This window comes from Marinobacter sp. M-5, from assembly GCF_032911545.1.
Lineage (GTDB): Bacteria > Pseudomonadota > Gammaproteobacteria > Pseudomonadales > Oleiphilaceae > Marinobacter > Marinobacter goseongensis.
This window is the reverse complement of sequence record NZ_JAWJEK010000001.1, coordinates 1,956,939-2,046,719: the sequence shown is the minus strand read 5'-3', so window position 1 is coordinate 2,046,719 and position 89,781 is coordinate 1,956,939. Positions and strand designations below refer to the sequence as shown.

The following is an 89,781-nucleotide window of genomic DNA, read 5'->3' as shown; positions in this document are numbered from 1 at the left end:
AGCCGTTCAAGACCAGGACGTTGATAGGTCGGGTGTGTAAGCGCTGCGAGGCGTTGAGCTAACCGATACTAATTGCTCGTGCGGCTTGACTATATAACACCCAAGACAATTGCGGATAACGCAGGAGCAAGGCGAAAGCCACGCTCGGAAATCAATATCACAGCTCTATCTCGTCCTCCCAGTGATCATCCGTTTTGCCTGACGACCATAGCGGTCTGGAACCACCTGATCCCATCCCGAACTCAGAAGTGAAACAGACCAGCGCCGATGGTAGTGTGGTTCGCCCATGTGAGAGTAGGTCATCGTCAGGCTCTTAATACCCAAACCCCAGCATCCTTGATGCTGGGGTTTTTTATTGCCTGAACTTCGGTGCGTCTTTTGATGCGGTTACGGATTCACCGTTATGGCAGCCAGATTTCGAACACCCCGCCACCCAGGCGCCCGTCATTGTGCAGGTGGATGCTGCCACCACGCTCACCCTCGCTGTGCAGGCGCGCGACCGATGACGCAAAAAACAGCCCGAGGCTGGTACTACCGCTGTTGAAATCCAGTGATTTGAAGTTGGGGGTGCCGGTATGCTGCATGCTCTCAGGGTAGCCCTGGCCATCGTCTTCAACGCCAATAACAAGGTAGCCGTCCCGCTCACAGGCAGTCAGCAGGATACGACTTCGGGTATATCGGATGGCGTTGTTGATGGTGTTGTTCAGTACCCCGGTCAGCAGGTCATCATCAAAAAAGCCATTGATGTCTTCTGCTTCAACGGCGTATTCAATGCCCAGGCCCTGGAGCAAAGGGGTATGACGCGCAACGTGCTCCGCGAGAAAGTCCGGTACAAAGTGCTCCTCGATGTGGGCCGAGAGGTTATTCTCTCCGAGACGGTATATGCCCAGCAGTTGCACCAGATCGTTGTGCATGCGTTCCGCTTCGTATTGCAACGTGTTAAATCGTGATGACTCGCCCAGACTGGCTTGGTGATCCGCACGGAGCTCATCAATGGAGTTGAGCAACATGCCCAGCGAGTTCTTCATATCATGGACTGCCGAGGCAAGAACCATGGAAAAGTCGATGGAGTTGTCCCTGGACCGCTCATCACTGGCTGGCGTAGAGTTCATGTTGTCATTCCTTTCAGTTTTCTGGACAAGGCAACGTAGCGGCGGTGCTGACGGTGCTGCTCCGGTAGGCTGCCAAGCCGATCCAGGCACTGCTGGCACTGAACAAGGAGTTGCGGGTCAGCCTGGCCATCGTGGTATTGCTTCATCAGCACCTGGACCAGGTTGAGGTTTAGGGCGGCATGGCCGGGCACAACCTTGAGGGCTTCGGTAAACTCGCAGACGGCGGCCTGAAGGTCTCCTGATTCGAACGCCTTGATACCATCCCGGTTGCAAGCCCTCGCCTGAAGTTTCTGGCGGAAACCAACAGGTTCATCCAGCAGGTTTTCAATCCTTTGCAGAACCTCGGGCTGATCGTCGAAACGTTGTGCCAGTTTCGCAAGCAGGGATTTGGCCTGGTCGTCTCGCCCAAGCCGGAACAGGGTTTTGGCGAAGTCGATTCCGGTATCCGGGTCCATTTTGTCTGGATCGGAAAGCGATTCCTTGACGGAATCGAGAGCTTTTTCGGCCTCCTGAATGCGCTCCTGTCCCGCATGTACCCGTGATTGAATCAGTCTGCTCCGGACCACCAGCGCCGACTCGTCATCCGGAAAGCGTTTTTCCAGGCGCGAGAGCACTTTCAGGGCTTCGTCAGCGTGCTCGGAACCCTCATCACTGAGATCGCCATCCGACAGGTCGGAAAGCGACTGACCCAACGCCAGATAATGGTCGGGGCTGTCGTGTATGGAGTGGGTCCCAAGTACCACGGTCTGCCGCCACGCATCCGAGGCCGTGGACATGTCCTGATTGGCGGTGGCAAGCCGGGCAAGCTGGCGATGGCGTAGGAGGGCGTTGGGTGAATGCTCGGCTGCCTTTTCAAGAACCTGTTGCGCCTGCGTGAGGCGGCCCAGGCGTTCAAGGCCCTCCGCCAGAAGATCGTAGGCTTCCATATAATCCGGGTGCTTGCTGATCAGTTCTTTGAGTGCGGCGACGGCGTCATCGTAATTTTGCGTCGCGAGCAGGATTTTGCCACGCCCCAGTCTGGCCCAGGACAGATCACGCTGCCCCATGACCTCGTCGTAGATCTTAAGTGCATGGCTGAAGTCCCCGACCTGGTAGTAAAGATCGGCCAGGGTTTTCATCAGCCAGGTCCTGTAACGGGGTTGCCTCGGTAAGGCTTCCAGGCACAGTGCGATGGCCTGCGGATAGTTTTCGCGGTCAATCTCCCGGTTGATGGGAAGCAGTGCACTGCGCTGGCTGATTAGGCCAGCCAGGCGTTTCTCCAGCATGGCACGGTTGATGGGCTTGGTCAGATAGGCGTCGGGCTGGTATTCCCTGGCGCCCATCACCATTTCTCTTGAGGTTTCCGCCGTGACCATCAGGAACAGCGAGGACCTTTTCAGCAGCTTCTTGTGTCGTAATTCTTCAAGAATGTGTTGGCCGTTCTTGCCTTCCCCGAGGTTGTAGTCACACAGCACCACATCCACGTGGTTATAGGCACAATATTGAATGGCCGGTGCGGCATGAGCGACCAGTTCAATCTTGTCGGCGCCACAGCTTCTTAGCATTTGCCGCATCGACAGGCGGAAGTTCTCGAAGTCATCGATGATCAGATAATGGAGCTTTCTGAAAATATTTCCGCCGGTGGTTCTTGCTGTATCGGTCATGGGCGCTTCTGTTTCAGCAGCTTGTTAACCAGCGCCCGCAGTGCCGCAGGTTTCACCGGTTTGTAGAGAATCTGATAACCCCGTGAAATGGCGTCTTCCCTGACCTCAGGAGCCATGTAGCCAGTAATCAGTATGCCCGATATATCATTGCTGAATCCAACTCTGAGGGTATCCATGGCGTCGAGACCATTCTTGTTGTCGTCAAGCTGATAGTCAGCCAGAATGATGTCGGGTTCCTCGCCGTTCAGCTTCAGGCGAGCGTCCTCCAGGCTCTCCGCTGCGGTGACATCACACTGCCAGTTGCCCAGCAGCGCCGCCATTCCATGGAGAATAGCAGGGTCGTTGTCGATACAGAGCACGTGAAGACCGCCCAGACTGGAAACCCGGCGTGACTGGCTCTGGGTTCTGTTCGCTACCATTTGTGTAGCTTCCGGGGCAGCCGTCGGCACGGTGATACTGAAGGCACTGCCGCGGCCCTGCACGGAGTGAACATTGACCGGGTGGTTGAGCATGCCACTGATCCGGTCCACGATCGCAAGGCCGAGGCCGAGGCCTTTCTTGTCCCGGCCATGCTGGAAGCGCCGGAACTCCTCGAATATGTGGGCGAGCTGGTCATCGGGGATGCCCGGCCCGGTGTCCCACACCTCAATACGGATGTAGCCCTTCAGTCTGCGACAGCCCAGAAGAATCTTGCCTTCCGGTGTATAGCGGATGGCATTGGACAGGAAATTCTGCACCACCCGGCGCAGGAGCTTGGCGTCCGAACGGATCCAGACAGTGCTCGGCACCACGTGCAACTCGAGGCCCTGATCCTTGGCGATCGCTGAAAAATCAGTTGCCAGGTGGCGCATGATGTCATTGACCGGAAACGCGCCAATATCGGGTTCCAGCGCCCCCGCGTCGAGTTTCGAGATGTCCAGCAGAGTGCTGATGATCTCTTCCGCCGCGCCGAGGGAGCTGTCGATATGTTCGACAAGGTCTTTCATGTCCCCGTCACCGGCCTTGCCGGCCAGCGCGGAAGTGAACAGCCTGGCGGCGTTCAGGGGCTGCAACAGGTCGTGGCTCGCAGACGCCAGGAAGCGGGTTTTGCTCTGGTTGGCCTGCTCCGCGACGGACTTGGCTTTCAGCATCTGTTCGTTAATGACCTGGAGCTCCTGAGTGCGCTCCTTGACCCGTTGCTCCAGGTAGATATTGGTCTCTTTCAGGGCCTGCTCGGTACGTCTCATGGCCGTGATGTCCTGAAACGTCGTGGCGTAGCCGCCGCCCGGGATCGGGCTGCCGTCAATCCGCAGCACGGTGCCGTCGGGGCGCTGGCGCTCATAGGACATGGGGCGCCCGTCGCGCATGCTGTTGCAGCGGTCGACAATGATCTCGTCGATCCGCCGTGCTGACAGGTTGGCGTTGGTCAGGTTATACCTCATCAGATCTTCGACCGGGCGCCCCACGCGCACATAACCGGTGGGGTAGTTGAAGAGCTCCAGGTAGCGGTGGTTCCAGACCACGAGTTGCTGCTGGTGATTGACCACCGACACGCCGAGGCTGATGTTTTCGATGGCCGACTGCAGCAGCTCCCGGCTGAAGGTCATTGCCTGGGAGGCTTCATCGACAATGCTGACCACGTCCTCGATCTGCATGTCCCGTCCGGTGAGGGTGGACTCCAGCACGACACGGGCCGTTGACGCACCGATCACCGACGCGAGTTGCCGCTCGATGTATTTCATCAGGTGGGAGGAAGCGGGTCGCTGAGGATGCAGACGAATCGCGTTGCGGCGCTCGTAGTTGCGGAAGAGGGTTTCCGAACGCTCCTCGCCCATGAAACGGTCGGTCAGCGCCTGCAGGTCTGAAGTCAGAATTTCTCCCTGCCAGGTCTGGTGCTGCGGCGTTTCCGCCTTGGGCTGGGGGTCATGGAAGAACGATGCAATCTGGATTTTTTCCCGCACCCGTTGCCGTGTCAGCATGGAGAGCACGATGTAGGTTACGGTATTGATGCCCAGGCTCCAGACAATGCCGTGGCTGGTGCGATCAAGTTCGAGGCCGAAAAGTGCTGTCGGCCGGGTCCACGCCAGCCCCCACACGCCCTTGTCGATCAGCGATTCGGTCAGCCAACCGGTTGAAGCCAGCGCTGGCAGCAGCAGCGTGTAGCACCACATCAGGAAGCCCAGACCAAGGCCCCAGGCGGCGCCGGTGAAATTGCCCCGCCGCCAGATAATGCCACCCACCAGTGCCGGTCCGAACTGGGCCGCCGCCGCAAACGACAGCAGGCCAAAGGCCGTCAGGCTGTAGTCCGCGCCCGCCATGCGGTAGAAGCCGTAGGACGTGAGCAGCACCACGAAAATTGCAACCCGCCGAATGCTGAGCAGCAGGTAGCTGAGATCGGTCCGTTTGTTCATGCGCGGGCGGAAGAATTTGAGCAGCGCAGGCATGATGATTTCGTTACTGACCATGGTGGCGATGGCCACCGAGCAGACAATCACCATGGCTGCGGCTGCCGACCCGCCACCGAGAAAGGCCAGGATCGCCAGCCACTCTTCGCCCGCGAGGATCGGCAGTTTGAGAATGAGTATGTCCGGGTCAGTACTGGCGGCTTCCGGGTAGAGCAGGCCGGCCGCCGCGATGGGAAGCACAAAGGCGCTGGCGATGATCAGATAAATCGGCATGGCCCACCGGGCCGTTTCGAAATCCCGGTGATCGGTGTTTTCCACCACCATGACATGGAACTGGCGGGGCAGGCAGATGATGGCGAGCATCGCCACCAGCGTCTGGGTAATGAACGCCGGCGCCTCGAGTCCATCGGTGGTCAGGGTGCCGGTGAGGTCGGCCTCGCGAACGTTGGCCAGCAGGTCGCCAAAGCCCCCGAACAGACCGAATCCGACGAACAGACCCACGGCAACAAAGGCGACAATCTTGATCAGCGACTCGAACGCTACGGCCTGGATCATCCCGCGGTGATGCTCGGTGGATTCCAGGTGGCGGGTGCCAAACAGCACAGTGAACACGGCCAGCACCAGAGTGATGTACCAGGCGGAATCGTTCCAGGCCGCCGTACTCAGTTCCTGGTAACCGTTGCCGGTGTCCGAGAGCACGTTGAAGCCCATGGAGATGGCTTTCAGCTGCAGAGCGATATAGGGCACGCTGCCAATCAGCGCAAAGGTGGCGATCATGGCCGCCAGAATCTGGGACTTACCGTAGCGTGATGCGATGAAGTCCGCGATGGAAGTGCTGTTGTTGCGCTTGCTGATGTAGATGATCCGGCGCAACAGAGGCGCGCCAAACACGAAAACCAGCAGGGGACCGAGGTAGATCGGCAGGAAGCCCAGCCCTTCCTGAGTGGCACGGCCAACCGCGCCATAGAAGGTCCAGGAGGTAAAATAGACTGCCAGTGACAGGGCGTAGATATGGGTGCGCGCCCAGCGTCGGCGATAGAGGCCCGGGTGGCGATCGCCCGCCCAGGCAATGGCGAACAGCAGCGAGATGTAAGTGATGGATATGAGAACTAACAGCCAGCCACTGAGCATATACAGGCGTTCCCGTTAAACGAAAATTGCTGTCAGACCCGAAACACCGGGTCAGTTACAAGCGGCCCCCAACAGCCTGTCTCCGCCGGACAAGGTGCGCAGCTCATTCAGGTCGGGCTGGTTACTCCGGTCGAAAGGAACAAGCTCACGGGTATCGCAGTTGAGCAGATACATCTTGTGGGAGACGGCATCGGTATAAGACTGCTCAAACCGGTAAAGATTGAACCGTACTACGTTCTTACCGGGGTTGTCCCGGGCAACGCTCTCGGTGTCCAGCACCGTGAAAGCGGTCACCTGAGGAAGCACATAGGTCCAGGGGCGCCAGGGCGCGCCGTATTTTTCTGTGCTTACGACCATTGCTTCCCCGGGAAGCATGGTTTGCTTGTGCTCAAACCAGTTGTACTCCATGTACACCAGATAACCCAGCATGCCGGCTCCGGCAAATACCGGGATAATCCACTTGGGCGCTTTCTTGCGGGTGAGGGCGCGGATGCCAAGGGCCAGGCCCGCGGCGCCCAATCCGGAGAAAATGGTCGCTACAAAAGTCCAGAACATAATCGGGTTTCCTCAAAAAAGAACGGGCTCCCTCACAGAGGAAGCCCGTTCGGGATCAACCGTCAGTCAAAGACTGGAAGCGGTTGATTTGTTGCTTAGTGGTCTTGGGCAGAACCGGCACCACGCGGGTAACGGACGCTTTCGACCAGCTCCTGAATTTCAACGGGCGGTTCTTCAGTCGCGTAAGAGACTGCAAAGGCTACCGCAAAGTTGATCACTGCACCAACTGCACCGAAGGAGAGCGGGGAAATGCCCAACAGCCAGTTGTCCGGTGTGTTGGCCAGGTTGTTGGTCTCGGGGATGAAGAACCAGCCCAGGTAGATGAAGATGTAAACCAGGGTTGCACTCAGGCCCGCCAGCATACCGGCAACCGCGCCCTTGTTGTTCACGCGCTTCGAGAAGATGCCCATCATCAGCGCCGGGAAGAGGGAGGCCGCAGCAATGCCGAAGGCCAGCGCTACCACCTGAGCCGCAAAGCCTGGTGGGTTGGCGCCCAGGTACGTCGCAACCACAATGGCAACCGCCATCGAGATACGGGCCGCTTTCAGCTCACCTTTCTCCGTTATCTTCGGATTGATGGAGCCCTTTATCAGGTCGTGACTCACCGCCGAGGAAATTGCCAGCAACAGACCTGCGGCGGTGGACAGTGCCGCGGCGAGTCCACCCGCAGCGATCAGACCGATAACCCAGCCGGGCAGGTTGGCAATTTCCGGGTTGGCCAGTACGAGTATGTCGTTGTTGACCACCAGCTCGTTGCCGGCCCAACCGCGGCTTTCCGCTTCCGGAGCAAAGGCCTCGGAATCGTTGTACAGCTGGATACGACCGTCGCTGTTCTTGTCCTCATAGGTGATCAGCCCGGTCTGCTCCCAGGTAGCGATCCACTCCGGACGATTATCGTATTCAATCGGCTCAGCCGCGGGGCCTTCCGGATAGATGGTGGTCATCAGGTTCAGGCGGGCCATGGAGGCAACAGCCGGCGCAGTCAGGTACAGCAGGGCGATGAATACCAGGGCCCAACCGGCAGACCAGCGCGCGTCAGTGACTTTCGGCACGGTGAAGAAGCGGATGATGACGTGGGGCAGACCGGCGGTACCGATCATCAGCGATAGGGTGAACAGAACCATGTTCAGCTTGTTGTCCACGTCGGCCGTGTAATCCCGGAAGCCCAGTTCGGTGATGACCTGGTCAAGACGCTCGAGAAGGGGCAGGCCCGATTCAATGTGCGTAGAGAACAGACCCAGCGGCGGAATCGGGTTGCCGGTGAGTTGCAGCGAAATAAAGACCGCAGGGATCGTGTAGGCAACAATCAGAACGCAGTACTGGGCCACCTGAGTGTAGGTGATGCCCTTCATGCCGCCCAGAACGGCATAGATGAAGACCACAACGGCGGCAATCATCAGGCCGGTAGTGGACTCAACCTCCAGGAAGCGTGAGAAGGCCACACCCGCACCGGCCATCTGGCCGATAACGTAAGTGACCGAGGCGACGATCAGACACAGCACCGCAACCAGGCGGGCCTGTTTGCTGTAGAAACGGTCACCGATAAACTCCGGCACCGTGAACTTGCCGAACTTGCGCAGGTAAGGAGCCAGCAGCATTGCCAGCAGCACGTAGCCGCCCGTCCAGCCCATCAGGAACGTGGAATTGGCGTAACCGCCGGCGGCGATCAGACCCGCCATGGAGATGAAAGATGCCGCAGACATCCAGTCAGCACCGATGGCCATACCGTTGGTCACCGGGTGAACGCCGCCACCGGCGACGTAGAAATCCTTGGTACTACCGGCCTTTGCCCAGATGGCAATGCCGATATAGAGGAGGAAGGACCCCCCCACGAACAGCAGGTTGATTGCAAATTGGCTCATTTGATCTTACTCCTCGTGTACGCCGAATTTCTCGTCGATTTTGTTCATGCGCCAGGCGTAGAAGAAAATCAGAGCGATGAAGGTAAGAATCGAGCCTTGCTGGGCGAACCAGAAGCCAAGGTCGGTTCCGCCGATGGCAATGCCGGACAACAACGGGCGAAGCAGTATGGCAAAACCATAGGAAGCCAGAGCCCAGATAACGAGACTCCCGAATATGAGGCGGAGGTTCGCCTTCCAGTAATTTTCAGCGTCGTAGCTATGACCTGACATAAAATCACTCCTGTGTTGTTGTTGTATAGGTTGGGTAGGGTTCTGGAGAGCAGTAACCGTTAGAGAATTTATTATTCATATAGGTGTTTCTCCGACTTGTTGACTACTTCGACTTTACCGGTCAAGGGATTTATAGATATTGGCAAAAAGTCTAATTCTCAGTCATTTGCCGAAGAAATCACGTTTTCAGGCGGGTCTTCGAGGCTCAGATTCGATGCATGTTTTTCAGGCGGCGGTAATAGCGAAGTTTTTCGGTCAATTCGGCGAGGGTTGAGACGCCAGTTTTGTGGGCCTTGTTCAATGTCACCAGCGTCAGCTCTGCGGTGACCATGGCATCCGCTGCGGCGTGGTGACGAGCGCTGACTTCCAGACCAAAACGGTCTGCCCAGTGGTCAAGGCTATGTCCGCCGGTCCGGGCCTCCGGGAAAAAGGCCGGAAGCAGCTCAGCAACATCGATCCAGGTGTGCCTCTGGGTGTACCCGAGTACTTGTTTGAAGGTCTTTTCCAGGAACTTTTGGTCGAAAGCAGAGTGATAGGCCAGCACCGGGTCGCCGTCCATCCAGTCCAGCAGATAGAGCAGGGCATCCTCGGTTTCGTGGCCCCGTGTCAGTGCTTCCGGGCCGATGCCATGGATCAGCACGGTTTCGCTGATATCCAGTTCGGGTCGGCGCAGGATAAGATCAAACTGGTCTCCCAGAGGGATCACGTTGCCGCTGATGGCCACTGCGCCAATGGCGATAACCTGGTCCTTGGACGGATTGAGGCCGGTGGTTTCGAGATCCAGCACGATCAGGCGACATTCCGACAATGCCTGGGGCCCCGCAGACTTCGGGGTGGGCAAGTGTGCCGGGTCGAGTGCGCCGGCGCCTCTCACCCTGCGACGCTCGAACCATTGCCGGATATGTTCCAACATGTTGCCACGCCCGTGATTCACAGCTGGTACGTCACTTCCAGCTTCTGCTGGAGACGTTGTGCCTGGCGGAATGACTCGCGAAGAATTCTCCGGTCCAGGGGGTTCAGGTCATCGGGGTTGATGTAGTTGGATAGCGGCTCACCGCGCTCCAGCATTTCCTGATGCGCCCGCATGCGGATGGCCTGGATCAGGCTGTACGCCTCTTTCCAGGCATTGGCATCCTTGGGATCGAATACTTCTTTGGTGGCCAGGCGGTCCATGCGCTCCAGGGTGTTGGCTTCTTCCACCCCATTCGCCAGTGCGAAGACGCGGACCGCCTCCACGAAGGGCGCCAGCCCCTGGCGTTTGAGATCGAGGTTGCGTTTCTTGCCGTCGGGCGCGTAACGGAAGTTGCGGAACATGGTGAGTGGCGGCCGGCGGGTAATGGCGTTGCCGGCGAGCATTTTCTGGAACAGCGGGTTTTTACGAATTCGGGTCAGCACCTTGTCAAACAGCGCGTCAAGAGGCTCCATGGGGCCGAATACGGCCCGCATGTCCAGAAAAATCGATGAATAGACCAGATTCTGGGGGGTCGAGGCATCGATGAAACGGATAAACCAGTCGTCCCACTCTTTACCGCTCAGGCACAGCTTGGGGTTGCTGGCCATGATGTTGCCCTTGCACAGGGTGAAACCGCACTCGGCCAACTCCTTGTTCACCTGTTCCGCGAAGGGCAGGAGCTTTTCGCGGACCTGATCTTCGGTCATGCCCTCCGGTGTCTCGAACAGAATGCCGTTGTCCTGATCGGTCAGCAGGGTTTGCTCTTGCCGGCCCTCGCTGCCAAACGTCAGCCAGGTGAATGGAATGCCCGGGTCATGCTTTTTGATGTTGAGTTCGAGAACGCGCCGGACAGTCACGTCGTTAAGAGTAGTAATGATCTTCACCACCTGGCCGGAATCGGCGCCATGAGCGAGCATGGCGTCCACCAGTCGGGACACATCGGTGCGTAGGCTCACCAGCGTTCTCAGATGGCTGGCGGTGCCGATGGTGCGGGCCAGGTTCACCAGATCCACCCGTTGCAGGGAGAACAGGTCCCGCTCCGAGACAACACCGATCAGGCGGTGATTCTCATCTACCACACAAAGGTGGGCGAAGTGGTGCTCCGCCATCAGCATTGCCGCCTCGAACGCGTCAGAGTGGGAGGTCAGGCATATTGGGTCCCGGGTCATCACCTGCCCGATCGGGGTGTCCAGCGGGCCTTTTTCTTCCGCCACCATGGTGCGCAGGTCGCGGAGGGTGAAAATACCGATGGGATGGCGTTCATCATCGGTGACAATAATGCTGCCTACGTTGTTCTCGTGCATGCGGGCGACGGCCTTGCGCACTGGCAGATCCGTAGAGCACACAATGGGGTTCCGGAGCGCGTACCGCTCCAGCGGCGTGTCCAGAGAGTTGCTGGAGCCCATGGAGGCCATAGCGCCGGATTGAATCCGCTGATTGACCTGGTCCAGCAGACTGCTGACGCCCCGCAGACAAAAATCGCGGAACGAATCGCTATCAGAAAACAGGGTGACAAAGGCGTCGTGCTCGATACTCAGGCAGAAGGTATCGCCTGCGGCCCGGTGGAGCGTGCGGGTGGGGCGCTCACCGATCAGCGCCGCGAGCGGAAAACACTCGCCCTGACTGATTTCAAAGGTGGTTTCGGTTTTATCGTCCTTTTCATTGTGGCGTTCACCACGGATCCGCCCCTGCTTGACGATGTAGAAGCGTCTGACCGGACCGTCCTCTGGCGACAACACCACGTCATCATTGGCATAGAACCGCAGCGAGGCGTGCTCAGCGAAGTGGGCGAGGTGGGTGTCGTCCATGCTTGAGAACGGCGCATGCTCGCGCAGGAAGGTCATGATTGCGCGAGTATTCTGGGGGCGTGGCGTGTCCTGGGATGCGGCAACCATAGTTTTGTCCAGTTTGCTTGTGATCGCCCCCCGAGTGTAGACCACTTCGTGGCGATGTAACCCTAAGATTTTCGTCGAAGACGACCTGCCATCTCTGCCTTTATACGCAACGGGCCTGATGGTAAAGTTTCGTCACCTCCTACGCTGAACGACATTGCCATGACGACCAAAGAAGAGCGATTGAGCTTTCTGGAAGAAATGAAGGATGTCCGGCGCATCCGCAAGCCTAATCGCGCAGAAACCCGTGTGCCGAAAGAATTGACGCCCGGTCATCTGGAGCGTCAGCGGGCCGCGGTGGAGCAGCCGCTCAAGGACAACAATCCTCTGACTGCGGATATGGTCGAGCCCCTGACAGCCCACGACATCCTGAGCTGGCAACGTCCCGGTGTCCAGCACGGGGTTTTCCGCAAGCTGCGACTGGGCCAATACCCCATCGAAGCCCGGCTGGATCTGCACCGCATGACAGTCGAAGAGGCTCGCAGGGAAGTGTTTGCGTATATAAACGATTGCATTCGCTATGGGCTGCGCACGGTGATCATCCTGCACGGTAAAGGTGAACGCAATCCAGACGGCATCGCCCAGTTGAAAAGCCATTTGGCGAAGTGGTTGCCAGAGCTGGACGGCGTGCTTGCCTTCCATTCGGCCCAAAAGCACCATGGCGGCACGGGGGCAGTGTATGTCATGGTGCGAAAAAGCGATCGCGACAAGCAGCATAACCGTGAGTTACACGGAAGCCGTTGAGTTCTGCGTCAGATAATTCATTCTTTTAGGTTCACTGATTCCGGCGCCGCCGGACGTTGGAGGTTTTATGTTCAAGAAACTGTGTCTACTCGCGTGCCTATCCCTGGCATTGGTCGGTTGTAAGGATCGGGTGATCTGGAACGACAATGGCAAGGTAGATGATGCCACCGAGAATCGCGAAGTGTGGAATACCCAGGGCGAACTGGACAAGGGTGACCGCAAGATCTGGACCGACAAAGACGGTAATGACGTCGTCAAGTAATACACGCAGGCGAGCGGCCAGCGCGACGATAAACCAGGGCGCCCGGAAAGATGAGGCGCCCTGCCCAATCTCTGAGAGGAAACAGTAATGGCCCTGAGCCTGACGGTGAACGGTGAACGACGCACCCTTGAGGTGGACCTGAACACGCCCCTGCTGTGGGTGATTCGGGACGAGCTCGGTCTCAAGGGCACCAAATTCGGTTGCGGAGCGGGGCTGTGTGGCGCTTGCACCGTTCATCTGGACGGTCAGCCCGTGCGGTCCTGTTCGACCCCGGTGGAGGTGGCTCAGGACAAGTCGGTGACCACCATTGAAGGCTTGGGCACCGAGGCGAAGTTGCATCCGCTGCAGAAGGCCTGGGTGGAGCATGGGGTGCCGCAGTGCGGCTACTGTCAATCCGGGCAGATCATGAGCGCGGCGCACCTGCTGGAGCACAATCCGTCGCCCGCGCGTGAGGACATCGTCGCTGCGTTGAGCGGCAACCTGTGCCGGTGCGGCACCTATTCGCGGATTATTGCCGCTGTGGAATCTGTCGTGGACGGCAGCACCTCCGCCGCCAACCGGCAGGAAGGGGCGTGACATGAGCATGAATCGACGGGATTTTCTCAAGGTCAGTGCCGGCTCCTCCGGCAGCCTGGTGCTGGCGTTGTCGCTGCCGGGTTGCGCCAGTATCGAAACCGGTTACGAAGAGGCAGACGGCAGCTGGCGGCCCGATGCCTGGCTGGAACTGACTACCGGCGGCGCGGTGTACTTCACCCTTGCCCGGGTGGAAATGGGGCAGGGCACCTACACCGGTCTGACCACCGTGATTGCCGAGGAGCTGGAAGTTGACCCGGCCTCGATTACACCGACCTTCGCCCCGGTAGCGGCGGAATACCGTAATCCCCTGTATAAACTCCAGCTTACCGGTGGCAGCACCAGCCTCGCCACCAGTTGGGAACCGTTGCGTCAGGCGGGCGCGGAAGCCAGGGAAATGCTGATCCTGGCGGCGGCGCGGGTCTGGGGCGTCAATCATCGTGAGTGCACGGCTTTTGAAGGGCAGGTGCGGCATCCGAACGGGGCTGATGCCTTACCCTACGGCAAGCTGGTAAAACTGGCGGCCAGTGAAGAGGTGCGCCATGACGTGGCCCTCAAGCCCCGCGATCAATGGCGTTATATCGGAAAGAACCGTGGTCGCCTGGACGCCACCGCCAAATCCACCGGTACGGCGGAATACGGCATCGACGTTGAGTTACCCGGCATGGTCTACGCTGTGGTCACCCGTCCACCCCGTTACGGCGCCAGGGTGAAGTCTTTCAATGGCGCCGACATCGAGACCATGCCCGGGGTTCTGAGCGTGATCGAGATCGAGCGCGGCGTGGCGATTGTGGCCAGCAAGTACTGGCTGGCCCGCAAGGCGCAACAGCAACTGATCGTTGAATGGAACAACGACGACGCCGTGACCCTTTCCACCGCTGATGTGTTTGCCCTTTACCACCATGCTGCGGACGAGGATGCCGGAGAGCGTGAGCGCAGCGATGGCAGTTTCAGTGAGGCGGCGGAAAACGCAGAGCGGGTAGTCGAGGCAAGCTATGAGCAGCCCTACCTTGCCCATGCCACCCTGGAGCCCATGAACGCGACGGCCTGGTACCGCGACAATGCCATGGAAGTCTGGGCGCCGACTCAGGCACCGGATCTCGGCCGCATCGCTGCTGCCCGGGTCAGTGACCTGTCACCGGGTGACGTAACCATTAACACCACCTTTCTGGGTGGCGGCTTTGGCCGCCGGTTGACCCAGGACTATATTGAGGAAGCCGCCGCGGTGGCCTACCGGATCCGGAAGCCGGTAAAGGTGATCTGGTCGCGGGAGGAGGATACCCGCCATGACCTGTTCCGTCCGGCCATGCTCCATCGCATGAAGGCCAGCGTCTCCGGCAAAACGGTCACCGGCTGGCACCATCAGGTGGTTGGCCCCCAGGTTCTGGACTGGTACGTTCGCAACGCGGCGCCGGCGCAATACCCGTGGTCGCCGAAATTCCTCTACAACACCCTCGGAAAGGTCGGCCTGCTGGCTGAGGGGATCGCCACACCAAAGGACATTTCCGCCATTGAGGGTGCCATCGATTACCCCTACGACATCGCTAATGTCGAGGTTCGTCACACCCACACCGATCCGGGCGTGCCCATTACCTGGTGGCGTTCGGTGGGGTATTCCCATAACGGTTTTGCGGCAGAAACCTTCATGGACGAACTGGCTCACGAAACCGGCGCTGACCCCTACGAATTCCGGCGGGGCCTGATCCGCAACCAGCCGCGCCACCTGGCGGTACTCGACAAGGTGGCCGCCATGGCGGACTGGCAAGGCGGTGCGCCGTCAGGTCGGGCGCGGGGTTTGGCGCTGTTCCAGAGTTTCGGCACCTTCGTGGCACAGATCATTGAGGCCAGTATCGAGCACGGCAATATCGTTGTCCACAAGGTCTGGTGTGCAGTGGACTGCGGGCAGGTGGTGAATCCGGAGATTGTGCGTGACCAGATCGAAGGAGGCATCATCTTTGGTTTGACGGCCGCCCTGCACGGTGAGATAACCCTGGTGGACGGCGAGGTCCAGCAGAGTAATTTCCACGACTATATGCTCATGCGCAACTACGAGCGGCCGGAAGTGCTGGTAAACATTGCCGAGAGCAGCGAGGCGCCGACCGGGATCGGAGAGCCGGGCGTGCCACCGGTGTTTCCGGCGCTGGGTAACGCTCTGTTCGCACTGACCGGCAAGCGGCAGCGCGCGTTACCTCTGAACGCCGAGGTGGGTTGAGTGTCGAGCGGGCAGGTCGGCGGATGATCAGTGCGCACCGGCAAGTTCTGGCGGACGTTTCCGGCTGGCTGGAGCAGGGCAAAACCGGTTGGCTGTGCACCATTACCCGAACCTGGGGCTCCTCGCCAAGGCCGGTGGGTTCCTGGTTGGCAGTCAGCGAGAGTGGCGACTGGTCCGGATCAGTTTCCGGTGGCTGCCTTGAGGAAGACCTGTTGCGCCGGTGCGTGCAGGATCGTCCGGAATTCCCCCAGTTGCTGAAATATGGCATCACTGAGGGCGACCGGAACCGCTTTCAGTTGCCATGCGGTGGACAGATACATCTGCTGGTTGAACCACTGGTTCCTCATCGCGCCATCGGGCATGTGCGCGAGCTTGAACGCGCGATGTCCCTCCGGGAGGCGGTGTATCGGCAGGTGTGCCTGACGTCGGGCGCAATGACTGTTGGCATTTGCGCACACCATCGGCGGGGTGTGGAGAACGCGCCGGAGATGGTCACCCATTACCTGGCGCCGGAATGCCGCTTGCTCCTGATCGGGGCCGGTGAGGTTGCGCACCACGTGCACGATTTTGCCACGGCCGCCGACTTCAGCGTCACCCTGTGTGAGCCGAGAGCCACGTTCGCGGATGGTTGGAGCTATCCGCACATTCCATTGGTCCGGGAGTTACCGGACGATCTGGTGGTGGCATCGTTCAACGATCCCGCCGTGGGTATACTGGCGCTGGCTCACGATCCCCGTATTGATGACATGGGGTTGCTGGCGGCGCTCGGGTCGGAGGCCTTCTATGTGGGCGCCATGGGTTCGGCAAAGACCTCCCGTGACCGGCGGGAGCGGCTCTTGTCACTCGGCGTTTCGCCGGCCGATCTGGCGCGCCTGCATGCGCCCATTGGCGTCGATATCCCCAGTAAAACGCCGGCAGAAATTGCCATCTCGATCGTTGCCGATCTGATTGTCGCACGCCACCGTTTGCGGGCGGCGCCTCCGTCTTTATAATGCCCCATTATCCGCCGCCCTTATCCCGGAAGGTGGCCTGAATCCGGAGACTGCCATTGTTTGATGTAACCCGTTACGCCGAGGCGGCCCAGTCCATTGTCGATGCCGGGCGCTTTTTGTATGGCCGCGGCTGGTCCCCGGCCACCAGCAGTAACTATTCTGCGAGGCTCGACGACCACCACATTGCCATTACCGTATCCGGGCGCCACAAGGGCGAGCTGGCGGCCGGTGATGTGATGGTGGTGGATCTGGCCGGCCAGCCAGTGCAGAGCCAGTGCCGCTCCTCCGCGGAGACGCTGCTGCACACGGTGCTCTACGAGGTGTTTCCGGAGGTGGGTGCGGTGCTGCACACCCATTCGGTCAATGCCACGGTTCTGAGCCGCCTGTTGCCGCCGGATCAGCCCCTGATCCTGGAGGGTTACGAGTTGCAGAAAGCCTTTCCCGGTCAGGACACCCACGATGCCAGTCTGCAGGTACCGGTGTTCGACAACACTCAGGATATTCCGGACCTCGCCGGCCGTACCGCGCAGTGGTTCCGTGATCATCCGCAACAGCCGGGCTACCTGATTCGCGGCCACGGTCTTTATACCTGGGGCCGCACCATGGCAGACTGCCTGAGACATGTTGAAGCATTTGAATTTCTGTTCGAATGTGAACTCGCAACCATGAGGCTCCGTTGATGACCACCCTGAGCATTTTCAATCAGAACCAGCCCGAGTATCCGCAGTCGGTGACAGAGGACAGCGACGAGATCCGGCGTCTTCTGGCCAAGAAGGGCATCCGCTTCGAGCAGTGGCAGACCCGCGAGTTGCCTGACGATGCCTCGGCCGAGGCTATTCTTGACGCTTATCAGGAGGAAGTGGCTGCGCTGAAGCGGGAATGCGGCTTCCAGACCGCTGACGTAGTCAGCCTGAATCCGGACAACCCCCAGAAAGAAGCCTTCCGCCAAAAGTTTCTGGACGAGCATGTCCACAGTGAGGATGAGGTACGCTTCTTCGTCCGTGGTCAGGGGCTGTTTTACCTGCATTTCGGCGACCAGGTGTATGCCGTACTGTGCCAGAAGAACGATCTGATCAGCGTGCCCGACGGTACCCGTCACTGGTTTGATATGGGCCCGCAGCCCAGATTCACGTGCATTCGTCTGTTCTCCAATCCCGAGGGCTGGGTCGCGGATTTCACCGGTGAGGACATCGCCCGTCGCTTGCCCCGTTACGAACAGCTGGCCGGGGCCGCCTGATGATCCGGGTGATTCTCACCGACATTGAAGGCACGACCAGTTCAATCTCGTTTGTGCATGAGGTGCTGTTTCCCTACGCGGCCGAGCACATGGGCGATTTTGTCCGTGACGGACACACCGCGGACCCTGCCATTGCCGAGCAGCTGGACGCGGTAGCGGATGTGTCCGGTGTCCCGCGGGGTGACATTGAAGCGCTGATTGACGTTCTCCGGGGCTGGATCCGTGAGGATCGAAAGGAAACTCCTCTGAAAACGCTCCAGGGCATGCTGTGGGAACAAGGCTACCGGCAGGGAGCTTTCCGCGGCCATGTGTATGACGATGCAGCCGACTATCTGCAACGCTGGCATGATCGGGGGCTGCGATTGTTCGTATACTCCTCCGGGTCGGTCAAAGCCCAGAAACTGATCTTCGGATTCAGTGAGGCGGGCGACCTGACGCCGTTCTTCTCGGGTTACTTCGACACCCGAGTGGGCGCAAAAAAAGAGACGCAATCCTACCGCAACATTCTGGATCAGCTCGGGGTAGAGGGCAGCTCGGTTCTGTTTCTCTCGGACGTGGAAGCGGAGCTGGCAGCGGCGCAGGAGGCCGGCATGGCCACCGTGTGGCTGGTTCGGGATGGCGAAATTCCGGATACCGGGCGCGCGGTTGCGAAGGATTTTGCCGACGTGGATACCCTGCTGAAACGGCGCTAGCGGCACAGCCCGTGACCGGGCAGGCTGTTCACTCTGACACAGGGGAGGATCGCGCCGTGATCCTGAACAGAATAATGAGGGTCTGCTTGCTGCTGGCGCCAGCCTTGGTGTTGGTGGGGTGTAACCCCTTCTCGCAGGCGGACTCCATGATGGATGAGTACGTGGAGCGAGTGGCTCGGGTGCTCGATACAGAGCCTGTGTTGTCCGAACTCCCGCCGCTGGAGCGACTGCCCCGCCGCCGTGATCGTCGTCTCGAGATGCCCGAGCTCGACATGGACATTCTGGATTTCCTGTCACTGTACGGCTGCCAACTGCAGTATGTGGTCGGTGAGCGCAATTCGGTGATGGGGCGGGTTATGGACCCATTGAATCGGCTGCGCTATGAGCTGCGTTTTATTGAAGCCGCTGGTGAGTGTTTACCGGACATCGATCGTGAAGACCTCAAAGCCAGCCTGCAGGATGCGATCGAGAGTAAGCGGGATTCCCTGCCGGTGGCGGTCTGGAACGCAACCTGGGGCGCAGAGGAAATCGAGACCCTGTTTACTTTGTCCAAGGGCCATTTCCCGGTGGCCGCCGAGGCCAATCCCATCTCCGACCTCTCGGCCGATGTGGGGCGCCTCAACAACACGCTGGATGATCTCCTGGCGGGGCAGGTGGAGCATTCCCTGGATTACGTAGGTGAGGTTCACCAGCGCTGGCAAGCCGAGCACCGCGCCGGCCAGCTTCTGAACAGTGCCAACTTGCTGATCACCCGGCTGGACGATGCGTCGGCCATCCTCCGAACCCGCCTCGACGGTCGTCCCCTGTGTTTTGATGGTAAACCGAACAATCAGTCCGATATTGTTCGCAACATGTTTTTCAGCGTGTACATCGACCGCATCCAGCCTTATATGAGCGACGTCAGCCGAGCTCATGAGGTGCTGATCCGTCCGCTGTCGGAGATGGCGCAAGTGCAGAGCGAGGTAATGCCGGAGGCTTTCCGGGAATGGTCGAGCCGCCACCTCGCCCTCGACGACGAAGCGGGGATCTGGCGGGAGCTGGATCGGGCGATGGCCGTGCACACGGAACACTGGCAGGCGTTACTGGAGCAATGTGGCCTGCGGCCCGGTGCCTGACCGACTTAGCGCTGGCTTTCCGGTGTGACCCGCAGGATCTCTTCGATGGTGGTCAGGCCGGAGGCGACTTTCTGCGCGCCGCTCAGGCGCAGGGATTTCATGCCGGTTTTATAGGCTTCCAGCCGCAATTCCTCCAGCTCGCACTGATCGGTGATCCGCGCACTGAGATCGCCCGATAGCTTGAGAATTTCATACACCCCGGCACGGCCGTAGTACCCGGTGTTGCGACACTCCAGGCAGCCCACCGGCCGGTAAACCTGATCAGGCGTGGCGGCTTTCCAGGGGCGGGTCAGGCTCTGCCAGGCCTGCTCGTCTGCCGGCCCTGGAGCTTTGCAGTGCGGGCACAGGGTACGCGCCAGCCGTTGTGCCATGACCCCGAGTACCGTGGCCCGGATCAGGTAGGGCGGGATGCCCAGCTCCATCAGGCGGGTAATGGCGCTGGGGGCATCGTTGGTGTGCAGGGTAGACAGGACCAGGTGGCCGGTCAGTGCCGCCTGCACGGCCATTTCCGCTGTTTCCAGATCGCGGATCTCGCCGATCATGATGATGTCCGGATCTTGGCGCAGCAGCGCCCGCACCCCGGAAGCAAAGGTCAGCTCGATGTTGTTCTGAACCTGCATCTGGTTGAAGGCCGGTTCAACCATCTCGATCGGGTCCTCGATGGTGCAGATGTTCACTTCCGGCGAGGCCAGCTGTTTTAAAGTGGAGTACAGGGTGGTGGTTTTGCCGGAGCCGGTCGGGCCGGTCACCAGAACAATACCGTGGGGGCGATCGGTGATGTCGCGCCAGCGCTCACGGTCTTCCCGGGAGAAGCCCAGTTGTTCGTAGGATTTCAGCAGTACTTCCGGATCAAAGATCCGCATCACCATTTTCTCGCCGAAAGCGGTGGGCATGGTGGCCAGGCGAAGTTCCACTTCGCTGTTGTCGGGCTTGCGGGTCTTGATCCGACCGTCCTGGGGGCGGCGTTTTTCTGCCACGTTCAGTCGCCCGAGAATTTTCAGACGACTGGTCACGGCCACGCCGACCTGTTCCGGAAATTCGTAGACGTTGTGTAGCACGCCATCAATGCGAAATCGTACCTGGGTGACGTTCCTGCGCGGCTCGATGTGAATGTCCGAGGCGCGCTGGTCAAACGCGTACTGCAGCAGCCAGTCAACAATCTTGACCACATGCTGGTCGTTGGCGTCCGGGTTTTCACCGGCGCCCAGATCCAGCAGTTGCTCGAAATTCTGGTTCCGGGCCGAGCCCTCACCCTGGCGACCACTGGCTTTGCTGACGGAGTTGGCCAGCTGGTAGAACTCGACGGTGTAACGGCGAAGGTCTTCGGGATTGGCAACCACCCGGCGGATGTCTTTCTGCACCGCCTGACGCAGGTTGCCCTCCCAGTCGCTCTTGAACGGTTCGGCGCTGGCGATCAGTACTTCGTCCTGGCGAATTTCCACCGCCAGGATGCCGTGGCGTTGGGCGAACGCGTACGACATCACCCTGGCGATAGCCGGGGTGTCGATCTTCAGCGGATCAATGTGGTACCAGGGTTGTCCGGCCCAGTCGGCCAGCCACTGGGTCAGCCGGTCCAGATCCAGTGTGCGGCCAGAATTCCGGCTTTTCAGGGCCGCCAGGGCGATCAGCTCCAGCGGGTGCCGCTGCCGGGCATCGGTGCCGATGTTGGCCTGCAACACGCGGTCTGCATCCTCCTGTGTAATCTCGCCACTGGCCACCAGTGCTGTGACCAGATCACGCAGGGTCAGAGTGTTTCTTGGCGGTGCCGGTGCGCGGACAGTGCCCATGGACATGCCCGTTTACGCGCCCGCCGGAGCGGCGGGCCGGTTTACCTTCAGGTGCACCATCGACACGGTGAACAGCAGGAAGCTCAGAATGGTCAGGATGAGCGGCGCCGGAGCCCCTTCGCTGAGCCAGGCGGAGACCACAGCCTGGGTAAAGTAGAAGATCACCACAAACGCCATCCAGATGTATCCGCGGTTGTGGCCGCGAAACACCGGTACCGCAAAGGCCAGCAAGGGCAGCAGCTTTACCGCGAGCATCAGCGACACCGAGACTCCCTCAACCTGAACCGGGTAAAAGGTCGTGATCAGCAGCGTTGCCAGTAAAGCTATGTAGAGCGCAATCGTCAGTCTGGCGGTAACTCGGGCTTTCGGGTTATAGAGCATGTGTGCCTTCCGTCAATAAAAGTTAGGTGTCAGCCGTAGCTGGTTCAGCGGAGCTTTTGTGCCAGTTCGCCCAGCCGCTCACCAAAGCTCTGGCATATGGCCTTCTCATGATCCGTCAGCGGCTGCTGTTCGCCGGTGCCGGCCCAATGCGAAGGGCCATAGGGTGTGCCACCGGACATTGTCTCGTTCAGGGCCTGCTCGGAGTAGGGCACGCCGCACAGCACCATGCCATGGTGCAGCAGCGGCATCATCATGGTCAGCAGGGTGGTTTCCTGCCCCCCATGCAGGCTGCCGGTGGAGGTGAACGCCCCGGCCGGCTTACCCGCCAGCGCACCGCTGAGCCAAAGGTCGCCGGTGCCGTCCAGGAAATGCTTGAGTGGCGCCGCCATGTTGCCGAAGCGGGTCGGGCTGCCAATGGCCAGGCCCGCGCACTGGGCCAGGTCGTCCTTGCTGGCATAGGGTGCGCCGTGATCGGGCACCGGCGGTAAGGTGGATTCGGTCTCCGGCGATACCGGCGGCACTGCGCGAATGCGTGCCTCCATACCACTGACACGGGCCACGCCCCGGCCAATCTGACTGGCCATTTCAGCCGTTTGGCCGCTGCGGCTGTAATACAGTACGAGCACGTAGGCATTTTCGGACGACATGATTACGCTCCGCTCAGAATAGGGTCAGCACGTTTTCGGGTGGGCGTCCAAGGGCCGCCTTGTTGCCATGAACGACGATCGGACGTTCAATCAATCTGGGCGTCGCCACCATGGCGTGGATCAGCTCGTCCTCACTCAGGGCGTCGTTGTCGAGGTGCTGTTCCCGGTACTCCTTTTCACCCTTGCGCATCAGTTGCCGCGGCTCAAGCCCCAGCCGATTCAGAATCTGTCGCAGCTCCTGCTCTGTCGGTGGGGTTTCAAGGTAGCGTATAATCTCTGGCTCGATACCGCGTGCTGTCAGCAGTTCGAGCGTTTGTCTGGACTTTGAGCAGCGGGGATTGTGGAAAATGCGGGTCGGTTCTGTCATCTTCTGGCCTGAGTTGAGTTTGGCTGTCCTGAATTCCGGATGCCCCGTAGTCTAACAGGAGGACTCCCCGTGCAGTACCCTGCAAGGTTTCGTTGTCGGAATCTGTTTAAAACCGTTCTGGTCATTGTTGCGCTCGGGTTTCTGGCCGGCTGTGAAAAGCTGGAGTTCGAGCAGGCTGGCGGCGAATCGCTGGACTGGGACGACCTCCGTGGGCAGTGGGTGCTGGTGAATTACTGGGCCGAGTGGTGTAAACCCTGCCTTGAGGAAATCCCTGAGCTGAATAGGGTGAACGAGAGCGGCGAGGTCACGGTGCTGGGCGTGAACTTCGATGGTGTCCGTGGCCAGGAACTGGTGGATCTGGGAGACACCATGGGCATTGAATTCACCATGCTGGCGGAGGATCCCGGCGGTGACTTCGGCTGGAAGACCCCCGTGGCGCTGCCTGCCACCTTTGTAATTGATCCGGACGGAGAGCTGCGAGAGACCCGTTTCGGGCCGCAGACCGAAGAGCAACTGAAAGAATTGACGGGCGGCTGAGGCCACCCGTGACTGGCATTCAACAGCAGGAATCCCCCGACGTTATGGCGCAAACCTTCATACACCTCCGCGTGCACTCCGAATACTCCATGGTGGATGGGCTGGTGCGGGTCAAGCCGCTGGTCAGTCGTGTGGCGGAACTGGGCATGCCAGCCGTGGGGCTGACCGAGCAGTCCAATATGTGCTCACTGGTGCGCTTCTACAAAGCGGCGACCGGCGCGGGGGTGAAGCCGATCATCGGGGCTGACCTGTGGGTGGACAACCCTGAAGAGCCTGAAAACCCGTTTCGCCTGACCTTGCTGGCTCGTGACAACGCCGGATACCTGCACCTGACCGAAATCATCAGCCAGGGCTACACCGAAGGGCAGCGGTTCGGCAAGCCGATCATTCAGCGGGCCTGGCTGGAAGCCCGGGCGGGCGGTCTGATTGCGCTGTCCGGTGGCAAGATGGGCGACGTGGGCAAGGCGCTGCTCGCCGGCAAGCCGGATCTGGCCCGCGAGCGCGCCTGCTACTGGGCCGAGCTTTACCCGGACAGCTATTACCTGGAGCTGCAGCGCACCGGCCGTGCCGGCGACGAAGACTGCCTGCATCTGAGCGTTGAGCTGGCGGACCGGCTGGAGATACCGGTAGTCGCCACCAACGACGTTCACTTCCTCTACGCGGACGATTTCGACGCGCACGAGGCCCGGGTCTGCATCGGTGAAAGTCGCACCCTGGATGATCCCCGCCGGGACCGCCGCTTCAGCGACCAGCAGTACCTGCGCAGCGCCGATGAGATGATCGAGCTGTTCAGCGATATTCCTGAGGCCATCGAGAACACCGTAGAGATTGCCCGCCGCTGCTCGGTAACGGTGCGCATGGGGGAATACTTCCTGCCGAACTACCCGATACCCGATGGCATGACCATGGATGAGTACTTCCGCAAGGTGTCTGAAGAAGGGCTGGAGGAGCGGCTTGCGAAAACTCTCAGCAAGGACGACCCTGAGTACGATGCCAAGCGGGAAGCCTATTACACCCGCCTGAACTTCGAACTGGACATTATTATCCAGATGGGGTTCCCGGGCTACTTCCTCATCGTGATGGACTTTATCAAGTGGGCGAAAAACAACGGCGTGCCGGTGGGCCCCGGCCGGGGTTCCGGTGCCGGCTCGCTGGTGGCCTATGCCCAGCTGATCACCGATCTCGACCCGCTGGAATACGACCTGCTGTTCGAGCGCTTCCTGAACCCGGAACGGGTTTCCATGCCTGACTTCGACGTCGACTTCTGCATGGAGGGCCGCGACCGGGTGATTGCCTATGTGGCGGAGAAGTACGGCCGCGAGGCGGTCTCCCAGATCATCACCTTCGGCACCATGGCGGCCAAGGCGGTGGTGCGCGACGTGGCGCGGGTGCAGGGCAAGTCCTACGGCCTGGCAGACAAGCTCTCCAAGATGATTCCGTTCGAACCGGGCATGACCCTGGAAAAGGCCATCGAGCAGGAGCCCCAGCTCGGCGAATTTCTTGAAAACGACGAGGAAGCCCAGGAAATCTGGGATATGGCCCTGAAGCTGGAAGGGGTGTGCCGTAACGCCGGTAAGCACGCCGGCGGGGTGGTCATCGCCCCCACCAAGATTACCGATTTCTCGCCACTGTACTGTGACGACGAGGGTGGCAGCCTGGTCACCCAGTTCGACAAGGGCGACGTGGAAGACGCCGGCCTTGTGAAGTTCGACTTCCTCGGTCTGCGCACCCTGACGATCATCGACTGGGCCCTGAAGATGATCAACCCACGCCGCGAGAAACGCGGGCTGGCGCCGCTGGACATCAACGAGATTCCGCTGGTGGACGCGCCATCTTTCGAGATGCTGAAAAAGGCGGAAACCACGGCGGTGTTCCAGCTGGAATCCCGCGGCATGAAAGACCTGATCCGCCGACTGCAACCGGATTCCCTGGAAGACATGATCGCTCTGGTGGCGCTGTTCCGCCCCGGTCCGTTGCAGTCCGGCATGGTGGACGACTTCATCGACCGGAAGCACGGCCGTCAGCCGATGTCTTTTCCGCATCCGGACTATCAGTATGAAGGCCTGAAACCGGTACTGGAGCCCACCTATGGGGTCATCCTCTACCAGGAGCAGGTCATGCAGATCGCTCAGGTGATGGCGGGCTACACTCTGGGTGGCGCCGACATGTTGCGCCGGGCCATGGGTAAGAAAAAACCCGAGGAAATGGCCAAGCAGAAGCAGATCTTCCTCGACGGCTGCGAAAACAACGGCATCAACAAGAGCCTGGCGGAGAACATCTTCGACCTGGTGGAAAAGTTCGCCGGTTACGGTTTCAACAAGTCCCACTCGGCCGCTTACGCGTTGGTGTCTTATCAGACCCTGTGGCTGAAAGCCCATTACCCCGCGGAGTTCATGGCCGCCGTGCTCACTGCCGATATGCAGAACACCGACAAGGTGGTCACGCTGGTGGAAGAGTGCCGGAACATGAAGCTGGATCTGCTGGTGCCGGATGTCAGCCGTTCTGAATTCACCTTCACGGTGAACGATGATGGTCAGATTGTTTACGGGCTGGGCGCCATCAAGGGCCTCGGGGAAGGGCCGATCCAGAGCATTGTGGACGGCCGCGCCGAGGGCGAGCCCTATCAGGATATTTTCGATTTCTGTCGCCGCGTGGATCCGAAGAAAGTTAACAAGCGGGCCATGGAGGCGCTGATTCGCTCCGGTGCCATGGACAAACTGGGTGCTGGTCGTGCGCAGCTGATGGCCAGTATCGACAAGGCCGTGCAGCAGGCCGGTCAGCAGTCCCGCAACGATGCCGTGGGCATGATGGATATGTTCGGTGAAACCCTGGAGGCCAGCGGTGACGCCGACCCCTACGAGGACGTCGCCCGGGTGCGGGAGTGGCCGGAGAAAGAACGATTGAAGGGGGAGAAAGACACCCTCGGCCTGTATCTGACTGGCCACCCGTTCGATGAGTATGAGCGGGAAGTGCGCCGTTTCGTGCGCTCATCCATTGCCGATCTGAAGCCCAGCAAATCCCCTCAGCGGGTTGCCGGTCTGGTGGTTGCCCAGCGCACTATGAAGACCCGTACCGGCTCGACCATGTGCTTCATCACCCTGGATGACCGCAGTGCCCGCATTGAGGCGACCCTGTTCTCGGAGGCTTTTTTCGAAAACCGGGAATTGCTGCAGTCGGATCAGGTCATCGTGGTGGAAGGGCAGGTCAGCCACGACGATTACTCCGGGCAGATGAAGATGCGTGTCAGCTCGGTGATGGATGTGGGCACTGCACGCCAACAGTTCAGCCGTGGATTGAAACTGTCACTTCACGCGGACCAGCTCCAGAACGGCCTGCTCGACAAACTCGACAGTACCCTGAGGCCGTTCCGCTGCGAAGGCAGTCCGGTGTGGATCGAGTACAGCAGCAATGACGCCAGTACCCGCATAGAACTGGGAGAAGGGTGGCGAGTTCAGCCTGATGACGACCTGTTGCTGGAACTTCGCTACCTCATGGGCGACCGGGCCGTGGAACTGGTCTATGATTGAGGTAGTCCGGCAAGGTTCGGTCTGGTGCCCCGGCTGACATATTGATAAGTTAACGTTTTGTCAGGAGGCGGACTCATACCAATGTCCGCTTTAGCCCCGCTTCGGGCGCTGCTATCTTTGTCCAAAATTCTGGTTTGGCGGGATGAATTTTCCGTCTGGCAATCAAATGATGGAACATCATGAACCCTAATTATCTGGATTTCGAACAACCCATTGCCGACCTGGAGGCGAAGATTGAAGAGCTTCGCATGGTGGGTAATGACACCGACATCAACATTTCCGATGAAATCAACCGGCTGAAGAACAAGAGCGTCAGCCTGACGGAAACCATTTTTTCCGATTTGCAGCCATGGGACGTGGCGCGCCTGGCCCGCCATCCACGCCGTCCCTACACCCTTGATTACATCGAAATGATCTTTGACGACTTCGACGAATTGCACGGTGATCGCCGATACGCGGATGATCTGTCGATCGTGGGCGGCACTGCGCGGCTGGATGACAAGCCGGTGATGGTGATTGGTCATCAGAAGGGCCGGGAAGTGCGTGACAAGGTCAAACGTAATTTCGGCATGCCGCGCCCCGAGGGTTATCGCAAGGCTCTGCGCCTGATGGAAATGGCCGAGCGGTTCAAGATGCCGATCCTGACCTTCATTGACACGCCAGGCGCCTACCCGGGCATCGGGGCCGAGGAGCGTGGCCAGAGTGAGGCCATCGCCTTTAACCTGGCCGTGATGTCGCGTCTCAAAACGCCCATTATCTCTACGGTGATCGGTGAAGGTGGCTCCGGTGGTGCGCTGGCGATCGGGGTCTGTGACCAGCTCAACATGCTGCAGTATTCCACCTACGCGGTTATCTCGCCGGAAGGCTGCGCCTCCATTCTGTGGAAAAGCGCTGAGTACGCAGCCCAGGCTGCTGAAGCCATGGGTGTGACTGCGGATCGCCTGAGGGATCTCGGGTTGGCGGACAACGTCATCAAGGAGCCGCTCGGTGGAGCACACCGCAATCCGGAAAAAATGTCCAAGGCGCTCCGTGCAACGCTCAAGAAAGGTGTTGCCGAACTGAGTCGTTTGCCCACTGATGAGCTGGTGTCCCGCCGTTACGAGCGGCTGACCCGATATGACACCGGGCGGTAAATCCGCAGCGGATTTCTCCTGGCCGGCGGAGCTGATCGATGCCGTCAGGCACCTGCCCGATGCGTCACGAGTGTGGGTCGCCCTCAGCGGCGGCCTCGACTCGGTTCTCCTGCTCCACTTGATTTCTCACTGTTGCACGGACCGGACGCCGGTTCTGGCTGTGCACGTCAATCACCAGCTACAACACAATGCCGCTGAGGTGGAGCAATTCTGCCGCGACTTGTGCGCGCGATTGAGTGCGCCACTGACCGTCGAGAAGGTCTCGGTACCGGTCAACCTTGGCCCCGGCACCTCCACCGGGGGTGTTGAAGAAGCCGCGCGCCATGCCCGCTACAACGTATTCGAGCGTGTTCTGCAGCCCGGCGAATTGCTGCTGATGGCGCATCATGGTGACGACCAGGCCGAAACGGTGCTGTTCCGGTTGTTGCGGGGCAGTGGCGTGGGCGGCCTGGCCGGCATGCCGTCAAACCGTTCGCTGGGGCAGGGGCAGCTTCACCGTCCACTTTTGGCGTTCAGCAGAAGGCAGATTGAGGGCTGGGCGCGGGAGGCCGGGCTGCGGTGGATGGAGGACCCGAGCAACAACGATCAGACCTACGACCGTAATTTTCTGCGTCATTCGGTCATGCCCCTGCTGAAATCCCGCTGGCCCTCTCTGATCAAGCGTCTGGGGCACAGCGCGCGCGCCTGCGGCGAGCAGGAGGCGCTGGCGGCATCGCTCGCACAGATCCACTACGCCTCCGTTGCCGGTGGTGAAGGGCGGCTGCGCGTGGCGCAGATGCTGGGCTTAAGCCACGTGGAGCAGAAAAACCTGCTGCACTGGTGGATAACCCGCGGTGGATACCGGTTTCCGACCGTTGCCAACTGGGGGCAAGCACTCAACGACCTGTTGCTGGCTGCGCCGGATAGAGAACCCGAGTTTTGCGGTGAGGGTTACGCGCTGCGCCGATTCCATGGCTGGATCTACCTGGTGCCGGACGAGCCCTCTGACCCGGTTGTGACGCAACCATTGTTGCCGGGACAGCCGGTCACCCTCGGGCGCTTGCGACTGGCGCTGCAACCCGGAGCTAACCCGGACCGCACGCCGCCGCCAATACGGATATCTACGAGGAAGGGGGGAGAGCGCATCCGGCCGCGTCCGGACGGCCCGTCGAAACCGCTGAAAAAATGGCTGCAGGAGCAGCGTGTCCCGCCCTGGGAAAGAGGCGGAATACCGCTGGTTTTCGAGGGCTCGGCGGAGGCCGGTGAGTTGATTGCCGTTGGCGATCTGTGGCTTTCCGGTAGATACTGTGGGGAGGCCCCGGCTGCCGGCTGGCGCATCGTTGTGGAGCGGGAATGTGATTGAGTAAGAGGGGGCTTTCTGGTAGTCTGGCGTCCCATCTTGAGATGACAATCTCCCTCCTTCACCGAACCAGACAAATCACGGAATTTGCATGACGCGTTATATTTTCGTCACCGGCGGTGTCGTGTCCTCCTTGGGGAAAGGTATCGCATCAGCCTCGCTGGCTGCGATCCTCGAGGCGCGCGGCCTGAAGGTCACTATTCTCAAGCTGGACCCGTACATCAACGTGGACCCCGGCACCATGAGCCCGTTCCAGCACGGTGAAGTATTTGTCACCGAAGACGGCGCGGAAACCGACCTTGACCTGGGCCACTACGAGCGCTTCATTCGTACCCCCATGAGCAAGCGTAACAACTTCACCACCGGCCGGGTGTATGAGGAAGTGATCCGCAAGGAGCGCCGTGGTGATTACCTCGGCGGTACCGTTCAGGTCATTCCTCACATTACCGACGAGATCAAGCGTCGTGTGGTTGAAGGCGCAGCCGGCGCCGATGTGGCGCTGATCGAGATTGGCGGCACAGTGGGTGACATCGAGTCACTGCCGTTTCTCGAGGCCTGCCGTCAGCTCAAGGTGGAAGTGGGCGCCCAGCGGGCGCTGTTCATGCATCTCACCCTGGTTCCGTACATCGCCACCGCCGGCGAAATCAAGACCAAGCCGACCCAGCACTCGGTGAAGGAAATGCGCTCCATCGGCTTGCAGCCGGATATTCTGCTGTGCCGCTCCGAATACGAAGTGGATGCCAGTTCCCGTCGCAAGATTGCGCTGTTCACCAACGTGGAAGAGCGCGCGGTGATTCCGCTTCAGGACGCCAAGTCCATTTACGCGATTCCGCGGATGCTGCACGAGTATGGCCTTGACCAGCTGGTCATTGAACGCTTCAGCCTCGACGCCCGCCCTGCAGATCTGAGCGAGTGGGATGAAGTGGTCGACTCGCTGATGAACCCCCAGAACGAAGTCACCATCGCGATGGTGGGCAAGTACATGGAGTTGCTGGACGCGTACAAGTCGCTGATCGAGTCCCTGCTCCACGCGGGCATCAAGACCCGCACCAAGGTCAATATCAACTACATTGATTCCGAAGACATCGAGCGTGATGGCACCGACGTGCTGCAGAGCGCAGACGCCATCCTGGTGCCGGGCGGCTTCGGCGAGCGCGGCGTGGAAGGTAAAATCCGTACCGTGCAGTACGCTCGTGAGAACAAGGTGCCTTACCTGGGCATCTGCCTGGGCATGCAGGTTGCGGTGATCGAGTACGCCCGCAACGTCGCCGGCCTGAAAGACGCGCACAGCACCGAGTTCCGTCAGCACACCCCGGAACCGGTGGTCGGCCTGATCACCGAATGGCTTGATGCCAGTGGCGAGCGTGAAGAGCGCACCCAGGAATCGGACCTCGGAGGCACCATGCGCCTCGGCGCGCAGGACTGCGTGCTGACCGAGGGCTCTACCATTGCCAACTGCTACGGCAAGAAAACCATCCGTGAGCGTCATCGTCATCGGTACGAAGTGAACAATCATTTCCTGCCGAATCTTGAAGGTGCCGGGTTGCAGGTGTCCGGCCGCTCGACCGACGGTCGTCTGGTGGAAGTGGTCGAGGCTCCGGATCATCCCTGGTTCGTGGCGTGTCAGTTCCATCCGGAATTCACGTCAACACCCCGTGACGGACACCCCCTGTTCAAGGGCTTTGTCCAGGCAGCACTGGCCCACAAGAAGGAATCCTGAGCATGGCCCGGAGTACGGTCAACGTTGCAGGTATTGAGGTCGCCAACGACAAGCCTTTCGTGCTGTTCGGTGGCATGAACGTTCTGGAATCGGCAGAGCTGGCCATGGAAGTGGCAGAGGCGTATGTGGAAGCCACCCGCAAGCTGGGTATTCCCTACGTATTCAAGGCCTCCTTTGACAAGGCCAATCGCTCCTCCGTCAACTCGTTCCGTGGCCCCGGGCTCGACAAGGGCCTGCAGATACTGGCAGACATCAAAAGCCGGTTCGGCGTTCCCATCATTTCTGATGTGCATGACCCTGCTCAGGCAGCGCCTGCGGCTGAAGTCTGCGACATCATCCAGTTGCCGGCATTCCTGAGCCGCCAGACCGATCTGGTGGTGGCGATGGCCAAAACCGGCGCAGTGATCAACATCAAGAAAGCCCAGTTCCTGGCGCCCCAGGAAATGAAGCACATCATCACCAAGTGCGAAGAAGCAGGTAACGACAAGGTGATCCTGTGCGAGCGGGGCAGCAGCTTCGGTTACAACAACCTGGTGGTCGACATGCTGGGCTTCGGCATCATGAAGTCGATGAACGTGCCGGTGATGTTCGATGTGACGCATTCCCTGCAGATGCCGGGTGGCCGCGCCGATTCCGCCGGTGGCCGCCGTGCCCAGGTGACGGATCTGGCGCTGGCGGGCATGTCCCAGGGGCTGGCAGGCCTGTTTCTGGAGGCTCACCCGGACCCGGACCAGGCCAAATGCGATGGCCCCTGCGCCCTGCGCCTGAGCCAGCTGGAGCCATTCCTCCAGCGGGTGAAAGCGGTGGATGATCTTGTTAAGAGTTTTAAACCTATCGACACCGCCTGATTGGCGGTGTTCGTTTTTGTCCTGCTCTAGACGAATCAACGAGTTAAAACCTTTAAGACATTGAAAACCTGGAGAGCCAGAAGAATGACCAAGATTGCCAACATCAAAGCCCGTGAGGTTCTGGATTCACGCGGTAACCCGACCGTAGAAGCGGATGTGACTCTGGAAGACGGAACGCTGGGTCGTGCCTGTGCGCCATCAGGTGCTTCCACCGGCTCCCGCGAAGCTCTGGAACTGCGTGACGGTGATGCGTCCCGCTACCTTGGCAAAGGTGTTCGCAAGGCCGTTGGGGCGGTGAATGGCAAGATCCGTGAGGCACTTGTCGGGAAAGATGCCGCCGATCAGCGTGGTCTGGATAACACCATGCTGGACCTGGACGGTACCGAGAATAAAGGCAACCTCGGCGCCAACGCGATTCTTGCAGTGTCCCTGGCGGCCGCCAAGGCAGCGGCGATTTCTCTGGGCAAGCCGCTTTATGAGCACATTGCCGATATCAACGGGACCTCTGGCAAGTTCTCCATGCCGGTGCCGATGATGAACATCCTCAATGGCGGTGAGCACGCGGACAATAACGTCGATATTCAGGAGTTCATGGTTCAGCCGGTGGCGGCCAAGAGCTTCGGTGAGGCCCTGCGTATCGGCGCCGAAATCTTCCACAGCCTGAAGAAAGTGCTGAAAGCCCAGGGCCTGAACACCGCGGTCGGTGACGAGGGTGGTTTTGCACCCAACCTGCCGTCGAACGAAGCGGCGCTGGCGGTCATTCAGGAAGCGGTCGAGAAGGCCGGGTACAAGCTGGGTTCCGACGTCACCCTGGCGCTGGACTGCGCGTCTTCCGAGTTCTACAAGGACGGCCAGTATCAGCTGTCTGGTGAGGGCAAGAGCTTTGATTCCGAAGGCTTCGCCGATTACCTGGCAGGCCTGTGCGAGCGCTATCCGATTGTGTCCATCGAAGACGGCATGGACGAGAGCGACTGGGACGGCTGGAAGATTCTCACTGACAAGCTGGGCAGCAAGGTTCAGTTGGTCGGAGACGACCTGTTTGTCACCAATACCCGAATCCTCAAGCAGGGTATCGACAAGGGCGTGGGCAACTCCATCCTGATCAAGTTCAACCAGATCGGCAGCCTCAGCGAGACCCTCGACGCCATCAAGATGGCTCAGGACGCGGGCTTCACTGCGGTCATCTCTCACCGTTCCGGTGAAACCGAAGACACCACCATCGCCGATCTGGCGGTAGCGACTTGCGCAGGCCAGATCAAGACCGGCTCCCTGTGTCGCTCCGATCGTGTCGCCAAGTACAACCAGTTGCTGCGTATCGAAGAAGCGCTGGACGGCAAGGCGCCCTACCGTGGTCTGAGTGAAATCAAAGGGCAGGGCTGAGGCCTTACCCGCGTATTTTTTACCTGTGTGAGCGTCAACCCCAGGTAACAAAATGTTAAGGCCATCGTGTTCTGAATGAAGTTTCAGTCACGATGGCCTTTTTACACAACCATTTAGAAGAATTTGTTGTTAATCTACTTTAGCGTCTATACTCACCATCCGGTGTTGGTTTTTTGTTCGGGTTTGATAAACGGAATTTGCAATGAAGTTGCTCTGGTCCATTATGGCTGTCTTGATACTCCTGCTGCAGGTCCGCCTGTGGATCGGGGAAGGCAGCTTTGCGCAGGTTTGGGCACTGGAGCAGTCTATTGCCGAGCAACGGGAAGAGAACGAGGAATTGTCTGTTCGCAATGAGCGTCTTTATGCGGAAGTGCGTAACCTGCGCAACGAGCAGGGCGCCGTCGAAGAGCGCGCCAGAATGAACCTGGGCCTGATCCGTGATGACGAAACGTTCTTCCTGGTCGTGGAAAACTGATCAGTTGCCATGACGCACCCCCGCTTCTGGTTGATTGTACCGGCCGCTGGCATAGGCCAGCGCATGCAGTCCGAGTGCCCGAAGCAATACCTCAGAATTGATCAACGCTTCATCCTCGATATTACCTTGTCCCGCACCCTCAACGCGGCACCTTTTGCCGGGTGTGTGGTCGCGCTCCACCCTGACGATCGCTGGTGGCCATCGACGGAAGCCAGCAAGAATCCCTGTGTTCAATCCTGCCCGGGTGGCTCCGAGCGTGCCGACTCGGTGCTGGCAGCGCTTTCGGCGCTGGCAGGGCAGGCGGCGGATGACGACTGGATACTGGTTCATGACGCAGCGCGCCCGTGCTTGCACCGGGATGACCTTGCCCGGTTGATGGCGGGTCTTCGCGATCACCGTGTGGGCGGTCTGCTGGCGGCGCGGGTGGCGGATACCATCAAGCGCAGCAATGACTCCCACCCACCGCAGGTTCTGGAAACCGTTGATCGCAGCAATCTGTGGCGCGCCCTGACCCCTCAGATGTTCCGCTACTCGACGCTGGTTGCGGCACTCGAGCATGCCCTGCAAGCCGGACACCCGATCACGGATGAATCCTCAGCTGTCGAGTTTTCAGGTAACATACCGGAATTGGTAGAGGGTCGGCCGGACAACATCAAGATTACGGTCCCGGCGGATCTTGCCCTGGCGAGCTTCATTCTCAGCCAGTTCTGAAACACCTGCATTTTCCGGGAAGTTCACTTATGCGTATTGGTCAGGGCTTTGATGTCCACGCCTTCTGTGACGGCGATTTTGTTACCCTCGGCGGCGTGCGTATCCCGCATCACCAGGGGCTGAAAGCGCACTCTGATGGTGATGTGCTTTTGCATGCGCTGGCCGACGCCTTGCTGGGTGCGGTCGCACTCGGCGATATCGGCCACCTGTTTCCGGACACCAGCGACGAGTGGGCAGGCGCCGACAGTCGTGATCTGCTCCGGCGCGTGGTGGCCAGAGTGCACGAGGAAGGTTACAGCGTGGTGAATGTAGACACCACGGTCATTGCCCAGGCACCCAGAATGGCTCCTCATGCCGAAGCGATGCGTTTGAACATTGCCGAAGATCTTGGCATTCCCGCCAGTCGTGTCAGTGTGAAAGCGACCACGACAGAAAAGCTGGGCTTTACCGGCCGCAGTGAGGGTATTGCAAGCCAGGCAATCTGCCTGCTGGAAGCGGTGACCTCGTGAGCACTCCATACGATAACCTGGCGGGCTGGCGGCTGGACTGGCCAACGTCGCGTGGAACACGGATCGCCTCCGCCTTGCTCAAAAGCGCGCCGGCGGACTTTCGGGTGGTTGAAGATCTTGGTATGACCGGATTTCCCGAGGGGGGCAATCCGGAGCGGCAAGAGGCCGGTGGCGAACACCTTTGTGTGTTTCTCGAGAAGACCGGTGACAACACCGAATACGTGGCTCGGCAACTGGCTCTGTTGTCCGGTTGTCGTCATTTCGACGTGGGATTCTGCGGGCTCAAGGACCGGCATGCGGTGACCCGTCAATGGTTCAGCCTTTACCGCCCGGGGCTGGAAGCTGAGGACGAGGAGTTCATCGGCCAGGTTAGCGAGCGATGGCAGGTAGTTGCCAGCAACCGCTTCGTGCGGAAGTTGCGCCGGGGTGACCACCGGGGCAACCGTTTCGGAATCACCCTGCGTGATGTTCGTGGTGACCGCGCCGCTATTGATGAAGCGTTGTCGGCACTGGCCAACTTTGGTGCTCCGAATTATTTCGGCCCCCAGCGGTTCGGTCATGACGGTGCCAACCTCGATCGGGCGCTGACCGTGGACCCGACCAGGCTCAATCGGTCCGGCCGCAAAGGCGGGAAAAAAGGCAGCCGCGGTCGCAAGGGCTCTGGCAGTCAGGACAGTAAAAACGTATTGTACTTTTCTGCTGCCCGGTCGTGGCTGTTCAATGAAGTGCTGGCCAGCCGCGTTGCCGACGGCAACTGGCGCCAGGCGATGGACGGCGAACCCGGTTCCGATGCAGACTGGGCAACCGGTCCTCTCTGGGGGGACGGTGGAACCGCAGCGGTCGCCGGCCAGGGCGCGTTGGAACGGGACATCGTGTCCCGGACACCGGGGCTTGAGGCCCTGTTTTCGGTGACCCGGATGAAGCCCGAGCGTCGGCCCCTGATTGCGCTGCCGCAGGCGTTGCAGTGGCAATGGTTGCAGGAAGGCGTGCTGGAAATCGGCTTTTGGCTGGCGCCCGGGCAATACGCCACGACCGTACTGGCGGACGTATTCGAATTACGAGACGGGGCATCAGACCCCGCATAGAAAAATATCCGGGCGGGTAATCTGTAGCCAGATGCGATGACCCGGAGTGCAAAGGCTAGCGGAGAAAATTGTGCGCATACTGTTATCCAACGATGACGGTGTTCATTCACCGGGTCTTCAGGCGTTGTATGAGGGCCTGGCGGGTATTGGTGAGCTGGAAGTTGTTGCCCCGGACCGGGATCACAGCGGCGCCAGCAATGCCCTGACCCTGAGCCGACCGCTCACGGTTGAAGAACACCCGAACGGGTTCCGGTCGGTAGACGGAACACCCACGGACTGTGTCCACCTGGCGGTGAATGGCCTTTTCAGCCAACCGTTCGACCGGGTTGTGTCGGGTATCAACACCCACGCGAATCTCGGTGACGACATCATCTACTCCGGAACCGTCGCCGCTGCCACCGAGGGCCGAAATCTGGGGTTGCCGGCGATAGCGGTGTCTTTGGTCAATGAAGGGCACTTCCATTACGCAACCGCGGCCCGTGTGGTAAGGATGCTCCTGGAGGGGAAAAAGCCGTTGGCACTGGGTCCACGCTGCATCCTGAACGTCAACGTACCGGATGTGGCCTGGGACAGAATCGCCGGGTTCCGGGTGACCCGCCTGGGTCACCGGGATCGTGCCGAGGGTGCCATCCCCATGACGTGCCCCCGAGGCAAGGAACGCTACTGGATCGGCGCCGCCGGGCAGGGCAGCGATGCCGGTCCGGGTACAGATTTCCATGCGGTGCGTGAAAACTACGTGTCAATCACCCCGGTTCATGTCGACATGACACGCCACGAGGCGCTGTCACCGTTACGAGAGTGGGTCGACGACGTGAACGCCGGGGAGAAATCGTGATGGTTGCAGAGCACCAGGGCATTGGCATGACTTCCCGCCGAACCCGTATGCGTCTGATTCAGCGCTTGCGTGATGCGGGCATAAAAGATGAAAAGGTACTGGCGGTTATGGGAGATATGCCTCGCCACATATTTCTGGATGAGGCACTCTCTCATCGTGCCTATGAGGATACCTCGCTGCCCATCGGCTATAACCAGACACTCTCCCAGCCCTACATTGTTGCCAGGATGACCGAGATTCTGATGCAGCATGAGCCGGCCCGGGTGCTTGAGCTCGGCACCGGCTCCGGCTACCAGACCGCCATCCTGGCGCGCCTCGTGGATCTGGTGTTCAGTGTTGAGCGGATCAAACCCCTGCAGGACCGGGCGCGTGACCGGTTGCGCCAGCTTGAGCTGCGCAACACGCTGCTCAAGCACGCGGATGGTGGCATGGGCTGGCCCGATAAAGGCCCTTTCGACGGTATTATGTTGACCGCAGCGCCCAAGGAAATCCCGTCTGAACTGAAATCACAACTGGCAGACGGCGGCGTCATCGTGGCGCCGGTAGGTGAAACTGATCAGACCCTGGTGAAAATGGTTCGCCGCGGCGACAGCTTCGAGATCACTCGAATAGAAGCCGTGAATTTCGTACCCCTGCTTGGCGGGGTCATACGGTGACCGACCCGCAGCGAGAGCATCGTCTGCCCGCGGTGTTCCTGCGGGGCATGGCCATGGGCGCAGCGGACATCGTGCCCGGAGTCTCCGGTGGCACCATCGCGTTTATCACGGGCATTTATTTCCGCTTGCTAGAGGCTATTAACGCGGTGCCCGGGGCCGTCATCGGCTCGCTCTTCCGCGGTGATCTGAAGGGCTTCTGGCAGCGTTGTGACGGCAATTTCCTGGTGTGCCTGCTGGTGGGCATACTGATGAGCATCGCGACACTGGCCTCGGCCATCAGCTATGCCCTGAACGAGCATCCCATTCTGATCTGGAGTTTCTTTTTCGGGCTGATTGTAGCGTCGGTCTGGCATGTCGGCCGTCAGATCCGGTCTTTCTCCGCCTTTCTGCTGCTTCCGTTGGCCGCCGGAATCGCTGTTGCCTGGGGGGTGACCACCCTGCCGGCCGGTCAGGTCGACCCGTCCGGGCTGGTCTTCTTCGGGGCGGGCGCCCTGGCAATTTGTGCCATGATCCTTCCGGGCATTTCCGGCAGTTTCATTCTCGTCATTATCGGGATGTATGCGCCGGTTCTTGATGCAATCCGTCACCTTGAAGTGGGACTTCTGCTGTTGTTCGCTTCCGGGTGTGTCATTGGCATCCTCTCCATCGCGCGGCTCATCACCTGGGCGTTTCACCACTTTCATGATCCGGTGTTGGCGCTGCTGACCGGTTTCATGATCGGTGCCCTCAACAAAGTCTGGCCCTGGAAGGAAACCCTGAGCTGGCGAACCAACAGTTCCGGAGAGCAGGTCGCGCTGAATGAGGCCAGTGTCAGCCCTGGCTACTATGCCGATATTACCGGTCTTGATCCGCAGCTTATGCTGGCGGTGACCATGGCTGTTGGCGGCTTTGCCCTGGTGTTGCTGGTGGAGTGGATTGGCTCCCGCAACCGCGCCGGGTGAGGGGGTGGTGTTACTTTTCGATCAGTCGTCGTGTGTGAACCGGTAACAGATGTGGCCGCAGAGTAACTTGGCATTGGCTATAAAATGTGCAATATATTAGTGAGTTACTCCAACAACTTTAGAATCTGCCGTATTGTTCATACGGAATTTTCATAACAGGACAGTTCTTATACCTGTGAGATTTTGTTCGCGTGGGTTTCCCCAAGCTGGCTTATCAGCCTGTCTTCGGCTCCTTTCCGGTGCCAGGAACGTCCTGTTGTCTGTCTTCTCTTCTCGCCGCTGTGCTCTGATTCCAATCGTGTTGGTGTTGGTGGCTACGCCATTGTTATTGACCGGCTGCAATACCAGCGCTATTTACCAGGACGACGCCTACAACCCACCGGTCTTCTGGGGGCGCCATGTGGTGAAGCCGGGAGAAACTCTGTACAGCATTGCCTGGCGCTACGGGCGGGACTACCGCGAACTCGGTAGCGCCAATGGTATTGACGCCCCATGGACCCTGAGAGCCGGCCAGGTGCTGCGCCTGGATGTTCGCGGAAAGGTCACCGCCGGAACGCAGACCGGAAGCGTCCGCAAGCCTGCCGCGAAGCCCCCCACACCGACGGTGGCCAAGACGCCACCCAAGCCGCAATCAAAGCCCAGGGTTTCGAAAGCGCCGAATAAACAGTCGCCCATTGGCAATCAGACCCAGACGGTGTCGAGCATAAACTGGCGCTGGCCGCACGTTGGCACCGTAATTGCAGGTTACTCAACATCCGGTAAAGTCAATAAAGGTGTTGATATTGCTGGAAAACCGGGGGATGCTGTAAAAGCAGCGGCCGGCGGCAACGTGGTATACGCCGGAAGTGGATTGCTTGGTTACGGCAATCTGATTATTGTGAACCATAACGAGCACTATCTGAGTGCTTACGCCCACAACCGCAAGATTCTGGTGCAGGAAGGGGAGGATGTAAAAGCCGGGCAGGTTATCGCAGAGCTCGGAAGCAGCGGTTCGGATCGGCCCAAATTGCATTTCGAAATTCGTAGGAATGGCAATCCGGTAGATCCCATGCATTACCTGCCGCCACGCTGACCGTGAAACGCTAGCCAGCGAAAGGGGAAACCCGGCACTGACAGAAACAGCCGACAGTGAACAACAAAAACAAGGGTTACAGGGGTTGTAACCAGCCAATAGCTAAATGTCCTGAAAAAAGCGAATACAGCAGGCGCTCACAATAATAAGAAGTCGTGAGCGACAAACCAGGATGATAGACAGGCGGGGCAAAAGACATGTCAGCAGAACAAGATGAACTCATCATCGACCGCGTGAGCGATATTGAAGACGCCGAAGAACAGCTTCTGGCGGAAGACAAGGTCGAGAAAGACACTTCTGACACCGAGGTGGCAGAAGTCCAAGAAGGAATTCCGGCCCAGGGCCGTTATTTCACCAGCCAGAAACAACTCGATGCGACTCAGCTTTATCTGAACGAGATTGGTTTCTCTCCACTGCTTACTCCTGAAGAAGAAGTCTACTTTGCCAGACTGGCCCGCAAGGGCGAGGAGTCCGGTCGTAAGCGCATGATCGAGAGTAACCTGCGGCTGGTGGTGAAAATAGCGAGGCGATACGTCAACCGCGGTCTGACGCTGCTGGATCTGATCGAAGAGGGCAACCTCGGTTTGATTCGCGCCGTCGAGAAATTCGATCCCGAACGCGGTTTCCGCTTTTCCACTTACGCGACCTGGTGGATTCGGCAGACCATTGAGCGGGCCATCATGAATCAGACCCGGACGATCCGGTTACCGATTCACGTGGTCAAGGAATTAAATCTTTACCTCCGTGCCGCCCGTGAACTGACCCAGAAGCTGGATCACGAGCCGTCGGCGGAAGAAATTGCCCGCATGGTCGACAAGCCGGTGAACGATGTGAAGCGCATGCTCGGCCTGAACGAGCGGGTGGCATCCATGGACACACCCATCGGTGCTGGCGGTGAGAAGTCTTTGCTGGACACCGTCGCCGATGAAGGCGCGTCAGACCCCGCCGATCTGCTGCAGGACAACAACATGTGTTCCTGTGTCGAGAAGTGGATTGATCAGCTCAGCGACAAGCAGCAGGAGGTACTCTCTCGCCGGTTCGGTCTGCGGGGTTATCCGGTCAGTACGCTGGAGGAGGTCGGGCAGGAAATCGGTCTGACCCGGGAGCGTGTGCGACAGATTCAGGTTGAGGCGCTGCGTCGCCTGCGGGAGATCCTGGAAAAAGAAGGCTTGTCCGGCACCCTGTTGTTCAAGTAAAGGTTAGCGTTCTGTCATCCTCTAAAGCCGGCCATGGAAAGTGGCCGGTTTTTCTGTTTCAGTGACCCCTCAAATGAGAACCAGGTTACGCAAAGCCGCGTGCCCCCCCTGCTAGAATGGCGTTCCGGGCAGGGAACGGCTGTCGACACCCGGTAGAACAACTAAAAAAATCTCATAAAAACGACTGAAAAGGAAAGGACGATGAAGAAGGCTTTATCAACAGGCTTTGTCTCACTGCTATTGACCGCTGCCCTGGCAGCACCGGCGTCAGCCCTGACGGTGGAAGGTGTCGACGTCCCGGACACCTATTCTGCCATGAACACTGAGCTCAAGCTGAACGGAGCAGGTACCCGTTCAAAATGGTTCATGGACCTCTACGTTGGCGGCCTGTACGTGCCGGAAACCATTGATGACGGCGAAGCGATCATCAATGCGGACGAGCCCCAGGCTATTACCCTGCACATTATCTCAGGGATGATTACCAGCGAGCGCATGACCGAAGCGACCATGGAGGGTTTTGTAAGCTCGACCGACGGCGATCTTTCGGCCATTCAGAGTGATGTGGACCAGTTCCTGTCGGTCTTCGAGGAAGAGATCAAGGAAGGGGATGTGTTCGATCTGGTTTACCTGCCGACAGAGGGCGTACGGGTCCTGAAAAATGGCGAGGTTCGTGATACCGTCGGGGATCTGCAATTCAAAAAAGCGCTGTTTGGTATCTGGCTGTCTGACAAGCCGGCGCAGAAAGATCTGAAAGAGAAAATGCTGGGTCAGCGATAGTCTCAGAGCGTGTATTGTTGCCGGGCACCCTGCTGTACCCGGCAGCAGCGGACGTTTACAGGTAGTCCCGCTTCTGTTTGAACTCGCAAAGATCCTCGATGATGCAGGCGCCACATTTCGGTTTTCTCGCGGTGCAGGTGTAGCGTCCGTGCAGGATCAGCCAGTGATGGGCGTCCAGAAGAAACTCCCCGGGCACCAGCCTCACCAGACGTTTTTCCACCTCTAGCACATTCTTGCCCGGTGCGATGCCGGTCCGGTTCGACACCCGGAAGATATGGGTGTCCACCGCCATCGCGGGTTGACCAAAGGCGGTATTCAGCACCACATTGGCGGTTTTGCGACCCACACCGGGGAGTGCTTCGAGGGCTTCCCGTTGATCAGGCACCTCGCCACCGTGCTGTTCCAGAAGAATCCGGCAGGTTTTAATCACGTTCTCGGCTTTGCTGTTGAACAGTCCGATGGTTTTGACGTACGCCTTCAGCCCGTCCACCCCCAGCGCCAGGATGGCTGCCGGGGTATTGGCAACCGGATAGAGTTTGTCCGTCGCCTTATTGACGCCAACGTCCGTCGCCTGGGCAGACAGAATGACGGCAATCAGTAATTCGAAGGGTGTCGAGTAATTCAGTTCCGTGGTCGGATTCGGATTTTCGGCCCGTAGCCGGGTGAAAATCTCGGTGCGCTTTTCCCGGTTCATATCAGGATACCTGCCCGGTCACGCGAACGCGCTTGCTGCCGGAAACCACCGGCTCGGCCACCCTGGCTTTGCGCCTTTTTTCTGCTTGGTTATCAATGCTGTTTTTCAGGGCAATCAGCAGCCCGAGTCCCACAAAAGCACCCGGTGGCAGAACCATGAACAGCACATCCGGATAGCTGTCCAGCGGCCGGAAGCCCCAATCTGCGGCCACAGGGCCGAGCAGAAGATCCATATCTGTGAACAGCGTGCCCTGACCGATCAGTTCGCGCAATCCGCCAAGGACCACCAGCACCGCAAGAAATCCGAGGCCCATCATGATGCCGTCAAGCAGGGCGGGGATCGGGCCGTTCTTCGAGGCAAAGGCGTCGGCGCGGCCCAGAATGGCGCAGTTGGTCACGATCAATGGAATGAAAATGCCGAGGATCTGGTAAAGCTCGTAGGTGAAAGCCTGCATCAACAGCTCGGCACAGGTCACGAAGGAGGCGATGATCATCACGAAAGCGGGCAACCGCACTGACTCGCTTACGAAGTGACGAATCAGTGAGACCGCCAGATTCGAGCCCATCAGCACCAGCAGTGTGGCCAGTCCCAGGCCGATGGCGTTCACTACTGTGCTGGTGACCGCCAGCAGCGGGCACAGTCCCAGTACCTGAACGAGGGCAGGGTTGTTGGTCCACAAGCCCTCACGAATGATCTCAGCGTTGGTTTTGGTTGCCATAATCAGGATTGCTCCAGGTCACGCGGTTGGCCGGCAATGGCTTCCGGACTGGTCGGATCGGCCTTGATGTCTGGCGCCTCGTTGAGTATCCCGCGAATCTCGGCCCGGTTCTGGCGAAAATAGACGAGGGTTTTCTGAACCGCTTTCACCACCGCTCTCGGCGTGATGGTGGCGCCGGTAAACTGGTCGAAAACACCGCCGTTTTTCTTCACGTTCCAGCGATCAGGACGGGGGTCGCCGAGAGAGCGGCCATTGAAGGACAGAATCCAGTCCGATTTCTTGCTTTCAATACGATCGCCAAGCCCCGGGGTTTCGCGATGACTGGTCACGCGCACCCCCAGCACCCGGCCGTCGGTATCAATGCCGACCAACAGGCGGATGTCGCCGGAATAGCCGTCGGGGGCTACCGCGGGCAGAATCAGGCCCACCGTGCGGCCGCCTTCGCGGGCAATCCAGGCCGTGATGGGGCCATTCAGAGCCAGGCGGTCACTGGCCGGCAATTCGACCGTATCCCGCAGCATATCGTTGTCATGGCGGCTTTCGGGAATGATCTCGAACAACGCTCTGGCTTCGGCGCGGGCTGACTGGTCCGCGATACGTTCTGCCGTCATCACCTGAGTGATCGCAATGGTGCCACCGGTAATGATGGCAAACAGGCCCAGGCCAATGGCGCTTCGACGAACAGACTGTGCAATGGCGGTCATGGCTTACCCCTGTGTCCGGCCAGGAACGCCCCGGCGGGCCTTGTGGTGGCCATAGGTGCGCGGCGGCGTGTAATGGTCAATGAAGGGCACGGCAAAGTTCATCAGCAGCACGCTGAAAGCAACCGCGTCGGGGTAATTGCCCCAGGTGCGGATCACGTAAATCAGCACGCCGATGCCGGCTCCGTAGATCAGTTTGCCCTGGTGACTGGTGGCTGCCGACACCGGATCCGTGGCGATGAAAAACGCCCCGAGCATGGTGCCACCGGCCAGCATATGCAGGCCAAGCGGTGCGTATTGATCCGGGTTGCTGCCAAAGGCCAGACTCATCACGGCAATACCTGCCAGCATACTGACCGGGATGTGCCAGGTGATGATCTTTAGCGCGATCAGCACCAGGCCGCCGAGCAGGAACGCGCCATTGACCCATTCCCAGCCACGGGCCACGCCGTCGCCAAAGGTCGGATGCTGAAGCACTTCTGCCGCCGTGTAGCTGGCAATTTTGTGTTTGTACTCATCCAGCGGTGTGGCCATCGTGAAGGCGTCAACCGCGGTTTGCTGACCAGAGGCGATGATCCCGAGGGTTTCGCCAAACCCGGGAGCGGCCTCCCAGAGCAGCGCGGCCTCAGCCCAGTTGGTGGTCATCGCGACGGGGAACGAGATCAGTACCAGGGCATAGCCCACCATGGCGGGGTTGAACGGATTCGAGCCCAATCCGCCATAAAGCTGCTTGGCCATGACAATGGCGGAGATCACCGCAATGGCGGATACCCAGAATGGCACAAACTGGGGCAGGGACAGGCCAAGCAACAAACCGGTGACCGCCGCGGTGTTGTCTTTCAGAAAAAACGCCAGCGGCTTGCCTCGCACCGCCAGCATGGCAGCTTCTGCACCGAGAGCCACCAGAATGCACCAGACCACATTGATCAGGTTGCCCCACCCGAAGAACAGGGTCTGCGCCAACAGGCCTGGCAGAGCCGCCAGAATTACCCACAGCATCACCCAGGAGGTAGGCCGAGCGTTGCGGGCATGGGGAGAGGACTGCTGTACTAATGCCATGTATGGAAAGCCCTGATGTCCGTTAGTCGGTGGATTGGGTTTCTGAAATTGTCTGTGCAGAGGCATCTGCCAAGGCCTGTTCCGCCCGCTTCACCCGTTCATGATTCTTTGCCACCGCCCGTTCGAGTTTGTCGACGTTGTCTGCCTGCTGGGCTTTGGCGTCGTCCAGCATGGACTGCATGGTGTCCAGTTTGGATCTGGCCTGGGCCAGCTGTTTTTCCAGCTCCGCCCTATCCGGCCTTTCTGCGGGCGTTGGGGCCGTGGCGGTTGCCGAGTCTGCGGAGGTGTCCGCAGCGGCCGGTGCCGCCCCCCCGGATTTCGCTTTCTTGCGAGCCAGAGCTTCCTGGACCAGCGCCGCCTTGGCGGACCGTTCGTCCGTTGCTCCGTTGTCCGCAGCGGCTTTCTCGGCTTCCACTTTTTTACGGGCCTGAGCTTCGGCAGCCGCTTTGGCACGCTCCTGGCGGCGCAGCTCTTTTTCCTGTTGTTCCCGCTCAAGGCGGGCCTGGCGCGCTTCGAAACGCTCCCGGGCACGGTCCGCCTTGAGCTGCTCCGCCTGCTGCACGCGGATCTCGCCTTTGGCAGAACGGTAGTACTGTACCAGCGGGATCGAGCTGGGGCAGACGTAGGAACAGGCCCCGCATTCGATGCAGTCAAAAAGGTTCAGGTGCTCGGCCTTCTCGAACTCGCCCGCTTTCGAGTACCAGAACAGCTGCTGCGGCAGCAGTTCCATGGGGCAGACTTCGGCACATTGGCCGCAGCGGATGCAGGGCTGTTCCGGCGCTGGATCCGGCAGCTCCCGGGCGCTTGCCGCAATCACACAGTTGCTGGTTTTGACGACCGGTACTTCGGGTGTGTTAAGGGTGTACCCCATCATCGGCCCACCGAGTACCAGCCGGTGTAACCGGCTCTCCTGAAGACCGGCTTCGGTCAGCAGGTTGCGGATGGGGGTGCCAATCAGTGCATCAAAGTTACCGGGCTCCGACACCGCTTCTCCGGTGATGGTGACGACGCGACTGGTCAGCGGCTCGCCCTTGAGTACGGCCCTGCCGACGGCAATGGCGGTGCCGACGTTCTGACACATCACGCCAATGTCGGCGGGAATGCCGCCACTGGGCACTTCCATGCCGGTCAGAATACGGATCAGCTGTTTTTCACCGCCTGAGGGGTACTTGGTGGGAACAACCACCACTTCGATCTGGGTGCCCTCTGCCGCCCTGGTCATCGCGGCGATGGCTTCGGGCTTGTTGTCCTCGATGGCCACCACACAGCGCTCCGGGCGCAGAATCCAGGCCATGATCTTGAGACCGTCGACAATCTCGTCGGCACGCTCGCGCATGCTGGTGTCGTCGGCGGTAATGTAGGGCTCGCATTCCGCGCCATTGAGAATCAGCGTGCTGACTTTCCGGTCGCGGGGCGGGCGCAGTTTGATATTGGTGGGAAAGCCTGCGCCGCCCATGCCGGAAATGCCAGCATCGCGTATGGACGCCAGTACCGCTTCACGCTCGAGCTTGCGATAGTCGGGAGCCGGATGACGCTCGCACCAGCGGTCTTCGCCGTCTGGAACGAGGGTGAGGCACCAGTCTTCCATACCGGAGGGATGGGGAACCGGCAGGCGGGCAATGTGTTCGACGGTACCGGAGGTGGGCGCGTGAATGGGTACGCCCATGCCGTCCGATACCTCGGCAATTTTCTCACCTTTCAATACGTGCTGACCCGGTTCCACGATGGCTTCGGCGGGCACCCCGATATGCTGCTGTAGCGGAATCGACAAGCGTTCCGGCAGGGCGGCGCGGCGGATGGCACGGGCTGTGGACTGATGCTTGTTCTCGGCCGGATGGATGCCACCGGCGAAATCCCAGAGCTGTGTCATCAGGCGCTGGCCCCCTGGCGGTCGGTGGTGATGATACTGCTTTCCGGCGGATGCCAGGTCCAGGTGCGAATGCTGGGTTCCACGGTAATCATGTCGATGCAATCCACCGGGCAGGGTTCCACGCACAGGTCGCAGCCGGTGCACTCACTTTCGATCACGGTGTGCATGTGTTTAGCGGAGCCAAGGATGGCATCCACCGGGCAGGCCTGGATGCACTTGGTGCAGCCAATACACTCGTCTTCCCGGATCACTGCAACCCGTTTAGCCTGCTCCACACCGTGCTCTGCATCCAGTGGCTCAGGCTCCACGTCCAGCAAGTCGGCGAGGGCTTTGATGGTGCCTTCACCGCCGGGCGGGCATTTGTTGATAGGGCCACCGTCGGCAATGGATTCGGCGTAGGGCCGGCAGCCGGGAAAGCCGCACTGGCCACACTGGGTCTGGGGCAGCAGGGAGTCAATCTCTTCCACCAGCGGATTACCCTCAACCCGGAAGCGTTCGGCCGCGTAGCCGAGCAGGCCACCGAATACCACCGCCAGCGCCAGCAACACCACAACGGCAACCAGAATACTTGTCCACATAAACCGTTACTCCTGAACCTTCATGCCGTCACACGCCCACCAGGCCGGTGAAGCCCAGAAACGCCAGTGACATCAGCCCGGCGGTTACCATCCCAATGGCAGCACCGCGGAATGCGACGGGCACATCGGCAACGGCAATACGCTCACGCATTGCGGCAAACAGCACCAACACCAGCGAGAAACCGGCGGCGGCACCGAAGCCATAGAGCACCGACTCCACAAAGTTGTTGTTCTTGTTAAGGTTGAGCAAGGCCACGCCGAGTACGGCGCAATTGGTGGTGATCAGCGGCAGGAAGATACCGAGCACCCGATAGAGCAGCGGGCTGGTCTTGCGCACCACCATTTCGGTGAACTGCACCACCACCGCGATCACCAGAATGAAGGTGATGGTTTTCAGAAAGGCCAGATCCAGCGGCGCCAGCAGGTAGGTGTAGGCCAGATAACTGCATACCGACGCCAGCGTGAGTACAAATGTGGTTGCCAGAGACATGCCCATGGCCGTCTCCAGTTTGCCGGACACGCCCATGAACGGGCACAGCCCGAGGAACTGAACCAGCACAAAGTTGTTCACCAGAATGGTGCTGACCAGAATCAGCAAATACTCAGTCATTCGCCTCGCTCCATCACGCTGCCGTTATGACGGTGCGTTACATGATCCGCATGCCCGGCGTGGCGCCGGAATCCGGTGACAGGATAAAAATGTCCTTGCCGCCCGGGCCGGCTGCCAACACCATGCCCTCAGACATGCCGAATTTCATTTTTCGCGGCTTGAGATTGGCCACCATCACCGTTAGCCGGCCTTCCAGCTCTTCCGGTTTGTAGGCGGATTTGATGCCGGCAAACACGTTGCGCTCGCCATGCCCGATATCAAGGGTGAGGCGCAGCAGTTTGTCAGCTCCCTCCACGTGTTCGGCTTTGACAATGTGGGCCACCCTGAGATCCACCTTCGCAAAGTCACCGAAGTCTATCTCGTCCGCTACCGGCTCCAGATTGGCTGCCCCGGCCGGTTTGCCGGTCGCTGCGGGCAGCTCCTCTCTCGAGGCATCCAGCATCTTTTCGATCTGTGCCATGTCGACCCTGCTCATCAACGGCTTGAACTTGTCGATGCCATGGTTTTCCAGGCGTTCACCACGGGCGTTCCAGTCCAGTTTTGCGTTCAGGAAGGCTTCTGCGGCTTTGGCGGTTTCCGGGAGCACCGGTGCCAGGTAGGTCATCAGCAGGTGAAACATGTTGAGAGCGTTGGTGCAGATGGCCTGCAACCTGTCATCCTGACCTTCCTGCTTGGCAATGACCCACGGTTGTTCATCATTGACATATTGGTTGGCAATATCCGCCAGCTCCATGATGCGACGCATGGCACGGCCGAACTCCCGGGCTTCGTAGAATTCCTCGATCTGCTGGCCGGCGTCGATGAACGCTTTCAGCTTGTCCTGTTCAGTGATCTGCCCCAGTTGCCCGTCAAAGCGCTTGGTGATGAAACCGGCGCTGCGGCTGGCGATGTTGACGACCTTGCCCACGAGATCGGAATTTACCCGTGCGGCAAAGTCCTCAAGGTTCAGGTCCATGTCATCAACACCGCCGGTCAGTTTGGCGGCGAAGTAATAACGCAGATACTCCGGATTCAGATGATCCAGGTACGTCCGGGCCATGATAAAGGTACCCCGGGACTTGGACATCTTTTTGCCATTTACGGTAACAAAACCATGGGCCCAGACCGCGGTCGGCGTGCGGAAGCCGGCGTCGTGCAGCATCGACGGCCAGAACAGGGCGTGGAAATTGATGATGTCCTTGCCGATGAAGTGGTACACCTCGGCCGTCGAATCCTTCTTCCAGAAATGCTCGAAGTCGATGCCTTCACGCACGCACAGGTTCTTGAAACTCGCGAGATAGCCGATGGGGGCGTCCAGCCAGACATAGAAATACTTACCGGCCGCATCCGGAATTTCGAAACCGAAGTAGGGCGCATCCCGGCTGATGTCCCATTCCTGCAGACCGGCATCCAGCCACTCCGCCAGCTTGTTGGCCACTTGCGGCTGTAAGGTACCGCTGCGGGTCCACTTGCCCAGGAAATCGGCGAAGTCCGGCAGTTTGAAGAAATAGTGCTCGGACTCCTTTTCAACCGGCGTGGCCCCGGACACGGCAGAGCGGGGGTTGATCAGCTCCGCCGGCGTGTAAGTGGCGCCGCAGGCCTCGCAGTTATCGCCGTACTGATCCTCGGTCTTGCACTTGGGGCAGGTGCCTTTGATAAAACGGTCCGCCAGGAACATGTTCTTCTCGGGATCAAAGAACTGGGTAATCTTGCGAGTCGCAATGTGCCCGTTTGCCTGCAGCTGACGGTAGATATACTCCGAGAACTGGCGATTCTCCTCGGAATGCGTGGTGTGGTAGTTGTCGAAGCGGATATGGAAGCCGCTGAAATCCTCCTGATGCTCCTCGCGGATGCGGTCAATCAGTTGCTCGGAGGTAATGCCTTCGCGCTCGGCGCGGAGCATAATGGCAGTGCCGTGGGCATCGTCGGCGCAAACGTAATAGCAGTTCTGACCGCGCATTTTCTGATAGCGCACCCAGATGTCGGTCTGAATGTACTCCAGCAGGTGACCCAGATGGATAGGGCCATTGGCGTAGGGCAGGGCGCTGGTTACCAGAATATCGCGCTGTTGCTTCGAACTCGCTTGCGTCATGTTGATATCCGAACCTTCAATGAATAAGGATTTGGCGTAAATCAGTACAACAGAGCCTGCCGTTGATTCGGGTAAAGACTCCGTATGGTCAGAAACGGGCACAGATGATACCTTCCGGCCAGACTTTTTTCATCCGAAACACCTGTTTCCGTGCTCAAAATCGAGCATTAGCTTATTCCGGAGAACCCGATGACACAGATTTCAGAACAGGCGCTGCAGGTCGCGGTTCGCGAGTACCGCGACCCGTACCTCAACAAGGATCTCTATGAGTTGGGCGCGGTTAAATCCCTGAGCTCGGACGACACCGGCAAAGTCACCGTGATGGTGGAGCTGCCGTATCCGTCGAAAGGCATTGCCGGCGCCCTGAAACAGCTGGTCAGCAACGCCCTTGAAGACGTTGACGGTGTGGACAGCGTCGACGTTCACGTCGGCCAGAAAATTCACTCCTATAAAGTCCAGAAAGACCTGCCTTCGGTGCCCGGCGTGAAAAACATCATTGCCGTCGCTTCCGGCAAGGGCGGTGTCGGCAAATCCACCACCGCCGTCAACCTCGCCCTGGCGCTGCAGGCGGAAGGTGCGAGAGTGGGCATCCTCGACGCCGACATCTACGGTCCCAGTATCGGCATGATGCTCGGCGTACCCGAAGGCAAGCGCCCGGATACCCGTGAAAACAAATACTTCGTGCCCATGGACGCCCACGGCCTGCAAGCCAACTCCATGGCCTTCGTGGTCACCGAGAAAACCCCCATGGTCTGGCGCGGCCCCATGGTCAGCGGCGCGGTGATGCAGCTGCTGCAACAAACCCTGTGGAACGAGCTGGATTATCTCATCGTCGACATGCCCCCGGGCACCGGTGACATCCAGCTCACCCTGGCCCAGAAAGTCCCCGTCACCGGCGCGGTGATCGTCACCACCCCCCAGGACATCGCTTTGCTCGACGGCAAAAAAGGCATCGAAATGTTCCGCAAAGTCGACATCCCGGTGCTGGGCGTGGTGGAAAACATGAGCGTCCACATTTGCAGCAACTGCGGCCACGAAGAACCCCTTTTCGGCCACGGCGGCGGCGAACGCATCGCGGCAGAATACGACACCACACTGCTGGGCCAGCTGCCCCTGCACATGACCATCCGTGAACAGACCGATGGCGGCACGCCTTCAGTCGTGGCGGAACCAGATTCCGAAGTGGCCCGCCGCTACCGGGATATTGCCCGACGGGTGGGTGCAGAGCTGTCGACCCGTGAGCGAAACCTGAGTGGTTCGATTTCCAGCGTATCGGTGACAGAGCACTAGTCTTAATAATGCGGGGAAGCCAACTCCGTTGTCAGATCAAGGGGGCAGGAAGGTCGGTCCAAAAATTTCGGAGGCCATGGATGGCCGGAGAGAAGCGCACAGGGAAGTGCTTGTAGCGGTTTTTGGACCGACCTTCCTGCCCCCGCAGCCCCCCAAGGCCCAGCAGGATGAAGCTTCGACAGACTTCAACCGAACAGGTAAACTACGCCCCAATTTTTCCCAGTGAAAACGAGACTTCACCCATGAGCATCAAATCCGATAAGTGGATTCGCCGGATGTCCCAGGAACACGGCATGATCGAGCCCTTCGAGGCCGGCCAGGTCCGTGAATCCGAAAAAGGCCGTGTCATCTCCTACGGCACCTCCAGCTACGGCTACGACGTGCGCTGCAGCAACGAATTCAAAATCTTCACCAACGTTCATTCGGCCACCGTCGACCCCAAAAACTTCGACGAAAACAGCTTCGTCAACATCACCAGCGACGTTTGCATCATACCGCCGAACTCCTTCGCCCTGGCACGCACCGTCGAGTACTTCCGTATACCCCGAAGCGTACTCACCATCTGCCTTGGCAAATCCACCTACGCGCGTTGTGGCATCATTGTGAACGTCACCCCGCTGGAACCGGAGTGGGAAGGGCAGGTTACCCTGGAATTCTCCAACACCACCAACCTGCCGGCGAAAATCTACGCCAACGAAGGCGTGGCCCAGATGCTGTTCTTCGAATCGGACGAAATCTGTGAAACCAGCTACAAAGACCGGGGCGGCAAGTATCTTGGCCAGACCGGCGTGACCCTGCCGCGGACATGAACGCCAATCAGTTTCTCAAAGCGATCTCACAACTGCAGGGCTGGCGGGAATGCGCATTCCTGCTGGCCCTGGCGGAACGCTCCTTCCCGAACTACGCGCTGTTTGCCGAGGCTGTCGACCTGAAAACCGGCGCCAAGATGCGTCAGCTTCTGGATCTTGCCTGGGACATGCTGCAGAAAGATGCCTCGGAAGCGGCCATACCGCAGCTGCTGACCAAACTGGAAAGCCTGTCGCCGGACATCAACGCCTACGACGCCTATGGCGTATACCCGGCGTTCGATTTCTGCCAGGTGTTGGAGCAGGGCTTGCTGAACCGGCTGAATCCCGGCAAGCACCGGGCCACCGAAGCGTCCCGGATGGCCACTGCCACGGTTATGAGCTTTGTGGAGATGTCCGAAGGTGAAGACCTCGACGACGACGAGCTGGTCCGGTTGCTGGAGCAGCATCCGCTGATGAAAGAAGACAAAACCTTCCAGCGGGACCTGGTGCTTGAGCTCAAGCGTCAACGCACACCCACCAGCCAGTTTGTGGAGCGTCTGCGCGAGCGGGCTGCAAACGACGGCGTGAGCAACCTGGGTGTCTCCCTGGGAGACTGAACCTGCGGTTGCTGCGCAACTGTCCTACACTGAAACCGTCACTCCTGTTGTATTGGTCATCCTATGAAACTCTCCGCTTTTGGTCAGAAATTTACCGCAGAGGCCGGTATCACCTCGTTGATGGACGATCTCGGTAACGCGCTGGCTTCGGGCGATGACATGATCATGATGGGCGGTGGTAATCCCGGGCATATCCCCGAGATTCAGGCACGGGTGAAAGAGATTCTGTCGGACATCGCAGACACACCGGCGGACCTGCGTCGTCTGGTGGGCATCTATGATCCTCCCCAGGGGGAGAAACAGTTCATTGCGTCGCTCGTGGAACTGCTCAACCGTGAGTACGGCTGGGGGCTGACGCCAGAGAATATTGCCCTTACTAACGGCAGTCAGGCCGCTTTCTTCATGTTGTTCAACATGTTCGGCGGCGACTATGGCGATGGCCATCGCAAGCACATACTGCTCCCGCTGGCGCCGGAATACATTGGTTACGCGGATGCCGGCATCGAACAGGGGTTGTTTCGCGCCGTGCGGCCGGAAATTTCATTCACCGATGCGCACGAGTTCAAATACCGGGTGGATTTTGACGCCGTTGAGGTGACCGGCGAAACCGGAGCTATCTGTGTTTCACGTCCCACCAACCCCACTGGAAACGTGATCACCGACGACGAGTTGGCGCGTCTGGAGCAGCTGGCCCGTCAGCAAGACGTGCCACTGATTGTGGATGGCGCCTACGGCACACCGTTTCCCAGTCTGCTGTTTGTCGACGCGACGCCGACCTGGAACGAGCAGATCATTCTGTGCCTGAGCCTGTCCAAGCTCGGCTTGCCGGCGGCGCGAACCGGCATTGTGATTGCGGCAGAGCCGGTGATCAAAGCGTTATCCGGCATCAACGCTATCATGAATCTGGCGACCGGCAGTTTCGGCGCGATGATCGCCGAGCCGCTGGTGAGGTCGGGGGAAATTCTGTCGCTGAGCCGGGATGTGGTCTGCCCGTTTTATCGGGCCAAGATGGAGAAGGCCGTTGCGGTGTTCCGGGAGGCCATGGGTGAGGACAGTTGCCACTGGTATGTGCACAAGCCTGAGGGTGCCATGTTCCTGTGGTTGTGGTTCCCGGACCTGCCGATCACCAGCCTGGAGCTCTACCAGCGCCTGAAAGCCCGGGGGGTTCTGGTGGTGTCTGGTCACTATTTTTTCCCGGGTCTGTCGGATGACGACTGGCAGCATCGTCACGAGTGTCTGAGAGTGACTTACTCCCAGGATGACGACCGGGTGGCCGAGGGCCTGCGGATCATTGCGGGTGAGGTCAAGGCTGTCTGGGCCGCCGTCAGCGCCGAAGCTCCGCGTCGTTGATCATGATTTCGTAACTGCTGCCATCCGGTTCCACCTGCCGCAACCGGATCAACAGGTATTCCTGGTCCGGCGCAAACCACATCAGCGTCTGCCGCTTGCTACCACCATCGCGAACCTTTTCCGCTTTCAGGGTGTTCACATTGCCCTGATCGGTTCTCAGGATTTCTTCATCAATCACCGCAAACCGGTCGGTGTCATAGCCGCCCTTGTCGATCACCCGATACTCCATCTCCCGCTTGCCTGCACGAATATCCTGGTGCAGCTGCAGCTGGTAACCCATGGGGTCCAGCGCGCCCGGTTCAAGCTCCAGCGAAAAGCGGTCACCTTCGTGATGGCCGCTGGCAATGCCGTTTTCCCAGTCAAAATCGATGGCTTCCTCGCGTTTGCGGATGAGGAAGCCGGACAGCCGGTAGCGGTATTTCAGGGGCACAACGCGGTTGTCCTGCCAGCGAAGAATCAGCCATTCATCGATGTCGGCAATGAACGAGTCCACCTTGGTGCGGTATATCCAGGTGCCGTCGTTGCGCTCTTCGAGGGTGCGGATGGCACTGCCATTGAGGGAGATGCCCTTGTCCATGGATGCGTTGTAGCTGACCTTCAGAGGCAGTAACTGCGGAGTTTCGGTCGTATCCTGGCGGACCTGTGCTTCCTGGCCTTCCCCGGCCTGATCCTTTGCCAGAACCGGGCCGGACATCGGCAGCGCCAGCCAGGCGAGCAAGGTAATGGAAAGTCGGGCGGAAACGGATGCGAGCATGGTGCGGCTCCTGTTGCGCAAAGCTACATGATGCGCACAGTGTAGCCCGCCCGGATGGGCGGGAGGATGACAATCTGTTTAATGAACGACCCGGTCGTCGGGCAGCCGCATGGGCTGGCGCAGCAGCTCACCGTCAAACAGCACATAGTCTGAGCCGAGCTGGATACGGCCTTCACAGAACCAGCGCACCACGATGGGGTAGAGTAGGTGTTCTTTCTGCTGCACTTTTTCCGCCAGAGAGTCTGAGGTGTCGTCCGGATCGATGGTGACCTCAGCCTGGGCGATTACGGGGCCGCCGTCCAGCTCCTCGGTAACAAAGTGCACAGACACCCCGTGAACCTTGTCGCCGGCGTCCAGGGCTCGCTGATGGGTGTTGAGCCCGGTATATCTGGGCAACAGGGACGGGTGAATGTTGAGCATGGTGCCGCGCAGGGCGCGCACAAAGTCAGTGGTGAGAATGCGCATGAAGCCCGCCAGCACCACCAGGTCAGGATTGTGGCGGCGGATCTCGGCCATCAGGGCGCCGTCGAACTCCTCCCGTGAACCGTATTTTGTGTGGTCCACAACGAAGGTCTCGAGGTGAGCCTGCGCGGCCCTTTCCAGCGCAAAAGCATTCGGGCGATTACAGCCGACAGCGACAATCTGACCCGGAAAGCCCCGTTCACGGCTGGCGTCGATCAGGGCCTGGAGGTTGGTGCCACTGCCGGAGGCCAGAATCAGTATACGGGGCAGCGGGGCTGGATCAGAATTCATTCCGCAAGCAGCCCCGGCGCATAGCGCACCACGGGCTTCGCCGCGGCGTCGTCTGCGCTCTCGATGACACCGATCTGCCAGGTTTTTTCGCCCATGGCATTGAGCGTGTCGATCGCCAGGTCTTTCTGGTTGGCGGGCACGCAGACAATCATGCCGAGGCCGCAATTGAAGGTGCGGTACATCTCCTCACTGGCCACGCCGCCGGCGTCCTGCAGCCATTGGAATACCGGAGGCAGGGTCCAGCTCGCGGTGTCGATGGCGGCCACTGCGCCGTTCGGCAACACGCGGGGAATGTTTTCCGGCAGCCCACCGCCGGTAATGTGGGACAGAGCGCGGACGTCCACTTCGCGAATCAGCTGCAGCAGGTTCTTCACATAGATGCGGGTGGGGGCCATCAAGGCATCAGCCAGTGAGCCATCGCCCATGGGCTGGTTGAGGTCGGCGTTGCTGACCTCAATGATCTTGCGAATCAGCGAGTAGCCGTTGGAGTGGGGGCCCGAGGAGCCCAGTGCCAACAGCACGTCGCCGGACTGAACACGGCTGCCGTCGATGACTTCACTGCGCTCGGCCACGCCAACACAGAAGCCGGCCAGATCGTAATCGTCGCCCTCGTACATGCCCGGCATTTCGGCGGTCTCGCCACCAACCAGGGCGCAACCCGCCTGCGAGCAGCCTTCACCAATACCTGATACCACCTGCGCGGCAACATCCACGTTGAGTTTGCCGGTGGCGTAGTAGTCGAGGAAAAAAAGTGGCTCGGCGCCACCCACCACCAGATCGTTCACACACATGGCGACCAGGTCGATGCCGATGGTGTCGTGCTTGCCCAGTTGCATAGCAAGTCGCAGTTTGGTGCCCACGCCATCGGTACCTGAGACCAGAACGGGTTCGCGGTAGCCTGCAGGGATGGCCACCATGGCGCCGAAACCGCCAAGGCCTCCGAGAACTTCCGGGCGACGGGTACGGGCCGCCGTGTCCTTGATGCGGTTGACGAGTTCGTTTCCGGCGTCAATATCAACGCCGGCGTCCCGGTAGGTAAGGGAGGGCTTCTGTTCGCTCATGGTGTGCTTAACCGTTTGGCCAGTGGGTCAGGCCGCGGATTTTAACAGGTGAGGAGTGGCGCTCCAAATTGATTTTCCGAAACCCCCGCTAGCTACTCACGCCATGGGCCTTGGTGTATCCTATGCGCCATTCAAGCGAATTGCAGGGTGTTTCATGTCATTATCAGCACGAATCTCGACACAGGCAGCGCGAATGGTCCGGCAGGTTCTGTGGGTCGCCGGTGTTCTGGCGGCGCTGGCCGCCACTCCCGCGGGAGCGGTATCGGTGACCGGTCTTTATTCTGTGGATGTTCCGGTGCGGGGCTCCGCGCCGGAACAGTTGCGTCAGGGATACGCTGATGGCCTGCAGAAAGTGTTCGTGCGTGTGTCCGGCAGCCGCGATGTTCTGCAGAATGAGGGAGTGAAGGCGCTGCTGGATGATGCGGAATCGCTGCTGCAGTCTTACCAGGTGGTTCGCAGTGATGACGGCGACCGTTTACGCATGTCATTCGGCGCGGTCGGTGTGAACAACGCCCTGGCATCCGTAAACGCGCCGGTATGGGGTGCCAACCGGCCGTTGACGCTGGCCTGGGTTGCCATCGAGGAGGGGGGCGCGAGATCACTGCTCACGTCCGGTGGCGACAATGCCTGGTCGCAGGCATTCCGGCGCGCCGCCGCTGACCGGGGCTTGCCGGTGGCGCTGCCCCCGGAGGAGCGGGCTGGTGACCGGGAGCTGCTTTCAGATATCTGGGGCCAGTTCACGTCGCGGGTCAAATCCCAGTCTGAAAACATCGGCCACGATGTGATGGCGCTGGTCCGTGTCAACCGCTCGGGCGGACAATGGCGTGCTGGCTGGATCTTTGATGGCATGGGCATGGATGACGGTGAGCAGTCGGTGACGGCGGCCACCGAGCAGGAGCTGGCTGAACAAGTGATCGGTTTGTGGGCTGACGCCTATGCCAGTCGTTACGCGGTTGCCGCTGGTGATGTGGGCGACCTGCCAAGAGTCGACATCGTCATTCGTGGGGTGGGCAGCCTTCAGGACTACGGCAATATCATCAACCTGCTGGACGATCTCACGCCGGTTCAGACCGTTGATGCCTCCCGCGTGGCCGGTGATCAACTGACGTTGCGGGTGGCGTTCTCCGGCGAGCTGGATCAGTTGCAGGAGTATATTGCGTTGGACACCCGCTTTGTGCCGTTGTCTGATGCAGAGGCGGCCGACATGGCCGGCGAATCGGAGCCTGCCGGAGCGCCGGTGTCTGCGGGCGCGGCCGAGGGTCCGGCGCAGGGCACCGAGGCGTCGAACGCTGAGGTGTCCAGTGACACGGACGAGTCGCTGTCCGACCCCCTGTTTGTTTATCAGCCGCTGCTGGGGGATATGGAAGAATCTGAGGAAGCGTTTGAATCGCTCTATGAAATTCTTCACTATCGCTGGCAGCCCGCATCGGTTATCGGGACGGATGTCGGGGAGTAACCCGGGAACAAAGGGAGCGTGCAAATGACGGAACGGTGGCGGTGGATACCCAATGCCCTGACGTTTCTGCGCATGCTGCTCATCATCCCATTTGCAAGTGCGCTGCTGGCGGCCCAGTATCGTCTGGCGTTGGGCATCTTTTTCTTTGCCGCGGCAACGGATGCATTTGACGGGTTTCTGGCCCGGCAGTACAACTGGAAAACGCGACTGGGCGCCATTGCAGACCCGCTGGCGGACAAAGCGCTGCTGATCACCGCCTATCTCATGCTGACCCTGACCGGCGTTCTGCCGGTCTGGTTGTTTGCACTGGTTCTTGGTCGGGACCTGTTAATCGTCATCGGCGGACTGGCCTTCCACTACGGTGTTGGCCGTTTCGACATGGAGCCGAGCCTTCCCGGAAAACTGAATACACTGATCCAGATTCTTGTGGCTCTCGCCATCATCATCCTGCTTGGCGGGCTTCCAATGCAGCCTTGGGTGATTGATGTGGGCATCGCGCTGGTAACCGCCTCGGCCTTGTTCAGCGGTGGGCACTATCTGGTGGTCTGGAGCGCCAGGGCCTGGAGGGCAAAGCGACCGTGACCACCTCGCAGATGGTTTTGGGTGTGAAGCTGCGAGACGATGCGCGGTTTGACAATTTTCACGGTGAGCGCAATGCGGACGCATCGGGCCGGCTGGGCGCCATCTGCGCTCACACCGCGGGCGTGCCGGTTGTTGTGGTGTGCGGTGACGCGGATACCGGCAAGAGTCATCTGCTGCAGGCGGCCTGTCACTTCGCCGAGAGTCGTGGCGATGCGGCCGTCTGCGTCAGCATCGCGGAGCTGTTGCCGTTCGGGCCAGATGCACTGGCAGGCCTTGAGCATCAGGCGGTTATCTGTCTTGATGATCTGGACCTTGTGGCTGGCAGGGAAGAATGGGAAGAAGCGGTTTTTCACCTGTACAATCGAGTGCTCGACAACGGTCATTTACTGATTGTCAGCATGTCGGGAGTGCCAGGCTCGTCGGCCTTTGTGTTGGCGGACCTGGTGTCACGACTGGCTCACGGACTGCTGATTCAGTTGGGGATCTACCGGGATGATGACCGCCTGCGGATCCTGATGGCTCGCGCGGAACAGCGCGGTCTTGTCATGGGTGACGAGGTGGCGGGGTTTATCCTGCGGAGGGCCCCCAGGAGGCTCGGCGAACTGCTGGGCATTCTCGATTGTCTGGATGAGAATTCTCTCCAGGCCCAGCGCCGGCTGACCATTCCGTTCGTGAAGTCGGTCATGGGCTGGTAACAGCCTTATATAGGTAATAACAACATCGGAACGACCGGAGGCTGGCTGAGCCAGCAACGTCCGGCAGCGCGTCAGGGGGAGTCATGATACGAGTGGTATTCAATCAGAAAGGTGGTGTTGGCAAGTCCAGTATCACCTGTAACCTGGCGGCGATCAGCGCGGCCAGGGGCAAACGCACATTGGTGGTGGATCTTGATCCCCAGGGCAATTCCACGCATTACCTGCTGGGCAAACCCGCCAGTGAGTTGCGTGACACGGTCGCCGACATGCTGGAGCAGACCGTGGCCTTCACGGTCTTCAATCGCCGGCCAGACGAGTTCGTTCACGCGTCGCCGTTCGACAACCTGTTTGTGATGCCCTCGAGTCCGGAGCTGGATTTTCTTGAGCGCAAGCTCGAAGCCAAACACAAAATCTACAAGCTCCGCGAGGCGCTCAAAAAGCTGGGTGAAACCTTCGACGCGATCTACATTGATACTGCCCCGGCCCTGAATTTCTATACCCGTTCTGCGCTGATCGCGGCACAGCGCTGCCTGATTCCGTTTGATTGCGACGACTTTTCCCGTCAGGCGCTCTACAGCATTCTCAACGAAATCCGTGATCTTCAGGAAGATCACAACGAGGACCTGATGGTGGAAGGCATCGTCGCCAACCAGTTCCAGCCACGGGCAAGTCTGCCCAAGCAGCTGGTTCGTGAGTTGACGGAAGAGGGGCTGCCTGTGCTTCCGGTGCGGTTGTCCAGTTCGGTGAAAATGAAAGAATCCCATCAGAGCCGCCAGCCTCTGATTCACATGGCACCGAAGCACCCGCTGACCAGGCAGTACGAAGATCTGTTCCGCGTACTTCATGGCGAGACGGTGGCGTTGGAACCACTTGCAGACTGAATCCGGACCGGTTATGACACGTTCGTTTAACCAGGTCGGCGATGTTGCCGACCAACTGTTGCAAATTGAACTTGAGCTCCGGCAACTGGGGCTCTGGGAAAGCGAGCCGCCCCCGCCGGAGGCATTGCAAAGCACGCAGCCGTTCTGCATTGATACCCTGGTTTTTACCCAGTGGTTGCAGTTCGTGTTTGTCGCGCGCATGAAGGTATTGATCGAGGCCGATCACCCCTTGCCGGCGGTATCCGGTGTGGCGCCAATGGCGGAAGAGCATTTTCGGGGTCGCCCGGAGTCCGGTGCCGGCCTGATCCGTGCTCTCGAGGAAATGGACAGGCTGCTGTCAGCCCGGTCCTGAGGGGTCCGGGGTCAGTCCAGGCGCATGGACAGGTCGATGGCTTTCACATCCTTGGTGAGTGCACCGATTGAGATGTAGTCTACTCCGGTTTCCGCAACCGGGATCAATGTGTCGGCATTGATGCCGCCGGAGGCTTCCAGTTTTGCCCGCCCGGCTGTCCTGGCAACCGCACGCTCCATCTCCTCCAGGCTGAATTCATCAAGCATGATGATGTCGGCGCCGGCCTGCAGTGCCTGCTCAAGCTCATCAGGATTCTCCGTTTCCACTTCCACCGGCCGACCCGGCGCAATTAGCCGGGCCGCTTCCACGGCCGCTGCAATCGAGCCGCAGGCGACGATGTGGTTTTCCTTGATCAGAAACGCGTCCCAGAGTCCGATTCGGTGGTTGAAGCAGCCACCGCAACTGACGGCGTATTTCTGGGCCAGACGCAGTCCCGGAACGGTTTTACGGGTATCCAGCAATTTCACACCCGTGTGGGCTACCTGTCTGGCGTATTCGGCGCATACCGTTGCCGTGCCCGAGAGGGTTTGCAGCCAGTTCAGTGCGGCGCGCTCAGCGGTCAGAAGGCTGCGCGCCGGGCCCTCGAAACGGAAAACAACGCTGTCCGCGTCGATCGGGTCACCGTCATTGGCAAGCCAGGTCAATGTCACGCCCGGGTCCACCTGTCGAAACACCTCGTCGACCCATGATCGCCCGGCCAGCACGGCACTTTCCCGGGTAATTACCTGCCCGCTACCTATGCGTTCCGCTGGAATTAGCCGGGCAGTGATGTCACCATCGCCTACGTCTTCTCTGAGGCTGTGTGCGACGGTCTCAACGCGGGATTGACGAAGCAGTTCGGCTGAAATCATGTTGGTGGTCCGGTTCTCTCGGTGTGTGTCAGTGCAGGGTGTGTGTCCCGAGGCGTGATTCTATAGGCAGCCACGGAAATCGCCAAACCGGATACCCGGGCTGGCGGAATGTGAACTGCGTCCCTCAGTCACAAAAGGTGACAAAATCTGACACAAGGTGACGTGCTAACGGCATAAGATATCACTACAAATAAAGACCGATTTTTTGGCCAGTCACCTTCCGGAGTAGCCTCATGGCGCAGGATAACAAGGTAGTCCGCTTGGACGCTCAGAAGTCTGGGGGCCGGTTTGCCTTACCCCATGCTCTGATCCGGCTGCGTGACGTATCTGGTCAGTCACTGAAAACCGTTCTGGCGGGTTTCTTCGATCGTGCAGACGACGCCTTGTTCGAGCTTGCTGACAAAGCAGGCTCGGACCAGGACCAGACTGCTTACTTCGACGCCATGCGGGAAATGCGCCTTCGCCGCAAATCCATGACGGTGTCCATTCTTCAGTACGTCAGCCGTGCCTTCAATGATCTGGGCAAATTCCACCCCGGTGGTTCCAGCGGCAATCTGGACGAAGTCGACCAGGACTCTCTCACGCTTCTGGATCACTCGGAGCTGGAGCAGAGGGTCGCCATCGAGAATCTTGTAAACAAGCTGCGGAATCAATACAGCGATGCCATGCTGATGTTGAACGCCCGTGTTGGTCATCTTGCGCCGGCGCTTACCCTGTCGGACAGCCAGATGCCGCTGAGCCCCGAGGTAATCTGTGGCGGGGTTGCCGAAGCCTGCTCGGATCTTGATATCGATATTCGCGCCAAGCTGGTGGTTCTCAAGCTGTTCGACCGTTTGCTGGCCGACAAGCTGGGTCACTTCTATCACGAGGCAAACCGAACGTTGATTGCAGAAGGCGTGCTGCCGGACATGAAGCGCCCACCGGTCGCCGGGCGCACCGCGCCTGCCACGCCGCGCGCCGGATCCCCGGCCCGGCCGGCGGCAGGCCAATCAGCCGATCACCAGGGACAGGGTGCCGGTGCAATGCCGCGGGAGCCGTCCGGCGAAACCTTCTCCGAACTGAGCGCGCTATTGCATCAGGGGCGTTCTGGCGACGGATCCTCGTCCATTGCCGGTGGTCAGATATTTCTCGACACCGGCACCCTGATGACGCGCCTCAGCGATGTCCAGGGACTGCCCGCGCAATGGGGTCAGGGGCGCGTAGTGTCTCTGACTGAGCAATTGGAACCGGTTCTGAAAGCCGATGACGGCAAAGTGTGTGCGGTCGGTCAGGTAGACAGCGACGTTATCAATCTCGTTTCAATGCTGTTCGATTTCATTCTTGAAGATCGTCAGCTCCACCCGGTAATGAAGGCGCTGATCGGGCGTTTGCAGATTCCGGTTCTCAAGGTCGCGCTGAGTGACAAGAACTTCTTCAACCGGGGCGGACATCCGGTTCGCAAACTGTTGAATGAGCTCGCCATGTCAGCGATCGGCTGGACCGAGAAGAAAACCGGCCAGCGGGACCCCCTGCGCGACCAAATTGAAAACGTCGTCGACCGCGTACTCAACGAGTTCACCGACAATGTCGACCTGTTCAGCGAGTTGCTGAGTGATTTTAGCCATTTCATGGATCTGGACCGTCGTCGCCGGGAACTGGTCGAGCAACGGTTGCGGGATGCCGAGGAGGGCCGCGCCAAGCAGGAGCGTGCGGCCGAATTCTCCAGGCAACTGATTGACGAAGTGGTCGCGGGGCGGGAGCTGCCGGAACCCGTTCAGGCCCTGCTTTCCGAAGCGTGGACCAAATACCTGCAATGGACGGTGCTCCGCGAGGGCGACAACAGTCAGGCCTGGGCCCGCGCCGGTGAGTTGACGCGCAAGTTGGTGTGGAGCGTCGACCCCCGCCCGGTTACTGACAGCACCCGCACGGAACTGTTGCGGGCGATTCCGTCGATTGTTGACGAACTGCGCCGGGCCCTGCAGGAAATTTCCTGGGATCCGTTTGCCACGGATGCGGTCATCCGTGATCTGGAGCTGGTTCACGTCGATGTGTTCCAGCAACTGGTCACGTCCAGGGCTGAGCCTGTTGCACAACCGGAACCGAAGCCAGCACCGGAACCTCCAAGAGCGGAAGCGGTCGCGCAGACCGAGCCGGTGGCTGAGCCGCCACAAGGCGGTGCGGTGCCCGAGACGGTGGACGTTCAGGTCGGGCAGCTGGATGCACCGCCCGGTGAGAGCGGGCTCGATCCCGCCTGGCTCGACAAGGCCGATAAACTGCGCGTCGGTTCCTGGATCGAGCTCAACCGAGAAGGCGTTAGAACCCGCTGTAAGCTGGCGGCGTTCATCAAGGCGACCGGTAAGTACATTTTTGTGAACCGCAGTGGCGCCAAGGTCGTGGAATATCAGCGCGAGGCACTGGCAGCGGCCATGGCCAACGACGAACTCACCATGCTGGATGACGGCCTGATTTTTGATCGTGCCCTGGAATCCATCATCGATAACCTCCGAAGCAGCCGCAAGGACTGAGCTGGCGTAGCAACCCGGGTCACTTTGTGCTTCAATCAGGTCAGAAACCGACAGCAACAAACCTGCTGGAATGACCTTGTCTGACTCGATTCGAAGCCACAGCGAAACGCCTCCTGAAGAGCACCCCATCAAATATCTGCGCCGCACCGGCCGGATCGCACGGGCGCGCTGGTGCCCGTCGCCGAACTTCGGGCCGCGGCCCGACGGTGCCGGCATTTCTCTTCTGGTTGTCCATAACATCAGTTTGCCACCGGGGCAGTTTGGCGGAGACGCCATTGAACGTTTTTTCTGTAACTGCCTGGACGCCTCCGAACATCCCTATTTCGAAACCATCGCCGGTATGCGGGTGTCAGCTCATGCGCTGATCCGCCGCGATGGCAGCGTGATTCAGTTTGTCAGTTTCCTCGATCGTGCCTGGCATGCGGGTCGTTCCAGCTTCCGGGGTGAGCAGGAATGCAACGACTTTTCCATCGGCATCGAACTGGAGGGTGCCGATGATATTCCCTACACCGATGAGCAATATCAGAGCCTGGCGGACGTGTCCGCGTACGTGATGGCGGCCTGGCCGGAGATTCGTCGCGACCGCATCACCGGTCATTGCGATATCGCCCCCGGACGAAAAACCGATCCCGGGCCGGCCTTTGACTGGAAACACTATCACCAGCGATTACTGGCCCTGCGCGGCGAGTCCGGGGAGGTAAGCTGATGGTTCTGGTGACCTTTCTGCTGGCCTGGCTAGTGCGTCGGCGGCTGGATATTTACGGCCACCTTGTTGGCGATAACGTGTGGCGCGTCTGGTTTCAGGCCGGCCGCAAGACGGGTGCCGGTCGGGAGTCCGAAATCTGGCGGGGCCTCTTGCGGGTGGCTCTGCCTGCGGCAGTGCTGGTGGTGCTGGTGGCCTTGGCCCAGCAAGGCGGCTGGCGGCTGGCGGTGTATCCGCTGGAGTTTCTGCTGCTGCTGTTGCTGATGGGAGCGCCGGGGTGGAAACCGTTGCTGCGTGCCTACAGTGAGTCCTGGAGTCGTGGCGACATGCAGGCCGCCTGGCATCACATCAAGGATGTCTTACCCGCTGCCGAACGCGGTCAAGCGCATTCCCCGGACGACATGCATCTGTCGCTGTGCAAGAAGCTGATGCTGACATTGTTCGAGCGGTTTTTCCTTGTGGCGTTCTGGTACGTGGTGGGCGGCATCGGGTTGGCTTTGTTTGCCCGGGGTCTGGTTGCGCTCCAGGAACATTGGCCCCAGGCTGCTGCGCGCCCCCGGTTCGCGCGAATTGCCACGGTCGTCGCCTGGGTACCGTCCCGCTTGCTGGCGCTGACGTTTGGTCTGGCCGGTGATCTCGCGGGATGGATGAAAGAGGCGAGCGCGCTGTTGTTTTCTCCCTCCTTCAATACCGCTCAGGTTTTGATGGCCGCGGCAAACGGCGCGTTGACGGGGTATGCGCTGGATCCGGCCCGCTTCTCGCAAATACACCCCGACGAATGGACCCGTTTTGGCAGCAGAAGCCTTGGTGCGATCCGGGATCTGCTGAACCGAAGCATGCTGGTCTGGATCTGTGCCTTTGCGCTGCTGGTGATCGCCGGCGTTGTGTGAACCGTTGGTAGAAGGTGAAATTTTGAGAAACTTTACAGATAAACAACAATAAGTCCTCAAGTTTCTAGTACCTTAGGCGACAACATTAAAAAGCAATAAAGTTTCATCTTTTTGAAACGCCGTGCGGGGTCAATGTGAAACAATTCATAAAGCCAGCAGTCGCATTGATGAACCGACTGCCGATGTTCTACAAATTCAGTCTGATCAGTGTGCTGTTCCTGCTTCCGATTGTTGGCCTGTCCTGGCTGGTTATCAGCGAGCTGAACCGATCGGTGGATACTATGACCCGCGGTGTCGAGGGTCTCGCTCAGTTGGAGCAGGTGGATACGCTGCTGGATGCGGCTTTTGATTATCGGGATTACCGGGCACCGGGCAAGACCAAGGACGAAATGGAACTGCTGAATCGATCAGAGGATTCTGCCGAAACAATCACCCGCATACTGGATGAGCTTTCAACCCGCGAGTTGGCGTTTGATACGTCGGGAAACTGGAACAAGCAGATTGTCCAGCTCAAGCAGGACTGGGAGTCACTGCGGATTTCAGACAGTTATCAAAGCAACATCGATCCGCAGTTCAGGTACTATCAGGAGTTCGTTCAGAAAGTGCGGGCCATGGTCTCTGCCACCGTCGAGATTTCCGGCCTGGGCCAGGATCCGGCCCCCGAGAACCAGTTGCTGCTCGGGCTGGTAAGCGAATCATTACCGGATGCCCGACACTCTCTCGGACGGGCACGGTCTTTTGGTATTTTTGCACTGGTTGAGGGACAGGTCGGTTACAACCTCAGCGACGGGCTGAATGAAATCTATGACGAACTGACCAACCGGAGCACGCTCCTGGCGCCAGCCCTCTCTGTCGCTCTGGATGCTTCTCCCCGCCTGGGCGAGGAGGGCAGACCTACGGTGGCCAATATTAAAGACAGTCTTGGTCGCGTCCGTGACCTGCTGGATGCCAACATCATCACGCCGATGCGTCTGGAAATGCCATGGCAGGCGTTTGATGCCGCAGTGTCCGAGGAACTGTCACACTACGACACACTGAAAGCGGTGGTGTTCGACGTGGTGCGGGAGAATCTGGACTCCAGCCTGCAAGGGGAAGTCCGGCAGCGCCAGCTGATCATTGTCGCGCTGATTCTGGTTCTTTTGGTGGTGGTGTACCTTTACATCGGTTTCTTCATGTCGGTCCGCAATGCCATTAATCAGTTCAGCAAAGCGGCGCGAACTGTTGCAGACGGTGACATGACCGCCCACATCCAGCTCGACAATCGCGACGAACTGGGTGAGCTGACCACCGAATTCAACAATATGACGGATCGCATCTCAGAGCTGGTGCGGTCGGTGAGCCGGACCACGTCCGAGGTGGATCAGCAGGCCACTCGGGTGAAAGACACCGCCTCCGCCAACAGCGAAGCCGTCGCCCGGCAGATGGAGGAGTCCGGTCAGATCAATGAGGCTATGAACCAGATGGTGGAAGCGGTTCATGAGGTAACCGAAAGTGCCCATCGGGTCTCGGACAGCGCCCACACTGCCGAGCGTGATACCGAAAAGGGCCGTGCGGTTGTGGCGGATACGGTCGACACCATCAATCGCCTGGCGACGGAAATCTCCGGCGCGGTTGACGTTATCAACCGGGTCAGTGCCGACAGTGCCAACATCAGTCAGGTGCTGGTGGAGATCAAGGCCATCGCCGAGCAGACCAACTTGCTGGCACTGAATGCGGCCATCGAGGCCGCCAGGGCGGGAGAGCAGGGCCGTGGCTTTGCGGTAGTGGCGGACGAAGTGCGGTCGCTGTCCCAGCGCACCCACAAATCCACCGAGGAAATCGAGGGTATGATTTCCCGTCTGCAGAGTGGCGTGAAAGATGCTGTGGCGGCAATGACCAACAGCCATGACGTCACGGAAACCACCGTCCGCAAGTCTTCGGAAGTGACGGAAGCGCTGGACCGTATCGCGCAGGGCATCGCGACCATCGTGGACATGAGCCACCAGATTGCCCAGGCCGCTGAAGAGCAATCGGCGGTGGCTCGCAACGTCAATGACAATGTCGAGCAGATCAGTGAGCTTGGTCAGACCACCGCGAGCAACGCCGAGGAAACCCTGGCGTCGTCACGGCAGATGTCAGACCTGACGGCGTCCCTGCAGCGACTGGTCGAGGCGTTCAAGGTCTGAGGGACTGTCCGGCCTCACAGGCCGGACTTCTTCTGTTCCCAGAGTATCTCTTCTCCGCCGTCCCGGCGGGCCAGCACTCGCGCAATCACGAACAGCAGATCCGACAGCCGGTTCAGGTAATGCCGTGAGGCGGTGTTGATGGAATCCTCATGGCCCAACGCCACCACTACGCGTTCGGCCCGGCGGCATACCGCACGGGCAAGGTGGCACTGAGCTGCGCCTGGCGTTCCCCCCGGCAGGATAAAGTTCTTCAGCGGCGGCAGGCCCTCATTGTGCCGGTCCAGGGTGTTTTCCAGCCACTCGATGTGGTCATCACCGATCACCCGGCTGCCCGGAATCGCGAACTCACCGCCCAGGTCAAACAGGTGGTGCTGGATGCGACGCAGGCTCTCTACCAGTTCGTCGTCGTTGTCGAGGGTCTCGATCAACAGGCCGATGTGGCAGTTCAGTTCGTCGGCGGTACCCATGGCCTCGACCCGCTGTGCGTTCTTGGCAATGCGGTTGCCATCGGCGAGCCCCGTGGAGCCGTCATCTCCGGTGCGGGTGTATATCTTGGAAAGGCGATTGCCCATCAGTGTGCTCCTGTTGGTGTGGCGACAGTTGTTGTACCCGTTCGGTCAGCATTTGGTTCACCGGCGTGGCGATGCCGAGGTCTTTTCCCAGTTGCGTCAGATAACCGTTGATGAAGTCGATTTCGGTACGGCGGTCCTGGTGCACATCGGCGCGCATGGACGAGGTGTTGAGTGCGGTGTTCCGGGCGACGAACTCTATCTGCTGGCGCAGGGTTTGCGGGGGGGCGTTGCCTTGACCGCTGGCCCGCATCAGTTCCGATAACTCACCGCACAGATCCTCAATCGTATCCTGATACAGCGGTGCAGACAGTATGTTTCCGTTAGGGCAGTCCAGCAGAGCCGTGTAGGGATTGATGCCTGCGTTGATGACCAGCTTATGCCACAGGCGGCGCAGGATGTCCGTCTCGGGATGGACACGCAGCGGACTGGCGCCCAGTCGCGCGACAATGCTGTCGAGATGGTTGCCTGCGGGTTCCGTCAGCGGCCCCACCCAGGTATCCCCGGAACCGGCATGAACCAGCAGATCCGGTTCGGGTCGGTTGGCGCCCTCGGTGGTACTGGCAGCAAGAATGGGGCGGTCCGGCCAGCGGGCGGTCACCGCCTGCTGACTGCCCAGGCCATTCTGAAAGAGCACAAAAGGGGTGTTTGCCGGAAACCGCTCGATAACGCCGGCAACTGCCTCCAGCGTATCTCCGGCTTTGGTGGTCACCAGGATCAGTTCCGGGGCATCTCTGGCGCGGAGCCAGGGCACTTGAACGGTGGTCTCGGAATCTGTCAGCGGACGAAAACGGTAGCGGATTCCGGCCACAGTCTGAGATGCGCCGGGCCGGGCAATGAAGGCTGCCTGGCCGGCAGGCAATGAGGCGGCCCAAAGCCGCCCCAGAGAGCCTGCGCCCAGAATCGCGATCATGCCGGTTACATGGCCTCGATGTCGGCCCGCTGCTGGCTCAGGCGGGCCTGGCTGCTCTGGGCGTCACGGAGTTTTTCCTGCTCCTTCTCGACCACGTCCGCCGGAGCCTTGGCGGTGAACTTCTCATTGTTCAGCTTGCCTTCGAGGCGGCCGATTTCCTTCTGCAGGCGTTCCAGCTCCTTGTCGAGTCGCCTGAGCTCGGCATCCTTGTCGATCAGCCCCGCCATCGGCACCAGCACTTCCATTTCGCCGACCAGCTGGGTGGCCGACATCGGGGCATTGTCGCCCTCGAGCCAGTCGAGGCTCTCCAGTTTGGCCAGCGAGCTAAGGAACTGGCGGTTATCGTTCATGCGGCGTTTGTCATCGCTTTCTTTACTGCGCAGCAGTACCGGAATTTTCTTCGCTGGGGAGATGTTCATTTCACCACGGACGTTGCGCACCGCCACGATCACACCTTTCAGCCACTCGATATCGGCGGTCACGGCGGCGTCCTGTTTGTTGGCGTCCGGTTGCGGGTATGGCTGCAGCATGATGCTGTCACCGGCCTTCCCGGCCAGCGGGGCAATACGCTGCCAGATTTCTTCGGTAATGAACGGCATCATTGGATGTGCCAACCGCAGCACCGCCTCCAGCACCCGCACCAGGGTGCGACGGGTGCCGCGCTTGGCTTCCGCGCTGGCCGCCTCATCATTCAGCACCGGTTTGGACAGCTCCAGATACCAGTCGCAATACTCGTTCCAGATGAACTCGTAAAGGGCGTAGGCGGCCAGGTCGAAGCGATACTGATCGAGGTGGCGGATCACCTCCTGCTCACAGTGTTGCAACTCGCTGATGATCCAGCGGTCGGCCAGTGACAGCGCCACAGGTTCGTCGTTGATGCCGCAGTCTTCGCCTTCGGTGTTCATCAGGACATAACGGGCGGCGTTCCACAGCTTGTTGCAGAAGTTGCGATAGCCCTCCAGGCGTTTCATGTCCCAGTTGATGTCACGACCGGTGGTGGCCATGGCCGCCAGGGTGAAACGCAGGGCATCGGTGCCGTGGGCGGCGATGCCGTCGGGAAATTCCTTCTGGGTGCGCTTGCCGATCTTCTCCGCCAGTTTGGGCTGCATCAGGTTGCCGGTGCGTTTCTCCAGGAGTTCGTCCAGGCCGATGCCGTCGATCATGTCCAGCGGATCAATGACATTGCCCTTGGACTTGGACATCTTGTCACCATGCTCATCGCGGATCAGACCGGTGACGTACACGGTCTTGAAGGGCACCTGCGGGGTGCCGTCTTCGTTTTTCATGAAGTGCATGGTCATCATGATCATCCGCGCAACCCAGAAGAAAATGATGTCAAAGCCGGTGACCAGCACGTCGGTGGGGTGGAAGGTTTTCAGGCGTTCAGTGATCTCCGGCCAGCCCAGGGTGCCGAAAGTCCAGAGCGCGGAGCTGAACCAGGTGTCGAGAACGTCGTCGTCCTGTTTCAGCTCGAGATCGGCCGTGAGATTGTGCTTCTGGCGCACTTCGTCCTCGTTGCGACCGACGTAGATATTGCCGTCGGCGTCGTACCAGGCCGGAATGCGGTGACCCCACCACAGCTGGCGGGAGATACACCAGTCCTGGATGTCGCGCATCCATGAGAAGTACATGTTCTCGTATTGTTTCGGCACAAACTGGATGCGACCGTCTTCCACGGCCTCGATGGCCGGCTTGGCCAGCGTCTTGGCATCGGCGAACCATTGATCGGTCAGCATGGGCTCGATGATCAACCCGGAACGGTCACCGCGGGGCACGCTCAATACATGGTCTTCCACCTGTTGTACCAGGCCGGCGGCATCCATATCGGCCACGATCTGCTTGCGGGCGGCCTCACGGGTCAGGCCGGCGTAGGCCCCTGGCAGGGCGCCGTCGAGGTCCGTGTTCTCGGTGCCGTCGGCGTTGAAGACTTCGGCCACGTCGCGGATGTTGGCGTCTTGGGTCATGACGTTGATCATCGGCAGGTGGTTGCGCTTGCCCACGGCGTAATCGTTGAAGTCATGGGCCGGGGTGATCTTCACGCAGCCGGAGCCTTTTTCCGGGTCGGCGTGGTGATCGGCCACGATGGGAATCCGCCGGTTTACCAGCGGCAGCATGACATGCTTGCCAATCAGATGCTGGTAACGCTCGTCTTCAGGATGCACGGCCACGGCGGTATCGCCCAGCATGGTCTCCGGACGAGTGGTGGCGACCACGACATAGTCTTTGCCGTCTTGTGTTTTGGCGCCGTCTGCCAATGGGTAGCGCAGGTGCCAGAAGAAACCTTTCTCTTCCTTGTTCTCCACCTCCAGATCGGAGATGGCGGTGTGCAGTTTCGGGTCCCAGTTCACCAGCCGCTTGCCACGGTATACCAGGCCTTCGTCGTACAGGCGGATGAACACTTCCTGCACGGCCCTGTAGAAGCCGTCGTCCATGGTGAAACGCTCGTTGTCCCAGTCCACGGAGTTGCCCAGGCGGCGGATCTGGCGGGTGATGGTGCCGCCGGAGTGTTCTTTCCAGTCCCAGATGCGCTTGATGAAGTCATCCCGGCCGAGATCGTGGCGGGTTTTGCCTTCTTCGGCGGCCAGTTTACGCTCGACCACCATCTGGGTGGCGATGCCGGCGTGGTCGGTGCCGACGGTCCACAGCGCGTTGCGGCCCTGCATGCGCTTGAAGCGGGTGAGGGTGTCCATGATGGTGTGCTGGAATGCGTGGCCCATGTGCAGGCTGCCGGTGACATTGGGGGGCGGGATGGCGATGCTGTAGGAGTCGCCCTCGCCGCTGGGCCGGAAATAGCCTTTGGATTCCCAGTTTTCGTACCACTGGCGCTCAATATTTTCTGGCTGGTAGGTTTTTTCCATGGGGTTCTGCAGTGACCGTTGGTTGATTCACAAGGGAAAATTGAGACGCATGATTATACATGGTCGCCCTGTTTGCGGCGAACCTAACGCTTCCTCTGATCATGCACCCGAGGTTCAATCCCCAGCGCCCGCAACTGCTTGAAATGCGATCGGGCCTGATCCAGCACGGCGGTATCGTTATGCGCAACCAGCGCCAGCCGTTTGAAGCGGTCCGCATCCGCCGGCAAGGTCGCCGACAGAATGATCACGGTATCCCACGCCTCGGCCACCGGCGGACACAAAAGTATGCCCACGGGATCGGTGCAGGTGCTGGCTGAGTCGGGGACAATGCTGTGGGGAATGAAGGCGTCGGGGCTGAAGTTCCACAGCAGGTCGTCCAGCTCTTCCGCGTGCTCTGCGCTGTCACAGACGATGCACACGCGATCGCCCTGTTGCCAGGCTTTGTCCACGAGTTTGACGGCGTGGAGGTTGCGGGCAGAGGGGGTGTTCTGGGCGAGGATGTGGAACCAGTAGTGCTGGTTCTGGTCGTCCGGTCCGGAGGGGCCGGCAGCGGGGCTGCCGGTCTCCTGAGGAGAGTGCGGGTTACTTTCCGGCATGGGACATCAGGTAGTCGACCAGCATGGGTACCGGGCGGCCTGAGGAACCTTTGGCTTTGCCGGAATGCCAGGCGGTGCCGGCGATGTCCAGATGGGCCCAGCGGTACTCTTTGGCAAACCGGGACAGGAAACACGCAGCGGTGATGGTGCCCGCGGGGCGGCCGCCAATGTTGGCCATGTCGGCAAAGTTACTGTCGAGCTGACTCTGATAGTCGTCCCACAGGGGCAGGCGCCAGGCGCGATCACCGGCGCGTTCGCCGGCAGCCAGAAGTTCGTTGGCCAGTTCATCGTTGTTGGCAAGCAGGCCGGTGGCGTGGTTGCCCAGGGCGATGATGCAGGCGCCGGTGAGGGTTGCCAGATCAATGACCGCTGCGGGGTCGAATTTCTTCACGTAGGTGAGGGCATCGCACAACACCAGGCGGCCCTCGGCGTCTGTGTTGAGGATTTCAACGGTCAGACCGGAGAGGGTGGTGACGATATCTCCGGGGCGCGAGGCGCCGCCGTCCGGCATGTTCTCCGCAGCGGCAATCACGGCGACCACGTTGATTTTGGGCTGGGTCTCGGCCAGCACCTGCATGGCGCCAAACACGCTGGCGGAGCCGCCCATGTCGTATTTCATTTCATCCATACCCTCGCCGGGCTTGAGGCTGATGCCACCGGTGTCAAAGGTTATGCCTTTACCCACCAGAACATGGGGTTTGTCTTTGGCTTTACCGCCCCGGTACTCCATCACGATCAGCCGCGGCGGCTGGGTGCTGCCTTTGCCAACGGCCAGGATGGTGTTCATGCCCAGCTTTTCCATCTGCTTTTCGTCAAGCACTTCGGTCTTGATGCAGTCGTAATCCTTCGCCAGTTTTTTGGCTTGCTGGGCGAGCCACTCAGGGTGGCAGATGTTGGGCGGAGTGTTGCCCAGATCGCGGGTAAGGTTCATGCCGCGGCCGGTGGCCAGACCAAGGTTGAAGGCGTCCTTGAGAGCCTTGCCAGCGCCGGACGCTGTTACAACAACCTTGTTGAGTTTGCGCGCGGCGGGCTTCTCGCTCTTGAAGTCGCTGAACGTGTAAAGCTGATCCTCAAGCGTGCGGCCAATGAGGCTGAGGCGGGCGGCCTCGGAGCTGACGGCGTCGTCACCCGTTACCGGGGTGTCAGCCAGGGTGACCAGAGCGGATTTGCCCGGGCCATCCTTGAGCTGGCTCATCATCGCGATGAGTGCCTTGCGGTAAGTGGGCGGCGTCCGGTCAGTGTCGCTGCCGGTACCCACCACGATCACCCGCCCCCAGGGCTGGTCGCTGACGGGAATGACGTTGGTGGTGCCGGTTTTTCCGGTGAGGTCGCCGGCCTTTTGCAGCTTTTTGATCAGCCCTCCCAGCGCTTCGTCGGCCTGGGTGGTGGATGCCGGCCAGGTGCCTTTATCAGGCAGAGCGATAACAAGGCTGTCGGCTTTGGTGCTGATGATGGTTTTACTACTCAGGCTGAAATTCATGGCAACTCCCGTAATGGATTCCGGTTCAGTGCAGAGGACTGTGACTATCTTGCAGGTTTACCCTAAGCATTGGGGTTTCCCGGGGATTTATCAAGCGGTGACAGCTCCTTAACCTTCAGCGCTGTCATTCAGGGCGAAGGTTACATAGAATACGGGCGTCGAATACTCACTCGGTTCTGCTATTCACCGACAGCGATCCAACCCGGCCAGAGACAGCACTTTGACCATCGTTTTCCGATACCTTGCCCGCCAGACCATGATCAGCATGCTTGCCGTTTCCGGTATTCTTTTGCTGGTATTCATGAGTGGCCGGTTCATCAAGTATCTGGCCGACGCTGCGGCCGGGGAGCTGGCAGCAGATGTGCTGTTCCAGATCATGGGGTACCGCTTTCCTGGCTTTCTGGAGCTGATCCTGCCCCTGGGGTTTTTCATCGGCATTCTGCTGGCCTATGGCCGCATGTATCTCGAGAGCGAGATGACGGTGCTGTTTGCCTGCGGTATGAGCGACCGGCAAATTCTGGGCAAAACCCTGCTGGCCAGTATTCCGGTGATGTTGGTGGTCGGGGCCATGAGCCTGTTCGTGTCGCCCTGGGGCATGAAACAGGTCGAGAATATTTTCAACGAGCAACGCAAGGCCACTGAGTTCGAGATGCTGGCGCCCGGTCGTTTCCAGGATCTTGAATCCGGTGGTCGCGTCACCTACACCGAGAGTCTGAGTGACGACAAGCGGGTATTGGAGGGCGTATTCATTGCCGAATATGGTGATGATGGCCTGACGATCATCACCGCCGATTTCGGCTCCCAGTTGATTGATCAGAAAACTGGTAGCCGATTCCTGATTCTGGAGGAGGGTGGTCGGTTCCAGGGGTTACCGGGTCAACTGGAATACCAGATTACCGGGTTCGATGCGTACGGCCTGAAAATCCAGAGCGGCGGCGGTCGAGACAAGGAGCTGGAAGAGGGACTCAGCACCCTGGATCTTATGAAGTCGGATAATCTTGAGGATCGGGCACTTCTGCACTGGCGCTTTACCCTGCCATTGATCGTTCCGATTGTGACCCTGCTGGCGGTGCGCCTGAGCCGGGTGAATCCCCGCCAGGGGCGGTTTTTCCACCTGCTACCGGCGATGCTGGTGTACATCACTTATCTGGGCCTGTTGATCGTCGCCCGCGACGCGCTGGCGGACGGCAAAGTGCCGGAATGGATCGGTCTGCTCTGGGTGCATCTGCTGTTCCTGGGCTTGGGCTTGTGGTTGCAGTTCGGTCCCGCCTGGCTTTACCGGCGACGGCTGACGAAGGAGGTACGCGCCCGTGCGTAAGATTGATCAGTACGTCATGCGGACGGTCGGCGGTGCCATGTTCCTGGTGATGGTGGTGGTGCTGTCGCTGGATCTGATTTTCGGCTTCATCGCCGAGCTGGAAGATGCCCGCAACGATTACCAGACGCTGCAGGCGCTCTGGTACGTGTTCATGACCTTGCCCAGGCGTATCTACGACTATTTGCCGCTGGGTGCGTTCATGGGTTGCCTGGTAGGGCTCGGCGCCATGGCGAGTTCGTCAGAGCTGACGGTTATCCGGGCCGCTGGCGTGTCGCTCAAACGCATTGTCTGGTCGGCGATGAAGCCGGCTCTGGTGGTGGTGCTGATTGGCCTGGTGGTCGGCGAGTATGTGGCACCGCCGGCGGAGCGCATGGCGCAGAGCCAGAAAGCGGTCGAGCAGGGCGCAGGTACCAATATTGCGTCTGCCTCCGGTATATGGCACCGGGAGGGCGAAGTGTTCATGCACTTGAACGCGGTCAGCCCCGAGGGTGATCTTCGGGGCGTATCGTTGTTCCGTTTTGATGACGAGCGCTGGATGCTGTCGGCCAGTTTTGCCGAGCAGGCGACCTACCAGGGAGATCACTGGCAACTGGAAAATGTCGCCACAACAGTGATCGGTGATGAGCAGTTAACCCAGGAAACGCAGGATACCCTGCGCTGGGAAACCGGGCTCTCACCGGCGGTGCTGAGCGTGCTCATTGTCAAACCCGAAAACCTGCCGATGACAGGGCTGTATACCTACGCCAGCTACCTGGATGATCAGGGGCTGAGTTCTGCGAACTACTGGCTCGCGTTCTGGAAGAAAGTGCTGATGCCGGTGGGCACGGCGGTCATGGTGCTGGTGGCTATTTCGTTCATCTTTGGCCCGCTGCGGTCGGTCACCATGGGTTTTCGAGTGTTCACGGGCCTGATCGTGGGACTGCTTTTCAAGTACATGCAGGATCTGCTGGGTCCCATGAGCCTGGTGTTCGGTTTCAACCCGGTGTTGGCCATTGTGCTGCCGATTGCCATCAACGCAGCCGTTGGCGCTGTGCTGATGCGGCGGGCAGGCTGACGCTCAGTTTTTCTCGGGTTTGGGAACCTGCACGACCACGCTGTCAGAGAGCCGGTCGGTGACCGACAGACCGTTGATCGGCCAGAACAGCGCCAGCATGGCAGGCACGGTGATGATCAGGGTGATCCCCCCCAGGTAGTAGGAAGCCAGCAGGGTGAGAAAGAACACCGCGGCGGCAGACGCATAGCGCCACAGCGCCTGGCTCCAGGTCACCGGACTGCCATCGAGGTTCTCGATGCGGATTCGCCAGACTTGCATGGCCAGCGTTTGCCCGGTGCGTGTCCAGAAGTAGGCGAAGAACACGTACAGCACCAGAAACAGCACAAAGGTCAGCAGCGGATCTCCACCCAATGCCCCGCTCTCCGCCATCTGCTCATAGCGATCCCACCCGGTTATCCAGCCGGCGAGCATGGTGTAGATCCAGGTCGCTACCAGAAGCACCGCAATGCAGATCAACCCGTCGTAAATAATGGCCAGCAGTCGTTTGATAAACGTTGCGGGGGGCAGCAGTTCCTCGGCGTCATGGAAGCGTCGGGGCATGGGGTCTCCTATGATGTTTCACGTTTTTCCTGTTCTCGGCGTGTGCTAGAGTAGCGGATTTGCACACGCATGTAAGTATGTGTTCTCAATCATGGACCCGGTCGGGTTTATAGAAGGGTATCAAAGGGCTATGAAAACCGCAGAGTTGCGACAGGCGTTTCTGGACTATTTCAAACAGCAGGGCCATGCCATTGTTCCGAGCAGTTCGCTGGTGCCGGCAGATGACCCGACCCTGTTGTTCACCAACGCCGGGATGAACCAGTTCAAGGATTTGTTTCTGGGCCGTGAAGAGCGTGACTACACCCGTGCGACCACGTCGCAGAAATGCGTGCGGGCCGGCGGCAAACACAATGACCTTGAGAATGTCGGTTATACCGCCCGCCATCACACCTTTTTCGAAATGCTCGGCAACTTCAGCTTCGGGGACTACTTCAAGCGTGAAGCCATCAATTATGCCTGGACGTTCCTGACCGGTGAGGAGTGGCTCAGGCTACCCAAAGAAAAGTTGTGGGTAACGGTCTACGCGTCGGATGACGAAGCCTACGATATCTGGAACAAGGAAATCGGGGTGCCCGCCGACCGCATTGTGCGTATCGGTGATAACAAGGGTGCACCCTACGCTTCCGACAACTTCTGGCAAATGGGCGATACCGGTCCCTGCGGCCCCTGCACCGAAATTTTCTTTGATCACGGTCCGGACGTGGCCGGTGGCCCTCCCGGCAGCCCGGAGGAAGACGGCGACCGTTACATCGAGATCTGGAACGTGGTGTTCATGCAGTACAACCGCACCGCCGACGGCGAAATGCTGAACCTGCCCAAGCCTTCGGTGGATACCGGTATGGGGCTCGAGCGGATCACTGCGGTACTGCAGGGTGTGCACAGCAACTACGAAATCGATCTGATGCAGGACCTGCTCAAGGCCGCCTCGACCATTCTGGGGGGCGTTGCGACAACCGAGGCCTCGTTGCGAGTGGTGGCAGATCACATCCGTTCCTGCGCCTTCCTGATCTCCGACGGAGTGATGCCGTCGAATGAGGGGCGGGGTTTCGTGCTGCGCCGTATCATTCGCCGCGCGGCCCGTCATGGCAACAAGCTGGGCGCCAAGGATGCCTTCTTCCACAGATTAACCGGCGCTCTGGTCGAGCTGATGGGTGACGCTTACCCGCAGCTGGTCAGCAGTCGCAAGCAGATTGAAAAGGTACTGCTGCAGGAAGAGGAGCAGTTTGCCAAGACGCTCGACAAGGGCCTGCGTTTGCTGGAGCAGGACATTGCCGACCTCAAAGGCGATGTGATCCCGGGCGACACCGTCTTCACCCTGTACGACACCTATGGCTTCCCGGTGGACCTGACCAATGACATCGCCCGTGAGTGCGGCCTGTCTCTGGATTATGAAGGCTATGAGAAAGCCATGGAGGCCCAGCGCGAACGGGCCCGTGCTGCCAGCAAATTCGGTATTGATTACAACGCCGCCGGGCTCAGCATTGCCGGCAAGACTGAATTCACCGGGTACGATCATGTGGATGGGCACGAGGCCATTCGCACGGTGATCGTGGGTGACCAGGAAAAAACGGCAGAAGCGGGCGACGAAGCGGTCGTGGTGCTTGCGCGTACGCCTTTCTATGCCGAGTCCGGCGGCCAGGTGGGCGATACCGGCCTGCTGACCTGGAGTGGCGGCCGGTTCCAGGTAACCGATACCCGCAAGGAGGGTGACAACCATCTTCATATCGGCACGGTGTTGGAGGGTGAGCTGTTCTCCGGGTTGGAAGTGGATGCCCGCATTGATCATGCGCGCCGCGAGCGTACCAAGCGCAACCACTCCGCGACCCACCTGATGCATGCGGCCCTGCGCAAGGTGCTCGGTGAGCATGTGAGTCAGAAGGGGTCCCTGGTGGACCCTGACAAGCTGCGTTTTGATTTCTCCCACTTCGAGGCGGTCACGCCCGAGCAGCTCAAGGAGATCGAGCGCCAGGTCAATGAGCAGGTTCTGGCCAATACTCCGGTGCAGACCGAAATCACCGACATGGAGCAGGCCCAGGCCAAAGGTGCGATGGCGCTGTTCGGTGAAAAATACGGTGACACCGTGCGGGTGTTGAGCATGGGCGCCGATAGCTATTCTGTTGAACTGTGTGGCGGTACCCATGTGGCCCGTACTGGCGACATTGGGCTGTTCCGCATCACCTCCGAAAGTGGCATTTCAGCCGGTGTTCGCCGTATTGAGGCGGTGACCGGTTTTGGCGCCATGGAGTGGGTGGATCAGACCGAACAGACCTTGCGCGACGCCGCGAAGCTGGTCAAGGGAAGCCGCGAGACGCTGGTTGAGAAGGTGCAGCAGACCATTGAGCGGAGCCGCCAGCTTGAGAAAGAGATTAGCGGCCTGAAAGCGAAGCTGGCCAGCTCGGCCGGTACTGACCTGGCCGCATCCGCCGCCGAAATCGGCGGTCTGAAAGTGGTTGCGTCCGAACTTGAGGGCGCCGATCGCCAGGCGTTGATGGAAACCGCCGATCAGCTCAAGAACAAGCTGGGCCAAGGTGTGGTTGTGCTCGCCAGCGTTGAGGATGGAAAGGTGACGCTGGTGGCCGGTGTGACCAAGTCGGCCACCGGCCGGATTAAGGCGGGCGATCTGATGAAACATCTGGCCGCCCAGGTGGATGGTAAGGGTGGTGGTCGTCCTGATATGGCTCAGGGCGGTGGTAATGATCCCTCGAAGCTTGCTGAGGCGCTGGCGGGTGTGCCGGCCTGGGTCGAAAAAAATATTGCATGAGCAACTGTTTTGACGGTGGGCTGACGTTTATAATCCCGCCGTTTGATTTTTAACCGGCGGGGCGTTGCTCCGCCATTGTCCCATTCTGGATTCCGGGAAGAAAATGGCTCTGTTGGTTCAGAAATTCGGTGGTACATCGGTAGGGACTACCGAGCGTATTCAGGCCGTGGCCGAGAAAGTGTGTCGCTTCCGCCGCGAAGGGCATGATGTCGTGGTGGTGGTCTCTGCCATGAGCGGTGAGACCAATCGTCTGATCGCGCTGGCAAATGACATTATGGAAGAGCCCACGCCCCGGGAAATGGACGTGCTGGTCTCAACCGGTGAGCAGGTCACCATAGCGTTACTGTCGATGGCGCTGCAGAAGCTGGGGTGCAGTGCCCGCTCCTACACCGGGTCGCAAGTACGCATTGTGACCGACAGTTCGCACACCAAGGCGCGCATCAAGCAGATCGATGAGCAGCGCATGCGGGAGGATCTGGATGCAGGCCGGGTTGTGGTGGTGGCAGGCTTTCAGGGCATTGATGAGAGTGGCAACATCACCACCCTCGGACGTGGCGGCTCGGACACTACCGCTGTTGCTCTGGCAGCGGCGCTGAAAGCCGACGAATGCCAGATTTACACCGACGTGGATGGTGTTTACACCACCGATCCGCGGGTCGTGGACACCGCACGCCGTCTGGACCGGATTACCTTTGAAGAAATGCTGGAAATGGCCAGTCTTGGCTCGAAGGTGCTGCAGATCCGCTCTGTCGAATTTGCAGGTAAGTACAATGTTCCGTTAAGGGTGCTCTCCAGCTTCCAGGATGGTGAAGGTACCCTGATTACTCTTGAGGATGATAACGCCATGGAACAACCGGTCGTCTCCGGCATCGCTTTCAACCGCGACGAAGCCAAAGTCACTATTTCCGGCGTGCCTGATACACCGGGCAGCGCTTTGCGTATACTGAAGCCGGTCAGCGATGCAAACATCGAAGTGGACATGATCGTTCAGAACGTCGGCGAGGATAACCGCACGTCGTTCACCTTCACCGTTCACCGTAATGACTTCAAGCGCGCGAAAGAAGTGCTCCAGGGCGTGGCGGACGAATTGGGTGCCCGCGAGGTGAGTGGCGACAGCAAGATTGCCAAGGTCAGTATTGTTGGTGTTGGTATGCGTTCACACGCGGGTGTGGCCACCAAGATGTTTGAAGCGCTGTCCAATGAGGGTATAAATATTCAGATGATCTCCACATCGGAAATCAAGATTTCCGTGGTGATCGATGAGAAGTATCTCGAGCTGGCGGTTCGTGCGCTCCACAGTGCCTTCGAACTGGACAAGCCCGGGGTGGAGCAAGCCTGATCACGCGGCGTACAGGTCGGTTCGCGCAGGTTTTGGTAAAAAGGGTGTCATTTGCTGCGCCTTTGGCGCCTTGTTCCCGTATAAGGGAATGTGCGTGTTTTGCGCGGTTAGTGACCCCACTATAAAACAAAGAAGTACATTATTTTCGGAACAGGTAGCTCTGAATAAGGGAGAACAGGATATGTTGATTTTGACTCGCCGTGTTGGCGAAACTCTGATGGTGGGTGACGACATTACCGTTACCGTACTGGGAGTGAAGGGGAATCAGGTGCGTATCGGCGTGAACGCCCCGAAGGAAGTCGCAGTGCACCGCGAAGAGATTTATCAGCGTATTCAGAGTGAAAAAGACTCTGAGGGCCCCGAGCCCGGTAACAGCTGAGAAGCCTGAAAAGCCGTTCACGGGAGACCTGAACGGCTTTTTTTATGTCGGGCTGAAATGGGCTGGAAAAATCTCGTGTCAACCCTATGAAAACAGAAAAATTATGGTAGTATACGCCCCGTTCTCAAGGAGAGGTGGGTGAGTGGCTGAAACCAGTTCCCTGCTAAGGAACCGTACGAGCAATCGTACCGAGGGTTCGAATCCCTCCCTCTCCGCCATTTTCCATCAAGGAATTGCGAGAGCCGGTTGGGTTGGCAACCAACCAGAGCGAAATGATGCGCGGCTGTAGCTCAGCTGGATAGAGTACCTGGCTACGAACCAGGCGGTCGGAGGTTCGAATCCTCCCAGCCGCGCCAATTTCGCCCCAAGTTTAAGCGGCTGTAGCTCAGCTGGATAGAGTACCTGGCTACGAACCAGGCGGTCGGAGGTTCGAATCCTCCCAGCCGCGCCACATCAAATAAAAAACCCCGCGTTAAGCGGGGTTTTTTATTTATCTGGTTACCACATCAAGTCATCCGGAATCTCATAACCCGCATACGGGTCGTCCTCACCCACATCATCCTTCTGTCGGTCGTGCAGAACCACCACCGCGCTCTCATCACGCTCCTGAATCTTGCGCGCCACGCCTTCCGCCACAATTTCATACTGATCATTCACGAACACGATGGCCAGGCGGCCCCGTGACAGCTGGTCCACCATCTTGTCATCCACAAAAAGCTTCTTGATCTTCTTGTCGTGAACAAACTGATAGGACGTCTCGCCCCGCGACCGATCCAGGCGGTTGGTGTCCACCAGCTGGCGAATCTGGGCCTGGATCGCCTTTTTCTGGGCCTGCTGCTGGCGCTCAAGGTTCAGCTGCCGGTCACGTTCGGCTTTCTCTTCTCGGGCCTTGCGCGCGCGCTCCTCCGCCTCGTTGACCTGTACCGTGCCTTTGGGCTGCTGTTTGCGCTGTTTCCGTTTTTCGCTGCGAATGGCCTTGGCTTTTTTCTCGTCTGCCAGCCCGGCCTTCATCAACTGATCCTGAAGTGATGCCATCTACGACTCCGTAAATTGTTGCTATCTCGAATGCGCTGATAGAGTAGTATACGCGGACTGCCAACTCCGCCATAACCAGCGTTATTCATTTCAGGAATTTCTGTCTATGTCTTCCTTTAACCAGCTTGGTCTGTCTCAGGCCATGGTCTCCAATCTTTCGCAGCTGGGTTTCACGCAGCCAACGCCCATTCAGGCCCAGGCGCTGCCACCAACGCTCTCCGGGAAAGACGTCATCGCCATGGCGCAAACGGGCAGTGGTAAAACCGCCGCGTTCGGCATCGGTCTGATCGAGAAGCTCAACCCAAGGCATTTCGCTGTCCAGGGGCTGGTGCTCTGTCCCACCCGTGAGCTGGCGGATCAGGTTGCGAAGGCGCTGCGGGAGCTGGCGCGGGCGCAGGCCAACGTCAAGGTGCTGACACTGTGTGGCGGCGTTGCCATCGGACCCCAGATCGGCTCACTCAGCCATGGCGCGCACATTGTTGTGGGCACCCCGGGTCGGATCCAGGACCACCTGCGCAAAGGTACGTTAACGCTGGAGTCCCTAAAGACATTGGTGCTCGATGAGGCGGACCGGATGCTGGATATGGGGTTCCAGGACGCGGTGGAGGACATCATTGCCCAGGTGCCTTCCCGCCGCCAGACGCTGATGTTTTCCGCCACCTGGCCCGAGAGTATCCGCACTCTGAGTGAGCGTTATCAGTCCACTCCGGTGGATATTCGCGTGGAAGCGCACGAAGAAAAGCCGGATATTCGCGAAATATTCTACGAAATTGAGCCAGGACGACAGGCGGACGCACTGGCGGCGGTGGTGTCGGACCTGCAGCCCGCATCCTGCATTGCTTTCTGCACCACCAAGCAGCAGTGCGATGAGCTGGCGGCCGACCTTGAGAGCCGCGGCTTTTCCGCGTTGGCACTGCACGGAGATCTGGAGCAGAAAGACCGGGACAGCGTGCTGGTGCGTTTCGGCAACCAGAGTTGTGCGATTCTCGTGGCCACCGATGTGGCGGCCCGCGGTCTGGACATCAAGTCGCTGCCGCTGGTGGTCAATGTTGAGCCGGCCCGTGATCCGGAGGTACACACCCACCGGGTGGGGCGCACCGGTCGTGCCGGTGAAACCGGCAATGCGGTGACCTTCTGCACACCGTCCCAGGGCCACAAGATCTCACGGTTGGAGTCTCAACGGGATCAGCGGGTGCAATGGGGAGATGCGCAGGCGCTGCTCGCCACGTCGGATAAACCGGTGAAGCCTTCAATGCGGACGCTGTGTATCTCTGGTGGTCGCAAGGACAAGGTCCGCCCCGGCGACGTGCTGGGCGCGCTGACGGGGGAGGCGGGGCTGCCCGGTAAGCTGATTGGCAAGATTGACCTGTTTGATTTTCAGTGCTTCGTGGCGGTTGACCGCAGTGTCGCTGCCGAGGCGCTCGGCAGGCTGGAGAATGGCCGCATCAAAGGCCGTAAAATGCGCGTCCGATATGCCTGAATGATCCGGCGGCTGAGGCCTGCAGCCTGTTGTCATTGAGGGTCGCTTGCCTCGGAAAGCGCGTATAGTAATTCGCATTCAGGTTGCTCGACGCGACCTAAAACGGTAAATTACGCAGGATTTTGCCTCCCGAACTGAGTTTCAGGCCAGTAAGACCAAAGTTGCAGTGGGCCTGGGGTGTAAATCGGGGTAAATCAAATAACTCAATACAGGTAGCTGTTCGTTATGAATGAGCTGATGTCACAAGCCGTTGATCTGATGATTGCAGGCATGGGATTCGTGTTCGTGTTCCTGATCATTCTGGTTTTCGCAACCGGTGCCATGTCCAAGATCATCTCGCGGTTTGCGCCAGAGCCGGCAACCCCGGCGAAAACGCCACGTGCCAAGCCCAAGGCTCCCACGTCGGTTGACCCCGACACGGCGGAAGCCATCAAGAAGGCGATTGCACAATTCCGGTCACGCCACAAGAAGTGACCTGGCTGACGTATTAGAACCTTTAAACAGAAGGCTGACACGATGACTGACACAAAGAAACCGCTGGGGATTACGGACGTTATCCTGCGTGACGCCCACCAGTCCCTGCTTGCCACCCGCATGCGGCTTGATGACATGCTGCCCATTGCCGAGAAACTCGACAAAGTCGGTTTCTGGTCTCTGGAATCCTGGGGTGGAGCTACCTTTGACTCCTGTATTCGTTACCTGGGCGAAGACCCCTGGGAGCGTATCCGCGAACTGAAAAAAGCCATGCCCAACACCCAGCAACAGATGCTTCTGCGCGGTCAGAACCTGTTGGGTTATCGTCATTACGCGGACGATGTGGTAGATCGTTTCTGTGAGCGTGCCGCCGAGAACGGCGTGGACGTATTCCGTATCTTTGATGCCATGAACGATCCCCGTAACCTGGATCGCGCCATCAAGGCTGTTCGCAAGACCGGCAAGCATGCCCAGGGCACCATCGCCTACACTACCAGCCCGGTGCACACCATCGAGATGTGGGTAGAGCTGGCGAAGGAAGTCGCCGACATGGGCGCTGATTCTATCGCGATCAAGGACATGGCGGGTATTCTCAAGCCCTACGTGGCTTTTGACCTTGTCAGCCGTTTGAAGAAAGAGCTGGATATTCCCATCCACATGCAGTGTCACGCCACCACGGGCATGTCGACCGCCACCGCCATCAAGGCGGCGGAAGCCGGTATTGATAACGTCGATACCGCCATCTCTTCCATGAGCATGACCTACGGTCATTCGCCCACCGAGGCTGTGGTTGCGATTCTGGAAGGTACTGACCGTGATACCGGTCTCGACCTGAACCTGCTGGAAGAAATTGCCAGCTACTTCCGTGAAGTTCGCAAGAAGTACGCCAGATTTGAAGGCAGCCTCAGAGGCACGGATTCTCGCATCCTGATTGCCCAGGTGCCTGGCGGCATGCTGACCAACATGGAAAACCAGCTGCGTGAGCAGAACGCCAGTGACAAGTTCGACCAGGTGTTGGATGAGATCCCGAAGGTTCGCGAAGACCTGGGCTTCATCCCGCTGGTTACCCCGACTTCCCAGATTGTGGGTACCCAGGCGGTACTGAACGTGTTGACCGGCGAACGCTACAAGTCCATCTCCAAGGAAACCTCAGCCATCCTGAAAGGCGAGTACGGTGCTGCCCCCGCGGCGATGAACAAGGAGCTTCAGGAGCGTGTTCTGGACGGCAAAGAGCCTGTTACCTGCCGTCCGGCGGACCTGCTCGAGCCGGAAATGGACAAGCTGACCGACGAGCTCAAGAAGCTGGCCGAAGAGAAAGGCATCAAACTGGCTGACAACACCGTAGACGACGTACTGACCTACGCGCTGTTTCCGCAGATTGGCCTCAAATTCCTCGAGAACCGCAATAACCCTGATGCGTTCGAGCCGGTTCCGACTGCCGGAAGCAGTGCTCCGGCCACCAAGGCGGACGGCCCTGAGACGTACACAGTGGAAGTGAATGGCAAGAAGTTCGTGGTTGCCGTTTCCGAAGGTGGCGAAATCACCCAGATCCAGGGCGAGGGTGGTGCAGCGTCTGCGCCGGCAGCCTCTTCAGCTCCTGCTCCGGCTGCTGGTGAGGGCGAGCCTGTGCTTGCGCCGCTGGGCGGTAACATCTTCAAGGTGCTGGTTTCACCGGGGGATACCGTGGAAGAGGGCGAAGTGATGATTATCCTCGAGGCCATGAAAATGGAAACCGAGGTTCGCGCACCGAAAGCCGGTACGATCGGTGAAGTCTTCATCAAGGTCGGTGATGCCGTCTCCCCTGATGATGAAATGCTGACAATCGCATAAGGGCCAGCATTCCATGGATAAATTACTGACGCTCTGGACAGGTAGTGGCCTGTTCAACATCGAGATCGGCCAGGTGATCATGATCGCTATTGGCCTTGTTCTTCTCTTCCTTGCGATTCGCAAGGGTTTTGAGCCTCTGCTGCTGGTGCCGATTGGTTTCGGTGGCATCCTGGCGAATATTCCGGAGGCAGGCCTGGCCCTGACTGCGGCGGAAAATGCGATCCACTTTGCGTTGAAGGGTGGCACGACCGAGATCCTTGCGGCGCTGGCAGCGCCGCTGGACGTGGCCTATCAGGCCGGACAGGCCGTTACGCCGGAACTGAAAGAAGCGTTCAAAGTGGCGGTGAAAGAGGCCAGTTATTCCGAAATGGCGATGGCAAACGCGATCGCTCAGGATTTCGGTTACGGCAATGGCATGCTGTATAACTTCTACTCGGTGGTTATCGGCAGCACCATCGGGCCTCTGTTGATCTTCATGGGCGTCGGTGCGATGACCGATTTCGGTCCTCTGCTTGCCAACCCCAAGACCCTGCTGCTGGGTGCCGCTGCCCAGTTCGGTATTTTCGGCACGGTGATTGGTGCCGCGCTGCTGGATTGGTTGGGTATTCTGGACTTCACGATTCTGGAAGCAGCCGCCATCGGCATCATCGGCGGGGCGGATGGTCCTACATCCATCTACGTGTCCAGCGTTCTGGCTCCGCACTTGCTGGGTGCGATTGCGGTGTCTGCCTACGCCTACATGGCGCTGGTGCCGATGATTCAGCCGCCGATCATGAAGGCGCTGACCAGTCAGAAAGAGCGGGCCATCAAGATGTCCCAGCTCCGCCCGGTGAGCAAGAAAGAGAAGATCGTCTTCCCGCTGGTGGTTCTGATTGCGGTGGTTCTGTTCCTGCCGGATGCGGCGCCGCTGTTGGGTATGTTCTGCTTCGGTAACCTGATGCGCGAATGTGGCGTGGTGGAGCGTCTGAGCGACACCGCCCAGAATGCCTTGATCAACATCGTGACCATTTTCCTGGGGCTGTCCGTTGGCTCCAAGCTGATGGCGGACAAGTTTCTGGACGGCCAGACGCTGGGTATCCTGGGGCTGGGCATTGTGGCCTTCGGTGTTGGTACCGCCTGTGGTGTTATGATGGCGAAGCTGATGAACCGCTTCACCAAGGAAGCCATCAACCCGCTGATCGGTTCTGCCGGTGTATCCGCGGTGCCGATGGCGGCCCGGGTATCCAACAAGGTCGGTCTTGAGGCCAACCCGCAGAACTTCCTGCTGATGCACGCCATGGGTCCCAACGTGGCCGGCGTTATCGGCTCTGCAGTGGCTGCCGGTGTGATGATCAAGCTCCTGAGCTGATCTCCACCGAGTAGTACCGAAAACCCCGCCTTCGTGCGGGGTTTTCTTTTTTCTAATGAAAATTCCGGGAATCAACGGGCAATGAACGAATCAGATGGCTCAGATCCGAGAGTTTCCCCGCCATCACATGCATAATCTCGCCTTGTCGTTCCAATACGCCCTTCACATGCAGCAGCCGCGCGGTCAGCAGTGGCTTTCGCTGCCGCCGTGCAGTTTCCAGCCACACCACCACATTCACATTGCCGGTCTCATCCTCAAGAGTGACAAACGTCACGCCGGAGGCCGTGCCTGGGCGCTGGCGACCGGTAACCAGGCCGGCCACCTGAACGGGGATGCCGGCTTTGGTGGTTTTGAGCTGTTCGGCACTCAGGCAGAACTTCAGATGGCCCTGTTCCCGCAGCAGGGCGAGTGGGTGGCGCTGCAATGTGAGGCCCTGGCTGGCGTAGTCGGCAAGGACGCTCTGGCCTTCGGTGGGCTCCGGTAGCTGATGACAGTGTTCCGGGAGGTACTCTGCGGCGGCTTCCTCCGCGAACAGTTCCGTCGGTTGTTCGTGGTCCAGCAATTGCCAGTAGGCCTGGTGGCGGTTACTGGTGAAGTCGGGCATGGCGTTGGCGCCGGCCAGCAGCTCCATGTCCCGCTGATTGAGGCTGGCCAGACGGCGCAGTTCGCTGGTGGAGCGGTAGCCGGTTGCGGGCCGGTACTGGTGAAGGCGTTCGGCGCCGCTTTCCGACAAGCCCTGTATCAGGCGCAAGCCCAGCCTTAGCTGGCGGGTGGGGCCTTCCAGGGTGTGGTCCCAGTGGCTATGGTTTACATCCGGCGGCAGCAAAGCCACGTTGTGGCGGCGGGCATCCTGTACCAGTTGTGAGGGGGAGTAGAATCCCATGGGCTGGCTGTTGAGCAGGGCGCAGTAGAACGCCGCCGGGTAATGACGCTTGATCCAGGCGGACACGTACACCAGCAGGGCAAAGCTGGCGGCGTGGGATTCCGGGAAGCCGTAGCCGCCAAAGCCACAGATCTGTAGATACAGGCGTTCGGCAAAGTCGGCGTCGTGGCCACGTTCGAGCATGCCGCTGATGAGTTTGTCGCGGAACGGGGTCAGGTCACCGTGGGATTTCCAGGCGGCCATAGCCCGGCGCAGCCGGTCGGCTTCCCCGGCGGAGAAGCCGGCGGCCACCATGGCCAGTTTGATCACCTGTTCCTGGAAGATGGGCACGCCCAGGGTGCGTTCAAGCACTTTCCGCACTTCGTCGTTGGGGTAATCCACCGGTTCCAGGCCGTGTTTGCGGCGCAGATACGGATGCACCATGTCACCCTGGATCGGCCCGGGGCGAACAATGGCCACTTCGATCACCAGGTCGTAATACGTCTCCGGCTTCAGGCGCGGCAGCATGTTGATCTGGGCGCGGGATTCCACCTGGAATACGCCGATGCTGTCGCCTTGTTGCAACATGGCGTAGGTGTCCGGATCTTCTGCGGGGATGTCCTGCATGGCAAAGGGTTGGCCCTTTTCCTCACTGATCAGTTCCAGCGCCTTGCGAATGGCCGAGAGCATGCCCAGTGCCAACACATCCACTTTCATCAGCCCCAGGCTTTCCAGATCGTCCTTGTCCCACTGGATAACGGTGCGACCTTCCATGGCGGCGTTCTCCACCGGCACCAGTTCCGCCAGTGGCCCGGCACTGATTACGAAGCCGCCGACGTGCTGTGACAAGTGGCGGGGAAAGCCCAGCAGGGTGTTGACCAGGGTGAAGAAGCGGTCGGCTATCCGGGGGTTTCGAGTCAGGCGTTTGTCGAGGATCTGCTGGCGCCAGTCGGTGGCCTTGTCGCGCCAGTCCACACCATTGAGCAGCTGTTCGACCAGCGCGGAATCGAACCCCAGGGCTTTGCCGACATCGCGGATTGCGCTGCGGGGGCGGTAGCGGATAACGGTGGCGGCCAGTGCCGCCCGCTCGCGGCTGTAGCGGCGGTAAATGTACTGAATGACCTCTTCACGGCGCTCGTGCTCGAAGTCCACGTCGATGTCCGGCGGCTCGTTGCGGTCCTTGGAGATGAAGCGCTCGAACAGCAGATCCACTTTAGTGGGGTTGACCTCGGTGATGCCCAGGCAGTAACACACTGCGGAATTGGCGGCGGAGCCGCGGCCCTGACACAGAATGCCCTGGCTGCGGGCAAAGGCGACAATGTCCTGAATGGTGAGGAAGTAATGCTCGTACTTCATCTCGGAAATCAGTGCCAGCTCCTTGCGGATCAGAGCCTGCACCGT

At 59.5% G+C, this 89,781-nt stretch carries 80 protein-coding genes, 3 tRNA genes and 2 rRNA genes (1 of these 85 cut by a window edge); 53 read left to right on the top strand and 32 right to left on the bottom strand.

Translation table 11 applies throughout. The annotated features are described in order from the left end of the window. Both R0125_RS09355 and rrf read left to right on the top strand, forming a co-directional pair. Nucleotides 1-93, top strand: a 23S ribosomal RNA gene (locus R0125_RS09355); the annotation flags it as partial. A gap of 104 nt (nucleotides 94-197) precedes the next feature. Then, a 5S ribosomal RNA gene (gene rrf / locus R0125_RS09350) occupies nucleotides 198-311 on the top strand. Between the two features lie 90 nt (nucleotides 312-401). On the opposite strand, the gene R0125_RS09345 is transcribed toward rrf, so the two are convergent. The 8 genes from R0125_RS09345 to R0125_RS09310 all read right to left on the bottom strand — a co-directional run bounded on the left by R0125_RS09345 (nucleotide 402) and on the right by R0125_RS09310 (nucleotide 11,804). Continuing rightward, nucleotides 402-1,112 carry a HAMP domain-containing sensor histidine kinase gene (locus tag R0125_RS09345; protein WP_317237938.1) on the bottom strand — a complete coding sequence of 237 codons (711 nt, stop codon included), beginning with the start codon at nucleotides 1,110-1,112 and terminating at the stop codon, nucleotides 402-404. Further along, the gene (locus tag R0125_RS09340) at nucleotides 1,109-2,755 is read right to left on the bottom strand and encodes a tetratricopeptide repeat protein (RefSeq protein WP_317237937.1); all 1,647 of its coding nucleotides are present in this window, start codon (nucleotides 2,753-2,755) and stop codon (nucleotides 1,109-1,111) included. Before R0125_RS09340 ends, R0125_RS09345 begins: the two co-directional genes overlap by 4 nt. Further along, nucleotides 2,752-6,270 carry a PAS domain-containing hybrid sensor histidine kinase/response regulator gene (locus tag R0125_RS09335; protein ID WP_248184298.1) on the bottom strand — a complete coding sequence of 1,173 codons (3,519 nt, stop codon included), beginning with the start codon at nucleotides 6,268-6,270 and terminating at the stop codon, nucleotides 2,752-2,754. Before R0125_RS09335 ends, R0125_RS09340 begins: the two co-directional genes overlap by 4 nt. A gap of 51 nt (nucleotides 6,271-6,321) precedes the next feature. Next, a complete protein-coding gene (locus R0125_RS09330; protein ID WP_317237936.1) occupies nucleotides 6,322-6,825 on the bottom strand; it encodes a hypothetical protein in 504 nt (167 codons plus the stop codon). A gap of 95 nt (nucleotides 6,826-6,920) precedes the next feature. Then, nucleotides 6,921-8,687 carry a sodium:solute symporter family protein gene (locus R0125_RS09325; protein WP_248184303.1) on the bottom strand — a complete coding sequence of 589 codons (1,767 nt, stop codon included), beginning with the start codon at nucleotides 8,685-8,687 and terminating at the stop codon, nucleotides 6,921-6,923. A gap of 6 nt (nucleotides 8,688-8,693) precedes the next feature. Continuing rightward, a complete protein-coding gene (locus R0125_RS09320) occupies nucleotides 8,694-8,957 on the bottom strand; it encodes a DUF4212 domain-containing protein (RefSeq protein ID WP_248184304.1) in 264 nt (87 codons plus the stop codon). Between the two features lie 205 nt (nucleotides 8,958-9,162). Continuing rightward, entirely contained in the window at nucleotides 9,163-9,870 is a 708-nt protein-coding gene (locus tag R0125_RS09315; protein WP_317237935.1) for a 3'-5' exonuclease, read from the bottom strand. Nucleotides 9,871-9,887: 17 nt separating this feature from the next. Beyond that, nucleotides 9,888-11,804, bottom strand: a complete 1,917-nt coding sequence (locus tag R0125_RS09310; protein WP_317237934.1) for a putative nucleotidyltransferase substrate binding domain-containing protein — start codon at nucleotides 11,802-11,804, stop codon at nucleotides 9,888-9,890. A gap of 159 nt (nucleotides 11,805-11,963) precedes the next feature. On the opposite strand from R0125_RS09310, the gene smrA reads away from it, so the two are divergent. The 9 genes from smrA (at nucleotide 11,964) to R0125_RS09265 (ending at nucleotide 19,628) form a co-directional block, all read left to right on the top strand. Beyond that, complete coding sequence (gene smrA, locus R0125_RS09305) at nucleotides 11,964-12,545, top strand: DNA endonuclease SmrA (protein WP_248184309.1); 582 nt, start codon at nucleotides 11,964-11,966, stop codon at nucleotides 12,543-12,545. A 67-nt stretch (nucleotides 12,546-12,612) separates the two neighbouring features. Continuing rightward, a complete protein-coding gene (locus R0125_RS09300) occupies nucleotides 12,613-12,807 on the top strand; it encodes a hypothetical protein (protein WP_317237933.1) in 195 nt (64 codons plus the stop codon). A gap of 87 nt (nucleotides 12,808-12,894) precedes the next feature. Further along, nucleotides 12,895-13,383, top strand: coding sequence for a (2Fe-2S)-binding protein (locus R0125_RS09295; RefSeq protein ID WP_317237932.1), 489 nt, complete (start codon nucleotides 12,895-12,897; stop codon nucleotides 13,381-13,383). Nucleotide 13,384: 1 nt separating this feature from the next. Continuing rightward, nucleotides 13,385-15,592 carry a xanthine dehydrogenase family protein molybdopterin-binding subunit gene (locus tag R0125_RS09290; RefSeq protein ID WP_317237931.1) on the top strand — a complete coding sequence of 736 codons (2,208 nt, stop codon included), beginning with the start codon at nucleotides 13,385-13,387 and terminating at the stop codon, nucleotides 15,590-15,592. 23 nt (nucleotides 15,593-15,615) lie between these two features. Beyond that, on the top strand, nucleotides 15,616-16,584 hold the full coding sequence (locus R0125_RS09285; protein WP_317237930.1) for an XdhC family protein: 969 nt from the start codon (nucleotides 15,616-15,618) through the stop codon (nucleotides 16,582-16,584). Between the two features lie 56 nt (nucleotides 16,585-16,640). Continuing rightward, complete coding sequence (locus tag R0125_RS09280; protein WP_317237929.1) at nucleotides 16,641-17,264, top strand: methylthioribulose 1-phosphate dehydratase; 624 nt, start codon at nucleotides 16,641-16,643, stop codon at nucleotides 17,262-17,264. Beyond that, complete coding sequence (locus R0125_RS09275) at nucleotides 17,264-17,821, top strand: 1,2-dihydroxy-3-keto-5-methylthiopentene dioxygenase (RefSeq protein ID WP_248184322.1); 558 nt, start codon at nucleotides 17,264-17,266, stop codon at nucleotides 17,819-17,821. The genes R0125_RS09280 and R0125_RS09275 overlap by 1 nt, the downstream gene beginning before the upstream one ends. Then, the gene (gene mtnC, locus R0125_RS09270; RefSeq protein ID WP_248184325.1) at nucleotides 17,821-18,513 is read left to right on the top strand and encodes an acireductone synthase; all 693 of its coding nucleotides are present in this window, start codon (nucleotides 17,821-17,823) and stop codon (nucleotides 18,511-18,513) included. The genes R0125_RS09275 and mtnC overlap by 1 nt, the downstream gene beginning before the upstream one ends. Before the next feature lie 146 nt (nucleotides 18,514-18,659). After that, on the top strand, nucleotides 18,660-19,628 hold the full coding sequence (locus R0125_RS09265) for a DUF3080 domain-containing protein (RefSeq protein WP_317237928.1): 969 nt from the start codon (nucleotides 18,660-18,662) through the stop codon (nucleotides 19,626-19,628). Between the two features lie 5 nt (nucleotides 19,629-19,633). On the opposite strand, the gene R0125_RS09260 is transcribed toward R0125_RS09265, so the two are convergent. Genes R0125_RS09260 through arsC form a run of 4 tightly spaced genes read right to left on the bottom strand, consistent with a single transcriptional unit; the run spans nucleotide 19,634 to nucleotide 22,810 of the window. Continuing rightward, nucleotides 19,634-21,415, bottom strand: coding sequence for a GspE/PulE family protein (locus R0125_RS09260; RefSeq protein ID WP_410797585.1), 1,782 nt, complete (start codon nucleotides 21,413-21,415; stop codon nucleotides 19,634-19,636). A gap of 12 nt (nucleotides 21,416-21,427) precedes the next feature. Continuing rightward, nucleotides 21,428-21,796 carry a DUF2069 domain-containing protein gene (locus R0125_RS09255; protein WP_248184331.1) on the bottom strand — a complete coding sequence of 123 codons (369 nt, stop codon included), beginning with the start codon at nucleotides 21,794-21,796 and terminating at the stop codon, nucleotides 21,428-21,430. 44 nt (nucleotides 21,797-21,840) lie between these two features. Further along, nucleotides 21,841-22,443 (bottom strand): NAD(P)H:quinone oxidoreductase, encoded by a 603-nt coding sequence (gene wrbA, locus R0125_RS09250; RefSeq protein ID WP_317237926.1) that lies wholly within the window; start codon nucleotides 22,441-22,443, stop codon nucleotides 21,841-21,843. 13 nt (nucleotides 22,444-22,456) lie between these two features. Beyond that, complete coding sequence (arsC, locus tag R0125_RS09245; RefSeq protein WP_248184334.1) at nucleotides 22,457-22,810, bottom strand: arsenate reductase (glutaredoxin); 354 nt, start codon at nucleotides 22,808-22,810, stop codon at nucleotides 22,457-22,459. 69 nt (nucleotides 22,811-22,879) lie between these two features. Between arsC and R0125_RS09240 the strand changes: the two genes are divergently transcribed. The 17 genes from R0125_RS09240 (at nucleotide 22,880) to R0125_RS09160 (ending at nucleotide 41,551) form a co-directional block, all read left to right on the top strand. After that, entirely contained in the window at nucleotides 22,880-23,347 is a 468-nt protein-coding gene (locus R0125_RS09240; protein ID WP_317237925.1) for a TlpA disulfide reductase family protein, read from the top strand. Between the two features lie 44 nt (nucleotides 23,348-23,391). Continuing rightward, nucleotides 23,392-26,874, top strand: coding sequence for a DNA polymerase III subunit alpha (dnaE, locus tag R0125_RS09235; RefSeq protein WP_317237980.1), 3,483 nt, complete (start codon nucleotides 23,392-23,394; stop codon nucleotides 26,872-26,874). Between the two features lie 179 nt (nucleotides 26,875-27,053). Continuing rightward, nucleotides 27,054-28,007, top strand: a complete 954-nt coding sequence (gene accA, locus R0125_RS09230; protein ID WP_248184338.1) for an acetyl-CoA carboxylase carboxyl transferase subunit alpha — start codon at nucleotides 27,054-27,056, stop codon at nucleotides 28,005-28,007. Beyond that, a complete protein-coding gene (gene tilS, locus R0125_RS09225) occupies nucleotides 27,991-29,349 on the top strand; it encodes a tRNA lysidine(34) synthetase TilS (RefSeq protein ID WP_317237924.1) in 1,359 nt (452 codons plus the stop codon). Before accA ends, tilS begins: the two co-directional genes overlap by 17 nt. Nucleotides 29,350-29,437: 88 nt before the next feature. Then, entirely contained in the window at nucleotides 29,438-31,066 is a 1,629-nt protein-coding gene (locus R0125_RS09220) for a CTP synthase (protein WP_248184344.1), read from the top strand. A 2-nt stretch (nucleotides 31,067-31,068) separates the two neighbouring features. Beyond that, nucleotides 31,069-31,914, top strand: a complete 846-nt coding sequence (kdsA, locus tag R0125_RS09215) for a 3-deoxy-8-phosphooctulonate synthase (RefSeq protein ID WP_248184349.1) — start codon at nucleotides 31,069-31,071, stop codon at nucleotides 31,912-31,914. Between the two features lie 84 nt (nucleotides 31,915-31,998). Further along, a complete protein-coding gene (gene eno, locus R0125_RS09210; protein ID WP_317237923.1) occupies nucleotides 31,999-33,294 on the top strand; it encodes a phosphopyruvate hydratase in 1,296 nt (431 codons plus the stop codon). 202 nt (nucleotides 33,295-33,496) lie between these two features. Beyond that, nucleotides 33,497-33,769 (top strand): septum formation initiator family protein, encoded by a 273-nt coding sequence (locus tag R0125_RS09205; RefSeq protein ID WP_248184354.1) that lies wholly within the window; start codon nucleotides 33,497-33,499, stop codon nucleotides 33,767-33,769. A 9-nt stretch (nucleotides 33,770-33,778) separates the two neighbouring features. Then, the gene (gene ispD, locus R0125_RS09200) at nucleotides 33,779-34,480 is read left to right on the top strand and encodes a 2-C-methyl-D-erythritol 4-phosphate cytidylyltransferase (protein WP_317237922.1); all 702 of its coding nucleotides are present in this window, start codon (nucleotides 33,779-33,781) and stop codon (nucleotides 34,478-34,480) included. A gap of 29 nt (nucleotides 34,481-34,509) precedes the next feature. After that, on the top strand, nucleotides 34,510-34,989 hold the full coding sequence (gene ispF, locus R0125_RS09195; protein WP_317237921.1) for a 2-C-methyl-D-erythritol 2,4-cyclodiphosphate synthase: 480 nt from the start codon (nucleotides 34,510-34,512) through the stop codon (nucleotides 34,987-34,989). Then, nucleotides 34,986-36,074 (top strand): tRNA pseudouridine(13) synthase TruD, encoded by a 1,089-nt coding sequence (gene truD, locus R0125_RS09190; RefSeq protein WP_317237920.1) that lies wholly within the window; start codon nucleotides 34,986-34,988, stop codon nucleotides 36,072-36,074. The genes ispF and truD overlap by 4 nt, the downstream gene beginning before the upstream one ends. 70 nt (nucleotides 36,075-36,144) lie before the next feature. After that, the gene (gene surE / locus R0125_RS09185) at nucleotides 36,145-36,909 is read left to right on the top strand and encodes a 5'/3'-nucleotidase SurE (RefSeq protein WP_317237919.1); all 765 of its coding nucleotides are present in this window, start codon (nucleotides 36,145-36,147) and stop codon (nucleotides 36,907-36,909) included. Next, a complete protein-coding gene (locus R0125_RS09180) occupies nucleotides 36,909-37,565 on the top strand; it encodes a protein-L-isoaspartate(D-aspartate) O-methyltransferase (RefSeq protein ID WP_317237918.1) in 657 nt (218 codons plus the stop codon). The genes surE and R0125_RS09180 overlap by 1 nt, the downstream gene beginning before the upstream one ends. Nucleotides 37,566-37,612: 47 nt before the next feature. Continuing rightward, on the top strand, nucleotides 37,613-38,506 hold the full coding sequence (locus R0125_RS09175) for a DUF368 domain-containing protein (protein ID WP_317237979.1): 894 nt from the start codon (nucleotides 37,613-37,615) through the stop codon (nucleotides 38,504-38,506). Between the two features lie 286 nt (nucleotides 38,507-38,792). Further along, nucleotides 38,793-39,578: a peptidoglycan DD-metalloendopeptidase family protein gene (locus tag R0125_RS09170; protein WP_248184530.1), complete on the top strand. Its 786-nt coding sequence runs from the start codon at nucleotides 38,793-38,795 to the stop codon at nucleotides 39,576-39,578. 197 nt (nucleotides 39,579-39,775) lie between these two features. After that, a complete protein-coding gene (gene rpoS / locus R0125_RS09165) occupies nucleotides 39,776-40,774 on the top strand; it encodes an RNA polymerase sigma factor RpoS (protein WP_317237917.1) in 999 nt (332 codons plus the stop codon). Between the two features lie 201 nt (nucleotides 40,775-40,975). Then, entirely contained in the window at nucleotides 40,976-41,551 is a 576-nt protein-coding gene (locus R0125_RS09160; RefSeq protein ID WP_317237916.1) for a chalcone isomerase family protein, read from the top strand. A 55-nt stretch (nucleotides 41,552-41,606) separates the two neighbouring features. Here the strand turns inward: R0125_RS09160 and nth are convergent, their stop codons facing one another. Genes nth through metG form a run of 8 tightly spaced genes read right to left on the bottom strand, consistent with a single transcriptional unit; the run spans nucleotide 41,607 to nucleotide 49,852 of the window. Next, nucleotides 41,607-42,245 (bottom strand): endonuclease III, encoded by a 639-nt coding sequence (nth, locus tag R0125_RS09155; RefSeq protein ID WP_317237915.1) that lies wholly within the window; start codon nucleotides 42,243-42,245, stop codon nucleotides 41,607-41,609. 1 nt (nucleotide 42,246) lies between these two features. Further along, nucleotides 42,247-42,963, bottom strand: a complete 717-nt coding sequence (locus R0125_RS09150; RefSeq protein ID WP_317237914.1) for an electron transport complex subunit E — start codon at nucleotides 42,961-42,963, stop codon at nucleotides 42,247-42,249. Between the two features lie 2 nt (nucleotides 42,964-42,965). Beyond that, nucleotides 42,966-43,667 carry an electron transport complex subunit RsxG gene (gene rsxG, locus R0125_RS09145; protein ID WP_317237913.1) on the bottom strand — a complete coding sequence of 234 codons (702 nt, stop codon included), beginning with the start codon at nucleotides 43,665-43,667 and terminating at the stop codon, nucleotides 42,966-42,968. Between the two features lie 3 nt (nucleotides 43,668-43,670). Beyond that, nucleotides 43,671-44,723, bottom strand: coding sequence for an electron transport complex subunit RsxD (gene rsxD / locus R0125_RS09140; RefSeq protein WP_317237912.1), 1,053 nt, complete (start codon nucleotides 44,721-44,723; stop codon nucleotides 43,671-43,673). A gap of 22 nt (nucleotides 44,724-44,745) precedes the next feature. Next, nucleotides 44,746-46,593 carry an electron transport complex subunit RsxC gene (rsxC, locus tag R0125_RS09135; protein WP_317237911.1) on the bottom strand — a complete coding sequence of 616 codons (1,848 nt, stop codon included), beginning with the start codon at nucleotides 46,591-46,593 and terminating at the stop codon, nucleotides 44,746-44,748. Continuing rightward, nucleotides 46,593-47,171 carry an electron transport complex subunit RsxB gene (rsxB, locus tag R0125_RS09130; RefSeq protein WP_248184382.1) on the bottom strand — a complete coding sequence of 193 codons (579 nt, stop codon included), beginning with the start codon at nucleotides 47,169-47,171 and terminating at the stop codon, nucleotides 46,593-46,595. Before rsxB ends, rsxC begins: the two co-directional genes overlap by 1 nt. 28 nt (nucleotides 47,172-47,199) lie before the next feature. Continuing rightward, nucleotides 47,200-47,781, bottom strand: coding sequence for an electron transport complex subunit RsxA (gene rsxA / locus R0125_RS09125; RefSeq protein WP_248184383.1), 582 nt, complete (start codon nucleotides 47,779-47,781; stop codon nucleotides 47,200-47,202). Between the two features lie 37 nt (nucleotides 47,782-47,818). Then, nucleotides 47,819-49,852, bottom strand: a complete 2,034-nt coding sequence (gene metG, locus R0125_RS09120) for a methionine--tRNA ligase (protein WP_317237910.1) — start codon at nucleotides 49,850-49,852, stop codon at nucleotides 47,819-47,821. Between the two features lie 189 nt (nucleotides 49,853-50,041). Here metG and apbC point away from each other — a divergent pair, with 189 nt between their 5' ends. The 4 genes from apbC (at nucleotide 50,042) to R0125_RS09100 (ending at nucleotide 53,897) form a co-directional block, all read left to right on the top strand. Continuing rightward, a complete protein-coding gene (gene apbC, locus R0125_RS09115; protein ID WP_317237909.1) occupies nucleotides 50,042-51,142 on the top strand; it encodes an iron-sulfur cluster carrier protein ApbC in 1,101 nt (366 codons plus the stop codon). Nucleotides 51,143-51,384: 242 nt separating this feature from the next. Then, entirely contained in the window at nucleotides 51,385-51,951 is a 567-nt protein-coding gene (dcd, locus tag R0125_RS09110; RefSeq protein WP_248184389.1) for a dCTP deaminase, read from the top strand. Then, nucleotides 51,948-52,547, top strand: a complete 600-nt coding sequence (locus R0125_RS09105; protein ID WP_317237908.1) for a YjaG family protein — start codon at nucleotides 51,948-51,950, stop codon at nucleotides 52,545-52,547. Before dcd ends, R0125_RS09105 begins: the two co-directional genes overlap by 4 nt. 63 nt (nucleotides 52,548-52,610) lie before the next feature. Beyond that, nucleotides 52,611-53,897, top strand: coding sequence for a valine--pyruvate transaminase (locus R0125_RS09100; protein ID WP_317237907.1), 1,287 nt, complete (start codon nucleotides 52,611-52,613; stop codon nucleotides 53,895-53,897). Here the strand turns inward: R0125_RS09100 and R0125_RS09095 are convergent. The 3 genes from R0125_RS09095 to purM form a co-directional block, all read right to left on the bottom strand. Beyond that, on the bottom strand, nucleotides 53,872-54,651 hold the full coding sequence (locus R0125_RS09095; protein ID WP_317237906.1) for a DUF3108 domain-containing protein: 780 nt from the start codon (nucleotides 54,649-54,651) through the stop codon (nucleotides 53,872-53,874). The genes R0125_RS09100 and R0125_RS09095 overlap by 26 nt on opposite strands. A gap of 78 nt (nucleotides 54,652-54,729) precedes the next feature. After that, nucleotides 54,730-55,404: a phosphoribosylglycinamide formyltransferase gene (gene purN, locus R0125_RS09090; RefSeq protein WP_248184399.1), complete on the bottom strand. Its 675-nt coding sequence runs from the start codon at nucleotides 55,402-55,404 to the stop codon at nucleotides 54,730-54,732. Further along, the gene (gene purM, locus R0125_RS09085; protein ID WP_317237905.1) at nucleotides 55,401-56,465 is read right to left on the bottom strand and encodes a phosphoribosylformylglycinamidine cyclo-ligase; all 1,065 of its coding nucleotides are present in this window, start codon (nucleotides 56,463-56,465) and stop codon (nucleotides 55,401-55,403) included. The genes purN and purM overlap by 4 nt, the downstream gene beginning before the upstream one ends. A gap of 193 nt (nucleotides 56,466-56,658) precedes the next feature. On the opposite strand from purM, the gene R0125_RS09080 reads away from it, so the two are divergent. The 5 genes from R0125_RS09080 to R0125_RS09060 all read left to right on the top strand — a co-directional run bounded on the left by R0125_RS09080 (nucleotide 56,659) and on the right by R0125_RS09060 (nucleotide 60,431). After that, a complete protein-coding gene (locus R0125_RS09080) occupies nucleotides 56,659-57,921 on the top strand; it encodes a DUF2066 domain-containing protein (RefSeq protein WP_317237904.1) in 1,263 nt (420 codons plus the stop codon). 24 nt (nucleotides 57,922-57,945) lie between these two features. Then, the gene (locus R0125_RS09075; RefSeq protein WP_248184406.1) at nucleotides 57,946-58,503 is read left to right on the top strand and encodes a CDP-alcohol phosphatidyltransferase family protein; all 558 of its coding nucleotides are present in this window, start codon (nucleotides 57,946-57,948) and stop codon (nucleotides 58,501-58,503) included. After that, a complete protein-coding gene (gene hda / locus R0125_RS09070) occupies nucleotides 58,500-59,198 on the top strand; it encodes a DnaA regulatory inactivator Hda (RefSeq protein WP_317237903.1) in 699 nt (232 codons plus the stop codon). The genes R0125_RS09075 and hda overlap by 4 nt, the downstream gene beginning before the upstream one ends. 83 nt (nucleotides 59,199-59,281) lie before the next feature. After that, nucleotides 59,282-60,079: a ParA family protein gene (locus R0125_RS09065; RefSeq protein ID WP_248184412.1), complete on the top strand. Its 798-nt coding sequence runs from the start codon at nucleotides 59,282-59,284 to the stop codon at nucleotides 60,077-60,079. A 13-nt stretch (nucleotides 60,080-60,092) separates the two neighbouring features. Continuing rightward, nucleotides 60,093-60,431, top strand: coding sequence for a YqcC family protein (locus R0125_RS09060; RefSeq protein ID WP_317237902.1), 339 nt, complete (start codon nucleotides 60,093-60,095; stop codon nucleotides 60,429-60,431). Nucleotides 60,432-60,442: 11 nt separating this feature from the next. Here the strand turns inward: R0125_RS09060 and nadC are convergent, their stop codons facing one another. Further along, the gene (gene nadC / locus R0125_RS09055) at nucleotides 60,443-61,282 is read right to left on the bottom strand and encodes a carboxylating nicotinate-nucleotide diphosphorylase (protein ID WP_317237901.1); all 840 of its coding nucleotides are present in this window, start codon (nucleotides 61,280-61,282) and stop codon (nucleotides 60,443-60,445) included. A 233-nt stretch (nucleotides 61,283-61,515) separates the two neighbouring features. On the opposite strand from nadC, the gene R0125_RS09050 reads away from it, so the two are divergent. From R0125_RS09050 to R0125_RS09035, 4 genes are all read left to right on the top strand, one after another. After that, a complete protein-coding gene (locus R0125_RS09050) occupies nucleotides 61,516-63,786 on the top strand; it encodes a DUF1631 domain-containing protein (RefSeq protein ID WP_317237900.1) in 2,271 nt (756 codons plus the stop codon). Nucleotides 63,787-63,856: 70 nt separating this feature from the next. Then, nucleotides 63,857-64,492: a 1,6-anhydro-N-acetylmuramyl-L-alanine amidase AmpD gene (gene ampD, locus R0125_RS09045; RefSeq protein ID WP_317237899.1), complete on the top strand. Its 636-nt coding sequence runs from the start codon at nucleotides 63,857-63,859 to the stop codon at nucleotides 64,490-64,492. Next, complete coding sequence (locus R0125_RS09040) at nucleotides 64,492-65,379, top strand: histidine kinase (RefSeq protein ID WP_317237898.1); 888 nt, start codon at nucleotides 64,492-64,494, stop codon at nucleotides 65,377-65,379. The genes ampD and R0125_RS09040 overlap by 1 nt, the downstream gene beginning before the upstream one ends. A gap of 167 nt (nucleotides 65,380-65,546) precedes the next feature. Further along, nucleotides 65,547-67,544, top strand: a complete 1,998-nt coding sequence (locus tag R0125_RS09035; RefSeq protein WP_317237897.1) for a methyl-accepting chemotaxis protein — start codon at nucleotides 65,547-65,549, stop codon at nucleotides 67,542-67,544. Nucleotides 67,545-67,558: 14 nt separating this feature from the next. Here the strand turns inward: R0125_RS09035 and R0125_RS09030 are convergent, their stop codons facing one another. The 5 genes from R0125_RS09030 to R0125_RS09010 all read right to left on the bottom strand — a co-directional run bounded on the left by R0125_RS09030 (nucleotide 67,559) and on the right by R0125_RS09010 (nucleotide 73,960). Next, a complete protein-coding gene (locus R0125_RS09030; RefSeq protein WP_248184421.1) occupies nucleotides 67,559-68,116 on the bottom strand; it encodes a cob(I)yrinic acid a,c-diamide adenosyltransferase in 558 nt (185 codons plus the stop codon). Continuing rightward, complete coding sequence (locus R0125_RS09025) at nucleotides 68,073-69,026, bottom strand: ketopantoate reductase family protein (protein ID WP_248184423.1); 954 nt, start codon at nucleotides 69,024-69,026, stop codon at nucleotides 68,073-68,075. Before R0125_RS09025 ends, R0125_RS09030 begins: the two co-directional genes overlap by 44 nt. 5 nt (nucleotides 69,027-69,031) lie before the next feature. Beyond that, the gene (locus R0125_RS09020) at nucleotides 69,032-71,884 is read right to left on the bottom strand and encodes a valine--tRNA ligase (RefSeq protein ID WP_317237896.1); all 2,853 of its coding nucleotides are present in this window, start codon (nucleotides 71,882-71,884) and stop codon (nucleotides 69,032-69,034) included. Between the two features lie 83 nt (nucleotides 71,885-71,967). Beyond that, a complete protein-coding gene (locus tag R0125_RS09015) occupies nucleotides 71,968-72,480 on the bottom strand; it encodes a DNA polymerase III subunit chi (protein WP_317237895.1) in 513 nt (170 codons plus the stop codon). Next, nucleotides 72,467-73,960: a leucyl aminopeptidase gene (locus R0125_RS09010; protein ID WP_317237894.1), complete on the bottom strand. Its 1,494-nt coding sequence runs from the start codon at nucleotides 73,958-73,960 to the stop codon at nucleotides 72,467-72,469. Before R0125_RS09010 ends, R0125_RS09015 begins: the two co-directional genes overlap by 14 nt. A gap of 220 nt (nucleotides 73,961-74,180) precedes the next feature. Here R0125_RS09010 and lptF point away from each other — a divergent pair, with 220 nt between their 5' ends. Both lptF and lptG read left to right on the top strand, forming a co-directional pair. After that, complete coding sequence (lptF, locus tag R0125_RS09005) at nucleotides 74,181-75,278, top strand: LPS export ABC transporter permease LptF (protein ID WP_248184433.1); 1,098 nt, start codon at nucleotides 74,181-74,183, stop codon at nucleotides 75,276-75,278. Then, complete coding sequence (gene lptG, locus R0125_RS09000) at nucleotides 75,271-76,332, top strand: LPS export ABC transporter permease LptG (RefSeq protein ID WP_317237893.1); 1,062 nt, start codon at nucleotides 75,271-75,273, stop codon at nucleotides 76,330-76,332. The genes lptF and lptG overlap by 8 nt, the downstream gene beginning before the upstream one ends. A 3-nt stretch (nucleotides 76,333-76,335) precedes the next feature. On the opposite strand, the gene R0125_RS08995 is transcribed toward lptG, so the two are convergent. Continuing rightward, a complete protein-coding gene (locus tag R0125_RS08995) occupies nucleotides 76,336-76,872 on the bottom strand; it encodes an RDD family protein (RefSeq protein WP_248184437.1) in 537 nt (178 codons plus the stop codon). A 130-nt stretch (nucleotides 76,873-77,002) separates the two neighbouring features. Between R0125_RS08995 and alaS the strand changes: the two genes are divergently transcribed. The 6 genes from alaS to R0125_RS08965 all read left to right on the top strand — a co-directional run bounded on the left by alaS (nucleotide 77,003) and on the right by R0125_RS08965 (nucleotide 81,802). After that, on the top strand, nucleotides 77,003-79,633 hold the full coding sequence (gene alaS, locus R0125_RS08990; protein ID WP_317237892.1) for an alanine--tRNA ligase: 2,631 nt from the start codon (nucleotides 77,003-77,005) through the stop codon (nucleotides 79,631-79,633). A 103-nt stretch (nucleotides 79,634-79,736) separates the two neighbouring features. Continuing rightward, entirely contained in the window at nucleotides 79,737-80,972 is a 1,236-nt protein-coding gene (locus R0125_RS08985; protein ID WP_248184441.1) for an aspartate kinase, read from the top strand. A 181-nt stretch (nucleotides 80,973-81,153) separates the two neighbouring features. Beyond that, entirely contained in the window at nucleotides 81,154-81,351 is a 198-nt protein-coding gene (csrA, locus tag R0125_RS08980; RefSeq protein WP_248184444.1) for a carbon storage regulator CsrA, read from the top strand. 128 nt (nucleotides 81,352-81,479) lie between these two features. Then, nucleotides 81,480-81,569, top strand: a tRNA-Ser gene (locus tag R0125_RS08975). A 61-nt stretch (nucleotides 81,570-81,630) separates the two neighbouring features. Next, nucleotides 81,631-81,707 (top strand) — tRNA-Arg (locus R0125_RS08970). Nucleotides 81,708-81,725: 18 nt separating this feature from the next. Continuing rightward, a tRNA-Arg gene (locus R0125_RS08965) sits at nucleotides 81,726-81,802 on the top strand. Between the two features lie 47 nt (nucleotides 81,803-81,849). Here R0125_RS08965 and R0125_RS08960 read toward each other — a convergent pair. Next, the gene (locus R0125_RS08960) at nucleotides 81,850-82,386 is read right to left on the bottom strand and encodes a DUF2058 domain-containing protein (protein WP_317237891.1); all 537 of its coding nucleotides are present in this window, start codon (nucleotides 82,384-82,386) and stop codon (nucleotides 81,850-81,852) included. Between the two features lie 106 nt (nucleotides 82,387-82,492). Here R0125_RS08960 and dbpA point away from each other — a divergent pair, with 106 nt between their 5' ends. The 4 genes from dbpA to R0125_RS08940 all read left to right on the top strand — a co-directional run bounded on the left by dbpA (nucleotide 82,493) and on the right by R0125_RS08940 (nucleotide 87,518). After that, entirely contained in the window at nucleotides 82,493-83,866 is a 1,374-nt protein-coding gene (gene dbpA, locus R0125_RS08955; RefSeq protein ID WP_317237890.1) for an ATP-dependent RNA helicase DbpA, read from the top strand. A 225-nt stretch (nucleotides 83,867-84,091) separates the two neighbouring features. Continuing rightward, nucleotides 84,092-84,340, top strand: a complete 249-nt coding sequence (locus R0125_RS08950) for an OadG family protein (RefSeq protein WP_248184449.1) — start codon at nucleotides 84,092-84,094, stop codon at nucleotides 84,338-84,340. Nucleotides 84,341-84,382: 42 nt separating this feature from the next. Then, nucleotides 84,383-86,170: a sodium-extruding oxaloacetate decarboxylase subunit alpha gene (oadA, locus tag R0125_RS08945; RefSeq protein ID WP_248184451.1), complete on the top strand. Its 1,788-nt coding sequence runs from the start codon at nucleotides 84,383-84,385 to the stop codon at nucleotides 86,168-86,170. 13 nt (nucleotides 86,171-86,183) lie between these two features. Beyond that, nucleotides 86,184-87,518, top strand: a complete 1,335-nt coding sequence (locus R0125_RS08940; RefSeq protein WP_248184453.1) for a sodium ion-translocating decarboxylase subunit beta — start codon at nucleotides 86,184-86,186, stop codon at nucleotides 87,516-87,518. A gap of 52 nt (nucleotides 87,519-87,570) precedes the next feature. Here the strand turns inward: R0125_RS08940 and R0125_RS08935 are convergent, their stop codons facing one another. Then, nucleotides 87,571-89,781 carry the 3' portion of an error-prone DNA polymerase gene (locus R0125_RS08935; RefSeq protein ID WP_317237889.1) on the bottom strand. Its footprint extends 900 nt past the window's final position, so the window shows 2,211 of its 3,111 coding nt (coding positions 901-3,111); its start codon lies off the right edge, out of view; its stop codon occupies nucleotides 87,571-87,573.

What these genes read in the sequence shown, in the direction of transcription:
- R0125_RS09010 (WP_317237894.1), bottom strand. Translation starts at nt 73,960, where the DNA reads ATGAATTTCAGCCTGAGTAGTAAAACCATCATCAGCACCAAAGCCGAC.
- oadA (WP_248184451.1), top strand. Translation starts at nt 84,383, where the DNA reads ATGACTGACACAAAGAAACCGCTGGGGATTACGGACGTTATCCTGCGT.
- R0125_RS09150 (WP_317237914.1), bottom strand. Translation starts at nt 42,963, where the DNA reads ATGGCAACCAAAACCAACGCTGAGATCATTCGTGAGGGCTTGTGGACC.
- apbC (WP_317237909.1), top strand. Translation starts at nt 50,042, where the DNA reads ATGACACAGATTTCAGAACAGGCGCTGCAGGTCGCGGTTCGCGAGTAC.
- R0125_RS09060 (WP_317237902.1), top strand. Translation starts at nt 60,093, where the DNA reads ATGACACGTTCGTTTAACCAGGTCGGCGATGTTGCCGACCAACTGTTG.
- R0125_RS09220 (WP_248184344.1), top strand. Translation starts at nt 29,438, where the DNA reads ATGACGCGTTATATTTTCGTCACCGGCGGTGTCGTGTCCTCCTTGGGG.
- mtnC (WP_248184325.1), top strand. Translation starts at nt 17,821, where the DNA reads ATGATCCGGGTGATTCTCACCGACATTGAAGGCACGACCAGTTCAATC.
- R0125_RS09295 (WP_317237932.1), top strand. Translation starts at nt 12,895, where the DNA reads ATGGCCCTGAGCCTGACGGTGAACGGTGAACGACGCACCCTTGAGGTG.
- rsxA (WP_248184383.1), bottom strand. Translation starts at nt 47,781, where the DNA reads ATGACTGAGTATTTGCTGATTCTGGTCAGCACCATTCTGGTGAACAAC.
- R0125_RS08960 (WP_317237891.1), bottom strand. Translation starts at nt 82,386, where the DNA reads ATGGCATCACTTCAGGATCAGTTGATGAAGGCCGGGCTGGCAGACGAG.
- R0125_RS09315 (WP_317237935.1), bottom strand. Translation starts at nt 9,870, where the DNA reads ATGTTGGAACATATCCGGCAATGGTTCGAGCGTCGCAGGGTGAGAGGC.
- metG (WP_317237910.1), bottom strand. Translation starts at nt 49,852, where the DNA reads ATGACGCAAGCGAGTTCGAAGCAACAGCGCGATATTCTGGTAACCAGC.
- rsxC (WP_317237911.1), bottom strand. Translation starts at nt 46,593, where the DNA reads ATGACACAGCTCTGGGATTTCGCCGGTGGCATCCATCCGGCCGAGAAC.
- R0125_RS09290 (WP_317237931.1), top strand. Translation starts at nt 13,385, where the DNA reads ATGAGCATGAATCGACGGGATTTTCTCAAGGTCAGTGCCGGCTCCTCC.
- R0125_RS09100 (WP_317237907.1), top strand. Translation starts at nt 52,611, where the DNA reads ATGAAACTCTCCGCTTTTGGTCAGAAATTTACCGCAGAGGCCGGTATC.
- R0125_RS09050 (WP_317237900.1), top strand. Translation starts at nt 61,516, where the DNA reads ATGGCGCAGGATAACAAGGTAGTCCGCTTGGACGCTCAGAAGTCTGGG.
- R0125_RS09335 (WP_248184298.1), bottom strand. Translation starts at nt 6,270, where the DNA reads ATGCTCAGTGGCTGGCTGTTAGTTCTCATATCCATCACTTACATCTCG.
- smrA (WP_248184309.1), top strand. Translation starts at nt 11,964, where the DNA reads ATGACGACCAAAGAAGAGCGATTGAGCTTTCTGGAAGAAATGAAGGAT.
- ispD (WP_317237922.1), top strand. Translation starts at nt 33,779, where the DNA reads ATGACGCACCCCCGCTTCTGGTTGATTGTACCGGCCGCTGGCATAGGC.
- R0125_RS09075 (WP_248184406.1), top strand. Translation starts at nt 57,946, where the DNA reads ATGACGGAACGGTGGCGGTGGATACCCAATGCCCTGACGTTTCTGCGC.
- nadC (WP_317237901.1), bottom strand. Translation starts at nt 61,282, where the DNA reads ATGATTTCAGCCGAACTGCTTCGTCAATCCCGCGTTGAGACCGTCGCA.
- R0125_RS09160 (WP_317237916.1), top strand. Translation starts at nt 40,976, where the DNA reads ATGAAGAAGGCTTTATCAACAGGCTTTGTCTCACTGCTATTGACCGCT.
- R0125_RS09255 (WP_248184331.1), bottom strand. Translation starts at nt 21,796, where the DNA reads ATGCTCTATAACCCGAAAGCCCGAGTTACCGCCAGACTGACGATTGCG.
- dbpA (WP_317237890.1), top strand. Translation starts at nt 82,493, where the DNA reads ATGTCTTCCTTTAACCAGCTTGGTCTGTCTCAGGCCATGGTCTCCAAT.
- wrbA (WP_317237926.1), bottom strand. Translation starts at nt 22,443, where the DNA reads ATGTCGTCCGAAAATGCCTACGTGCTCGTACTGTATTACAGCCGCAGC.
- R0125_RS08950 (WP_248184449.1), top strand. Translation starts at nt 84,092, where the DNA reads ATGAATGAGCTGATGTCACAAGCCGTTGATCTGATGATTGCAGGCATG.
- ispF (WP_317237921.1), top strand. Translation starts at nt 34,510, where the DNA reads ATGCGTATTGGTCAGGGCTTTGATGTCCACGCCTTCTGTGACGGCGAT.
- R0125_RS09080 (WP_317237904.1), top strand. Translation starts at nt 56,659, where the DNA reads ATGGTCCGGCAGGTTCTGTGGGTCGCCGGTGTTCTGGCGGCGCTGGCC.
- R0125_RS09325 (WP_248184303.1), bottom strand. Translation starts at nt 8,687, where the DNA reads ATGAGCCAATTTGCAATCAACCTGCTGTTCGTGGGGGGGTCCTTCCTC.
- rsxG (WP_317237913.1), bottom strand. Translation starts at nt 43,667, where the DNA reads ATGACCGCCATTGCACAGTCTGTTCGTCGAAGCGCCATTGGCCTGGGC.
- purN (WP_248184399.1), bottom strand. Translation starts at nt 55,404, where the DNA reads ATGAATTCTGATCCAGCCCCGCTGCCCCGTATACTGATTCTGGCCTCC.
- R0125_RS09320 (WP_248184304.1), bottom strand. Translation starts at nt 8,957, where the DNA reads ATGTCAGGTCATAGCTACGACGCTGAAAATTACTGGAAGGCGAACCTC.
- kdsA (WP_248184349.1), top strand. Translation starts at nt 31,069, where the DNA reads ATGGCCCGGAGTACGGTCAACGTTGCAGGTATTGAGGTCGCCAACGAC.
- arsC (WP_248184334.1), bottom strand. Translation starts at nt 22,810, where the DNA reads ATGACAGAACCGACCCGCATTTTCCACAATCCCCGCTGCTCAAAGTCC.
- R0125_RS09330 (WP_317237936.1), bottom strand. Translation starts at nt 6,825, where the DNA reads ATGTTCTGGACTTTTGTAGCGACCATTTTCTCCGGATTGGGCGCCGCG.
- R0125_RS08940 (WP_248184453.1), top strand. Translation starts at nt 86,184, where the DNA reads ATGGATAAATTACTGACGCTCTGGACAGGTAGTGGCCTGTTCAACATC.
- R0125_RS08985 (WP_248184441.1), top strand. Translation starts at nt 79,737, where the DNA reads ATGGCTCTGTTGGTTCAGAAATTCGGTGGTACATCGGTAGGGACTACC.
- csrA (WP_248184444.1), top strand. Translation starts at nt 81,154, where the DNA reads ATGTTGATTTTGACTCGCCGTGTTGGCGAAACTCTGATGGTGGGTGAC.
- R0125_RS09285 (WP_317237930.1), top strand. Translation starts at nt 15,616, where the DNA reads ATGATCAGTGCGCACCGGCAAGTTCTGGCGGACGTTTCCGGCTGGCTG.
- R0125_RS09300 (WP_317237933.1), top strand. Translation starts at nt 12,613, where the DNA reads ATGTTCAAGAAACTGTGTCTACTCGCGTGCCTATCCCTGGCATTGGTC.
- rsxB (WP_248184382.1), bottom strand. Translation starts at nt 47,171, where the DNA reads ATGTGGACAAGTATTCTGGTTGCCGTTGTGGTGTTGCTGGCGCTGGCG.
- R0125_RS09040 (WP_317237898.1), top strand. Translation starts at nt 64,492, where the DNA reads ATGGTTCTGGTGACCTTTCTGCTGGCCTGGCTAGTGCGTCGGCGGCTG.
- R0125_RS08995 (WP_248184437.1), bottom strand. Translation starts at nt 76,872, where the DNA reads ATGCCCCGACGCTTCCATGACGCCGAGGAACTGCTGCCCCCCGCAACG.
- dnaE (WP_317237980.1), top strand. Translation starts at nt 23,392, where the DNA reads ATGGCGCAAACCTTCATACACCTCCGCGTGCACTCCGAATACTCCATG.
- R0125_RS09025 (WP_248184423.1), bottom strand. Translation starts at nt 69,026, where the DNA reads ATGATCGCGATTCTGGGCGCAGGCTCTCTGGGGCGGCTTTGGGCCGCC.
- nth (WP_317237915.1), bottom strand. Translation starts at nt 42,245, where the DNA reads ATGAACCGGGAAAAGCGCACCGAGATTTTCACCCGGCTACGGGCCGAA.
- R0125_RS09345 (WP_317237938.1), bottom strand. Translation starts at nt 1,112, where the DNA reads ATGAACTCTACGCCAGCCAGTGATGAGCGGTCCAGGGACAACTCCATC.
- accA (WP_248184338.1), top strand. Translation starts at nt 27,054, where the DNA reads ATGAACCCTAATTATCTGGATTTCGAACAACCCATTGCCGACCTGGAG.
- R0125_RS09180 (WP_317237918.1), top strand. Translation starts at nt 36,909, where the DNA reads ATGGTTGCAGAGCACCAGGGCATTGGCATGACTTCCCGCCGAACCCGT.
- dcd (WP_248184389.1), top strand. Translation starts at nt 51,385, where the DNA reads ATGAGCATCAAATCCGATAAGTGGATTCGCCGGATGTCCCAGGAACAC.
- R0125_RS09340 (WP_317237937.1), bottom strand. Translation starts at nt 2,755, where the DNA reads ATGACCGATACAGCAAGAACCACCGGCGGAAATATTTTCAGAAAGCTC.
- tilS (WP_317237924.1), top strand. Translation starts at nt 27,991, where the DNA reads ATGACACCGGGCGGTAAATCCGCAGCGGATTTCTCCTGGCCGGCGGAG.
- R0125_RS09310 (WP_317237934.1), bottom strand. Translation starts at nt 11,804, where the DNA reads ATGGTTGCCGCATCCCAGGACACGCCACGCCCCCAGAATACTCGCGCA.
- R0125_RS09095 (WP_317237906.1), bottom strand. Translation starts at nt 54,651, where the DNA reads ATGCTCGCATCCGTTTCCGCCCGACTTTCCATTACCTTGCTCGCCTGG.
- eno (WP_317237923.1), top strand. Translation starts at nt 31,999, where the DNA reads ATGACCAAGATTGCCAACATCAAAGCCCGTGAGGTTCTGGATTCACGC.
- R0125_RS09260 (WP_410797585.1), bottom strand. Translation starts at nt 21,415, where the DNA reads ATGGGCACTGTCCGCGCACCGGCACCGCCAAGAAACACTCTGACCCTG.
- rsxD (WP_317237912.1), bottom strand. Translation starts at nt 44,723, where the DNA reads ATGGCATTAGTACAGCAGTCCTCTCCCCATGCCCGCAACGCTCGGCCT.
- R0125_RS09205 (WP_248184354.1), top strand. Translation starts at nt 33,497, where the DNA reads ATGAAGTTGCTCTGGTCCATTATGGCTGTCTTGATACTCCTGCTGCAG.
- R0125_RS09035 (WP_317237897.1), top strand. Translation starts at nt 65,547, where the DNA reads ATGAACCGACTGCCGATGTTCTACAAATTCAGTCTGATCAGTGTGCTG.
- R0125_RS09030 (WP_248184421.1), bottom strand. Translation starts at nt 68,116, where the DNA reads ATGGGCAATCGCCTTTCCAAGATATACACCCGCACCGGAGATGACGGC.
- ampD (WP_317237899.1), top strand. Translation starts at nt 63,857, where the DNA reads ATGACCTTGTCTGACTCGATTCGAAGCCACAGCGAAACGCCTCCTGAA.
- purM (WP_317237905.1), bottom strand. Translation starts at nt 56,465, where the DNA reads ATGAGCGAACAGAAGCCCTCCCTTACCTACCGGGACGCCGGCGTTGAT.
- R0125_RS09275 (WP_248184322.1), top strand. Translation starts at nt 17,264, where the DNA reads ATGACCACCCTGAGCATTTTCAATCAGAACCAGCCCGAGTATCCGCAG.
- alaS (WP_317237892.1), top strand. Translation starts at nt 77,003, where the DNA reads ATGAAAACCGCAGAGTTGCGACAGGCGTTTCTGGACTATTTCAAACAG.
- R0125_RS09065 (WP_248184412.1), top strand. Translation starts at nt 59,282, where the DNA reads ATGATACGAGTGGTATTCAATCAGAAAGGTGGTGTTGGCAAGTCCAGT.
- R0125_RS09105 (WP_317237908.1), top strand. Translation starts at nt 51,948, where the DNA reads ATGAACGCCAATCAGTTTCTCAAAGCGATCTCACAACTGCAGGGCTGG.
- R0125_RS09175 (WP_317237979.1), top strand. Translation starts at nt 37,613, where the DNA reads ATGGCCATGGGCGCAGCGGACATCGTGCCCGGAGTCTCCGGTGGCACC.
- R0125_RS09020 (WP_317237896.1), bottom strand. Translation starts at nt 71,884, where the DNA reads ATGGAAAAAACCTACCAGCCAGAAAATATTGAGCGCCAGTGGTACGAA.
- R0125_RS09015 (WP_317237895.1), bottom strand. Translation starts at nt 72,480, where the DNA reads ATGCCGGAAAGTAACCCGCACTCTCCTCAGGAGACCGGCAGCCCCGCT.
- rpoS (WP_317237917.1), top strand. Translation starts at nt 39,776, where the DNA reads ATGTCAGCAGAACAAGATGAACTCATCATCGACCGCGTGAGCGATATT.
- R0125_RS09265 (WP_317237928.1), top strand. Translation starts at nt 18,660, where the DNA reads ATGATGGATGAGTACGTGGAGCGAGTGGCTCGGGTGCTCGATACAGAG.